This window comes from Luteimonas sp. FCS-9 (genome assembly GCF_001014645.1).
Lineage (GTDB): Bacteria > Pseudomonadota > Gammaproteobacteria > Xanthomonadales > Xanthomonadaceae > Luteimonas.
In genome coordinates this window covers 168,886-281,195 of record NZ_LASZ01000003.1, presented here as the reverse complement: position 1 = coordinate 281,195, position 112,310 = coordinate 168,886, and the positions used below count along the sequence as shown (strand labels likewise).

Below are 112,310 nucleotides of genomic sequence, written 5' to 3'. Positions count from 1 at the left end.
GCTACACCGATCAGCCCGCCGACATCGACAGGTCCACCTGGGAGCTGGGACTGGTCGCCCGGTTCGGCTGGCGTGCGGTGATTGCCGCAGCCCTTGCCGACTCGGGGCGGGCGGTCAAGGCAACTACTTTGGAACAGCATGCGCTGGTCAAGGCCAAGGCCGCGCAACGCAAGCGAAGCAATGTGCGGGCAACTCTATGGGGCTACATGCAGAGCCACACGTCTCCAGAGGTCACGACGGTCAACGTGGCTGACCGCCGGCCGCCCTATCTGTTCACCAAGAACGATGAATCCGATTGGACCGTTGTCCCGGGTTGGCGGGACGCTGATTCGGAAGCCGCGGAGCTGCTTGACGCCTGGCGGGCGGGGCCTGAAGTCGCCAGCCGCGCCGTGCCCCGCTATCGGGTGGTGACGTTCCATCCCTCCTACTCCTACGAGGATTTCGTCATCGGCCTGCGTCCGGTGGTCGCGGACAGCAGCGGAGATGCGGCAGGTTTCCGCATGGTCGACGGCGTGTTCAAGCAGATCTGCGCAGAAGCCCGGGCGAACCCCGGCAAGCCCTACGCGTTGTTCATCGACGAAATCAATCGCGCGAACATCGCCAAGGTCTTCGGCGAACTCATCACGCTGATCGAGCCAGACAAGCGTGCGCACTACGATGCCGCCGGGAACCTGCTGGGTGGCATGGAAGTGCAGCTGCCGGGTACCGGTGACGACGAGGGGGAGGCGGAGCGGTTCGGTGTGCCGGAGAACCTGGACATCTACGGCACCATGAACACGGCCGACAGGTCGATCGCCCTGCTGGACATCGCCCTGCGGCGGCGCTTCGAGTTCGAGGAAATGCCGCCGGACTACAAGGTGCTGGAACGTCGGATCGAAGGAGTGGACCTGGCGCGGCTGCTGCAGGCGGTCAACCAGCGGCTGGAGTTCCTGGCCGATCGCGACCGCCTCATCGGGCACGCCTACTTCACGCGCGTCGGGAGCCTCGACGATCTGCGTGTCGTCTTCCGATTGCAGGTCATTCCGCTGCTGCAGGAATACTTTTTCGATGACTGGAGCCGGGTTGCCCTTGTGCTGGCAGCGCGCAACGGCAGCTCTCCCTTTCTGCGCGCCGAGACTCTGGATGCGGCGGAGGTGTTCGGCAGTCTGGCGGATGTCGGCACAGGCGAGCGCGTGCGCTACACGCTGACGCCGGCATCCACTTGGACCGGCGAGGCCTTCCGATCCATCTACGAGTCCGCTGAAGCGCTGGCCTGAGAAATGCAGGCGCGCACGGTCACCGCGATCGAGCACCAGGTAATGCCGGTCGCATCGGGCGGCGCTGCGCTGTCTCCAGCGGAGGCTGAGCGCCTCGCAGCGCTCGGCCTGCAGCGTCGCGGGTTCTGCGTCCTGGGGCACCGGTCGCTCCGGCTCTCCCAGTTCGTCGGGCTGGTGAGCCTGGGCAATGGACGCGTCCTGGAGATCCTGCCCAAGGTCGGGGAGCAGATCGATCCCGCGCGGGCGCGAGGCACATTGCTTCGGCTGCTGCGGTGGGCGTACGACCTGCCCTCCTTCGCAGGCGGGGGCGTGGACCACGGCCTTCAGCAGCGGGAACTGCTGGATGTGTTCGTGCTGGCGTATCTGCGTGCACTGGTGCCGCTGGTGCGTGCCGGACTCGTCCGGCGATACAGGAGCCGTGAGAAGGATCTCGGCGTGGTCCGGGGGCGACTGCTCCTGAAACGGCAGGTCGCGGTGCACGCGATGCGGGTCGACCGGATCGCATGCCGCTTCGATGATCTGACCATCGACAATCCATGGAATCAGGTGCTGAAGGCCGCCCTGGTTGCGGCGAGACCGTGGGCGCGCGGCCTGGAATCGGGTCGCCTGTGGTTTGAGATGGCGGCCGCGCTTGATGAGGTTCATCTGCGCAGCGATGGCCTCTCCTTGCATCGCAGTCTGCGCTCGGATCGGCAGGTCAATCATTACCGCCCTGCCCTACGATGGGCCGGCTGGATTCTGCAACTCTTGTCTCCAGACCTCCGCAGCGGTTCCAGTTCGGCGCCCGAGCTGTTGTTTGATATGAACCGGGTTTTCGAGCTGGCGGTGGCGGCAAGGCTTCAGCGGCGTGCCGACGCTCTAGGGCTTCGACTGCATTCTCAGCACAGGGGTCGCCATCTGGCCTATGACACTGCAGACCCGCATCGACACTTTTTCGGCCTACGCCCTGACCTGGTTCTAAGTCGCGGCGATGAAATTCTTGCCGTGGCGGATACGAAATGGAGTCGTCTTGCCACGGACAAGCGCGGGTACCTTATTCCCACTGACGCGCATGCATACCAGCTTCATGCCTACGCGAGTGCATACCTGTGTGACGAAGCCTTACTGATTTACCCGTGGCACCAGGCCTTAGGCGATGCACGGATGTCAGGCTATGGCCTCCCCGACGCCGGCGACCGTCAGCCGGTCCTCCACGTCGTCTGCGCAGATGTGGAAAACGAGGACCTACCTTTGCACTTCGTTGATCCGCGATCGCATTTTGCAGGGCTGGCTCGCTGATTTCTCGCAAGAAGGCCTTACGCGCAGCGACGCGCGTCGCTGTTTCTCACCTTTGGCGCACTTACGGCATGCGACTACGACATTTCGGCCAACGCCTGACGCGTGACTTTGGTCACTCCCACTCAATCGTCGCCGGAGGCTTCCCGCTGATGTCGTACACCACGCGCGAGACGCCGCGCACTTCGTTGATGATCCGGTTCGAGACCCGGCCCAGGAAGTCGTACGGCAGGTGCGCCCAGTGGGCGGTCATGAAGTCGATGGTCTCGACTGCCCGCAGCGAAATCACCCACTCATACGCCCGGGCATCGCCGACGACGCCAACGGACTTGACCGGCAGGAACACCGCGAACGCCTGGCTGGTCTTGTCGTAGAGGTCCGCCTTGCGCAGCTCCTCGATGAAGATGTGGTCGGCGCGGGCCAGGATCTCGGCGTATTCGGCCTTCACTTCGCCCAGGATGCGCACGCCCAGGCCGGGGCCCGGGAACGGGTGGCGGTAGACCATCTCGCGCGGCAGGCCGAGTTCCACGCCCAGGCGCCGCACTTCGTCCTTGAACAGTTCGCGCAGCGGCTCGACCAGGCCCAGCTTCATGTGCTCGGGAAGGCCGCCCACGTTGTGGTGGCTCTTGATGACGTGGGCCTTGCCGGTCTTGCTGCCGGCCGATTCGATCACGTCGGGGTAGATGGTGCCCTGCGCCAGCCACTTGGCATTGCTGAGCTTGCCGGACTCTTCGTCGAAGATCTCGACGAACAGGTTGCCGATGATCTTGCGCTTGGCCTCGGGGTCGCTGACGCCGGCCAGCGCCTTGAAGTAGCGCTCGCGCGCGTCGATGCGGATGACGCGGATGCCAAGGCCATGCGCGCTGGAGGCATCGGCGAAGGTCGCCATCACCTGGTCGCCTTCCTGGAAGCGCAACAGGCCGGTGTCGACGAACACGCAGGTCAGCTGGTCGCCGATGGCTTTGTGCAGCAATGCGGCGACGACCGACGAGTCCACGCCGCCGGACAGGCCCAGGATCACCTCATCCTGGCCCACGGTCTCGCGCACGCGCGCGATCTGGTCGTCGATGATGTTGGCCGCGGTCCACAGCGTGGCACAGCCGCAGATGTCGACGACGAAGCGGCGCAGCAGCGCCTGGCCCTGCTTGGTGTGGGTGACTTCGGGGTGGAACTGCACGCCGTACCAGCGCTTGGCATCAAACGCGAACGCGGCCACGGGCACGCGGTCGGTGCTGGCGGTGACGGTGAACTCAGGCGGCGCCTCGGACACGTGGTCGCCGTGGCTCATCCACACGTCCAGGCGCTGGCTGCCGGCGTGGTCGGTCAGGCCTTCGAACAGGCGGTCCTGGGCGACGATCGCGACTTCCGCATGGCCGTACTCGCGCGCGTCGGCGGCTTCGGTCTCTCCGCCCAGCTGCTTGGCCATTGTCTGCATGCCGTAGCAGATGCCCAGCAGCGGCAGGCCGCTGTCGAACACCTGCTGCGGGGCGCGCGGCGATCCGTGCTCGGTCGTCGATTCGGGGCCGCCGGACAGGATGATGCCCTTGGGCGCGAACGCGGCGATCTGCTCCGGATCGTGGTCCCAGGCCCAGATTTCGCAGTAGACGCCCAACTCGCGGATGCGGCGGGCGATCAGCTGCGTGTACTGCGCGCCGAAGTCGAGGATCAGGATCTTGTCGCGGTGGAGCGGGGATTCGGAAGTCGGGAGTCGGGATTCGGAAACGCCGGTCATGTGTGCCTCAGTTCAATCTGATGTGTGTCGAATCACGGCGTGCTTCACCGTCAGCACTGGAAAGCACCACCGTCATGGGAAGCGACGAGCGGCGCGATCCCGCCTTTCCGAATCCCCAATCCCGACTCCCCAATCCCGCCAGGCCGGCCTCAGCCGGCCTGGTAGTTCGGCGGCTGCTTGGTGATCGTCACGTCGTGGACGTGGCTCTCGCGCTGGCCGGCGCCGGTGATCTTCACGAACTGCGGCTTGGTGCGCATGTCCTCGATCGTCGCGCAGCCCACGTAGCCCATCGTGGCGCGCAGGCCGCCGGCGAGCTGGTGGACGATGCCGGCCAGCGGGCCGCGGTACGGCACGCGGCCCTCGATGCCCTCGGGCACGAGCTTGTCGGCGTCGGACGAATCCTGGAAATACCGGTCCTTGCTGCCCTGCTCCATCGCGCCCAGGCTGCCCATGCCGCGGTAGCTCTTGTAGCTGCGGCCCTGGAACAGTTCGACCTCGCCGGGCGATTCCTCGGTGCCGCCGAACAGGCCACCGATCATCACCGTCGAGGCGCCGGCCGCGAGGGCCTTGCCGATATCGCCCGAGTAGCGGATGCCGCCGTCGGCGATCAGCGGGATGCGGTCCTGCAGGGCTTCGGCGACGAAGTCGATCGCGGTGATCTGCGGCACGCCGACGCCGGCAACGACGCGCGTGGTGCAGATCGAACCGGGGCCCACGCCCACCTTCACCGCGTCCGCGCCGGCGTCCTCGAGCGCCTTGGCCGCGTCGCCGGTGACGATGTTGCCGCCGATGACCTGGACCTTGGGATAGGTCTTCTTGACCCAGTTCACGCGGTCGAGCACGCCCTGCGAGTGGCCGTGCGCGGTGTCGACGATGATCACGTCCACGCCCGCGGCGACCAGCGCCTCGACGCGCGCCTCGGTGTCACCGCCCACGCCGACCGCCGCGCCCACCAGCAACTGCTCGTCGGCGTCCTTGGCGGCGTTGGGGTTGTCGTGGGCTTTCTGGATGTCCTTGACGGTGATCAGGCCGCGCAGCGCGAAGTCGTCGTTGACGACGAGCACCTTCTCGATGCGGTGCTTGTGCAGCAGCGCCAGCACCTCGTCCTCGCCCGCGCCTTCGCGCACGGTGACCAGGCGGTCGTGCTTGGTCATGACGTTGCGCACCGGGTCGTCGAGCTTGGTCTCGAAGCGCATGTCGCGCCCGGTGACGATGCCGACCAGCTTGCCGCCGTCGACCACCGGCACGCCGGAGATGTTGCGGGCGCGGGTCAGGCGCAGCACTTCGCCGATGCTGGTGTCCGGGCCCACGGTGAACGGCTCGCGGATGACGCCGGCCTCGAAGTTCTTGACCCGGGCCACCTCGGCCGCCTGGCGTTCGACGCTCAGGTTCTTGTGCACGATACCGATGCCGCCCATCTGCGCCATCGCGATGGCCAGGCGTGCCTCGGTCACCGTGTCCATCGCCGCCGAGACAATCGGCAGGTTCAGGCGCAGGTCGCGGGTCAGCCGCGTGGCGAGGCGGACGTCCTTGGGCAGGACGATCGAGTGGGCGGGAACGAGCGAGACGTCGTCGTAGGTGAGTGCTTCGGCCTGGATGCGCAGCATGCGGGGTGCCGGGGAGGAGGAAGCGCGCCATTGTAACGCCCGGGATTGGAGATTGGGGATCGGGGATTCGGGATGGCGCGTTCCTCCGGTCGCCTCCCGACCGGCCCCGGGTCCCGAATCCCTACTCCCGAATCCCGGCCGCGCCAGCGGCCTCGGCCGCCTCGATGGTGTTCTGCATCAGCGTGGCCACGGTCATCGGGCCGACGCCGCCGGGCACCGGCGTGATCCAACTGGCGCGCTGCGCGGCCTCGGTGAAGCCGACATCGCCGACGAGGCGGCCGTCGTCCAGCCGGTTGATACCGACGTCGATCACGACCGCGCCGGGCTTGACCCAGTCGCCCGGGATCAGGCCGGGACGGCCGACCGCGACGACCAGGATGTCGGCCTCGCCGACGTGGCGGCGCAGCACGTCCGGCGGCGTGAAGCGGTGGCAGGTGGTCACCGTGCAGCCGGCGATCATCAGCTCCAGCGCCATCGGCCGGCCGACGTGGTTGCTGACGCCGACGATCGTCGCGCTGGCGCCGCGCACCGGGCGGTCGGTGTAGGCCAGCAGCGTGGTGATGCCGCGCGGCGTGCACGGGCGCAGGCCGAACTGGCGCAGCGCCAGGTGGCCGACGTTGGCGGGGTGGAAGCCGTCGACGTCCTTGCGCGGGTCGATGCGCTCGATCAGCCGGCTGGCATCCTCGATGCCCGGCAGCGGCAGCTGCACCAGGATGCCGTGCACCGCCGGGTCGGCGTTGAGGCGGTCGATCAGCGCGACCAGCTCGGCCTCGGTCGTGCCGACCGGCAGGTCGAAGTCGAAGGCCTGGATGCCGACGATCGAAGCGGCACGGCGCTTGTTGCGTACGTAGGACTGCGAGGCCGGGTCGCTGCCGACCAGCACCACCGCCAGGCCCGGGCGCGTGCCGCCGTCGGCGATCCGCGCGTCCACGCGCACGCGCAGCTGGTCGAGCAGGGTGTCGGCAATGCGCTTGCCGTCGAGGATGCGGGCCGGAACGGGATCTGCGGCGGTCATGCGGGGCGATTTCAGTGGTACGGGGCGTCGTATTGTCGCCGATTCCGTCGAACCGCACCCCCCTGTAGGAGCGCGCTCGCGCGCGATGAAGCGTTCCCGGCAAAGCCCGATCGCGCGTCCCCGAAAAGGGGATGCGAGCACAAGCGCGCTCCTACGGTTGCGGGCACGGCGCTGCACGCCGATCCTGTCGCCCTGCCCCGCATCCGGAGATTGCCATGGCCGACGCCACCACCGCCCTGTCCGACGACGCCCGCCTCCGCGCCGAGGCCGCCGCGTTCCGGCGACTGCGCAAGCACCTGCTCGAGTCGCGGCCGGAGGTGCAGAACATCGACCTGATGATCCTGGCCGGCTTCTGCCGCAACTGCCTGGCCGACTGGTACGGCGATGCGGTGCGCGCCGAGGGCGTGGACCTCGACAAGGCCGCCGCCCGCGAGGCGTTCTACGGCATGCCGTTCGAGGACTGGAAGGCCCGCCACCAGCGCGAGGCGACGCCCGAGCAGCAGGCCGCGTTCGCCGCGACCCACCGCCCGCACGCGGGCTGAGCGCCGCGCGTCAGGGACAGCGCGGCAGGCCGTCGCCGACGCTGCACTCGACGCAGCACATCGGGGCCGATGGCTGTCCGGGCGCCTGCCCCGGCGTCGGCAGCAGCGGCGCCGGCGGGGTCGCGGCGACGATCGGCGGCGCGGGCCGCAGCTGCGCCAGGTCCTGCGCAGGGCGCAATTGCAACAGCACGGCCCAGTCCTGCCGGTTCGCGTTGCACGCGGCCGGGTTGTCGGGCGTGCACGGCGCATCGTCGAGCGTGCGCGCCGGCAAGGCGGCGAACCGGCCGCCGGTCGACAGCGGCAGCATCCGCATCGTGACGCCGTCGAGCACGTTGCCGCCGACGAGATACGCCGCCGCGACGCCCTCCCCGGCCGCGGCGACGACGATGTCGCAGTGCATGCCCAGGCCGCCGTCCTCGCTGCTGAGCAGCGTCGCCAGGCCCGGGAACCCGAACACGCGGTTGGCCGCGCGCACGTAGCACATCATGTCGCCGCGCGCCGGGCGTGCGGTGGCGGGATCGGCGACGCGGTAGGCGCTGGTCTCGGGATTGCGGTAGGCGTCGCGCACGTAGTCGACGTGGCTGGGCGAGCCGTCGAAGCCCGGCAACGCCGCGCGCCGGGCGCTCCAGGAGACGAAGGCAGCCGACCACGGCACGTCGACCAGGAACGCGCGACACGCGGCCGACGGCGTACCGCCGTAGCCGGCGTATGCACAGTCGCCGGCGCCCGGACGATGCTGCAGCCGGGGCAGCAGCCCGGCGCCGAGCCAGTAGCCGGCGACGCGGCGCCAGGCCTGTTCGCCGTTGGTCAGCAGCGCGGTCTCGGCCTCGCGCACGGTCGAGCCGGCGTAGCGCCCGTCGACGTCGATGAAGGGCCGGTGCCAGAGCTGGTGCTCCTCGCACGCGACCGCAGCCAGGCGCGTCGCCGGATCGGTGGCCTGGACCTGCGCGCGCAGCAGCGGGCACGGATCGGCGGCGGTCGCCAGCAGCGGCGACAGCGCCAGGCACGCAGACAGGACGAGGCGGGACCATCGCGACATTCGGCTGCTCCGCGGCCGTGGGGGATGGCCGGCATCGTGCCGGGCGCGGCGTGAAGGCACCGCCGCAGGTGTGCGTGCCGTCAGCCGGCGCAGAACGCCGCGTAGTCGATGTAGCCGGGAAACGCGCGGCCCGGTGCGCACAGCGGGCAGTCGGGATCGGCGCCCAGCCGCGTCTCGCGGAAGCGCATGCGCAGCGCGTCGAACTGCAGCAGGCGTCCGCGCAGCGGTTCGCCGATGCCCAGCAGCAGCTTGAGCACCTCGGTCGCCTGCAGCAGGCCGATCACGCCGGGCAGCACGCCGAGCACGCCGACCTCCGAGCAGTTGGGCGCGGCCTCGGCCGGCGGCGGCTCGGGGAACAGGCAGCGGTAGCAGGGGCAGCGGCCACGCGCACGGCCGGCGTCGAACACGCTGACCTGGCCCTCGAAGCGGTGCACTGCGCCGTAGACCAGCGGCGTGCGGTGCAGCAGGCAGGCATCGTTGAGCAGGTAGCGGACCGGGAAGTTGTCGGCGCCGTCGAGCACCACGTCGACGCCGTCGAGCAGCCGGTCGATGTTGGCGCTGGTCACGCGCTCGGCGACCGCCTCGATCCGCGTGCGCGGATTCAGCGCGCCGAGCGTGGCGGCGGCCGAGGCGACCTTCGGCTGGCCGATGCGGTCCTCGGCATGCAGGATCTGCCGCTGCAGGTTGCTGCGGTCGACGACGTCGTCGTCGACGATGCGCAGCCTGCCCACACCGGCGGCGGCGAGGTAGTACGCCGACGGCGAACCGAGCCCGCCGGCGCCGACGATCAGCACCGTGGCCTCGGCGAGCCGGCGTTGGCCGTCCACGCCGACCTCGGGCAGGCGCAGGTGCCGCGAGTAGCGGTCGTGGAAGTCCAGGTCGATGTCGCCGTCGGGCAGCACCGTCGGCAGGCCCTCGGCCTGCCAGCGGCTGGTGCCGCCGGCGACCGAGGCGAGGTCCGTGTAGCCGGCGGCGGCCAGCGCGTGCGCGGCCTGCAGCGAACGCCGGCCGCTCTGGCAGATCAGCAGCAGCGGCGCGCCGGGATCGGGCACGTGGGCCTGCGGGGCGGATTCGAGCGTCGCGCGGTCGATGCCCTCGGCGCCCTCGGCCATGCCGGTCGCGCGCTCGTGCGCCTCGCGCACGTCGATCAGGCGCACGCCGGCGCGCAGCCGGCGCAGCGCCTCGTCGGGAGAGATCTCGGGAATCGTCATGCGGGGATTATCGCGCGTGGCGGAACCGGGAGACCCACTGCCGACGCAACGGCGTGGTGCACACCGGAAAAGCCGCATCGCGCGCGAGCGCGCTCCTACGTGAGCGATCGGCGAACCGGGGACCCCTGTCGGTGAGGCCTTCCGCGATGCCCTCGGGCGTTCAGTACGGGACGATCTCGACCACGTCGCCCGCGGCGTACGCGCGCGCGCCGGCCTCGAGCACGATCAGCACGTCCGAATCGGCCGCGGCCTGCATCCGGTGCGAGCCGTCGGCCGGGTTGGGCTCGACGCGCGACACGCCATCGTCGTCGATCGACCAGCGGCCGCGCAGGAACTCCAGCCGCTCGTGCTTCTTCGTCCACGCGCCGCTCAGCCGCGCGCGGCGGGTCGGGCGCGGGGCGCGCCGCTGCATGCCGTCGACCAGCCGCCGGCCGACCGCCAGCCAGGTCGCGAGCACCGAGACCGGGTTGCCCGGCAGGCACAGGAACAGCGCCGGCCCCAGCGTGCCGCCCTCGGCCAGCAGCAGCGGCATGCCCGGCTTCATCATCGTCTTCCACACGCGCACCCTGCCCCGGCGCTGCAGCAGTTCGGGCAGGTGGTCCTTCTCGCCGGCGGACACGCCGCCGCAGGTCAGCACGATGTCGAAGGCCTCGCCGGCGTGGCGCAGCGCGGAGGTGATCTGCGCCGGGTCGTCGGGCAGCGTCGGGAACGCGACCGGCTCCAGCCCCTCGGCGCGCAGCAGGCCCATCAGCTGCTCGCGGTTGGAGTTGTAGATCTGGCCCGGCCGCAGCGACGCGCCCGGCTCGACGAGCTCGTCGCCGGTCGCGAACACCGCGACGTTGGGCCGGCGCACGACGTCGAGCTGCGCCAGGCCCTGCGAGGCGGCGAGCGCGATCCGGCTGGCGGTCAGCACCTCGCCGGCATGCAGCAGGCGGTCGCCGACCTGGGAATCCTCGCCGGCGCGGCGCACGTGCTGGCCCGGCCGCGGCGGCACCAGGATCTCGACCCGGTCGCCGTCGAGCCGCGTGTTCTCCTTCATCACCACGGTGTTCGCGCCCTCGGGGATCGGCGCGCCGGTGGTGATGCGCAGGCACTGCCCGCGCGCGATGTGCAGCTCGGCGCTCGGGCCGGCGAACTGCTCGCCGACCAGTTGCAGCACGACCGGACCGTCGCCGGCGAGATCGTGGTGGTGCAGCGCGAAGCCGTCCATCGCCGAGTTGTCGAACGGCGGCTGCGGCAAGGTCGCGACCACGTCGCGCGCCAGCACGTGGCCGTGCGCGCGGCTCAGCGACAGCGTCTGCGCCTCGAGCGCGCGCTCGGCGGCGACCGCATCGACGATCGCGCAGGCCTCGTCGAACGGAACGCGGTACGGAAAGGAGGGCGCGGCGTCAGGAAGCGGCGATTCCGGCATCGATCAGGTCGTCTGGCGTGTTGAGGTTGCCGAAGCGTACACCTTCGAGCCGGACCACCCGCACGCCCAGCCGGCGCTGCAGGCCGCGGACGGCGTAGTCGCCGCGCGCCAGCGCATCAGCCGCACCGGCGCGCAGCGCGGCCGTCGGCCACAGCGCGACCAGCGGCTGCACGCCGTCGTCGTCCTGCGCGCAGGCGCCGGTCTCGCCGGCCAGCAGGGCCAGCATCGGCAGCAGCCGCGCGTCGGCGTCGCGCAGGTCGACCGGCAGCGTCAGCAGCCAGGGCGTGTCGGCGGCCGCGGCGAGCGCGTCGAGCCCCGACATCGGGCCCGCGTCCGGCGTGCGGTCGACGACGGTCTCGATGCCGCAAGCCGCATAGCGTTCGAGGCTGCGATTGGCGCTGACCACGAAGCGCGCGGCGTGCGGGGCGAACCGCGCGCGCCAGCGCAGCACCTGCGGCATGCCGTCCTGTTCCAGCCAGGCCTTGTCGAGGCCGCCCAGGCGCGAACCGCGGCCGCCGGCGATCACGCCGACGGTCAGCGACGCCGCGGTCGGCGCGACGATCACTTGCGCTTGACGTGCCGGATCAGCCGCTTCTTCTTGGCGACCTGGCGTTCGCTGAGCACGTTCTTCTTGTCCTTGTAGGGGTTGTCGCCCTCGCGGAACACGAAGCGCACCGGCGTGCCGACCAGCTTGAAGCGCTTGCGGAAGAAGTTCTCCAGGTACCGGCGGTAGCTGTCGGGCAGCGTCCGCAGGCGGTTGCCGTGCACGACGATCGTTGGCGGGTTCTCGCCGCCCGGATGGGCGAAGCGCAGCTTGGGCGCGTGCCCGCGCACGACCGGCGGCGGATTGCTCTCGGTGGCGATCTCGAGCGCCCGGGTCACGTCCGCGGTGCCGAACTTGTAGTTGGCCGAGGCGTGCGCGCGGTGGATCGCGGCGAACAGCTCGCGCAGACCCGAGCCGTGCTTGGCGCTGATGCGCACGGCCTCGGCCCAGGGCACGAACGCGAGCTTGCGCGACAGCAGCGCTTCGGTCTGCTCGCGCTGGTACTCGCTCAGCCCGTCCCACTTGTTGACCGCGACCACGAGCGCGCGCCCCGAATCGAGCACCGCGCCGAGCACGCTCGCATCCTGGTCGGTGACGCCCTCGCTGGCGTCGATCATCACCACCGAGACCTGCGTGGCCTCGATCGCCTGCAGCGTCTTGATGATCGAGAACGTCTCCACGGCCTCGTCGACCTTGGACTTGCGGCGGATGCCGGCGGTGTCGACCAGGCGGTAGCGGCGACCGTCGCGCTCGAGATCGACCTCGATCGAGTCGCGGGTGGTGCCGGCGACCTCCGAGGCGATCATCCGCTCCTCGCCGAGGATACGGTTGACGAGCGTCGACTTGCCGACGTTCGGGCGGCCGACGAAGGTCACCCGGATGCGCGTGGGATCGGTGTCGGGCTGCTCGGCTTGCCCCGCCTCGGGCAGCCTGGCCAGCACGTCGTCGACGAGCTCGTCGATGCCGTGCCGGTGGGCCGACGACACCGGGTGCGCGTCGGCGAAGCCGTAGCGCGAGAAGTCGGCGATCGCCGCGCGCGCGTCGAGGCCGTCGGTCTTGTTGACGATCAGGAACGTCGGCTTGTCGAGCTTGCGCAGCCAGCGCAGCAGCTCGTCGTCGAGCGCCGAGGCGCCCTCGCGCCCGTCGACGACGAACAGCACCAGGTCGGCCTCGGCGGCCGCGGCGCGCGACTGCTTGGCGGTCGGACCGGCCAGGCCGCCCTCCTCCAGGTGCACGTTCTCGCCGGCGATGCCGCCGGTGTCGACCAGCGCGAACGGCCGCGCGCCGAGCCGGCAGATGCCGTAGTGACGGTCGCGGGTGACGCCCGGCTCGTCGTGGACGAGCGCGTCGCGGGTACGGGTCAACGCGTTGAACAGCGTCGACTTGCCGACGTTGGGGCGGCCCACGAGGGCGACGAGCGGAAGCATGCGACGGGATCCGGAACGAGAAACGGAAGAAGAAACGGCGCGCCGTGGCGGCGGCCGGACAACGAACGGCCCCGGGCGGCGAGACCGCCCGGGGCCCTAGTGTCGCATCCGCGGGGCGGAAACCCTACTGGGCGAGGCGCCAGGCGCTGACGTCGCCGTCGATCGTCTGCACGACCAGCACGCCGTCGACGACGACCGGTGCGCCCTTGATCGGGTCGCGCCCGGCCCGCTGGCGCGCGGCGAACTCGCCGTCGTCCAGGCGCAGCCAGTGCAGGTAACCCTCGAGATCGCCGACCACGGCGTAGTCGCCCTGGATCGCAGCGGCGCTGAGGTTGCGGCGCGCCAGCGCCGGCTGCTGCCAGGCGGCCGTGCCGCTGAACTTGTCCAGCGCCCAGACCGTGCCGTTGGCGTCGGTGACGACCACGCGGTGCGGCGACAGGCCCGGGCGGTTGGAGCCGCCGTGCTCGCTGACCCACAGCGGGCGGCCGCTCGGGCCTTCGAGCGCCATCGTGCGATGGCGGTAGCTGCTGGCGAACAGCACGGCCTCGTCGAGCACCGGGGTGCCGTCGACGTCGGCCATGCGCTCGAGCTCGGTGCGGCCGTCGGGCTGGGCGACCGCCTGCTCCCACAGCGTGCGGCCGTCGGCCAGCGCGAGCGCGGCGAGCGTGCCGTCGTCGTTGCCGACGAACACGAAGCCCGGGCCGAGCACCGGCGCGTCGTTGCCGCGGACGGTCAGCGACGGCAGTTCGCGGACCCAGAACCAGCGCCGCTCGCCGCTGGCGGCGTCGAACGCGGTCACGCGGCCGTCGTTGGAGCGCACCAGCACCAGGCCCTGGCCGATCGTCGGGGCTGCGATGATCTCGTTGGTGACCTTGGCGGTCCAGCGCTGCTCGCCGGTCGAAGCGTCGAGCGCCAGCACGTCGCCGTCGAGGCTGCCGACGACCACCAGGCCATCGCCGACCCCGGGGCCGCCGCTCAACCGCAGGTCCGACTCGTGGCGCCAGACCGAGGCACCGCTCTGCAGGTCGAGCGCGCGCACGCCGCCCTTGATCGCCGCGACGTAGACGCGCCCGTCGGCCACCGCGGGCCCCTGGCGCACGCCCAGCCGGCCCTCGCCCTTGCCGGCGTTGGCCGTCCACAGGCGCGAGACCGTCACCGACGGGGTGATGTCGGTCAGCTCGGCGGGCTCCGACAGCGCCTTGGCGTCGGCCTTCTCGCTGTTGCCGAACCAGCCGCGGACGGTGCTGCAGCCGGTCACCGCGACCGCGCACAGCGCGATCGCCGCGATCCGCAGCGCGCGGGACGGAACGGGAGAAGCCGCGGCGGGGGCCGTGTGCTCGGTCATCAGGATTCAACCTCGGGTTCGTCGGGCGCACCGCCGACTTGGGAAAGCTTGAGTTCGAGCAGCCCGCGCTGCGGCGCTGCGCTGTCGAGGCCGCGCAGCGCGGCGGCGTAGTCGGCGCGGGCCTGGTCGGCGCGGTCGAGCGCGAAATGCGCGTCGCCGCGGGCCTCCAGCGACACGGCGTCTTCGGCACCGGCGAGCAGCGCGACCGCTTCCTCGCCGCGGCCGGCGTCGGTCAGCAGCCGCGCCAGGCGCTGGCGCACGACCGCGGCCACGCCGGGCTCGGCGCCTTCGACGCCCTGCAGCGTGGCGATCGCCGCATCGCGGTCGCCGGCATCGAGCTGGGCCTTGGCCAGCTGCAATGCGGCCAGTTCGCCGTAGGTGGAATCGGGCAGCGCGGCGATGCGTTCGCCGGCCTTGTCGAGCGTGCCCGACCGGATGTCGAGCAGTGCGCCCTGGTAGGCCTCGTGCTGGGCCACGGCCTGGCCGTGGGTCCGCTGCTTCCAGTACTGCCAGCCGCCGATCAGGACCACACCGACGATGACGCCGCCGATCAGTCCCAGACTGTTGTCGCGAAGCCAGGCCTTGACCCGCTCCCCCTGTTCGCGCTCGTCCAGCAGCTCGTCAAGTGCCATATGTTCTCTGCGCCCGCCGATGGCGACGGGTCATTGCGAATGGAAAACGACGGCCGGCAACGGCGCACGGGGCGCCCGGCCGGACCGGGATGCGGGCGCGGGCCGCCTATTCGGCGGCGGGCGCGAAACCGCGTTCGGAGGATACCTCAAAGCGCGCGACGTTCGACCGGCGGAACTCGGACAGATCCTGAACGACGCCGTCGCGCAGCACCTCCACCGCACCGGCGTTGCCGAGCACGACGCGGCGCACGTCCGCGGTCGCGAACTCGCGCTGCTCCCCGCCCGGGATCTCCGCCGATTCGATCCGCTGGCCATCGTGGCCGACCACCTCGACCCAGCTCGGGCCGTTGAAGCGCAGCGTCAGCCGCCCGGCCTGCTCGCGGGGCGCGGCCTCGGCGGGCGGCGCGACCACCGCGGGCCGCTTGGGCAGCGCGCCCAGCGATGCGGTCACGGGCCGGGGCCCGGCCGGCTGGGCCGGGGCGTCCTCGTCGCCGGCCACGCCGAGCGAGGCGGTGATCTCGCTCGCGCCATCGACGTGCTGGCGCGTCGCGACCCACACCGGGACGACGATCAGCGCGGTGATGACGACGTAGACCGCCCGCCCCATCGCCTTGTCGAGCAGCCGCTGCATTGGCGGGGTGAAGGTGCGCGGGGTCAGTTCCGGCGGCCGCACCTCAGTCGCCTCGGGCACGCTGTCGGCCAGCGCGTCCGGCAGGCCGAGCAGGCGCAGGTAGCTGCGCAGCTGGCCGCGCACGAACACCTGCGCGCCCAGGCGCCCCCAGTCCTCGGCCTCGAGTGCCTCGACCACGCGCACCCGCATCCGCAGCCGCGAGGCGACGTCGGCGACGCCCAGCCCGGCCTGCTCGCGCGCGACGCGCAGGCGCTCCCCGACCCCAGACGTGGTCTCTGGCATGGCCTGGTGCGAAGAACTCATGGCGGACTGGTTTCCCTTGGCTGGAGTCGCGGCGCGTCCGGAAATTCGATTTCCAGGCGCTGCAGAAGACGTTCGGCGGCGGCACCGTCGCCGAGCCCCTGTTCGATGCGGGCCGCCAGTTGCAATGCTGCCGCAGTTGCGGGGGCCACGGCAAGCCGTCGTTGCGAAAATGCGCGCGCATCGAACCAGCGCTCCCGGCCCGCGAGGTAGCGGGCCATGGCGTCGAGCGCCACGGCACTCTCGGGTTCGAGCTCGAGCGCGGCGCGCAGGTCCGGTTCGACCCGCGCCAGGTCGCCCGCATCCAGCGCGCAGGCGCCGGCGTTGGCCAGCGCGCCGGCGCGGTCGCCGTAGGCCGGGTCCTGCAGCGCGGCGTCGAAATGCGGCAGCGATTCGGCGGCGCGCCCGCTGCGGCACAGCCAGGCGCCATAGTTGTTGAGGGTGGCGCCGCGACCGGGCGCGCGCTCGACCGCGGCGCGGTAGAAGCCCCCGGCCTGCGCGTGCCGGCCCTGGCGCTCGCTCAGCAGCGCCAGCAGCGTGTTCGCATCGGCGGCGGTCTCGGCGTTGCGCAGCGCCGCACGGGCATCACGCTCGGCGGTCTTCTCGTCGCCCAGCTGGAACGCGCGCATCGCCAGCGCGAGCTGGTCGCGCGCGGCGTCGGCGCGGCGCGACTCGGCGGTGCCGCGCGTCTGGTAGGTCGGGCGCTCGGGGCGGAAATCGCTCTTGGCGCTGGGTTTGACGAAGTCGAGGCGCGAACAGCCGGCGAGCGCCAGGCCGAGCAGCAGCGGCAGCAGGACGGCCTCAGGCCGCCGCATCGACACCGTCGCCACCCTCGGCCCGCAGCCGCTTGAGGTGCTCGGCCTGCCGCCGCGTGCGGTCGGCGACCTGCCCCTTGAGCTGGCCGCAGGCGGCGTCGATGTCGTCGCCGCGGGTGCGGCGCACCGGCGCGATGCGGCCCGATTCGTTGAGCAGCTTCTGGAACCGGCGGATCGCCGCGTCGTCCGGGCGCTCGAAGCGGGTGCCCGGGAACGGATTGAACGGGATCAGGTTGACCTTCGCCGCGTCCTTCATCTGCAGGCGGTTGTCGAACTCGCGCATCAGCCGCACCAGCTCGCGGGCGTGCTGGGGCTGGTCGTTGACGTCGCGCATCAGCGTGTACTCGAACGTCACCGACTCGCCGCGCTTGCGCTGCGCGTAGCGCACGCACGATTCCATCAGCTCGGCGATCGGGTACTTCTTGTTGAGCGGCACCAGCTCGCTGCGCAGCGCGTCGTTGGGCGCGTGCAGCGAGACCGCCAGCGACACATCGCTGACCTCGCCGAGCTTGTCGATCATCGGCACCATGCCGGCGGTCGACAGCGTGACGCGCTTGTTGGCCAGGCCGTAGCCCAGGTCGTCGCGCATGATGCTCATCGCGCGCACGACGTTGTCGAAGTTCATCAGCGGCTCGCCCATGCCCATCATGACCACGTTGGTCAGGCGGCGCTGCTTGTGGGGCACGTTGCCCAGGTGGCGGGCCGCCACCCAGACCTGGCCGATGATCTCGGCGGTCGACAGGTTGCGGTTGAAGCCCTGGGTCGCGGTGAAGCAGAACTGGCAGTTGAGCGCACAGCCCACCTGCGACGACACGCACAGCGTGCCGCGCCCCTTGTCGGGGATGTAGACGGTCTCGATCGCGTTCAGGCCGTCCATCGCCAGCAGCCACTTGTGGGTGCCGTCGGCGGAGGGCTTCTCGAACTGGATCTGCGGCACGCGGACTTCGGCGTGCGCCTCGAGCTTGGCGCGCAGCACCTTGCCCAGGTCGGTCATTTCATTGAAATCGGTGACGTAGCGGTGGTGGATCCACTTCATCACCTGGTGGGCACGGAAGCGCTTTTCGCCGAGGGTCTCGGCGAAAAAGCGCTCCAGTCCCTCGCGATCGAGGTCGAGCAGGTTCTGCTTGGCGACGGCAACGTCGATGGCGGCCCCGGTCACGATGGCATCACTCAGCGCGAGACGACTTCGTCGTTCTTGAAGAAGTACGCGATCTCGGTCTGCGCGTTCTCGACCGAGTCCGAGCCGTGGGCGGCGTTGGCGTCGATCGAGTCGGCGAAGTCGGCGCGGATCGTGCCCGGCGCGGCGTCCTTCGGGTTGGTCGCGCCCAGCAGCTCGCGGTGCAGGGCCACGGCGTTCTCGCCTTCCAGGGCCTGGATCATCACCGGGCCGGAGGTCATGAACTCGACCAGCGCGCCGAAGAACGGACGCTCCTTGTGCACGGCGTAGAAGCCCTCGGCCTCTTCGCGGGTGAGCTGCTTGTACTTGGCGGCCACGATCTTCAGGCCCGCCTTCTCGAAACGGGTGTAGATCTCGCCGATGACGTTCTTGGCAACGGCATCGGGCTTGACGATGGACAGGGTGCGCTCGAGCGCCATCTGCGAATTCTCCGGACAAAGGGACGACCGCCCCAGCGGAACGGTCGAAGTTAACATGGAAAAACCCGCGTCAGGGCGCGGGTTGAGCCGATACGGCTGCCGCGATTCTACCGCATCGCGGACGACTTCCGCATCGTGGGATGCGCCGCGGTCATTGACGCGTCAGCCCCGCGCCCTCTAGCATCAAACAAGCGTTTGATTCACCTCGGGAGGAACGGATGGCGGGAACGCGGCAGTTTTCCACGAAGGACAAGATCCTCGGCGCAGCCGAGGAGCTGTTCGCCGCCTACGGGTTCACCGGCACGTCGCTGCGGCAGGTCACCAGCCGCGCCGACGTCAACATCGCCGCGGTCAACTACCACTTCGGCAGCAAGGAGAACCTCGTCAACGAGGTGTTCCGCCGGCGCATGGACCAGATGAGCGCGCAGCGCCTGGCCCAATTGCGCCGGGCGCTGGCCGAGCAGCCCGGGCAGATCGAGCCGATCATCGCCGCGTTCGTCGACCCGGCGCTGGACATGGCGATCGGGCGCAACGGCGGCGGCGGCTTCGTCCGCGTCATCGCACGCGCCTACGTCGAGAAGAACGATGCGCTGCGCAAGTTCCTGTCCGAGCAGTACGGCCACGTGCCGCGGGAGTTCGCCGCCGCGCTCGCCGCCTGCCTGCCCGACCTCGGCAAGGCGGAGCTCTACGGCCGCCTGGATTTCCTGGCCGGGGCCCTGACCTACGCGATGGCCGACTTCGGTCTGATCAAGCGCCCGCCCGGCACCACCGAGACCGAACACCGTACCCGGATCGCCGCCGAGCTGATCCGGTTCTCCGCCGCAGGCTTCCGCGCCTAATCCATGCCCGGGCTGCGTCCGGGTTCCTGCAAAAACAAAGGGATGGAACACATGTCAGAGAAACTGCTTGTACGTCGTGCCGCGGTCCTGGGCGCCGGCGTCATGGGCGCGCAGATCGCTGCGCACCTGACGAATGCCGGCATCGACACCGTGCTGTTCGACCTGCCGGCCAAGGACGGCGACCCCGACGGCACCGTGCGCAAGGCGCTGGCGAACCTGGGCAAGCTCAGCCCGGCGCCGCTGGCCGCGCGCGGGCTGGCCGAGGCGATCGTCCCGGCCAACTACGAGACCGGCCTGGCCCAGCTCGAGGACTGCGACCTGATCGTCGAGGCGATCGCCGAGCGGATGGACTGGAAGCAGGACCTGTACCGCAGGATCGCCCCGCACGTGCCGTCCCATGCCGTACTCGCAAGCAACACGTCAGGCCTTGGAATCAACAAGTTGGCCGAGGTTCTTCCAGAAGAACTTCGCCATCGCTTCTGCGGCGTGCACTTCTTCAACCCGCCGCGCTACATGCACCTGGCCGAACTGATCCCAGCCAGGACCACCGACAAGGCCGTCCTCGAAGGGCTCGAGGCCTTCCTGACGACGCAGCTCGGCAAGGGCGTGGTCTACGCGAAGGACACGCCGAACTTCATCGGCAACCGGATCGGCGTGTTCTCGATCCTGTCGACGATCCACCACACCCAGGCGTCGGGGCTGGGCTTCGACGAGGTCGACGCCTTGACCGGCCCCCTGCTCGGCCGGCCGAAGTCGGCGACCTACCGGACCTCGGACGTGGTCGGGCTCGACACGATGGCGCACGTCATCAAGACGATGGCCGACACCCTGCCCGACGATCCGTGGCACGACTACTTCGCCGCGCCCAAGTGGCTGGCGGCGCTGATCGACAAGGGCGCGCTCGGGCAGAAGGCCGGCGCCGGCATCTTCCGCAAGGCCGGCAAGGACATCACCGTATTCGATCTGGAGACGCAGGAGTACCGGCCGGCCGACCGCAAGGCCGCCGACGAGGTCGTCGAGATCCTCAAGACCCGCGACCCGGCCGAGCGCATGGCCAGGCTGCGTGGCAGCGAGCACCCGCAAGCCCGGTTCGTCTGGGCGATCCTGCGCGACCTGTTCCACTACAGCGCGGTACACCTGGAGGACATCGCGCAGACCGCGCGCGACGTCGACCTGGCGATCCGCTGGGGCTACGGCTGGCAGCAGGGGCCGTTCGAGCTGTGGCAGGCCGCGGGCTGGAAGCAGGTCGCCGACTGGATCGCCGAGGACATCGTCGCTGGCAAGACCATGAGCAGTGCACCGCTGCCCGACTGGGTGTTCGACGGCCGCGAGAGCGTGCACGCCGCCGAAGGCAGCTACAGCCCGGCGCAGAACGCGAAGCTGCCGCGTTCGTCGCTGCCGGTCTACCGCCGCCAGCGCTTCCCCGACCCGCTGCTCGGCGAACGTTTCGACCCGGGCGAGACCCGGTTCGAGAACGACGGCATCCGGCTGTGGACCGATGGCGACGACATCGGCGTGATCAGCTTCAAGACCAAGATGCACACCGTCTCCGACCAGGTGCTCGACGGCATCCAGGAGGCGATCGGCATCGCCGAGAAGAACTTCAAGGGCGTCGTGATCTGGCAGCCGAAGGAGCCGTTCTCGGCCGGCGCCGACCTCGCTGGCGCGCTGGGCCTGCTGCAGGCCGGCAAGGTCGACGCATTCGAGGCGATGGTTGCCAACTTCCAGGCGACCAGCCAGCGCATCAAGTATTCGCTGGTGCCGGTGGTCGCGGCGGTGCGCGGGCTGGCGCTGGGCGGCGGCTGCGAGTTCCAGATGCACAGCGCGCGCACGGTCGCCCACCTGGAGAGCTACATCGGCCTGGTCGAGGCCGGGGTCGGCCTGCTGCCGGCCGGTGGCGGCCTGAAGGAGCTGGCGGTGCGCGCATCGAACGCAGCCGGTCCGGGCGGCGACGTCTTCGCCGAGCTCAAGAAGACCTTCGAGACCGTCGCGATGGCCAAGGTCTCGACGTCGGCGGTCCATGCGAAGGAGCTGGGGTTGCTGCGCGCCGACGACGTGGTGACGTTCAACGCCTACGAGCTGCTGCACGTCGCCCGCCAGCAGGCGGCTGCGCTGGCCGAGTCGGGCTATCGCCCGCCCCTGCCCGCGCGCGCGATCCGCGTCGCCGGCGACGTCGGCATCGCGACGTTCAAGATGCTGCTGGTCAACATGCTCGAGGGCCGTTTCGTGAGCCCGTACGACTACGAGATCGCCGAGCGGATCGCGACCGTGCTGTGCGGCGGCAATGTCGACCGTAACGCGCTCGTCGACGAGGACTGGCTGATCCGCCTCGAGCGCCAGCACTTCGTCGAGCTGGCGCAGCAGGAGAAGACCCAGGCCCGCATCGCGCACATGCTCAAGACGGGCAAGCCGCTGAGGAACTAGCGTTCCGCGGGATTCGGAATTGGGGATTCGGGATTCGAAGAAGCGAATTCCGGATCCCTCCAACTCAACATTCCGCCGGAGGCGGGGCCACGTTCGGGCATCGGGATGCGCTTCATCGAATCCCGGTTCCCGAATCCCCAATCCCGGCGTTCGGAGAACGCCATGACCAAGCAGATCCAGGACGCCTACATCGTCGCCGCCACGCGCACCCCGGTGGGCAAGGCGCCGAAGGGCGTGTTCCGCAACACCCGCCCCGACGACATGCTCGCGCACGTGCTCAAGGCCGTCGTGGCGCAGGCGCCGGGCATCGATCCGGGCCGCATCGACGACGCGATCATCGGCTGCGCGATGCCCGAGGGCGAGCAAGGCATGAACGTGGCGCGCATCGGCGTGCTGCTGGCCGGCCTGCCCGACACGGTCGCCGCGCAGACGGTCAACCGCTTCTGCTCGTCGGGCCTGCAGGCCGTCGCGCTGGCGGCCAACGAGATCCGGCTGGGCAACGCCGACCTGATGCTCGCCGGCGGCACCGAGAGCATGAGCATGGTGCCGATGATGGGCAACAAGGTCGCGCTGTCGCCGTCGGTGTTCGAGGACGACCATGTCGCGATCGCCTACGGCATGGGCATCACCGCCGAGAAGGTCGCCGAGGAATGGAAGGTCTCGCGCGAGGACCAGGACGCGTTCGCGCTGGCCTCGCACCAGAAGGCGATCGCGGCGATCCAGGCCGGCGAGTTCAAGGACGAGATCAGCCCGTACGAGATCCTCTCCCACCAGCCCGATCTGGCCGGCAACACCGTGCAGCTGAAGAAGCGACTGGTGGATACCGACGAGGGGCCGCGTCCGGACTCGTCGATCGAGGGGCTGGCCAAGCTCAAGCCGGTGTTCCGCAACGGGCAGTTCGGCGGCTCGGTGACGGCGGGCAACAGTTCGCAGATGAGCGACGGCGCGGCGGGCATCCTGCTCGCGTCGGAGCGGGCGGTGAACGACCACGGACTCAAGCCGCTGGCGCGCTTCGTGAGCTTCGCGGTCGCCGGCGTGCGGCCCGAAGTCATGGGCATCGGGCCGATCGCGGCGATTCCCAAGGCGCTGGCGCAGGCGGGGCTGACGCTCGACGACATCGACTGGATCGAGCTCAACGAGGCGTTCGCGGCGCAGGCGCTGGCGGTGATCCGCGACAGCAAGCTGGACCCGGACAAGGTCAACCCGCCCGGGGGGGCGATCGCGCTGGGGCATCCGCTGGGGGCTACGGGGGCGATCCGCACGGCGACGATCGTGCACGGCATGCGCCGGCGCAAGAAGCGCTACGGGCTGGTGACGATGTGCATCGGCACGGGCATGGGCGCGGCGGGTGTGATCGAGGCGCTGTAGCGGCGCGTGCAGCGCGGCCTCCGATCCAGGAGGCCGCGGTTGCGCGTGTGGTGGTGCGACGCGGTCTCTGTGTCAGGCGCTGCGAACGAGGCTAATGGGCGCATGCGAGAGGGTGCGGCGTGGGCGCCTGCCGGGTACCGCGCCCAGTCGCGGCCCGATATCCGCTTGGTGGTCGCGGCACCCGACAGGCGCTGGACACAGGTGCAACGGCGGGCCGGAAAGCGGGATACGAGGGAGCTTGTGCGATGCGGTCTCGGGGCGGGCGCCGCAATCGAGGCTGATGGTGTGTCGTGGGCGCCTGCCGGGTACCGCGCCCAGTCGCGGCCCGATATCCGCTTGGTGGTCACGGCACCCGACAGGCGCTGGACACAGGTGCGACGGCGGCCCGGAAAGCGGAATACGAGGAGCTTGCGCGATGCAGCCCCGATGCCGTGCCGCGATCGAGGCTGATGGTGCGGCGTGGGCGCCTGCCGGGTACCGCGCCCAGTCGCGGCCCGATATCCGCTTGGTGGTCACGGTACCCGACAGGCGCTGGAGACGGGTGCGACGGCGGGCCGGAAAGCGGATTATGGAAAGCCAGTGCGACACGATCTCGGTGTAGGTCGCCGCGGATGGCGCGGCGCGGGCCCCTGCCGGGTACCGCGCCCAGTCGCGGCCCGATATCCGCTTGGTGGTCACGGTACCCGACAGGCGCTGGACACGGGTGCGACGGCGGGCCGGGAAACGGGATACAAGGGCGCTTGTGCGATGTGGTCTTGGTGAGGGCGCCGCGATCGAGGCTGGTGGCGTGTAGGAGCGCGCTTGCGCGCGAGGCGCTTTCACGACTACCTGTCGCGCGCGAGCGCACCTCTACAGATGCGCTGCGGCATGCCGTGCAACGAAAAGGCCCCGGCGATGCCGGGGCCTTCTTGTTGCACGATCGCGTCGCGATCAGGACTGCAGTGGCACCACGCGGACCTCGACGCGGCGGTTGGCCGCACGGCCCTGCTCGGTGCTGTTGTCGGCGATCGGGCGGGTCTTGCCGAAGCCGACGATCTCGAAGCGCTGGCGCAGCAGGCCCTGACCGATCAGGTAGTTGCCCACGGCATTGGCGCGTTGCTCGGAGAGGCGCTGGTTGACGGCGTCGCTGCCGACGCTGTCGGTGTGGCCGGAGATCTCGACGATCGTCTGGTCGTACTCCGACAGCGTGCGGGCGACGTTGTTGAGCGCAGGATAGAACTGCGACTTCAGGTCGGCCTTGCCGAAATCGAACGTCACGCCGTCGGGCAGGTTGAGCTTGATGACATCGCCTTCGCGGTCGACCTGGATGCCGGTGCCCTGGGTCTGCCGACGGAGCTCGGCTTCCTGTCGGTCCTGATAGGCACCGACGGCGCCGCCGGCGAGGCCGCCGACACCGGCGCCGACGAGGGCGCGCTGGCGGCGTTCGGTCGCGTCCGAGCCGCTCAGCAGGCCGGCGACCGCGCCGATGCCGGCGCCGATCAGGGCGTTGTTGCGGGTGCGGTTCGGATCGTCCGGAGCGCTGGTCTGGCCGGTGTAGCTGGCGCAGCTGCTCAGCAACAGGACGCCGGCGATGGCGGTGGTGAGGCCTGCGGTGCTCAGTTTGCGCATGTCTTGGATCTCCTGGCGTTGGGACGGTTCGCGTCCGCGGATGGTGAACGCGGCCGACAGTAGCGGCTGCAAAATGCAAAAGGGGTGATGGCCCCGCAGTCGGTCCAAGGCCCGTTCAGCTTTCGCGGGTCGCCGCGCGCTTGCCTCGTCGAGCCGCTCGCGACTGCCTCAGCGGGCCGCGCGATAGGCGGCCAATGCGGCCTCGCGTCCGGCCTCGAGATCGACCATCGGCCGGCGCGGATACGCCGGGGCCAGTTGCGCCAGCCGCGACGGCTCGGTCCACGGCGCGAACAGCAGCGGCGTCGGCACGTCGGCCAGTTCCGGGACCCAGCGCCGGATATAGCGGCCGTCCGGATCGAAGCGTTGCGCCTGCGCGACCGGGTTGAAGATGCGGAAATACGGGGACGCATCCGCACCGGTGCCGCCGATCCATTGCCAGCCGAGCGTGTTGTTGGCCAGGTCGGCATCGACCAGCGTGTCCCAGAACCAGCGGGCGCCCTCGCGCCAGTGCACGCGCATGTGCTTGCACAGCCAGCTGCCTACGATCAGCCGCACCCGGTTGTGCATCCAGCCGGTCTGCCAGAGCTCGCGCATGCCCGCATCGACGATCGGCACGCCGGTGCGGCCGTGGCGCCAGGCGTCGAGGCGGCCTGCATCGGGCCGCGCCCAGCGGAAACGCGCGAAGCGGGAATTGAGGTCGCGGTCGATACTGTCCGGGAAGTGGTGCATCAGGTGATGGCCGAACTCACGCCAGCCGAGCTGGCGGACGTAGGCGTCGATCTGCGGCGCGGTCGCGGCGCGCCGTTCGGCCTCGAGCGCGGCGACGATCCGCCACGGGGCGATCTCGCCGAAATGCAGGTGCGGCGACAGGCGCGAGGTGCCGACCTGGTCGGGGCGGTCGCGGCCGCTGGCGTAGTCGCGCAGCGCGCCGTCGACGAAGACCTCCAGTGCTTCCCGCGCGCCGTCCTCGCCCGGCGTCCACGACGACCAGAAGCCGGTGGACCAGTCGGGCACGGGCGCGAGCTTGAGGTCGGCGAGCGCGACGCCGTGCGGTCCGGTCTCGGCCGCGGGCAGCAACGGCGGCGGCGACCACGTCGGGCGCATCGGCCAGTTCGACAGCGCCTTGCGCCAGAACGGGGTGAACACCTTATAGGGGCCGCCCTGCCCGGTCTGCAGCGCCCAGGGTTCGAACAACAGCGCACCGTCGTGGCTCTCGGCCCGCAGGCCGTCCTCGCGCAGCGTCCGCTTGATCTGCGCGTCGCGCCGCTCGATGGCCGGTTCGTAGCGGCGGTTCCAGAACACCGCCTCCGCGTCGCAGGTCTCCACCAGCGTGCGCAGGGTCGGCAGCGTCGGACCATGGAACAGCCGCAGGCGTGCGCCGTGGCGGCGCAAGGCCTGGTCGAGTGCGGCCAGCGACCGGTGGCGCCAGGCGTTAGACGCCGCACCCGGCGCCCAGTCGCCCTCCTCGTCCTGGGCGTGGATGTAGACGCACACCGGCGCGAAGCCGGCCTCGAGCGCGGCGTGCAACGCGGGATTGTCGTCGAGTCGGAGATCGTTGCGGAACCAGACGATCGCGTTCGCCATGCGCTCCTCCTCGCGCGTCGGCGGCCAGCCTAGCCGACGCCGATGATGGCGGCGAGAAGGCCGCCACGTCCCCTTCGCATGCTTTTGCTTCAAACTAGTGCGCTTCAGGCCCGCAGTGCGGCGCCGCCCGTTGCCCGACGTCCTGCACCGTGACCGATTCGCCCTTCCCGCTCGAAGCCTCGCCCGAACAGGCGCAGCGCGCCATCGCCGACGAATTCGCCTTCTTCGGCGACTGGTCGGAACGCTACCAGTACCTGATCGACCTCGGCCGCAAGCTGCCACCCTTCCCCGACGCGGACAAGACCGAGGCCAACCGGCTGCACGGCTGCCAGTCGATGGTGTGGATCGTGCCGTCGGGTGACGCGAGCCGGCTGGACTTCGCCGCCGCCAGCGACTCGGCGATCGTCTCGGGCCTGATCTATCTGGCGTTGCGGGTGTACTCGGGCCGCAGCGCCCGCGAGATCCTGGATACCGACGCGGACTACATCGCCGACATCGGCCTGGCCCGGCACCTGTCGCCCACCCGCAGCAACGGCCTGGCCGCCCTGCTCGCCTTCATCCGCGACCGGGCCCAGTCCGCACTGGCGTGAGCGCGACTGGCGACAAGGACCCGGCCGACAGCCGGGCGGCACCGCTGCGCAACCCCGGCTTCCGCGCGTTGCTGGGCTACCGCATCCTGACGATCCTGTCCTACCAGATCGTCGCGGTCACCGTCGGCTGGCAGATCTACGCCGCGACCCAGAACCCCTGGATGCTCGGCCTGGTGGGCCTGGCCGAGGTGCTGCCGTACTTCTGCGTGGCGCCGTTCGCCGGCTACCTCGTCGACCACCTGCCGCGGCGCAAGCTGGGCATGGCGGCGGCTGCGGGCCTGGCGATCACGCCGCTGCTGCTCGCACTGATGGCGCTGGACGTGCTGGGCGGCAGCATCTGGCTGATCTACCTGCCGATCATGCTCACCGGCATGGTGCGGGCGTTCCTGGGGCCGGTCTACAACGCGCTGTTCGCGCGCGTGCTGCCGCGCGAGCAGTTCGCGCGCGGCGCGAGCCTGGGCAGCATCGCGTTCCAAAGTGCGGTGGTGGTGGGGCCGGCCATCGGCGGCTTCGTCGTCGGCTGGGCCGGCGAGCCCAGCGCGTACGTGCTGGCCTCGGTGCTGGCGCTCGGCGTCATCGTGTTCCTGGCGCGGCTGCAGGTGAGCGAGCCGCCGCGCCCGCTGCAGCGCGCGCCGATCTTCGCGAGCATCGCAGAGGGCGCGCGCTTCGTGTTCGGCCACCAGATCCTGCTCGGCGCGCTGGCGCTGGACATGTTCGCGGTGCTGTTCGGCGGCGCGATCTCGCTGGCGCCCGCGTTCATCCACGACATCCTGCACTACGGCCCAGAAGGCCTGGGCATCCTGCGCGGCGCGCCCGCGCTGGGCTCGGTGGCGATGGGCATCTGGCTGGCGCGCCACCCGATCCAGCGCAATGCGGGCCGCATCCTGCTGTTCGCAGTCGGCGGGTTCGGGCTGTGCATGATCGGCTTCGGGCTGTCGACCGCGTTCTGGCTGTCGGCGTTCTTCCTGCTGTTGTCGGGCATGTGCGACGGCGTGTCGGTGGTCATGCGCTCGACGATCATGCAGCTGGCGACGCCCGACCACATGCGCGGGCGCGTGTCGTCGATCAACGGCCTGTTCGTCGGCTCGTCCAACGAAATCGGCGCGTTCTACATGGGCTCGATGGCGCGCCTGCTCGGTCTGGTGCCGGCCGTCGTGCTCGGCGGGTTCATGACGATGGGCGTCGTCGCGACGACCGCCTGGAAGGCGCCCCGGCTGCGCCGTCTGGACTTGCGCGAGCTGCATTGAGGGCCGTGATCGGCGACTGGGGGCTCGGGAGGGCGGCGTCCGGCACGAAAAAGCCCGCCGATGGCGGGCTTTTTCCCGGGAGCGCCTGACAGTCGAGGCGATGGTTCTTCGAATCTCCCATCACCTGCGACGGATCATGGCGTCGATCAATCCCCCATCTGCTTCTGCAGATGTTCCCAGCGCTCCTGCTCGTCGATCGTGCGCTCGGCGGTCAGACGGGCTTCGAGACGGTCGAGACCGATCTCCTCGCCCGAGTCCACGCTGTAGCCGTACTCGCCCGAATCGACGCGCTTGAGCGTGCTGTCGATCTTGCCGATCAGCTTGCGGTAGCGGTCGCGGGTGCGCAGCTCGAGCGAGTTCTCGGTCTCGCGCGTCGCACGCTCGGCCTCGTCGCCGACGTCGCGGACTTCGTCCTTGAGGTTCTCGATCGTCTGCTTGGATTCCTCGACCAGGTCCGCGCGCCACTGCAGCAGGCGCTGGCGGAAGTATTCGAGCTGCAACGGACTCATGTACTCCTCGTCGGCCGTGGGCTTGTAGCCCGCCGGGAGGATGGGGCGACCTGTCTCTTCATCGGTCTTGTACTGCACGACCTTCACCTTCGTTCTGGGCGCCGGCTCCGGCTGGCGCGCCACGACCGCGACGGCGACCTTGCCGGCCGGACGCGGACGTGTTGTGGGAGTGGAAGCCGGCACCGGCTTGGGTGCGGCGGTTTTCGCCGAAGCCGACGCCGTCTTCGACGGCGCGGACTCCGGTTTGGCGACGGGCTTGTCGGTGACCGACTTCGCCGGCGCTGCCTTCTTGGCGACGGGCTTGGCGACCGCCGCCGGAGGGGCGGTCCTGGACGTCGTCGCCGGCTTCGGCGCCACGGTCTTCTTCACCGGGGCGACCTTGGCGATCTTCTTCGTGGGCGTCTTCGCCGGCGCGGCCTTCTTCGCCGGGACCTTGGCGACCGGCGCCTTCTTGGCCGCGACCTTCTTCGCGGCGACCTTTTTGGCCACGGGCGCGGACTTGGCCGCCTTCTTGGAGACCGGCGCCTTCTTCGCGGGAGCAGACTTCTTGGTCGCAGCCTTGGCAGGAGCCTTGGCGGCGGGCTTGACGGCCTTCTTGACGGCCTTTTTCACGGGTTTCTGGGCTGCCACGAGCTGCGATCCTTGTCATTCCCTTGGACGGGGAAGCGGGCTGTTATACCCTGCAAACCCTGCAGCGGCAACCGGACCGGCCGCCGCGTTCATCGCCCCCGCCGACCTGCCGTGATCGAGCGTTTTCTCATCGTCCTGCTGCGCGGCTACAAGCGGTTCGTCAGCCCCCTGCTCGGCCCGCGCTGCCGCTTCCATCCCAGCTGCTCGCAATACGCCATGATCGCGATCGCGCGGTTCGGCGCCTGGCGCGGCGGCTGGCTGGCGCTGCGCCGTCTGTCGCGCTGCCATCCCCTGCACCCCGGCGGGCACGATCCGGTGCCCATGCCCGAACTGGATTCCAAGCCATGACTCAGACCCTGATCCGCAACGCACGCCTGGTCAACGAAGGCCGCATCGTCGAGGGCGACCTGCGCATCGATGCCGACGGCCGCATCGCCGCGATCGCGGGCGAACTGTCCGCGCGCCAAGGCGAGCACGTGGTCGAGGCCGGCGGACGGTGGCTGCTGCCGGGCATGATCGACGATCAGGTGCATTTCCGGGAGCCGGGCCTGGAGCACAAGGCCGACATCGCCAGCGAGTCGGCCGCGGCGGTCGCCGGCGGGCTCACCAGCTTCATGGACATGCCCAACACCAGCCCGCCGACGCTGAACGCGGGCGCGCTGCAGGACAAGTACGACCGCGCGGCGGGCCGCGCGCGCGCGAACTACGCCTTCTACATGGGCGCGAGCAACGACAACCTCGACCACGTGCGGCGGATCGACCCGCTGACCACGCCTGGCGTCAAGGTGTTCATGGGCGCGTCGACCGGCAACATGCTGGTCGACGATCCCGACACGCTCGACGGCATCTTCCGCGAGACGCCGGTGCCGATCATCACCCACTGCGAGGACACGCCGACGATCGACGCGATCCAGCGCGAATACGTGGCAAAGTACGGCGACGACATCCCGGCGCAGTGCCACCCCGACATCCGCTCGCGCGAGGCGTGCATCAAGTCGACGCGGCTGGCGCTGGCGCTGGCGCGTCGTCACGACACCCGGCTGCACGTGCTGCACATCTCCACCGCCGACGAACTGGCGCTGTTCGAGGCCGGCCCGCTGGTCGACGCGGACGGACGCCTGCGCAAGCGCATCACCGCCGAGACCTGCATCCACTTCCTGCGCTTCGAGCGCGCCGACTACGCGCGGCTGGGGCACCTGATCAAGTGCAACCCGGCGATCAAGGACGCCTCCGACCGCAGCGCGCTGCTGGCGGCGCTGGCCGACGACGTCATCGACGTGCTCGCCACCGACCACGCGCCGCATACGCTGGCCGAGAAGCACAACCCCTACACCCGTGCGCCCAGCGGGCTGCCGCTGGTGCAGTTCGCGCTGGTCGCCGCGCTCGAATGCGTCCACGAGGGACACTTCGACATCACGCGGGTGGTGCAGAAGTTCGCGCACGCGCCGGCGCAGCTGTTCGACGTCGCCGGGCGCGGCTTCCTGCGCGAGGGCTACTTCGCCGACCTGGTGCTGGTCGAGGACGCTCCGTTCACCGTACAGCGCGGGCAGGTGCTGTCGAAGTGCGGCTGGTCGCCGTTCGAGGGTACGACGTTCCGCTCGCGGATCGCGTCGACCTGGGTCAATGGCCGGCTGGCCTGGGACGGCACGCAGCTCGTCGGCGAGCCGGCCGGGCAGCGGCTGGCGTTCGCGCGTTGAGCCGCGCGAGGTCGCGCGCGTCGTGCCACCGCGCCTTCATGTCCGCCGGCCTACCCTGCGCGGCCCTTCGGTTTCATTGCGTCCCATGATGCCCAGACGTTTCGCATTGCTGCTGTCCTGCGCCCTGCTCGCCCTGCCGCTCGCGGCCCAGGACAGCGGCGCGCTGCGTTTTCCCGAGCGCGTCCAGCAAGGCAGCCTGGTCGTCGGCAAGGTGCCGGCGGGCAGCCAAGTGCGCTATCGCGACCGTGCGCTGCGCGTCAGCGGCTACGGGACGGTGGCGCTGGGCATCGGCCGTGACGAGACCGGACCGGTGCAGGTCCAGGTCGTCGACCCCGAGGGCCGCGCGCACGTCGCCACGATCGCGGTCGCGCCGCGCGACTGGCCGGTCGAACGCGTCAACGGCGTACCGCCGGCCACCGTCAACCCGCCGCCGGCGATCGCCGAGCGGATCCGACGCGAACAGGCGCAGGTCAGCCAGGCACGGGCGCGCGACGACGCGCGCGTCGATTTCGGCGGCAGCTTCGTGCGACCGGTCGAAGGCCGTATCAGCGGACGCTTCGGCCGCGCGCGTTCGTACAACGGGCAGCCGGGCGCGCCGCATTCGGGCATGGACATCGCCGCGCCGAACGGCACGCCGGTCAAGGCGCCCGCGGCCGGCATCGTGACGTTCGCCGCCCCCGACCTCTACCTGACCGGCGGCACGCTGCTGCTCGATCACGGCCATGGCGTGAGCTCGAACTTCCTGCACCTGTCGCGCATCGACGCCAAGGTCGGCGAGCGCGTGGAACAGGGCCAGGTGATCGGCGCGGTCGGCGCCACCGGGCGCGCGACCGGGCCGCATCTGCATTGGGGGATGAACTGGTTCGACATCCGCATCGATCCGCAACTGGTGTTGGAGCGCTGAGATGGGTGTCCACGTCGTTTGCCCTCCCCACGCGCGGCGGCGCGTTCGTCAGCGCCGCAATGTGGGGATCATGGAGGCGCGGTGCTGGAGCGCTGAGATGGGTGCCCACGTCGTTTGCCCTCCCCACGCGCGGCGGCGCGTTCGTCAGCGCCGCAACGCGGGGATCATGGAGGCGCGGTTCGACGTCCGGATCGATCCGCAACTGGTGTTGGAGCGTTGAGATGGGCTTGTGCGGCACCACGAGGACAAAAGGCACGCTCTGCGCGGCACTCCTGATGCTGCCAGCCGTGTCCGGGTGCGTGGACAAGCCGATCATGCGTGCATCGAGCTCCGTGGTCGAACGCGACGCGGCGCACACACCTGCATTGACGCAACCCGGTCGGGAAGTGGCAGGCTCCCGGGTGCGCTTTCCGCTCACTGCGGTTCGAGGCACGAGCATCGAGGGCCTGGCGCCCCCGGGCAGCAGGATCCAGACCGGTGCCGACATGGTGGTGGTCGGTCACGACGGCCGCGTCGTCCTGCGGACACCCGACAGCACCGGGGACTGGACGCTGCAGGTCCATCGCCCAGGCCACCAACGCACGTTGCCGATCCGCATCCACGTCCTGGCGGACGAGTGAGCGGAAGTGAGGCGCAGGTGACGTCGCGCATCTTCATCCCGGGTTAGGATTGATGAACGTCCGCTGGATCGAATCGATCCGCGGCGGCGTCCGTTCCAGTCAACTCAGGGAAAGCAGCATGACTCGAAGCAAGGCCGTTCCATCCTCCCGCAAGACGCGCATGCCGCGCTCACGTCTTGCCGTTGCCGTTACTGGCGCCCTCCTCGCGCTCGTCGCCCTGCCGGGCGCAGCGCAGACGACGCCGTCCGATGGCACGGATCCCACGGTCGAGTCCGCGATTTCGCGGGCTTTTTCGAATCGAGAGGCCGCCGCGATCCAGGTGCAGCCGGCGTTGTTCGCCGATGGCTTCAGCGCGCGCTGGCGTCTGCGCAATGCCGCGCCGGCCCAGCCTGCCTCGGTCGGCGTCGCACACGCGCTCGTCGCCGCCGATACGCCTGTGCAGCCCTCGGATCCGACGTCGTGGGTCACCGAGGAATTCCAGGCCGATTGGGGCCTGGAGGTCATCAATGCCCATCACGCCTACGCGCGCGGACTCAGCGGCGCCGGCGTCCGGCTGGGACTGCTGGACTCGGGCGTGGGGTTCGACCATCCTGAATTCGCGGGCAAGGATCACCGTGGGATCGCGATGGCCGACGTGCTCGACGACGGCTCGCTGTGCACCCAGGAGGGCACCCTCGGCGGTCCCGATGCCTGCTTCCATACGAAGGGCGACGAGGCCGCTGTCAGCGGTCTGTACATCGACGAATCCCTGCGACCGTTTCTCAATCCCGGCTTCGAGGACTGTGTCGGCCAGGTCTGCTACAGCTACGAGAGTCACGGTACCCATGTCGCCGGCACGATGGCGGCCAACCGTGATGGCTCGGGCATGCACGGCGTGGCCTGGGGCGCCGATCTGAGTTCCGCCCGCCTGTTCTCCGACAGCTACGAAGAGATTCCCGACCTGCTGTGCGGGTTCTTGGGCATCGGCTGCGTTTCGCTGTCCATGGGGGCATCGACGTCGGCACTCGTCGGCATGTACGACCAGGCCATCGCGCACGGCGTGCGCGCGATGAACCACAGCTGGGGCTGGGGCTACACCATCCGCGACAATGCCACCGTGCACGAGTTGCTCGACGGCCTCGAGGACAGCGATCCGGGGATCTACGAGCAGTTGGCGGCAATGGCGGAGGCCTCCCGGCAGTCGGGCATGCTGCAGGTCGTTGCGGCAGGCAACACGAACGCGCCTGGCGACACGCTCGAGGAACAACCGATCACGACGATCCCCGGAATGACGCCCTATCTGTTTCCGGACATCGAGAAGTACTGGGTCGCCGTGGCCAATCTCGATGAGGACGGCGTGCTGTCCGCCAGCTCGATGCGTTGCGGTGCCGCGGCGCAGTGGTGCATCGCCGCGCCGGGCACGAACATCACATCCTCCGTGCTCGATGGCAGCCCGACCGGCACCGACATCGTCGTCGACGATGCCGGCAACGTGCGCTACGAGTTCGAGGATCGCAACGGGGGTGTGGAGTACGCGTATGCCGACTACACCGGCACCTCGATGGCGGCGCCGCACGTGACCGGCGCGCTCGGCCTGCTGTTCGAGCGTTTCCCGTATCTCGAAGGCCACCAGATCCGCGACGTCATGCTCACCACCGCCACCGACCTGGGCGAGGAAGGCGTCGACGACATCTACGGCTGGGGCCTGCTGAACCTCGAAGCGGCGATCGAAGGCTATGGCCAGCTGCGCGTCGACACCGACATCGTCATGGACCAGGCCGCCGGCGGCACCAAGGTCTGGGAGGGCGATGCCTGGGACGACTGGACCAACGACATCGGCGGGCCGGGCCGGCTCGGGTTCCACTCCAATGCCGGCGGCTGGCTGCGCCTGTCGGGCGACAACAGCTTCAACGGCGCCACGGTGACCGGCGGCACGCTGGAGCTGGCCGGCCGCAACGCGCTCGCCGACGACGTGCTCGTCCAGGGCGGTCGCCTGCTGATCGCCGAGGACGGTCGCCTAGAGGACACCGCGCTGACGGTGACCGGCGTCGTCGACGCCGACACCGGCGCGATCCTAGGACGCGGCGTCGCCGTCGTAAATGGCGCGGTCGAGGGCGGGCAGACCCGCGTCGAGACGCTCGGCACGCTGGGCGGCAGCGGCACGCTCGGCGACACCTGGGTGGCCGGTACGATCGCACCCGGCAACTCGATCGGCACGCTGGTCGTCGACGGCGACTACGTGCAGACGGCGGACGCCACGCTGGTCGCCGAGCTGCAGCCGCCGGATCTGGCCGACCTGCTGTCGGTCACCGGCTCGGCCACGCTGCTCGGCGGCACACTCGTCGCCAGCCGCCTGCCCGGCACCTACCTGCTCGGCCAGGAGTACCGCATCGTCTCCGCGCAGGGCGGTGTGACCGGCACCTTCGACACCGTCGATACCAGTGCGCTGTCGCCGTTCCTGTCGCTGTCGCTGCTGTACGGACCGAACGCCATCGACGTGGGCGTGGTCCGCGGCGCGGCGCTCGCCACCGCGGCGCAGACCGGCAACCAGCGTGCCACCGCGGCGGCGCTCGATGCGCTGCCCGACGACCAGGGCCTGCTGGTGCCGCTGACCCAGCTCGGCGAAGCCGGCGCGCGCAATGCGTTCGACCAGCTCTCGGGCGAGATCCACGCCAGCGCGCAGCAGATCCTGATCGACAGCGGGCGCTTGGTCCGCGATGCCGCCCTCGCCCGCGCCTCGGCCGGACACGACGGCTTCCGCGGCCAGCGCGACGCCGACGCGAACACCGGCGCATGGGTCGAGGTGCACCGCCAGGGCGGCCGGGTCGGCGGCGACGGCAACGCCGCGCGCGCGCAGTACAACGGCACCGCGGCGCTGGTCGGCATCGACCGCCAGTTCGACGGCGGCTGGCGGGTCGGCGCGTTCGGCGGCGTCGGCAGCACGGACTTCGACGTCCGCGGTCGCGCGTCCAAGGGCGATGCCGACACCCGCCACGTGGGCGTCTACGGCAGCCAGGCGTGGGACGGCCTGGGCCTGCGCGTGGGCTACACGTACGCGTGGCACGAGCTGGATGTCGAGCGCGACGTCGCGTTCGCCGGCTTCGCCGACGGCGTGCACGGCCGCTACGACGCGAACGCGTGGCAGGCCTTCGCCGAACTGGGCTACCGCTTCGGCAACGAGCGCTGGGAACTGGAGCCGTACCTGCAGTACGCCCACGTCGAGCTCGACCACGACGGCTTCGTCGAGGACGGCGGCGCCGCGGCGCTGGCCGGTCGCGACGGCGACACCCGTGTCGACCTGAGCACGGCCGGCGTGCGCTTCAACGTGAACCTGCGCGGCACCGCCCAGGACCAGAGCTGGCTGAGCCTGCGCGGCAACCTGGGCTACCGCTACGCCGGTGGCGACCAGGTACACGACACGCAGCTGTCGTTCGACGGCAGCCGCTGGTACGGGGTGACCAGCCCGTCGATCTCCGACGAGGCGACGCTGGTCGAGCTGGGCATCGCCGCCCGGACGTCGGCCAACAGCCTGCTGGAGATCGGCTACAGCGGCGCGCTTTCCGACGACGCCCGCGACCACGGCGCCAACGCCCGGTTCTCACTGCAGTTCTGAGCGCACCGGGTCGGCGTTCGCGGACGGGGCGGCTTCGGCCGCCCCGTTCCGTTTCCGTTCTGTAGCGGCCCGGATGCCCGCGGCATTCTTCACTCCCGTAGGAGCGCGCTCGCGCGCGATGGGGACTTCAGCGGGAAAGCGTCATCGCGCGCGGGCGCGCTCCTACGGAAGATTCGCGGGCGCCCCGATCGGCGGGCGCGACCGGAAGGTCGCCCTCGTCGAAGCGACAGGCCTCAGCCGCTGACGCGGGCGACGGCGTCGTGCGCGTGCAGGCTCTCGAAGTGGGCGACGGTCGCCTCGAACCGCGCCACGCGCGGATCGGCCGCCAGCACGGCGGCGACGCGACGGGCCGCGTCCTCGCAGAACATCAGGTTCTCGGCGTTGAGCGCCGCGAATGCCTGCTCGTCCTCGCGCTTGACCGCGGTCTGGACCGGCGTGCCCAGCGCCAGTTCGAGCGCATCGACCAGCGACAGCACCGGCAAAGCGTCGACGTCGGGCGCCAGGCGCAGCCGCACCGTCGCCCGGCTGCGCTGCGCGTGCGGGGTCGCGGCCAGGCCGCGCGGCGAGGCCAACCAGTCGTGCACGGCGTCGAAGCCGGGCGCGCTGCCTGCGAAATCGGTCGCGAACCGCGCCGCGTTGAGCTGCCGCGACAGCGCGGCCGAGGCCGGGCACGTGCTGGAGTACTCGACCGAGAGCGTCAGCGTCAGCGCCAGGCCGTCGGGCCCCAGCACCGCGTCGATCTCGACCGGGTATGTCTTCCAGCCGCTGTGGTCGCTGGCCAGCGCAGGGCGACGCAGCAGCTGGCCGTAGCGCAGCGTCAGCTGCACGCGGTCGGCCAGCCCGCGCTGGGAGGAGATGCAGTCGGCCAGCACGCGTGCGAGCGTGTCGCGCCCGAGCGTCTCGCGCACCAGCGCGTCCTGCAGGTGCAGGTACAGCCGCGACATGTGGATGCCGCGCGCATCGGGATCGACCAGGTTGACGCCGATGTCGGCGCGTGCCGGTACCGTGACCGCATGGCCGTCGCCGTCCTCGATGCGCAGCGGCAGCGCGATCTCCGCCATGCCGACCCAGTCGAGCAGGCGCGCCGCCTGGGCCTGGTCGCCGGCGACATCGGGAAGGACGGGGTGACGGACTGGATCGCTCAAGGGTTCGCTCGCGGGGGACGGAACGACGCCCGGTCGGGCGTCGGCCACGCAGTTTAACGGCTCTCCCGGCCGACGCCCTGCAACGCAGCGTGTCGTGCGGGCACGCGTGGCGGCTCAGCCGCGGGCCGCGCGCCAGCCCAGCCAGAGCAGCGCCAGGCCGTTGGCCGGTCGCACTTGCCCGTGCCGGGCCAGCGCCCGCAGCCGGGCCGCGACGATCGCGTTGCCGATCCGCCGCGGCCGGGTGCCGCCGTCGCGCTGCGGCCACCGTGCCAGCAGGTGCGCGGCCAGCGCCTGGTCGCCGCGCAGCATCGCCTGCGGCGCGAGCAGCGGCGCCGCGGTGATGCGCCCGTCCCCGCTGTCGCGGCCGCCGTCGCCGAACAGCGCCATCTCGCACGCGGCCACGGCCAGGGCGAGATCGTGCAGCCGCTCCAGGTGCGCGCCCGGCTCGGCCGCGGGCTCGCGCGTGGCCGGAAGCAGCCGCAACGCGAGCGCCAGCGTGCCCCAGAGCGCGGCCTGCCGATGCAGGTGGACGGCCAACGGATGCCGGCGCGCGCCCTTCTCCCAGCCCTGCAGTTCCTCCTGCCACCAGGCCAGCTTGGCCAGTCCGGGCGTCGGGTCGCTGCCGCCCCAGGCGGCCTCGCCGAACTCGTCGAGCAGTGCGAACCAGGCCTGGACGCGCTCGCGCAGTTCCGGCGCGACGAATGCCAGACCGATGCGCCACTCCGGCCACCGCGCCTGCCACTTGGCCAGGAAGTCGTCGTCGTGCGGGGACGCGCTCATGCCGGGCGCGGCCATGCGGCGGGCTGCAGCAGCGCTTCGGGGGCGTCAATCATGACGTCGCCCTGCCAGGCGATCGGATCGTCGTCGTCGAGGCGATAGCCCCACAGCGCGACGACCGACGGCATGCCGGCCGCGCGCGCGGCGAGGATGTCGCGCGCATCGTCGCCGACGTAGACGCAGTCGCATGCGGGCACGCCGATCGCCGCCGACGCGTGCTGCAGCGGCAGCGGATGCGGCTTGCGCTGCGCCAGCGTGTCGCCGCCGACCAGCACCGCGCAGCGGTCCTGCCAGCCGAGCTGCGGCACGATGCGCCGCGCCAGGTATTCGGGCTTGTTGGTGACGATGCCCCACGGCGTGCCGGCGGCCTCGAGCGCGGCCAGCATCGTCTCCACGCCGTCGAACGGACGGCTGTGGCGGCCCAGTTCCTCGCCGTAGACGGCCAGGAACTCGGGGACCAGCGCGACGACGCCCTCGGCATCGCGTTCCGGGAACGCGACCGCGGCCATCGCCCGCGCCCCGCGCGAGACCACGGGGCGGATGTCGGCCAGCGCCAGCGGCGGACGGCCGCGCGCACCCCGCATCCGATTGACCGTCGCGAGCATGTCCGGCGCGCTGTCGAGCAACGTGCCGTCGAGATCGAACAGCACGCCGGCCGGGAACGTCACCGCCACCGGCGCTGTCGCCGCGCCGCTCACTTGGGCTTCCGCGCCCAGGCGACGTAGTTGACGTCGGTGCGGCGGACCAGCCGGGCCGCGTTGCGCCACGGCTCGTACATCAGGCCGCTGACGTCGTCGAGCTGCAGGCCCGCCTCGCGCAGCCAGCCGGCGAGCTCGGACGGCCGGATGAAGCTCTCGTAGCGATGGGTGCCGCGCGGCAGCAGCCGGGCGACGTACTCGGCGCCGACGATCGCCAGCGCGAACGCGGCCGGCGTGCGGTTGAGCGTGGACACGAACAGGTGGCCGCCGGGCCGCAGCAGCGTCGCGCAGGCGCGCAGGATCGCCGCCGGATCGGGCACGTGCTCGAGCATCTCCATGCAGGTCACGACGTCGTAGCTGGCCGGGCGCTCGGCCGCCAGCGCCTCGACCGACTGCACGCGATAGTCGGCCTGCACCCCCGACTCCAGGCCGTGCAGGCGCGCCACCTTGACGAGGTCCTCGGCGAGGTCGATGCCGGTGACCTTGGCGCCGACCCGCGCCATCGCCTCGCTGAGCAATCCGCCGCCGCAGCCCACGTCGAGCACGTCGGCGCCGTCGAGCCTGGTCCGCGCGCGCACGTACTCCAGGCGCGCGGGATTGAGCGCATGCAGCGGGCGCTGCGGACCGTCGGTGTCCCACCAGCGGCTGGCCAGCGCGCCGAACTTGTCGAGCTCGGCCTGATCGTAGTTGTCGTGTCGCGCGTTCATGCGGGCCTCGTCATGCGCCGGTGCGGAGCGTGGAAATGCGATCCCGCCACTGGCGGGCATTGGCCGCGATCGCCTCGAGGTCGAATCCGACCAGCGTGCGCTCGCGCAGTTTGGGCTGCCCCGCGATCCAGACGTCGGTGACCTGGTGGCGGCCGGTCGCGTAGATCAGCTGCGAGACCACGTGGTGCAGTGGCTGGGTCTCCACCGGCGACAGGTCCACGCAGACGAGGTCGGCCTGCTTGCCGGCCTCGATCGAGCCGATCCGGTCGCCGAACCCGATCGCGCAGGCGCCGCCGAGCGTCGCGGCGCGCAGCGCGGTGAACGCGTCGAACCCGGCCGCGTCGCCGGCGACCGCCTTGGCCAGGATCGCCGCGGTGCGGGTCTCGCCGAACATGTCCAGGTCGTTGTTGCTGGCGACGCCGTCGGTGCCGATCGCCACGTTGACGCCCGCGCGCTCGAGCGCGCAGGCCGGGCAGAAACCCGAGGCCAGCTTGAGGTTGGACTCGGGGCAATGCACGACGCTGACGCCGCGCTCGGCGCACAGGTGGATCTCGCCCTCGGTGAGCTGGGTCATGTGCACCGCGATCAGGCGGTCGTTGACCAGGCCCAGCCGGTCGAGCCGCGCGATCGGCCGCTGCCCGTACTGCTGCAGCGACTGCTCGACCTCCTGCGCGGTCTCGTGCAGGTGCAGGTGCACCGGCACGTCGAGCTGGTCGGCGAGCATGCGCACGCGCTCGAAATTGGCGTCGTTGACCGTGTACGGCGCGTGCGGCGCGAACGCGGTCGCGATCAGCGGATCGTCGCGCCACTGGTCGTGGACCTCGCCGGCGCGGTCGAAATACTCGTCGTCGCTGCTGGCCCAGGCGGTCGGGAAATCGATGACCGGCAGGCCGATGCGCGCGCGGAAGCCGTGCCGTCGGTAGACCGCGGCCTGGACGTCGGGGAAGAAGTAGTTCTCGTTGACACAGGTGGTGCCGCCGCGGAGCATCTCGGCCAGCGCCAGCGTGACGCCGTCGGCGACGAACTCCGGGCCCATCACCGCGCCCTCGGTCGGCCAGATGTGCTGCTGCAGCCAGACCTTGAGCGGCAGGTCGTCGGCGATCCCGCGCAGCAGCGTCATCGGGTTGTGCGTGTGCGCATTGACGAGGCCGGGCAGCAGCGCCGAGTGCGGGCGCTGGACGGCCTGCGCCGGCGCGAAGCACTGCCGGGCCTCGGCGACCGGCAGCACCGCGACGATCTCGCCGCGGTGCACCGCGACCGCATGGTCGTCGAGCACGACGGCATGCGGCTCGACCGGCACGACGTGGCCGGCCTCGATCAGCAGGTCGATGGACCGGGGAGCGGTGGTCTCTGTCATGCGGTACCTCGTTCGATGCGCCCGATTGCCGTCACTGCGCAGGTCGCGCGGCCGCCGGTCCCCGCCTGTGCGGGGACGAGGGATCCGCGCCGCGATGGCGCTGCGGATCGATCACTTGACGCGGCTGACGTACTCGCCGGACCGGGTGTCGACCTTGATGACCTCTTCCTGGCCGACGAACAGCGGCACGCGGACCACGGCGCCGGTCTCCAGCGTCGCCGGCTTGCCGCCGCCGCCCGAGGTGTCGCCGCGCACGCCCGGATCGGTCTCGGTGATCTGCAGCTCGACGAAGTTCGGCGGCTGGACCGCGATCGGGGTGCCGTTCCACAGCGTCACCACGCATTCCTCCTCGCCCTTGAGCCATTTTTCCGCGCCGCCCATGCCGGCCTTGTCGGCCTGCACCTGCTCGAACGATTCGGGGTTCATGAAGTGCCAGTACTCGCCGTCGCTGTAGAGATACTGCATGTCGGTGTCGAGCACGTCGGCCGCCTCGACCGAGTCGGTGCTCTTCATCGTGATTTCCTGCACCCGGCCGGTGCGGATCTGACGGTACTTGACCCGCGTGAACGCCTGGCCCTTGCCCGGCTTGACGTATTCGGTATCGGTGATGACCGCGGGCTCGTTGTTGACCAGGATCTTCTGGCCGTTCTTGACGTCGTTCATGCCATAACTGGCCATCGCTCGCTCCTGCTGGGCCGGCATCGCCGGCGGCTACACTATGGGATTCCCCGGCAGCGGTGCACGCGGCCGGCTCGAATTGGATCGCAGTCGCACATGATACCCGCAGCCCCCCTCCCGACGCAGCCGCGCCGCTGGCAGCAGCTCTGGCGCGATGCCGTACGCGATCCGCGCGAGTTGCTCGACCTGCTCGACCTGCAGGCGCACGCGCCGGCCATGTCGCCCGAGGCGGCCGCGCAGTTCCCGCTGCGGGTGCCGCGCAGCTTCGTGGCGCGGATGCGCCGGGGCGACCCCCACGACCCGCTGCTGCGCCAGGTGCTGCCGCTGGACGAGGAACTGCGCCCGGCGCCTGGATTCGGCCTGGACGCGGTCGGCGACGGTGCGGCCAAGGCCGGCCACGGGGTGATCCGCAAGTACACCGGCCGGGCGCTGCTGGTGGCCACCGGCAGCTGCGCGATCAACTGCCGCTACTGTTTCCGCCGGCATTTCCCCTATGCGGACGAGACCGCGGCGGCCGGCGGCTGGGGCGCGGCGCTGGCGGCGATCCGTGACGATCCGTCGATCGAGGAGGTGCTGCTGTCGGGCGGCGATCCGCTGTCGCTATCGACCGCCAAGCTCGTCGAACTGACCGATGCGCTGCGCGGCATTCCGCATGTGCGTCGCCTGCGCATCCATACCCGGCTGCCGATCGTGCTGCCCGAGCGGGTCGACGCGGAACTGGAGGCGTGGCTGGCTGCCCTGCCCTGGCCGCTGGTGGTCGTGGTCCACGCCAACCACGCCAATGAGTTCGACGGCGAGGTCGACGCGGCGATGCGCCGGCTGCGCGCCGCAGGCGCCCTGCTCCTCAACCAGGCGGTGCTGCTCAAGGGCGTCAACGACCGGGTCGAGACGCTGGCGGCGCTGGCCGAGCGCGGGCTCGCGGCGGGCGTGCTGCCCTACTACCTGCACCAGCTCGACCGCGTCGCCGGCGCGGCCCATTTCGAGGTCGACGACGCGACCGCCCTCGCGCTGCACGCCGCGCTGGTCGCCAGGCAATCGGGCTATCTGGTGCCCCGGCTGGTGCGCGAGGTCGCCGGCGACGCCTCCAAGCGCGCGCTCGCGCATCCCGATGGACGCGCGGTGCCCACCGTGGCATAAGGCGCTGTTTCCCGGAGGCCCGCCATGCCCGACAGCAACGTCGATTCCGCGCTGCGCCTGCTGATCGTCGACGAGCGCGTCGAGGATGCCGAGGCCGTCGTCAGCGGCCTGCGCAACGCGGGCATCGCGGTCCGGCCGTTGCGCGCGGAGTCTTCCGACGAGCTGGGCCGCATGCTGACCGGGCAGATCGTCGACGTGGCGATCGCCGCGCACGCGGCGGCCACGCTGCCCTTCGCCCAGGCGATGCAGTGCATCGCCGACAGCGGCCAGGACGTGCCGGTGATCGCGCTGCTCGACCGGTTCGAGGAGGCCGACTTCGTCGACGCCGTCGTCAGCGGCGCGCGGACGGTCGCGCTGCGGCACGCGCCGCAGCAGTTGCTGGCCAGCGTGCGCGACGCCTGGGCCGACCGCAAGGCGCGGCGCAGCCTGCGACGGCTCGAGGCGCGCGTGCGCGAGAGCGAGCGCCGCTGCGACGCGCTGATCGACTCCTCGCGCGACCCGATCGCCTACATCCATGAAGGCATGCACATCCGCGCCAACGCCGCGTACCTGGAGATGTTCGGCTACGGCGACTTCCAGCAGATCGAGGGCGTCTCGCTGCTCGACATGGTCGCGCCGCAGCACGTCGATGCGTTCAAGGCCCTGCTCAAGTCGCTCAGCCGGGGCGAACCGCCGCCGCCGCGGCACGAGATCGAGGCGCGCGACGCGGACGGCCACGCGTTTCCGGCCGCGATGGAGTTCACCGCCGCGCAGTACGAGGGCGAGCCCTGCCTTCAGGTCGTGTTCCGGCGCCGGGAGCTGATCGATCCGGAGCTGGCCCACGAACTCGAGGCGCTGCGCCAGCGCGACCACGTCACCGGCCTGCTGAACCGCCCCGCCTTCCTGCGTGCGCTCGAGGACGCGGTCGACGATGCCGCACGCGGCGAGTCGCGGCACGGCTTCCTGATGATCGAGCCTGACCGCCACCAGCTGCTGCTGGCCGACATCGGCCTCGACCATGCCGACGACCTGCTCGCGGCCGTGGCCGCGCGGCTGGCGTCGCTGCTCGATCCGTCCGCGATCGCCGCGCGCTACGGCGGCAACACGTTCGCGGTGCTGCTGCGCGACGGCGACTACCACGCCACCGCCGCACTCGCCGAGCGCCTGCGCGCCGGGTTCGCCGGCCACGTCTTCGAGATGGGCGACCGCTCGAGCGTGGTGACGCTGAGCATCGGCGGCGTGCAGATCGGCGAGAGGAGCGCGAACGTCGCGCAGGTCCTGGCCCGGGCGACGCAGGCGCTGGAATCGGCATCGGGCACCGGCGGCGATCGCAGCGACGTGTTCGACCCGGGCGCCGCCGACCGGCTCGAGGAGGAGCGCGTGCAGGCCTGGATCGCACGCCTGCGCGGGGCGCTCGAGCACGACGGCTTCGTGCTGCACTACCAGCCGGTCATCAATCTGCAGGGCGACACCGCGCCGGTCTACGAGATCCTGCTGCGGCTCGACGGCGGCGACGGCGAACTGATCGCGCCCGGCGCGTTCCTGCAGATCGCCGAGGACAACGGCATGCTCGCGCAGATCGACCGGTACGTGGTCGCGCGCGCGATCGCGGCGATCGCCCGCCGCCTGCGCGAGGACCAGCCCACGACGCTGCTGGTGAAGGTCAGCCAGGCCTCGCTCGACGGCGACGCGCTGGCGGAATTCATCGGTGAGCTACTTGCGCACCACCAGGTGCCGGGCGAATACCTGGTCCTGCAACTGCCCGAGTCCAAAGTGTTCACGCACCTCAAGGCGGCGCAGGCCTTCGCGGCGCACATCGGCCGCTTCGACTGCCGGTTCGCGCTCGAGCAGTTCGGCGCGGGCCTCGATTCCTTCCAGCTGCTGGCCCACCTGCAGCCGCACCTGCTCAAGCTCGACCGCAGCTTCACCCAGGGGTTGCCGGCCAACGCCGACAACCAGGCCCGGATCGGCGAGATCGCCGCGCGCGCGCGCCAGATCGGCATCCGCACGATCGCCGAGTTCGTCCAGGACGCGGCCAGCATGTCGATCCTGTTCGCCGCCGGCATCGACTACGTGCAAGGCAACTTCCTCGCGCCCGCCGGCCCTGGCATGCACTACGACTTCGAGTAGTTCGCCGGTCTCGTTCAACCCGGGAGCACGCCGAGATCGTGTAACAGCTTTGGGCGAAACAATCCTCGCTCATTGAGCACAGGTGACCGTACTCCCGACCCCCGCGGCTCCAGCGAGACTGGGAGTCTCGCTTCGCTGGGTGAGTCCACGTCCGACTTCGGATGGGCATCGGCCCGCCGGCCGGAAGCCGCTCTCCCCTCGGCAGGCCCGCTTCGCGGCCCGGCCACGCGAAGCACGCGTGGCGTTCGCATGGATGCGCGGCATGCCGCGCACGCCATCCATGCTCACCCTGTCCTGACTCGGGCGCGCGCCATCCATGGCGCGCTTGGCGCGGCCACCGACCGTCAGTCCGCTGCTGCGGACGCTTGCAACCCGACTTCGGTAGACGCGGCGAGGTCCGCTGCAAGAAGTCGCGCCCCTTCGGGCCCAGTGCGTCGTGCTGGTCGGGGATTGCGATAGCGGGCCATGGATGGCCCGCGGCGGCGAGTCAGCCAGGGATGGCTGACCGAGCCGGGGAGCAGTCCCCGGCCGGCACGACGCGCTCTCCGGAGAAGCACGCCATGGTCTAGCAGACAGAAGCACGATCCCCCGACTTCGGTAAAAAAAAGCCCGCCGAAGTGGCGGGCTTTTCGTTTCACCGCAGCGCGGGGCTCAGGCGACGACGCCCTGCCGGACGCTGCTGCCGTCGAGGTTGGCGTTGCGCAGCGCGGTGATGCGCTCCTCGAGCGGCGGATGGCTCATCAGCAGCCGCTTGAGGCCGCCGCCGACGCCGCCGCTGATGCCGAACGCCGCGACCTGCTTGGGCAGCGTGCTCTCGCCGTAGGTCTGCGCCAGCCGCTCGAGCGCGGCGATCATCTTCTCGCGGCCGGCCAGCTGCGCGCCGCCAGCATCGGCGCGGAACTCGCGATGGCGCGAGAACCACATCGCGATCATCGACGCGAACAGCCCGAAGATCATGTCCAGCACGAACACGATCGCGAAGTACGCAATGCCGCCACCGCCGTTGTCGCGCCCGCCGCTCAGATAGCCGTCGATCGCGCGGCCGACCACGCGCGCCAGGAAGATCACGAACGTGTTGAGCACGCCCTGCAGCAGCGTCATCGTCACCATGTCGCCGTTGGCGACGTGGCTGACCTCGTGCGCGAGCACGGCCTCGGCCTCCTCGCGCGTCATCGCGCGCAGCAGGCCGGTCGATACCGCGACCAGCGAAGCGTCGCGGCGCGCACCGGTCGCGAACGCGTTGATCTCCGGCGCATCGTAGATCGCGACCTCGGGCATGCCGATGCCGGCCATCTGCGCCTGTCGCTGCACGGTCGTCAGCAACCAGCGCTCGGCCTCGTTGCGCGGCTCGGTGATGACCTGCGCGCCGGTGAAGCGCTTGGCCGACCACTTGGAGATCGCCAGCGTGAAGAATGCGCCGCCGAAGCCGAACAGGGCTGCGAATACCAGCAAGCCGGCGTAGGTCGACGGATTGATGCCGAGGACCGCCATGACGATGCTGACGAGCGCCAGCACGGCGAAGTTGGTGGCGATGAGGAGGGCGTAGCGCTTGAGCATCGGGGGCCTTTTCGGGGTCTGCTGCGTCTGGCGGGATCGGTGTGCGAAGAATCTGCGCACGGACGCCCATGATTTCAATTCGCGAGCGGCGATGCCACAGTGTGCACCACGTGACAGTTCATGTTCGAGACAGTTCCGGCGCGATGCCGTCCCCTCCGCTCCCCGCCCTGCCCTGCGGTCGCTTCGCGCCCTCGCCCACCGGCCCCTTGCATCCCGGCTCCCTGGTCGCGGCCCTGGGCAGCTGGCTGATGGCGCGCCGGGCCGGGGGGCAGTGGCGCGTCCGCATCGAGGACGTGGACCGGGCGCGCGAGGTCGCGGGCGCCGCCCGGGCGCAGCTGGCGATGCTGCGGGCCTGCGGGCTGGACTGGGACGGCGAAGTCGTGCGCCAGAGCGCGCGCGACGCGCACTACCAGCGGGCGCTCGATCGCCTGCTGGCCGACGGCCACGCGTTCGTCTGCCACTGCAGCCGCAGCGCACTGGCGGCGGTCGGCGGCGTGCATCGTGGCCCCTGCGTCGCCACCGGCCCGCGGCCGGACCCGGCGATCCGCCTGCGCGTGGCGCCGGGGACGCGGATCGCCTTCGACGATCGGCTGCGCGGCCGGATCGAGCAGGACCTGTGGGCCGACGTCGGCGACTTCGTGCTGCGACGCGCCGACGGACTGTGGGCGTACCAGCTCGCGGTCGTCGTCGACGATGCGGACCAGGGCGTGACCGAGGTGGTCCGCGGCGCCGACCTGCTCGACTCGACGCCGCGGCAGATCCTGCTCCAGCGCCTGCTGGGGCTGCCGACGCCGCGCCATGTGCACCTGCCACTGCTGCGCGACGCCGCCGGCCGCAAACTGTCGAAGTCGCTGGGCGCCGCCGCGCTGGATCCGGCCGAACCACTGCCGGCATTGCGCGCCGCCTGGCACGCATTGGGACAGGCGCCGCTGCCCGCCGACGCGCTCGAGACCTGGCGGGCGCAGGCGCTCGCGCGCTTCGATCCGGCCCGCATTCCCACCGACGACGCCCCGTGGTGCGTCGCACACTGGACGCGCTCACCGGCATGACTAGACTGGCCTGTCGTCGCCATCGGGGCGACGCGCACATCGCAACGGGAGGGCGGCAATGAACGCACGCGTGGCACTGGTCACCGGCGGGACCGGCGGTATCGGGACGGCCATCGTCAGGCGGCTGGCCGACAGCGGCTATCGCGTCGCCACCAACTACCGCAACGCCGAAAAGGCGCAGGCCTGGCAGCGCCAGCTGCGCGAGGACGGCTACGAGGTCGCGATCGCGCCAGGCGACGTCTCCGACCACGTCGAGGCCGAGCGCATGGTGCGCGAGATCGAGTCGCAGCTCGGCCCGATCGACATCCTGGTCAACAACGCCGGCATCACCCGCGACGGCACGTTCCACAAGATGCAGCCGCAGCAGTGGCAGGACGTGATCGGCACCAACCTCAACTCGGTCTACAACGTCACCCGCCCGGTGATCGAGGGCATGCGCGAGCGCAAGTGGGGCCGGATCATCCAGATCAGCTCGATCAACGGCCTCAAGGGCCAGTACGGCCAAGCCAACTACGCCGCCGCCAAGGCCGGCATGCACGGCTTCACCATTTCGCTGGCGCGCGAGAACGCCAAGCTGGGCATCACCGTCAACACCGTCTCGCCCGGCTACGTCGCCACCGACATGGTGATGGCGGTGCCCGAGGAGGTCCGCGCCAAGATCGCCGCCGACATCCCGACCGGCCGCCTGGGCCGACCGGAGGAGATCGCCTACGCGGTCAACTTCCTCGTCGCCGAGGAGGCCTCGTGGATCACCGGCTCCAACCTCGACATCAACGGCGGCCACCACATGGGCTGGTAGCCCCGCGCGGTTTCGCGCAGGCGGCGACCTCGCCGCGCATGCAGGCCCGTCCATACCGCGGCGGGCGGTCCGCGGCGCATCCGGATGCGGCCGTATTCATGCCTTTCGTCCAGTTGCGCCCTCTTCCACGCTGCGCCATGCTGCGCGGCATCAAAGACTTGAGTACCGGCTTCATGGGCGCCACGCGCATCATCAAGAAGTACCCGAACCGTCGGCTCTACGATACGGAAATCTCCAGCTACATCACCATCGAGGACGTGCGCCAGCTGATCGTCGACGGCGAGAACTTCGAGGTGCGCGACGCCAAGAGCGGCGAGGATCTGACCCGCTCGGTGCTGCTGCAGATCATCGCCGACCAGGAATCGGACGGCGAGCCGGTGCTCTCGACCCAGCTGCTGAGCCAGATCATCCGCTTCTACGGCGATTCGATGCAGGGGTTCATGGGCAGCTACCTGGAGCGCTCGATGCAGGTCTTCCTCGACCAGCAGCAGCAGTTCCGCCAGCAGATGGGCGGCCTGCTCGGCCAGACGCCCTGGGCGATGATGAACCAGCTCACCGAGCGCAACCTGGAAATGTGGAAGGAATTCCAGAAGACCATGATCGGCGGCGTCCGCGACGAGCGGCCCGGCGACAAGCGCGGCCGCTGAGCCGCGCCGCCCGCGCGGTGCGCCGGTGCGCGCCGCGTCCCTTCCGGACATGGAGTCTTCCCGCATGACGCCTTCTCCGAGGATCGCGCTGGTCACGGGCGGCCTGGGCGGCATCGGCCGCGCGATCTGCGCGCGCCTGGCCGCCGACGGCTGCCGCGTGGTCGCCGCCGACCTGCCGCCCGATGCGGCGCGCCTTACGGCCTTCGCCGACGACCCGGCGACGCGGCAGGTGACGGTGCTGGCGCTCGACGTCGGCGACTTCGACGCCTGCGCGGCGGCGGTCGCCGATGTCGAGGCCCGGCACGGCCGGCTCGACATCCTCGTCAACGCCGCCGGCATCACCCGCGACGCCACGCTGCGCAAGATGTCGCGGGCGCAGTGGGACGACGTGCTGCGCATCGACCTCGACGGCGTGTTCAACCTGTGCCGCCACGCGGTCGAGGGCATGACCGCGCGCGGCTTCGGGCGCATCGTCAACATCAGTTCGGTCAACGGCCAGACCGGCCAGTTCGGCCAGACCAACTACGCTGCCGCCAAGGCCGGCATGCACGGCTTCACGATGGCGCTGGCGCGCGAGACCGCGCGCAAGGGCGTGACCGTCAATTCGATCTCGCCCGGCTACATCGACACCCCGATGGTGCGCGCGATGCCCGACGCGATCCGCGAGGGCATCGCCGCGACGATCCCGGTCGGGCGCACCGGCGCGCCCGACGACATCGCGCGTGCGGTCGCGTTCCTGGCGGCGGACGAGGCGGGCTACATCACCGGGGCCAACCTGCCGATCAACGGCGGGCTGTTCATGAGCTTCTGAGGCGGCGGGCGCGCCGCAGCAGCGCCGCGTCCAGCGCCCAGACCGCGAGCATCGACAGGCCGACCAGCGGGAACAGCAGCCCGCCGACCGCCAGCAGCGCGGCGACCGTGCGCATCGTCCCCGGTGCCGGCACCGGCGGCACGCCGAGCCCGCCGCGCGGGCGCCGCTTCCACCACGCGACCGCGCCGCTCGCACACAGCACGACGATGCCGGCGCACGCGACCAGCAGCACCAGCTGGTTCGCCAGCCCGTACTGCTGGCCCAGGTGCACGTTGATCGCCCACTCCAGGCCGCGGCCGAGTGGCCCGTAGTCGGCGTAGCCCATGTCCAGCAGTACCCGTCCGCTGTACTGGTCCAGGTGCACGACCCGCTGGCGCGCCAGGTCGGCCGGATAGACCGAGGCGGTGTAGACGCCGTCGCGGCCCGACGGCAGCGAGATCGCATAGCCCGGCGCGAGTCCGAGCGCGTCGAAGCGCGCGACGGCCGCGTCGAGGCCGATCGCACCGGGCTGGCCGGCGAACCCGGCCGCGCCCCCGCCGCCGTGTCCGGCGTGGCCGTCGGTCGAGCGCGGCAGCCGCGCCTGTTCGAGCGACCACGCCGGCCGGGTGGTGTCGGACAGACGCTGCCCCGACATCGGCACCTGAACGCGCACGCCGGCCGGGTAGCCGAAATCGTGCCCGTTCGCCCACTCGTTGACGGTCTTGCCCCACACGGCCGACCACGGCATGCCGGTCGCCGCCAGGAACGCCAGCGCGCCGCCGAACACCAGGCCCGACACGGCATGCAGGTCGCGCCAGAACAGCCGCGACGCAGGCCGGCCCCGCACGCTCACCACGCCGCCCCGGCGCCCGCGCGGCCACCACAGGTAGAGGCCGGTCGCCGCCAGCAGGATCGCCCAGCCGGCGGCGAGTTCGATCGCGAGGTTGGCGAACCGCCCGAACCATTCGAGGCTGTGCAGGCGCCGGATCGTCAGCGACGCGGTGCCCTCCTCGAGCAACTGCCCGAGCACCCGGCCATCGTGCGGATCGACGTAGACCACGACCCGCCGCCCGTCGGCGGCGACGATGCCCACCGCCGCACTGGCGTCCGGCCGTGCCGGCGCGACGTAGCGGAAAGCCTCGCCGGGTTGCCGTGCCAGCGCCGCGGCCACCGACCGCGAGACCGGCACCGTCTGCGCCGATGGCGCGACGACCATCAGGGCACGGTGCACGGCACGGTCGATCGCCTGCGGGAACAGGTACGCCGCGCCGGTCGCCGCGAGCCAGACCAGGCACGGCAACACCAGCAGGCCGGCATAGAAATGCCAGCGCCAGACCGCGCGATACAGGCGCGCGGCCTGCGGCCGCTGCGCCTCTCCGCCCCCGGACGCGGCGCTCACAGTTCGCGCCGCCAGCTCAGCGACAGCGTCCTGCCCTCGCCCGGCGAATAACCGCTCGAGCCGCTGTCGTACCACGCGTAGACGTGCCGGCGGTCGGTCGCGTTGCGCAGCTGCAGCGCGAGTTCGTCGGCATCGCCCAGCCGCCATGTCGCGCCGAGGTCGAGCAGTGCGCGCCCGCCGGTGCGGCCCAGCGTGTTGCTGCGCTCGAGGAAGTAGTCGCCCTGCGCATGGCCCCAGGCCGACAGCCGCAGCCGGTCGCCAGGCTGCCACTCGATGCCGGCGGTGGCGAGCCAGCGCGGCACGTTCTCGACCTCGCGCCCCTGCGTCTGCGGCGCCGCGGGATCGGCCACGACGATGCGCGCCTGCTGCCGCGCGAACGACAGCCAGGCCTGCCAACGCTCACGCAAGGCCAGGTCGAGCCGGGCGTCCCAGCCGTGGCGCCGCGTGCGGCCGACGTTGCCGACCTCGCCGGCATCGACCGTGCCGTCGACGCCGAGGATCGTCGCGACCTCGCCCGAGGCCCGCTGCTCCCAGTACGCGAGCCGTGCCTGCGCGCCCGTCCACGGCGCGAACTTCAGGCCCGCCTCCCAACCGTCGTTGAGCGACGGTGCCAGGTCGCCGGCCTGCATCCGGTAGGCGGCGTTGCCGGTGCCGATCTGGAACGTCCGGCCCCAGTTCGCGTAGGCGACGGTGCCCGGCGCGAGATCGTAGGCCATGCTCAGCTTGGGCTGGCCGATGCTGCCGTACCGGTGCACGGGCGCGCGCTGGCCGCTGGCGACGTCGAGGAAGTCCCCGCCGATCCGGTCGATGCGGTAGCCGGGCACGAGCTTGAGCCGCGCCACCGGCCGCACGATGGCCTGCACGTAGGCGCCCCGGGTGTCGAGCGCGAAGTCCCAGTCGCGCAGCGTCGCCAGGCGTTCGCCGGCCTGCGTGCGGTAGCGGCGCGAGGCGTTGTCCTGCCACTGCCCGTCCACGCCGAACTCCAGCGCGAACGCGTTCGGACCGAATGCCGCCGGGCGCCAGGTCGCGGTGGCGAGCAGACCATGGTGGCGCTCGTCGCTGTCGCGCTCCTGCTGCGCGCCGGCGGCGGTGAAGCGCACCAGCCGGACGTTGCGGTAGCGGTTGCCGTAGGCGGTGGCGGTCCAGTCGAGCGCCGCGCCCAGGCGGCCGTCGGCATGCAGCGCGAGCTGGGTCGTCCGTCGCCGGCTGCGATCGTCGCGGGCGTAACCGGGCGAGCTGCGCGGCGCGGTGCGCGCGGTCTCGTAATCGAGGTAGCCCGCCTCCAGCGCCTCGTGCTCGAACAGGCGCAGGCTGGCGCCGACGCGCCAGCGCGCGTCGGCGCCGGAGACGTACCACTTGCCCGAGGCGCCGCGCTGGATCGAGTCGGCATGGTCGCGCTCGCCGTCGCTGCCACGCCAGAACGCGGCGTAGTTCTGGGTGACCCCGCCGCGCTCGATGCCGTGGACGGCCTGCAGCTCGCGCGTGTCGAAACTGCCCACGGTCGCGGCGATCCGGCCGCCATTGCCGCCGGTCCTGGTGAGCACGTCGACGCTGCCGGCGATCGCATGCAGGCCGTGGCGCGCATCGTTGGTGCCGCGGACGATCTCGATCGCGTCGATCTCCAGCGGGAACACCGCGTCGAGATACGGCATGCCGCCGGCGTTGTCGTTCGCCGGCACGCCGTCGATCAGCAGCTTGACCGCATTGATCCGGCCCTCGCCGTTGAAGCCGCGGAACGAGAAGCGCCCGGCGTCGGTGCCCATCGCGAACCGGGTCACCTGGACGCCCGGCGCGCGTGCCATCAACTCCCAGCTGTGGGCGACGGGCGGATCGTGCAGCACGTCGGGGGCGAGCACGTCGACCGACGACAGCACGGTGCTCGCGTCCAGCGCGCGGCGCGTGGCATCGACCCGCACGCGGCCGAGAGTGAGGACCGGATCGCCGGCATCGACGGGGGGCGGCGCATCGAGGGCGGAGGCCGGCGACGGCGCGTCGGCGGCATGGAGGACACTGCACAGGCACGCGCACAGGCACGCGCCGAACGTCGCCGCGGTGCGCGGCGATCGTGGGAGGCGACACATGGTGGGTGGATCTCCGGATCGGGGGCCCGCGGCGGGCCTGTCGGCGCGCCGCGGTGGTGTCCGGTCCCGCACCCGTGCGCCGGCGTTCGTCCGCGGACGGCGTCGGCGATGCGCGCACCGCCGGCCGGGCCGGCAGGCGGGCATGCAAGGAGCGAAGGCGGAACCGGGCTCGGCCGCGCGTCGCGGCCAGCGCCTCAGGCCGCCAGCGGCGGTCCCCGCACCGGATGGGCCGGCCAGGGGGCGCGCCCGGCGACCGGCGCCGCGGCCCGCGCCACGGCCGGGGCCGCGGCGGGGCACGCCGCCAGCAGCACCAGGCAGGCCAGCAGCGGCAGCAGCCGGCCGACCAGGGCGCAATAGCCGCACGCGGCCTCGTCGCCGTGCCCATCGGGGTCGCAATGGGGATCCCCGGCCGCGTCATCGCGTACTGCCCCGGGCCCGGCGCGATCGTGGCCGTGGCCGTGGCCGTGGCCGGACGCCGCATGCGCACCGTGGTGCCCGGCCGGCGCGGCGACCTCCGTCATGCCGTGGGACGTCGCCGCCAGCCAGCGGCTGGCCGTCGGCGCGAGCGCCAGCAGCGCCATCGCCGCGAAGGCGAGGCACCACAGGGCCGATTGCAGGGGTCCCCGACGTCTCACCGCGTCATTGTCGCCAACGCACGCGACGCGCGCCCGCGACCATCGGTCGCAGGCCCCGCGTCAGCGGGCCGCGGTCTGTGCGTCCTCACAGAACTTCGCCCGGTACTCGAGCGCCTTGGGGATCAGCGCTTCCAGGTTCTGGATGCGGGTGCCGGGATTGGGATGGGTCGACGCGAACTCCGGCGACGACTGTCCACCGCTGGCCTCGCCCATGCGCTGCCACAGGGGCACCGCCTCGCGCGGGTCGAAGCACGCCGCCGCGGCGAGCATCAGCCCGACCACGTCGGCCTCGGTCTCGTGCTTGCGCGCGTACGGCAGCAGGTAGCCGTAGCCCATCGCCGCCATGACCATCTGCTGCTGCTCGGGATCCATGCCACTCATCGCGCCGGCGGTCTGGCCGATCTGGGTCAGCCGCTGCTGGGCCATGCGCTGGGCACCGTGGCGCAGCAGCGCATGGGCGATCTCGTGGCCCATCACCACCGCCATCGCGTCGGCGTTCTGCGCCACCGGCACCAGCCCGGTGTAGACCGCCATCTTGCCGCCCGGCAGGCAGAAGGCGTTGGCCTGCTCGGAATCGATGACGTTGACCTCCCAGTCGAAGGTCTCGGAGAAACGCGTCGGCGCCAGGCCGTTCTCGCGCGCCAGCTCGGCCTCGACCACCTCGACCTTGGCGATCAGCCGGTCGGCGATCGTGCGCACGTCGCGGGCGACCTGGCTGTCGGGCGCCACCGGACGCTCCTGGCCCAGGATCTCCTGGTAGGCCTGCAGGCCGAGCGCCTTCTCGTCGTCGACGCTCAGGGCGCGGTCGATCAGCACCGTCTCGCCGGTGACCGGATCGACCGACCGGTTGGAGACGTAGTAGTACGCGCCGTAGAGCCCGAACAGCAGCAGGATCACCCACCGCAGGTTGAAGCCCCGACGCGGCGCACGGCCCGGCTGCTGCCGGCCGCGCCCGAAGGGATCCTGTCTCATCTCGTTCTCCAGTGCCGGTGGCCGGCGGCGGTCAAAGGTCGCGGACGACGCGGAAGCCGATTCTGGCATTGGTCGTGTCGACGGATGCCAACGCGCGCCAGCTGGCGCGGGTCTGCGCCGGGGAACTGGCCCACGAACCGCCCCGGATCACCTGGTCGCGGCAGCCCGGGTTGAGCCAGGCCGAGCCGTCCTCGGGTGCGCGGCGGTAGGTCGCGTGCCAGCAGTCGGCCATCCATTCGCTGACGTTGCCGGCCAGGTCGTACACGCCCCAGCGGTTGGGCGGGAAGCTGGCGACCGGTGCCGGCCCCCAATGGCCGTCGCCGTAATCGGCGAAGGCATTGCCCCAGGTGCGACCCGACGGCGATCGGTCGAGCGCGCCGGTGACGTTGCCGGCCTCCTCGGGCGGCGTTCCTTCGCCCCATGGCCAGTGCTCGCTGGTGCCGGCGCGGTAGGCGTACTCGAACTCCGCCTCGCTCGGCAGCCGGTAGCGCTGCCCGCTCTGCGCCGACAGCCAGTCGACGTAGGCCTGGGCGTCCTTGGCGCTGACGTGCAGCACCGGCATCGTGTCGCCGGCCGGCCGGCCGACGTAGTCCGAGCGCCAGTCGACGTTGCTGCGGCGCAGGAAGTTGCCGGTCCGCTCGTCGTAGACCATCGAGAACCCGCGGCGCACCGCGCGGGTCTGATGACCGGTCGCGTCGATGAAGCGACGGAACTCGCCGACGCTGACCTCGCGCACGCCGATCGCGAAGCCACGCTCGAAACGGACCGCGTGCCGCGGCTTCTCGTTGTCCTCGGCGGTCTCGTCGCCGGGCAGCGCGCCCATCATGAAACCACCGTGCGGCAGCACGACCATCTGTGGCCCGCGCGCCCCGCCCTCCAGCGCATCGGTGAACACCTGCCCGGGCCGGAAATCGCCGTAGTGGACCGCGCGGTCGATGCGCTCGCGCAGGTCCAGCGCCACCGGGTCGCCCGGCGAGGCGATCGCCAGGATCTCGGCGAGCCGCGCGCGCGCCGTCGCCACGCCGTTGATCTTCGGCAGCGCCTCGACGCCGGCATCGCGCAGCCGCTGGATGCGCACCGCGCGCATGTGCGCGATGCGCCGCTCGGCGTCGGGCACGGTCGCAAAGCCCGGCCGGATCGTCGTGGCATGCGCCAGCCAGCGCGCGGCGGTACGGAAATCGCCCTGGGCGCCGGCGTCCTCGGCCCGGCGGATCAGCGCGCTCTCGACCGCCGCCAGCCCCTGCAGCGCACGCGGCTGTCCCGGCCGCAGCGCCGCGGCCTCGCGGAAGCCCGCCAGCGCGCCACCGCCCGCCTCGCCCAGTTCGCCGGCGCCGAGCGCGCGCTCGGCCTCGCGGTTGAGGTCCCAGAGCCGGTCGCTCTCGTCGACGCGCTCGAGATAGCGGACCACCGTCTCGTCGTCGGCGTCGAGATAGCGCGCGACCGCCGCGAACTCGTGCGCGGCGCGCAGGCCGGCGATCGAGTCGCGGTTGTCGGCCTCGTCCAGCGCGCGGTCGCCGAGCGCGAGCAGCCGCGCCTGCGACCGGCGCAGCCCGTTGCGCGCGGCCCGCTCCTGGCCGGGCACCTGGCCAAGTGCCAGGTACAGCGGGATCGCCGAGTCGGCGGTCGCGTACAGGTCGTCGGCCGCGAGCGCCTCGGCGGCGCGGCGACGGGCGTCGTCCGCGTCGTCGGGTGCGATCTCGACCGGCGGCGGTTGCCAGTTGAGCTCGCCGGCGATCCGGTCGTCGCCGCTGATGGTCACGCTGCCGTCGCCGCCCGCCGCCGCGTCCTCGCGCGGCATGTCGCGGTCGCAGCCGGCGGACAGCGCCAGCAACGCACCCAGCACCCCGACGACGACACGTGCGCGCAACCCTGGCTCCCATGACCGCATCGCGTCAGATTAAGCCATCGCGGCTGCGGGCACGACGTCACGGTGCGTCGCGATTGCCGCCTCCGCGCCCCGCCGTTAGGCTGTCGCGCATGGCTTCTTCCAATGCGTGCTGGATCGACGATCCGGCGATCCTCCGGACGCGACTCCAGGCCGCGTCCGCCCGTGTCGGCCTCGACACCGAATTCATCCGCGAACGGACCTTCTGGCCGCAGCTGGCGCTGGTGCAGGTCGCGCTCGAGCGCGAGGACGGCGGCATCGACGTGCTGCTGGTCGACCCGCTGGTCCCCGGCATGCTCGATGCGCTGCGCCCGCTGCTGGCCGATCCGGCCATCGTCAAGATCATGCACAGCGCCAGCGAAGACCTCGTCGCGCTGGGCCATGCCTGCGGCGTGCCGCCGTCGCCGCTGTTCGACACCCAGATCGCCGCGGCACTGGCGGGCACCGGCAGCGGCATGGGCTACCAGCGGCTGGTGCAGGAGACGCTCGGCATCGCGCTGCCCAAGGGCGAGACGCGCCCGGACTGGCTGCGGCGGCCGCTGTCGCCGACCCAGCTCGAGTACGCCGCCGACGACGTCGAGCACCTGTTCGCATTGCACGAGACGCTGGCCGCCAAGATCGCCGTGCTCGGACGCGAGACCTGGCTGCAGGAGGACTGCGCGCGCCTGGTGGCGACGGCCGGCAACATGGAAGGCGAACGCTGGCCGCAACTGGGCGGACGCACCGGGCTGTTCCTCGACGCCGACGCGCAGCGCCGCCTGCTGCGCCTGCTGCGCTGGCGCGAGCACTACGCCCGCAGCCACGACCGTCCGCGCAGCTGGATCCTCGACAACGAACTGGCGACGCTGCTCGCCCGCGACCCGCCGGCCGATCCGGCAGCGCTGCAGCGTCGGCTCGACGCCCACCCCAAGGCGCCGCGCAAGCTCGGTGCCGCGATCTGGGAGGCGCTCAGTACCGAGATGCCCGACGAGGCCGAAGCACCGATCGCGCGCGCCGAGGAACCGGACCGCAAGCGCCTCAAGCAGTTGCAGCAGGCGGTCGCCGCGCGCAGCGTCGAGCTCGGCCTGCCCGACGGCGTGCTCGCCTCGCGCAAGTGGCTCGAAGCGCTGGTCGAAGGCGCCGACTGGCCCGGCGCACTGTCGGGCTGGCGCCGCACCCAGCTCGAGCCCGCGCTCGCGCCGTTGCTAGAAAAGGCTGGCGGGTTCGCCGAACGCTCCGTATAATCGCGTCCATCGTGGGGCGGTAGCTCAGCTGGGAGAGCGTCGCGTTCGCAATGCGAAGGTCGGGAGTTCGATCCTCCTCCGCTCCACCAAGTCATTCCCGGTTCGAAACGAAGGGTTGGACGGTTCGCCGTCCAACCCTTCGTCGTTGTGGCGCGGGCGAACACCCGCACCTCGTGGCAGGCCGCGGCCTACTTGCCCAGATGGCGACGCACTGCGACGGCGGTCGGCCCCACGGCCGCGACCGCCTCGCGCAGCTGCTCGGGCGTGACGTCCAGCGCCTGGGTCCAGTAGCGAAGCTCGTAGTCCTCATCGACGTTGATGCGGTCGCGATCGGGGGAACCGGTCTTGCGCTTGTCGTCCGACATGGCGGATCTCCGAAAGGCTGAGGTGGCGCCACCATCCCCCCGCGCGTGTGGGCCTTGCGTGAACCACGCCGTCAGCCGGCCGCGATCTCGATCCAGGTGGGCGCGTGGTCGCTGGCGCCGGGCTCGAGCCGCAGCCAGCGGTCCACGCCCGCCTTGCGCAGTCGATCGACCAGCGCCGCGTTGACCAGGAGGTGGTCGATGCGCAGGCCGCGATCGCGCTCGGCATGCTGCCGGAAATGGTCCCAGAACGTGTAGAGCCCTTCGGTGTCCCCGAGCACGTGACGCAGCGCATCGGTCCAGCCCTGCGCCAGCAGCCGCTCGAACGCGGCCCGCACCTCGGGCTGGATCAGCGCATCCTTGCGCCAGGCCTTGGGATCGTAGACGTCCTGGTCGGTCGGGATGACGTTGTAGTCGCCCATCAGCACGACCGGGTGCGGCAGTCCGGCCAGCGTGCGGGCGTGCCTGGCCAGGCGCTGCATCCATGCGAGCTTGTAGTCGAACTTGGGGCCGGGCTGCGGATTGCCGTTGGGCAGGTAGAGCGCGCCGACCACGATGCCGTGCACCGCGGCCTCGATGTAGCGGCTCTGGTCGTCGTCCGGGTCGCCGGGCAGGCCGCGCCGGCTCTCGACGGGCACCGTATCGCGCCCCAGCAGCGCCACGCCGTTCCAGGCCCGCTGCCCCTGCCAGATCGCCCCGTAGCCGGCCGCCTCCAGCGCCTGTGCCGGGAACGCGGCATCGGGCGCCTTGAGCTCCTGCAGCGCGACGACGTCGGGGCGCGCCGCCTCCAGCCAGGCCAGCAGGTGCGGCAGCCGCTTGCCGATGCCGTTGACGTTGAACGTGGCCAGCTTGAGGGTCTTCTTGCGCGCCATCGCGCCGGGCTCCGGTGACGGGACCGCGTGCGTGGCCGATGCGCCGGACGACCGCCCGCGGTGGGCCCCGACCATAGAACCGGCGCGATGGCCGGCGGGTGAAAAGGTTCTTCGACGCACTGAGCACGAAGCGCGCGACTTCTTCTAGCGGGCGAAGCTGCCGCCGAAGTCAGGCAGCAAACGTCCGGAGCAGCGGACTGGCGGCCGGTGGCCGCGTCGAGCGCGCCATGGATGGCGCGCGCCCGAGTCAAGGCAGGATGCCTTGCCGAGGGGAGAGCGGCTTCCGGCTGGCAGGCCGCTACCTGACCGAAGCGAAACTCCCATTCCGCGGTTGGGAGAACAAGTTGGAAAAAAGCGGAGGCTGGCACTGTGTCGCCGGCTTCGCCCCCGCCCACTGCCTGACGGACACGCCCCTCGCCAACCCGGGCCGGAATGTGTACAAATGTACACCATGTCTTCGCTCCCGCCCCAACGCGCCGCCGTGCTGGCCTTCGTCCGCGACCGCATCCGTGCCGGCCGGCCGCCGAGCCTGGCCGAGATCGCCACGCACTTCGGCTTCGCTTCGCGCAGCGCCGCGCACAAGCACGTGCAGGCCCTGACCGCGATCGGCCTGCTCGAGGCGCGCCCGCACCACAAGCGCGGCCTGGCCCTGCCCGGCGAGGACGCGCGCCCGCCGCTGCTGGCACTGCCCGTGCTGGGCCGGGTCGCGGCGGGCGTGCCGATCGGGGCCGACATCGGGATCGACCGCCAGCTGTGGCTCGACCGCGGGGTGTTCTCGCTGCGGCCCGACTACCTGCTGCAGGTCCAGGGCGACTCGATGATCGACGACGGCATCCTCGACGGCGACCTGGTCGGCGTGCACCGCAGCGCCGATGCGCGCGACGGGCAGACCGTCGTCGCCCGGCTCGACGGCGAACTGACGATCAAGCGGCTGCGGCGCGACGCCGACGGCATCCGCCTGCTGGCGCGCAACCCGGCCTACGCGCCGATCGTGGTGCCGCCGGGCGCCGATTTCGCGATCGAAGGCCTGTTCTGCGGACTGGTGCGGCAGGGCTGATGGGCCAGGTCCTGCCCCTCGACGCACTGCTGGCCGCACGCACGGTCTGGCACGCCGGCCGCGGGACGGCGGCCGCCGGCGACGGCGAGCCGAGCGGCGTACCTGCGCTCGATGCGGTGCTGCCCGACCGCGGCTGGCCGCGCGGCGCGCTGACCGAACTGCTGCTGCCGGCCGACGGCGTCGGCGAGATCACGCTGCTGCTGCCGGCGCTGGCACGCATGACCGCCGCCGGCGGGCGCGTGGTGCTGGTCGATCCGCCCTACGTCGCCTACGCGCCGGCCTGGCAGGCTGGCGGCGTCGACCTGGCCCGGCTGGAGATCGTCGCCGCGCCGCCGCGCGACGCGCTGTGGGCGTTCGAGCAGTGCCTGCGCAGCGGCGCGTGCGCGGCGGTGCTCGGCTGGCCGCGGACCGCCGACGACCGCGCGCTGCGCCGGCTGCAGGTCGCGGCCGACGCGGGCGACTGCTGCGCCTTCGCCGTGCGCGACCGCCGGCACGCGGTCAATGCCTCGCCCGCCGCGCTGCGGCTGGAATACCTGCCCGCCGACGAGGCCTGGCAGGTGCGCAAGTGCCGCGGCGCGCAGCCGCCGGCACGCCCGATCCGGGTGGCACACTGATGGCCCCGCGCCCGCCCGTGCGCCGCGCCGTCCCTGCCGCGCGGCCGCATGTCCTGCCGGTTCCGTGCGCGACACAGCGCGCCACGTCCTGCGCCCAGGCGTGAGCCGGCCATGCTCTGGACCTGCCTGCTGTTGCCGCAACTGGCGCTCGACGCCGTCCTGCGCCGCCTGGACGATCCCGATGCGCCGCTGGCGCTGGTCGAGGGCCCGGCGCAGTTGCGGCGCCTGCACGCGGTCAACGCCGCTGCGGCCCGCGCCGGCCTGAAACCCGGCATGCGGCTGTCGGCGGCGCACGCGCTGCTGGCCGATGTGCGCACCGAGGACCACGATCCCGGGGCCGAGGCCCGCTGCCAGCGCTTCCTCGCCGCCTGGGCCTATCGCCACAGCTCGCTGGTCAGCGCGCAGTGGCCGCGCGCGATCGTGCTCGAGGCCCGGGCGAGCTTCCGCCTGTTCGGGCCGTGGCCGACGTTCGAGCACCGGCTGCGCCAGGAACTCGACACGCTCGGCTTCCGGCACCGCATCGCACTGGCGCCGACGCCGCGCGCGGCGCGCGTGCTCGCCGGGTTGCGCGACGGCCTGGCGGTGACCGAGCCGGGCGCGTTGCGGGCATTGCTCGACCGCGCCCCGGTGCGGCGTGCTGCGTTGCCCGACGACGCCGGCGAGCGCCTGCACCGCATGGGCCTGCGCCGGCTCGCCGACGTGCGCGGCCTGCCGCGCGATGCGCTGCGGCGGCGCTGCGGGGTCGCGGTGCTCGACCACCTCGACCGGCTCTACGGCGACGTCGACGATCCGCTCGACTGCTACGTCCCCCCCGACCGCTTCGATGCCCTCGTCGAGCTGGGCTACGAGGTCGAGAGCCACACTGCGCTGCTGTTCCCGCTGCGCCGGCTGACCGGCGACCTGGCGACCTACCTGTCGATCCGCGACGGCGGCGTGCAGCGCTTCACGCTCCGGCTCGAGCACGCCAGCGGCCGGACCGAGGTCGAGGTCGGCCTGCTCGCGCCCGAGCGCGACCCGGCACTGCTGTTCGAGCTGGCGCGCAGCCGGCTCGAGCGCACCGGGGTCGACCGCCCGGTCGTCGCGCTGGGCCTGGTCGCCCGTCAGTTGCCGCCGTTCGTGCCGGCCAGCCGCGACCTGTTCGACCCGCGCCCGCAGCAGGCCGTGGACTGGCCGCAGCTGCGCGAGCGCCTGCGCGCCCGGCTCGGCGACGATGCCGTGCATCGCGTCGCGCCGGCCGGCGACCCGCGCCCCGAACGCGCCTGGCGGCGCGTGGCCGGCGACGACGTCGCCATCGAGACCGCCCCGCCCCGGCCGCCCCGCCCGGCCTGGCTGCTGCCCGAGCCCGTCCCGCTGCGCGATCCGCGCCTGCGCGTGCTCTCCGGGCCCGAACGGCTGGAAAGCGGCTGGTGGGACGATGGCGACGCGCGCCGGGACTACTACTGCGTCGAGACCTCGAGCGGGCAGCGCGCCTGGGCGTTCGTGCCCGTCGGCGAACGCGAGGGCTGGATGCTGCACGGATGGTTCGCATGACCGGCACGCCGGCTGCGTTCGGCCTGTCCGGCCCGGCCGATGCGCCGCGTGTGCGTCGACGCGCCACTTGCGGCCCGCCTCCCGGGCGCAGGCCGGTGCGCCGGGGACGACCGCGATGACCCCGATCGACGGCGTCGACCGCGACACGCCCGGCGGCCAGCCGCCGCGGGCGTGGTCGGTCGCGCACCGGTTGCGCGAGGCGGCCAACGACGCCGTCGCCCCCGATGCGCGCGATGCCGGATCGCCGCCGTACGCCGAGCTGCACTGCCTGTCGGATTTCTCGTTCCTGCGCGGCGCCTCCGATGCCGAACAGTTGTTCCGGCGTGCGCTGCACTGCGGCTACGAGGCGCTGGCGATCACCGACGAATGCTCGCTGGCCGGGATCGTGCGCGCACTCGAGGCCTCCGAAGGCACCGGCCTCAAGCTGGTCGTCGGCAGCGAGTTCCGGCTCGTCGACGGCCTGCGCTGCGTGCTGCTGGTCGAGACGATCGCCGGCTACCGCACGCTGTGCGCGCTGATCACCCGGGGGCGGCGCGCCGCCGGCAAGGGCCGCTACCGGCTCACGCGCGAGGACGTGGCCGACGTGCTGCAGGGCGATGCCGAGGGGCTGTTCGCGCTGTGGCTGCCGGGCGAGACGCCCGATCCGGACGAGGGCCGCTGGCTGCACGCGACGTTCGGCGCGCGCGCCCATCTGGCCGTGGAGCTGCACCGCGAGCGCGACGACGCCGCGCGCCTGGACGCGCTGTTGGCGCTGTCGCGCGCGCTCGGGCTGCCGGCGCTGGCCAGCGGCGATGCGCACATGGCCACCCGGCGCGAGCGCATGCTGCAGGACACGATCACCGCGATCGCCCGCAACACCCCGCTGGCCGACTGCGGCGCGCACCTGTTCCGCAACGGCGAGCGCCACCTGCGCACGCGGCGCGCGCTGGGCAACATCTACGGCGCGGCGCTGATGGAGGCGGCCGCGGCACTGGCGGCGCGCTGCACCTTCGAGCTGCGCAGCATCCGCTACGACTACCCGGTCGAGCTCGTCCCCGACGGCCACACCCCGACCACCTGGCTGCGGGCGCTGACCGAGCGCGGCATCGTTAACCGCTGGCCCGACGGCCCCACGCCCCAGGTGCGCGACCTGATCGAATTCGAGCTCGCGCTGATCGCCCGCAAGGGCTACGAGGCCTTCTTTCTGACCGTGGCCGACATCGTCGCGTTCGCCCGCGATCGGCAGATCCTGTGCCAGGGCCGCGGCTCATCGGCGAACTCGGCGGTCTGCTACGCGCTGGGCATCACGTCGGTGAATCCCGACGAGACCCGGCTGCTGATGGCACGCTTCCTGTCCGAGCACCGCGACGAGCCGCCCGATATCGACGTCGACTTCGAGCACCAGCGGCGCGAGGAAGTCATCCAGTACGTCTACGCCAAGTACGGCCGCGAGCGGGCCGCGCTCGCGGCGACGGTGATCAGCTACCGCGGCAAGAGCGCCGTGCGCGATGTCGCCAAGGCCTTCGGCCTGCCCGACGACCAGATCGCGCTGCTGGCCACCTGCTACGGCTGGGGCAACGGCGACACGCCGATGGAACAGCGCATCGCCGAGGCGGGCTTCGACCTGCACAACCCGCTGATCCGCAGGATCCTGCTGGTGACCGAGCAGTTGCGCGGCCATCCGCGGCACCTGTCGCAGCACGTCGGCGGTTTCGTCATTTCCGATGCCCCGCTCTCGCATCTGGTCCCGGTCGAGAACGCGGCGATGGCCGATCGCACCATCATCCAGTGGGAGAAGGACGACCTGGAAACGATGAAGCTGCTCAAGGTCGACTGCCTCGCCCTGGGCATGCTGACCTGCATCCGCAAGACGCTCGACCTGGTGCGCGGCCATCGCGGACGGGACTTCGCGCTCGCGACCCTGCCTACCGAGGACGACGCCACGTACAAGATGATCCAGATCGCCGACACCGTCGGCGTGTTCCAGATCGAATCGCGCGCGCAGATGGCGATGCTGCCGCGGCTCAAGCCGAAGTGCTTCTACGACCTGGTCGTGGAAGTGGCGATCGTGCGCCCCGGTCCGATCCAGGGCGACATGGTGCATCCCTATCTGCGCCGGCGGCAGGGCCGCGAGGCGGTCGACTATCCCAACGACGAGATCCGCAGCATTCTCGAACCCACCCTCGGCGTGCCGCTGTTCCAGGAGCAGGTCATGGAACTGCTGATGAAAGCGGCCAATTACACCGACAGCGAGGCCGACCACCTGCGGCGCTCGATGGCGGCCTGGCGGCGCGGCGGCGACATGGAGCAGCACCGGGTGCGGGTGCGCGAGCGCATGCTGGCGAAGAACTATTCGCAGGCATTCATCGACCAGATCTTCGACCAGATCAAGGGCTTCGGCTCCTACGGCTTCCCGCAGAGCCACGCCGCCTCGTTCGCCAAGCTGGTCTACGCCAGTTGCTGGCTCAAGCGCCACGAGCCGGCCGCGTTCGCCTGCGGCCTGCTCAACGCCCAGCCGATGGGCTTCTATTCGCCCAGCCAGATCGTGCAGGACGCGCGCCGCGGCAGCGCGCAGCGCGCCCGCATCGAGGTGCTGCCGGTCGACGTGCTGCACAGCGACCACGACAGCACGCTGGTCGGCGGCCGGCCCTGGCGCAGCGACACCGATCCGGGCGTCCAGCCGGCGATCCGGCTGGGCCTGCGCCTGGTCGCGGGGCTGCCCGAGCCGGCCGCGCACCGCATCGTCGGCGAACGCGCCCGGCGCCCGTTCGCCGACATCGCCGACCTGGTCCTGCGCGCCGGCCTCGACGCCAAGGCGCGCCAGGCGCTGGCCGAGGCCGATGCGCTGCGCGGCCTGGCCGGCCACCGCAACGCCGCGCGCTGGGCGGTCGCCGGCATCGAGCAGCGGCGCCCGTTGCTGCCCGGCAGTCCCGACGAGGTCGACGTCGCCCTGCCCGCGCCCGCCGCCGGCGAGGAGATCCTGTCCGACTATCGCGCCCTGGGCCTGAGCCTGGGCCCGCACCCGATGGCGCTGCTGCGCCCGCAGATGGCCGCGCGCCGGATCATCGGCCTGCGCGAGCTGCAGGCCCGGCGCCACGGCAGCGGCGTCCACGTCGCCGGCCTGGTCACGCAGCGCCAGCGCCCGGCCACGGCCAAGGGCACGATCTTCGTCACCCTCGAGGACGAGACCGGCATGATCAACGTCATCGTCTGGCCGCACCTGGCGATCCGCCGCCGGCGCGCCCTGCTCGAATCCCGGCTGCTCGCCGTACGCGGCCGCTGGGAGCGGGTCGACGGCGTCGCCCACCTCATCGCCGGCGACCTGCACGACCTCAGCGACCTGCTCGGCACGATGCCGCTGCCCTCCCGCGATTTCCACTGAGCGGCGGCACCTGAGCGAAGATCTTCTCCCAGGCGTGTGATGTCCGCCGCCATGGCGCGAACCATCCTGCATGCCCGACACCATCGACCCCGCGATGCCCCCGCTTCCGACCGCGCGGCCCCAGGACGATCGCGATCGGTTCGCCGAATCGTTCGACGCGCATCGCAGCATCGTCGCGACCATCGCCGCGAGCTACTGTCGCGATCCGGACGACCGCGCCGACCTCGCGCAGGAGATCGCGACCCAGGCGTGGCTGGCCTGGCCGCGGTACGACCCGGCGCGGCCCTTCCCCACGTGGCTGTACCGGATTGCGCTCAACGTCGCGATCACGCGCGTCCGGCGCGTCGGGCTGCGCAGCCGCCATGCGGTGCCGTTCGACCCGGCGCTGCACGACATCGCGGACCCGAACGCCGCCGATCCGCAGGCCGAGCAGCAGGTCCGCGCGCTGTACCGCTTCATCCATGCGCAACGGCCGCTCGACCGCGCGTTGCTGTTGCTCTACCTCGACGGCCGCAACCACCGCGAAACCGCCGAGGTGCTCGGCCTGACCGAAACCAATGTCGCCACCAAGATCGGCCGGCTGCGCCAGCGCATCCGCGACGAACTCTGACCCGGGAGCCTGCGATGGAACACGATGACCTCAAGACCGCCTGGCAATCGCTCGAACGCCGCCTGGCCAGGCAGGAGCGCATCCAGCTCGACCTGCTGCGCGACGACCGGCTGCGGCAGGCACGTCGCGGATTGCGTCCCCTGCTCGTCGGCCAATGGCTGCAACTGGCGCTCGGGGTCGCGCTGGCGTGGCTCGGCGCCGCCTGCTGGACACGCCAGTTCGATGCGCCGGGCTTCCTGGCCGCGGGCCTGGCCGTCCACGGGTTCGGCGTCCTGACCTTGATCGGCGCCGCGACGACGCTGTCGCTCGCCGCTGCCATCGACTACGACGCGCCCGTGGTCCGCATCCAGAAGCGGCTCGCGCAGTTGCTGCGCGCACAGACGCTCAACATGGTCGTGTGCGGCACGCCGTGGTGGATCGCCTGGGTGCTGGTCGTGGTCGCGATCGCAGGCCTGCGCGCTAGCGGCGCAAACGCGCCGACCGCGGCCTGGGTCTGGGCCAGTCTCGCGATCGGCGCGATCGGCCTGATCGCGACCTGGGCCTGGATCTGGCGCTCGGCGACCCGGATCGCCGGGCCTGCGTCCGAGGGTGTCCGGGAACGATGCGGCGACGGCATGCACGCGATCCGGCGCAGCCGACAGTTGGTCGCCGAGGTGAAGCGGTTCGAGCAGGACTGACCGCCCCTCCCCCACCCGCGCTTTGGAATCCGCCCCGCGCATGCGAAAATCCCGGACCGCACGGCCCCGTAGCTCAGCTGGATAGAGCATCCCCCTCCTAAGGGGAAGGTCGCACGTTCGAATCGTGCCGGGGTCGCCAGTTCCGCGACCATCCCCCAGCGACCGTCGTGCCGCGTCGCGTCCCGCTTTCTCGCCATCGCCGCCCCGCGCGGCGCCGGCGCATACCAGGAGCTTTCCGCGATGTCCCATCCCGTCCTCACCGCGCTCGGCCTCGATGCCACCGAATCGGGCACCTACCTTGGCAACGGCGAATGGGCGCAGGGCGCCGGCGCCGGCACGCTGTCGCCGGTGAACCCGGCCAGCGGCGAGTCGCTGGCGCAGGTGCTGGCGACCTCGCAGGCCGACTACGAGACCCTCGTGACCCGCGCCCAGGCCGCATTCCGCGAGTGGCGCGCGACGCCGGCCCCGCGCCGCGGCGAGGCGATCCGGCTGTGCGCCGAGGCGCTGCGCACGCACAAGGACGCGCTCGGCTCGCTGGTCGCGCTGGAGATGGGCAAGTCCAAGCCCGAGGGCGACGGCGAGGTGCAGGAGATGATCGACATCGGCGAGTTCGCCGTCGGTCTGTCGCGCCAGCTCTACGGCCTGACGATGCATTCCGAGCGCCCCGGCCACCGCATGTACGAGCAGTGGCACCCGCTGGGCCTGGTCGGCGTGATCAGCGCGTTCAACTTCCCGGTCGCGGTCTGGGCCTGGAACAGCTTCGTCGCCGCGGTCTGCGGCAACGTCACGATCTGGAAGCCGTCGCCGAAGACGCCGCTGTCGGCGATCGCGTCGATGAAGATCTGCAACGAGGCGCTCCGCGCCGGTGGTTTCCCGGACATCTTCTTCCTGTTCAACGACGCCGGCAGCGACCTCGCCCAGGCCTTCGTCGACGACCGGCGCATCGCGCTGGTCAGCTTCACCGGTTCGACCCGGGTCGGCCGCATGGTCGGCGAGCGCGTCGCGCGTCGCATGGGCCGCTCGCTGCTCGAGCTCGGCGGCAACAACGCGATCATCGTGGACCCTTCCGCCGATCTGAAGCTGGCGATCCCGGCGATCGTGTTCGGCGCGGTCGGCACCGCCGGCCAGCGCTGCACGACCACGCGCCGGCTGTTCGTGCACGCCTCGATCTTCGACGACGTGCTGGCCAAGCTCAAGACCGCCTACGCGCAGGTCGAGTCGCGGATCGGCGATCCCACCGACGCGGCCAACCTGATGGGCCCGCTGAACTCGCGCGAGGCGGTGGAGGCGTATCTGGCGGCGATCGAAAAGGCGAAGGCCGCGGGCGGCACGATCGAGAGCGGCGGACAGGCGCTCGACGACCGCAAGGGCTTCTTCGTGCTGCCGACGATCGTCACCGGCCTGTCGAACGACGCCGAGGTCGTGCAGACCGAGACCTTCGCGCCGATCCTCTACGTCATGAAGTACGAGAACCTCGACGAGGCGATCGACATGCAGAACGACGTGCCGCAGGGCCTGTCGTCGGCGATCTTCACCAACGACCTCAAGGCGTCCGAGCGGTTCCTCTCGGCACGCGGTTCGGACTGCGGCATCGCCAACGTCAACATCGGCACCTCGGGCGCCGAGATCGGCGGCGCGTTCGGCGGCGAGAAGGAGACCGGCGGCGGCCGCGAATCAGGCTCCGACGCCTGGCGCGCCTACATGCGCCGGCAGACCAACACCATCAACTACTCCGACGCGCTGCCCCTGGCCCAGGGCATCAAGTTCGACCTGTGAGACGGACCAGCCCCCTGGCGGTCACCAGCCTGGTCTGCGGCCTGCTGGGCTGGAGCCTGCTGCCGTGGCTGGGCAGCCTGGTGGCCGTGATCACCGGCCACCTGGCCCGCGCGGAGATCCGCCGCACGCCCGAGCTCGACGGCGACGGCATGGCCGTCGCCGGCCTGGTGCTGGGCTACGTGCAGTTCGCCGCGACGCTCGTCGGCATCGCGGTGCTGCTGCTATTCTTCGGCGGGCTGGTCTGGCTCGGAACGGCGAGCTGACATGTACGGACTCGCACGCCCGCTGCTGTTCCGGCTCGATGCCGAGCGCGCCCATGGCCTGACGCTGGCCGCGCTCGATGCCGCGCACCGCGCCGGCCTGACGTCGATGCTCGGCGGCGCGCCGGCGCCGCTGCCGACCGAGGTCTTCGGCCTGCGCTTCCCCAACCCGGTCGGCCTGGCCGCCGGGCTGGACAAGGACGGCGCGCACATCGACGCGCTGTTCGCGCTGGGCTTCGGCTTCGTCGAGATCGGCACGGTCACGCCGCGCCCGCAGGACGGCAACCCGAAGCCGCGGATGTTCCGGCTGCCGCAGCACCGGGCGCTGATCAACCGGCTGGGCTTCAACAACCGGGGCGTCGATGCGCTGGTCGCCAACGTCGGGCGCGCGCAGCGCGACGGCGTGCTGGGCATCAACATCGGCAAGAACAAGGACACGCCCAACGAGGCCGCCGCCGACGACTACCTGTTCTGCCTGGAGCGGGTCTACCCGCTGGCCGACTACGTCACCGTCAACATCTCCTCGCCCAACACCGCGGGCCTGCGCGAACTGCAGGAGGAGCAGGCGCTGCGACGCCTGGTGGGCACGCTGCGCGAGGCGCAGGAACGGCTGGCGGCGCAGCACGGGCGCCGCGTGCCGGTGCTGGTGAAGATCGCACCCGACCTCGACGACGGCGACATCGAGGCGGCGGCCCGGGTGCTCGGCGACCTGTCGGTCGACGGCGTCATCGCGACCAACACCACGATCTCGCGCGCCGGCGTCGAGGCCGACGCCACTGCCGGACAGGCCGGCGGCCTGTCGGGCGAGCCGCTGATGGACCGGGCGACCGCGGTGCTGCGCAAGCTGCGCACGCGGCTGCCCGAGCGCATCCCGCTGGTCGGCGTGGGCGGCATCGTCTGCGGCGCCGACGCGGCCACCAAGATGGCGGCCGGCGCGTCGCTGGTCCAGGTCTATTCGGGCCTGGTGTACCGCGGCCCGGCGCTGGTCGGCGAATGCGTCGAGGCGATCCGCCGGCGCCGCGAGGCGCCCAGCCGCGGCACCGTGTCCGATCTCTGAGTTGCCGATGTCCATCCCCTTCTGTCTGCGCGAACGCGTCGACCTGCGCACCCGCAACACTTTCGGCGTCCCGGCGCAGGCACGCCGGCTGCTCGAGGTGGACGACGTTGCGGCACTGCCGGAGGCGCTCGCGGCGCTCGGCCCGGCCTGCCCGCTGGTGCTCGGGGGCGGCAGCAACCTGCTGTTCGTCGACGACGTCGATGCGGTGCTGGCGATCGCCGACGCGCGACGCGCGATCGTCGCCGACGACGGCGTCGCCGCGCACGTGCGCACGGCGGCCGGCGCCTCCTGGCACGACGTGGTGATGTGGACGCTGGCGCAGGGCCTGGGCGGCCTCGAGAACCTGGCGCTGATTCCCGGCACCGTCGGCGCGGCGCCGATCCAGAACATCGGCGCCTATGGCGTCGAAGTCGCCGACCGCATCCATGCGGTCGAGGCCTTCGACCGCCAACGCGGCGCGCCCGTGTCGCTCGACGCGGCCGCCTGCGGGTTCGGCTACCGCGACAGCGTGTTCAAGCAGACGCCCGACCGCTGGATCGTCACCGCGGTCACGTTCGCGCTCTCGCGCCGGGCCGCACCGGTGCTCGACTACGCGGGCATCCGCGACGCGCTCGCCGCGCGCGGTGTCGCCGCGCCGACGCCGTCCCATGTCGCAGAGGCGGTGATCGCGATCCGGCGCAGCAAGCTGCCCGACCCGGCCGTGATCGGCAACGCCGGCAGCTTCTTCAAGAACCCGATCGTCGATGCCGCCACCGCGGCGGCGCTGCGCGAGACGCATCCCGACCTGCCGGTGTTCCCGGTCAACGACGGTCGCCGCAAGCTCTCGGCCGCCTGGCTGATCGACCGCTGCGGCTGGAAGGGCCACCGCGACGGCGACGCCGGGGTCTCGGCCGGCCACGCGCTGGTGCTGGTCAACCACGGCCGCGCGCATGGCCGCGACCTGCTGGCGCTGGCCCGGCGCATCGCGGACTCGGTCCAGGCGCGCTTCGGCGTGGCGCTGGCGCCCGAACCGCGCATCGTGGGTGCGGCATGGTGAGCGGCGCGGCGCGACGCTGGCAGCCGTCCTCGGCATCCGGCCAGGCAGCGCTGCTGATGCTTGGCAGCACGTCGGCCTTCGCGCTGATGGCGATCGCGATCCGTTTCGCGTCGGCGACCGTCCCGACGACCGAGGTCGCGTTCTTCCGCAACTTCTTCGGCCTGCTCGCGCTACTGCCGATCCTGCTGCACGCCGGTGGCGGCATCCCGCGCACGCAGCATCTCGGCCGCTACGTGGTGCGCACGCTCGTCGGCCTGGGTTCGATGCTGTGCGCGTTCTGGGCGATCGGCCACCTGCCGCTGTCGCAGGCGATCTCGCTGTCGTACGCCGCGCCGCTGTTCGCCACCATCGCCGCGGTGCTGTGGTTGGGCGAGATCGTGCGCGTGCGGCGCTGGATGGCGGTGTCGGCGGGCTTCGTCGGCGTGCTGGTGATCCTGCGCCCGGGCGTGGCGTTCTCGGCGCCGATGCTGATCCCGGTGCTCGGCGCCCTGCTCGCGGCGCTGGTCGCGATCCAGATGAAGCAGCTGTCGAAGATCGATCCGCCCGACACGATCGTCTTCTACACCTACCTGCTGTGGGTGCCGCTGTCGCTGGTGCCGGCGCTGTTCCAGTGGGTGTGGCCCGACCCGGTCGCCTGGCTGTGGCTGCTGGCGACGGGCGTGCTCGGCACCCTCGGTCAGTGGCTGTGGACGCGGGCACTGCGCCTGGGCGAGGTCTCGGCCTTGCAGCCGATCAGCTTCGTGCAGTTGCCGATCGTGGTGCTGTTCGGCTGGTGGCTGTTCGGCGAGACGATCGATCTGTGGACGATGATCGGCGCGGCGATCGTGTTCGGCGCCAACGGCTACATCGCCCACCGCGAAGCGGTGCTCGCGCGCCGCGCCGCCTCGCAACGTCCCGCCCAGGCCGCCAAGCCCAGCGAGTGAGGCGTGCCGGGACGGGGTGCGCGGGTCCGCCCGACCAAAACGCCACACACCGTAGGAGCGCGCTTGCGCGCGATGGGGCATCGCCTCACAAGCCCATCGCGCGCAAGCGCGCTCCTACGATTCTGCGCCTGCGTATGCGCAGGCGAGGTGCTGGGCATTCCCGGGTCGACCGCATCGCGCGCGAAGCGCGCGCCGACCAATGCCGTGTCAGGACAGGCCGGCCCGGTCGACTTCGCGCAGGCGGCCCTGGTGCAGCTCGAGCACGCGGTCGAGCCTGGCGGCGAGCCGCCGGTCGTGGGTCACCAGCACCAGGCTCGTGCGCTGGGCGCGGTTGAGCTCGAGCATCAGTTCGAACACGGTCGCAGCGGTGCGCTCGTCGAGGTTGCCGGTCGGCTCGTCGCCGAGCACGCAGGCCGGACGGTTCACCAGTGCACGCGCGACCGCGGCGCGCTGGCGCTCGCCGCCCGACAGTTCGCCGGGCTTGTGGCCCAAGCGGTGGCCCAGCCCGACCGACTCCAGCAGCCCGCGCGCGCGCGGGTCGCGTCGGTATCGCTGGCGCCGTTGAGCACCGCCGGCAGCATCACGTTCTCGAGCGCGGTGAACTCGGGCAGCAGGTGGTGGAACTGGTAGACGAAGCCCAGCGCCCGGTTGCGCAGCGTGCCGCGCGCGGCGTTCGACAGCGCGCTCATGCGCTGGCCGGCGACGTAGACCTCGCCGCTGGTCGGCACGTCGAGCCCGCCGAGCAGGTGCAGCAGCGTGCTCTTGCCGGCGCCCGAGGCGCCGATGATCGCGACGGTCTCGCCCTCGGCCACGCGCAGGTCCAGGCCCTCGAACACCGGCGTGCGCAGCTTGCCCTCGGCGTAGGTCTTGCCCAGCCCCTCGGCACGCAACACCTCGCCGGCCGCGTCCGCGGGCGACGGCGCCGAACCCCGATGCCCCGATGCCGAATCCCGCTCACTCATAGCGCAGCGCCTCCGCCGGTGCGGTGCGCGCAGCGCGCCAGGCCGGGTAGATCGTGGCCAGGAACGCCATCGTCAGTGCGACGCCGGCGATCATCGCCACGTCGCTGACCTGCAGGTCGATCGGCAGTCCGGTCACGTAGTAGACGTCCTCGGGCATCAGCACCACGCCGAACAGCCGTTCGAGCGCGCGCAGGATGTGTTCCAGGTTGAAGGTCAGCAGCAGGCCGCCGGTGATGCCGAGCACCGTGCCGATGACGCCGATCATCGTGCCCTGCACCATGAACACCTGCATGACGCCGCCGGGCGTGAGCCCGAGCGTACGCAGGATCGCGATGTCGGCCTGCTTGTCGGTGACCAGGCTGACCTGCGAGGCGACGAGGTTGAACGAGCCCATCACGATGATCAGCGACAGCAGAATGCCGATCATCGTCTTCTCGAGCTTGAGCGCGCGGAACATGTTCGCGTTCTCGCTGCTCCAGTCGCTGACCCGGTAGACGCCGCCCAGGCGGTGCACCAGATCGCGCGTGACCTGCTGCGCGAGGTCCATGTCGTGCAGCTTCAGCCGCACGCCGGTCACGCCGTCGCCGATGCGCAGCAGCCGCTGCGCGTCCTGCAGGTTCACCACCGCCAGCCGGCGGTCGAAGTCCTGGTAGCCGGCCTCGAACAGGCCGCTGACGGTGAAGCGCTTGAGCTGCGGCACCGCGCCCATCGGCGTGACCTGGAAATCGGTGGTCACGATGACGCTGTCGCCGACCCCGACGCCCAGCCACAGCGCGAGTTCGCGGCCGAGCACGATGTTGAAGCTGCCCGGCTGCAGGTCCGACAGCTGGCCGACGACCATCGAGGTGGCCAGGTCGGACACCTCGCCCTCGTCCTCGGGCGAGATCGCGCGCACTGCCGCCGGTTCGTTGCGGCGCCCGCGCAGCAGCGCCTGGGTGTCGACGTAGGGCGCAGCGCCCGCCACGCGCGCATCCTCGCGGGCGACCTCGACCGCGCGCGCCCAGTTGTGCAGCGTGTCGCCGTCGGCACTGATCGTCGCGTGCGCGACCATGCCGAGCATGCGGTCGCGGATTTCCTTCTGGAAGCCGCTCATCACCGCGAGCGTGGTGATGAGGACGGTCACGCCGATGGCGATGCCGAGGATCGAAGCGAGGGAGATGAAGGAGATGAAGCCGTTGCGCCGTTTCGCCCGCAGGTAACGCAGTCCGATGGCGGCGGGTATGGGTCTGAGCATGGGCGTCCGTCGATGGATGCGGGACGTCCGCGATGTCGCCATCGCCATACCCGTCCCGCCGGGCAGCGGCTATGGTGCCATCGATTCCGCCCGGCGTGGCTGTGCCGGTGACGCTGCGGCCAGACGCAGTTCACGGCGCTGCGGCGCGCGCAGCGTATCGGGCCACCACAGCAGCGAATGCGTGCGCCGGCCCTCGCGCCAGGCCAGGCGCACGATCGGGCCGCGCCATTGCAGGCACGGCGCTTCGAGCGGCCGACCGTCGAGCAGGATGCGTCCCGGGGCCTGCACGACCACCTGGCGCGGCGGGCACCGCGACTCGCGCACGAGCGCGCGGACGCCGGCAGCCAGTACGCACGCGATGCCCAGCCAGCACGCCGGTCGAGGCAATTCCGCGAGCAGCAGCGACAGGCAGGCCGCCGCCGTGAGCAGCGCCAGCGCCGCCCGCAGCAGACAGGACGGCCGCCAGTGCAGGCGGGCCTGGAACTCAGGGATCGGGCGGGAGGGCCCGGATCGATTGGACGAGGGCGTCGAGTTGCGCATCCGCGGAACGCTCATGGCCGAGGAACCACTTCCACAGCCTATCGTCCTCGCATTCCAGCAACCGTCGGAAAACCGCCCGCTCGGCCTCGGAAGACGCCGCCCAGCAACGGTCGAGCCAGCGTTCGAACAGCCGGTCGAGCTCGCGCATGCCGCGGCGGCTGCGCCAGCGCAGGCGTCGCAGTTCGGTGGTGTCGTCCTGAGCGGTCATCGGCGCGCTGCTTGGCAGGCCCGGGCCGATCGGTCGGGGGCGGCTCCGGAACGGCCGGCTTGCATACCCATGTACGGGAACTCGCGAGCTTGGCGCTCCCATTTCATGAGGAAATTCCCATGCCATCCATGGCGGGGCATCGCCGGCGCCGGAGCGGCCGGTCCGCACTTCCGTGTGCGGGCGTTCGCGAGCGCAACCGACGCTGAGGCGTCGGTTTGGCGCGCTCGCTCACCCATGCCGCACGAGCATCAGGCGCTTGATCTCGCCGATCGCCTTGGCCGGATTCAGCCCCTTCGGACAGGTCCGCGCGCAATTCATGATCGTGTGGCAGCGGTAGAGCTTGAACGGGTCTTCCAGGTCGTCCAGGCGCGCGCCGGTGTCCTCGTCGCGGCTGTCGATGATCCAGCGGTAGGCCTGCAGCAGGATCGCCGGGCCCAGGTAGCGTTCGCCGTTCCACCAGTAGCTCGGGCAGCTGGTCGAGCAGCACGCGCACAGGATGCACTCGTAGAGGCCATCGAGCTTGTCGCGGTCCTCCGGCGACTGCAGCCGCTCGCGATCCGGCGGCGCCGCGCTCTGCGTGCGGATCCACGGCTGGATCGAGGCGTACTGCGCGTAGAAGTGCGTGAGATCGGGCACCAGGTCCTTGACCACGCTCATGTGCGGCAGCGGGTAGATCGGCACCTCGCTCTTCTTGCAGTCGTCGATCGCGCGCGTGCACGCCAGCGTGTTCGTGCCGTCGATGTTCATCGCGCACGAGCCGCAGATGCCCTCGCGGCAGGACCGGCGGAACGTCAGCGTCGGATCGATCTCGTTCTTGATCTTGATCAGCGCGTCCAGGACCATCGGCCCGCACTTGTCGAGATCGATCTCGTAGGTGTCGGTACTCGGCGTTTCGCCGGAATCGGGATTCCAGCGGTAGATCTTGAACGTGCGCGTGCGCTTGGCACCCGGCGCGACCGGGAAGTGCCGGCCCTTCTTGATCTTGGAGTTCTTCGGGAGCGTGAATTCGGCCATGTGGGGTCTCCCGGCTCAGTAGACGCGTGCTTTGGGGGGCACGACCTCGACTTCGTCGTCGAGCGTGTACATGTGCACCGGACGGTAGTCGATCTTCGTGTTGCCGGCGTCGTCCGCCCAGCACAGCGTGTGCTTGTGCCAGTTCTCGTCGTCGCGGTCGGGATAGTCTTCGTGGGCGTGCGCGCCGCGCGATTCCTTGCGGTTCTCGGCCGAGACGATCGTCACCAGCGCCTGGCCCAGCAGGTTCTCCAGCTCGAGCGTCTCGATCAGGTCGGAATTCCAGACCATCGAGCGGTCGCTGACCTTGACGTCGGCGAACGAGGCATGGATCTCGCGGATCTTGTCCACGCCCTGCTTGAGCGTCTCGCTGGTGCGGAACACCGCCGCGTCGTTCTGCATCGTGCGCTGCATGCGGTCGCGGATCACCGCGGTCGCGGTGTCGCCGTTGGCATTGCGCAGCTTGTCCAGGCGGGCCAGCGACTTGTCGCAGGCGTCGGCCGGCAGCGGCTTGTGGCGCGCGTCGGGCTTGATCGTCTCGGCGCAGCGGTTGGCCACCGCGCGGCCGAACACCACCAGGTCGAGCAGCGAATTGGAGCCCAGGCGGTTGGCGCCGTGCACCGACACGCAGGCCGCCTCGCCGATCGCGTACAGGCCCGGCACCACGGCATCTGGGTTGCCGTCCTTCAACTGCACGACTTCGCCGTGGTAGTTGGTCGGGATGCCGCCCATGTTGTAGTGGACGGTCGGGATCACCGGGATCGGCTGCTTCTCGACGTCGACGCCGGCGAAGATCCGCGCGCTCTCCGCGATGCCGGGCAGCTTCTTGTGGATGTCGGCCGGGTCGAGGTGGGTCAGGTCGAGGTGGATGTGGTCCTGGTGCTCGCCGACGCCGCGCCCCTCGCGGATCTCCATCGTCATCGAACGGCTGACCACGTCGCGCGAGGCCAGGTCCTTGGCGTTGGGCGCGTAGCGCTCCATGAAGCGCTCGCCGCTGGCGTTGCGCAGGATGCCGCCCTCGCCTCGGACGCCCTCGGTGATCAGGCAGCCCGCGCCGTAGATGCCGGTCGGGTGGAACTGCACGAACTCCATGTCCTGCAGGCCGAGGCCTGCGCGCAGCGCCATGCCGCCGCCGTCGCCGGTGCAGGTGTGCGCCGAGGTCGCCGAGAAATAGGCGCGGCCGTAGCCGCCGGTCGCCAGCACCACGCCCTGGGCGCGGAACAGGTGCAGCGTGCCCTCGGCCATGTCGAGCGCAAGCACGCCGCGGCAGGCGCCCTCCTCGTCCATGATCAGGTCGAGCGCGAAGTACTCCACGAAGAAGCGCGCGTCGTGCTTGAGCGACTGCTGGTAGAGCGTGTGCAAGATCGCGTGGCCGGTGCGGTCGGCGGCCGCGCACGTGCGCTGGGCGATGCCCTGGCCGTAGTGCGTGGTCATGCCGCCGAACGGGCGCTGGTAGATCTTGCCTTCCTTGGTGCGCGAGAACGGCACGCCCTGGTGCTCGAGCTCGATGATCGCCGGGATCGCCTCGCGGCACATGTACTGGATGGCGTCCTGGTCGCCCAGCCAGTCCGAGCCCTTGATCGTGTCGTAGAAGTGGAAGCGCCAGTCGTCCTCGCCCATGTTGCCGAGCGCGGCCGAGATGCCGCCCTGCGCGGCGACGGTGTGCGAACGGGTCGGGAAGACCTTGGTCAGGCACGCGGTCTGCAGGCCCTTGTGGGCCAGGCCGAAGGTCGCGCGCAGGCCGGCGCCGCCGGCGCCGACGACGATCATGTCGTACTTGTGTTCGGTAATCGGGTAAGCGGTCATCGCGGACTCAGGCAGTGAAGGCGATGCGGGCGATCGCGTACAGCGAGGCGATGGCGCCGAGCCCGCAGAGGAAGGTCACGAGCAGCTGGAGGGCCAGCTCGATGGACCGCTTGTGCACGTAGTCCTCGATGACCACCTGCAGGCCGAGCTTGGCGTGCCAGAACAGCGTGACCAGGAAGATCGAGAACAGGATCGCGTTCCACGGCCGCGCGACGATCGCGCGCGCCGTCTCCAGCTCCGCGCCGACCAGCGACAGCAGCGTCAGCACGAACCAGACGACCAGCGGCACCAGGATGATCGCGGTGACCCGCTGCTTCCAGAAGTGCGCCGTGCCCGACTTGCCCGAGCCCAGGCCCTGGGCGCGCTTGACCGGCGTGCGCAGCGGCACCGCGCGCGAGGTCTCGCCACCGCCGCCGCTCATGCCGCACCCCGCAGGCCGACGAACCAGATGAGGCCGGTGATCAGGAAGCCGACCACGAACACCGCGTAGCCCGAGGCGTACGCCTTCGGAATCTCGAAGCCCCAGCCCGCATCCCACAGCAGGTGCCGGATGCCGTTGAGCAGGTGGTAGATCAACGCCAGCGTGAAGCCGAACAGGAAGATCAGGCCCATCGGCGAGGCCCACTGCCGGGAGGCGAATTCGTAGGCTTCGCCGCCTGCGGCGATGGACATCAGCCACCACACCAGGGAAATGCCGCCGACCGCCAGCGAGACGCCGGTGATGCGGTGGAGGATGGACATGGTCGAGGTCATCTGGGGTCGATAGACCTGCAGATGCGGCGACAGAGGACGGTTGGGATGTGCCATTGCTGGCTGGTCTCCTCGCTGGCGGCGTCGCGCCGCGTGGCTGGTGGTACACAGGGCCGCTCGCGCCGATGCGATGCGGCGGCGATCAGAAATCGATGCAGCGGCCGTTCTTTTCCCAGTCGCCGTAGCGGGTGGGATCGAGGCCGTCGCGGCCCCCGATCTCGACCGCGGGCTCCGGCTCGGGTGCCGGAACGGGCGTGACCGCCGGTTCCGGCCGCGGCGTTGCCGCGTCGTCGCCTATGATGTCCGGGGTGATCATTCGTTCAATTTTAGTTCCCACACCCATGGTAGACAAGCCGCATTCCACTCCCGACGCAGATTTCGCCCTTTCCGGCCTGCACGTCCTGCGCCTTTCGGGACGCGACGCGCTCGCGTTCGCGCAGGCCCAGTTCATGAACGACGTCGCCGTCCTCGCCGACGGCCACTGGCAATGGAGCGGCTGGCTGACGCCCAAGGGCCGCACGATCGCGCTGTTCGCGCTGCTGCGACGCGATGCACAGACGCTGGACCTCGTCCTGCTCGATGCCGAGCCCGACGCGTTCGCGGCCGCGCTGAAACGATTCGTATTCCGCAGCAAGGTCGCGATCTCGATCGAGGATGCCGTGGTCACGGGTCGCTTCGCCGCGCCGTCGGCGGCGAGCGGCGCCCGCGCGGCGTTCGACGGCGAGGCGGCCGAACTCGACCTCGGCGTGCCGACGCAGCCGCGCACGCTGCGCCTGGCGCCGCGCCGACCGGACGCACCCGATGCCGCGCCGACCGCTGCGACGGCGGTCGAGGCCGAAGCACGCTGGCGCGCGATCGACCTCGCCCATGGCCTGCCGCGGCTGCCGGCCGGCGAGGCCGAGCGCTGGACGCCGCAGCAGCTCGGGCTCGACCGGCTGCGCGCCTACAGCGTCAGGAAGGGCTGCTACCCCGGCCAGGAGATCGTCGCGCGCACGCACTTCCTGGGCCAGAGCAAGCGCGGCCTGGTCGCACTGCACGGCGCATCGACCGCGCAACCCGGCCAGGACGTGGTCGCCGACGGGCAGCCGGCCGGCCGGATCGTCGCCGTCTCGACGGACGTCCAGCTCGCGGTACTGCCGCTGGATACGGGCACCGTGACGATGACGGTCGACGAGCACCCGGCGACCGCGGTGCCACTGCTCGACGGCCTGGCGCGCTGAACGAGCTCCCTGTCTTTTCCAGCTTTTATGCGCTCAACGGCGCAACGCACGGAGGGCCCCGCCTTCTTCCAGCGGGCGAATCTGCGTCCATCAGAAGCCAGAATCCAAAGGTCTCCAGCAGCGGGCTGACGGCCGGTGGCCGCGTCAAGCGCGCCATGGGTGAGTCCGCTCTGCTTGCGCGGCATGCCGCGCAACCATGCGAACGCCACGCGTGCTTCGCGTGGCCGGACCGCGAGCGGTCCTGACCGAGGGAAGAGCGGCTTCCGGCCGGCTGGCCGCTGCCTATCCGAAGTGGGATTGCTATCCCACACTTCGGAGACTCCTCCCCCTTTTCATGCCATGCGCGGCTGCTATGCTCCGCCGCGACAGGACGCGCAGGCGTCCGGGGGATGTCAAAGCAGTCGCCGGACCGGCTGCGGTCCGGCGACAGGGGAACTGGAAAGCTCAAAGGGAATGTCATGAAGCGCAACATGCTGTCCGCGGCCTTCGCCGCGTCCGTCGTCTCGTTCACGCTCGCGGCCTGCTCGTCCACGCCGCCGGCGCAGGACCCTGTACCGCAGTCTCCACCCCCGCCGTCGAGCTCGTTCGTCGAGAAGCTCGATGCCGACGGGCTGTTCGCCTTCGGCAAGGCGAGCATCCGCGACCTCAGCCCCGACGGGCGCACTGCGCTCGACGCGATCGCCGCCCGGCTCTCGGGCAGCGCCCACCGGGTGGAGATCGTCCACGTCATCGGCCACAGCGACCGCATCGGCAACGCCAAGGGCAACATGCGGCTGTCCAACCAGCGCGCCGAGGCCGTGCGCGGCTATCTGGTCGAGCATGGCGTGCCGGCGGACCGGATCACCGCGGTCGGCCGGGGCGACGTGGAGCCGGTCGTCGAATGCCGCACCGAGCGCGGCCAGGCGCTGATCGACTGCCTCGCGCCGAACCGTCGCGTCGAGGTCCGGGTCCGCTTCGCGGACTGAGCCCGCGCCGCACCGCGGACGACGGGACCGGCGTCGCGCGCCGGTCCCGTTTCCGCCTTCAGGCCATCGCCGACGCCGCGGCGACGATGTCGGCCTCCGATGGGATCACCAGGAACGCCGCGCCGGCCAGCGGCGTGAACGTATCGGCACCGACCACCCGGCGCAGCGGCCGGTCGCCGAAGCCGGCCTCGGTGATCGCGGTCACGATGCCCTCGCCCACGCCCGCGCTGCGCCGCCCCTCGTCGACGACCAGCACCCGGTCGCATTCGGCCACGTGCCGCGCGATCGCGCCCTCGTTGAGCGGCAGCAGCCAGCGCAGGTCGACCACGCGTACGCGCCAGCCCCGCTCCGACTCGATCGTGCGCGCCGCGCGCAGGCTCATCGGCACGCCGTTGCCGAACGTCAGCACCAGCAGATCGGTCGCTTCGGGCGCGTACACCCGCTCCTCGCCGAAGGCCATCGCCTGGTCCGGCGGCGGGTACGCCGTCAGCCAGCCGCCGTCGCCGGGCGCGTAGAGGTCCTTGGTCATGTACAGCGCGATCGGCTCGAGGAACGCGCAGACCCGGCCGTCGACCTTCGCCAGCGCGGCAAGCGTGCGCAGCATCGTCGCCGCGTCGTCGCCGCGCGACGGGCAGCCGACGACGAGGCCGGGGATGTCGCGCAGCGCGGTGACCGAGTTGTCGTTGTGGAAATGGCCGCCGAAGCCGCGCTGGTAGCCCAGCGAGGCGATGCGCACGACCATCGGGTTGCGGTACTGGCCGTTGCTGAAGAACTGCAGGCTCGCCGCCTCGCCTCGGATCTGGTCGCCGGCGTTGTGGAAGTAGGCCAGGTACTGGATCTCGGGCAGCGGCAGCAGCCCCATGTTGGCGTAGCCCTGCGCCAGCCCGAGCACGATCGTTTCGTCGAGCAGCGTGTTGAACACCCGGCGTGGGCCGAACGCCTTCTGCAGCCCCTTGGTGACCGTGTAGACGCCGCCCTTCTGCGCCACGTCCTCACCGAACAGCAGGGCCTCGGGATACTTGGCGAACAGGTCATGCAGGGCCTGGTTGATCTGGATCGCCAGGTGCCGCGGCGGCTGCGCCTCGGGCAGCTTCGACGCGCCGCCGAAGATCTCCGCGCGCTGCGCGGCATGCTCGAAGCGCGAAGCCTCGGCCTGGACCTGCGCCGGGGAATACGGCGCCAGCGGCTGCATGACCTCGGCCAGCGTCTCCAGTCGCGGCCGGCGGTCGGCGTCGTGCGCGGCGGCGAAGCAGCGCGCGCGCGTGTCCTCGTACAGCGCCAGCAGCGCATCGACGCTCATCACGCCGGATTCGAGCGCGATCGCCGCAGAGCGCAGCAGCGGGTCGGTCGCCTCGACCGCGCACAGTTCCTCGAGCGGGCGCCATTCGATCTCGAAGTCGGTGCCGGCGTGGCCCATGATCCGGGTCGTGCGCAGGTGCAGGAACGTCGGCCGGCGCGTGCGCCGGCAATGCGCGACCGCGCGCTCGACCTCGCCGTAGCCCGATGCCAGGTCGAGGCCGTCGGCGGCGAAGTAGTCGAGGTCCGGCCGCCGGGCGAAGTTGCGCGCGATCCAGCCGTCGGGCGTCCTGACCGAGATGCCGATGCCGTTGTCCTCGCAGACGAACAGCACCGGTGCCGGGAGCTTCTGGTAGGCGGTCCAGGCGGCGGCGTTGAACGCGGTCTGCGCGGTCGCGTGGTTGCTCGACGCATCGCCGAACGAGCACACGACGATGCTGTCGTCGGGCACCGGGAGCGCATGGCCGATGCGCCGCGCCTGCTCGATCGCCACCGCGGTGCCGAAGGCCTTGGGCAGGTGCGAGGCGATCGTCGAGGTCTGCGGCAGCACCCACAGCGGCTTGCTGCCCCAGACCTTGTGGCGGCCGCCGCTGGCCGGGTCCTCGCGGCTGGCCGCGAACGACAGCGCCGAGTCCATCACCGGATCCATGCCCGGCAGCTTGCGGAACCGTTCGGCCATGAAGCCGCCGCTGCGGTAGTGCAGGAACGCGGGATCGGTGTGCCGGGTCAGGCGCGCGACCATCGCGTTGCCCTCGTGGCCGCTGGAGCCGATCGTGTAGAAGACCTTGTTCTGTACGCGCAGCACGCGCGCCATCAGGTCCAGGTGCCGGCTGATCAGCTGCGACTCGAGCAGTTCGACGAAGCCGCGCGCGTCCAGCGCGCTGCCGGGCAGCACTGGCGCGTTGTCGGCCGGACGCGTCCGCACAGGACCGCGCCAGTCGCGGACGAACTGCTGGAAATTCGCGTCGCAGATCTCGGCGCGGTTGAGGCCCTTCATGCGGGCGGGGATCGGCGTGGGAACGGTCGCGAACATGGGGGACCTTCGTGGGGCGAGCCGGGCCCGCCGTCTGGTTGACGTCGAGGACGGACCGCGCCCGTCCTACGCGAAGCGCCTGCGGTGCTCGCGCCATTGGACGCGGGTCTGGCCCCAGACGTCGACGACGTGGTCGTCGAACGGCGCCGGCAGCCGCGCCGACCGCAGCCGGGTCGAGCCGAGCCGCCGGGCTACCTGCTGGGACGCGGCGTTTGCCGGATCGATGCAATGGATGATCCGGTCCCAGTGCAGCGTCGCGAACGTCCAGTCGATCGCCGCGACCGCGGCCTCCGTGGCGTACCCCCTGCCCCAGGCATCGGGGTGGAATGCATAGCCGATCTCGTTGTCCGGCCAGCCTTCCGGGCGCCAGGGACCCAGCTGGCCGAGCCAGCGACCGTCGGCCCGATCCACGACCGAGAACATGCCGAAGCCCTGCAACACCCAGGCGCCGGGCTGCTGCAGGAACTTGCGCCACGCCGCCGCGCGCGGCTGGCGGCCGCCGATGTGGCGCGCAGCATCCTCGTCGGCCAGGAGTTCGGCGTAGCGGTCGAAGTCCCCGATCTGCGGCAGGCGCAGGATCAGGCGTTCGGTTTCGAGAATCGGCGAGGCAACGGACGACGGCATCGTGGGCATGGTGCAGGGCTCAGAGACTGCCGGCCTTCTCGATCACGAGGATGCGCGCCTCGCCGATCGGATGGGCGACATGCGCATCGCCCGCGGCGGCATGGAACAGGTCGCCGGCTTCCAGCACGACCGCGTGCTCGTCCTCGCCCTGGCGATATCGCATCTCCACGCGGCCGTCGAGGACAGCGAAGACTTCCTCGCCGTCGTTGACGTGCCACCGATACGGGCGATCGGTCCAGTGCAGGCGGACGGTCGCGCCCGCGATCGCGGCGACATCCAGTGCGCCCCACGCCCTGTCGGAGGTGAACCCGCGCGACCGGATCGTCCGCATGGTCAGAACGCGTTGATGCCGGTCAGCTCGCGACCCACGACCAGCTGGTGCACGGTCTCCGTGCCCTCGTAGGTGATCACCGACTCGAGGTTGAGCGCGTGCCGGATCGGCGAATGCTCGGTCGTGATGCCGGCGCCGCCCAGCAGGTCGCGCGCCTCGCGGGCGATGTCGATCGCCATGCGGCAGTTGTTCCACTTCGCCAGCGAGACCTGGGTTGGCTGCATCTTGCCGGCGTCCTTGAGGCGCCCGAGCTGCAGCGACAGCAGCTGCGCGGCCGTGATGCGGCGCGCCCAGTCGGCGAGCCTGATCTGCGCGCTCTGCGTCGCGGCCACCGGGCGATCGAACAGGATGCGTTCCCTGGAATAGCCCAGCGCCTCGTCCAGGCACGCGATCGCCGCGCCGATCGGGCCCCAGGTGATGCCGTAGCGTGCCTGGGTCAGGCAGCCCAGCGGGCCCTTGAGTCCCTTGACGTTCGGCAGGCGGTTGGCATCGGGCACGCGCACGTCGTCGAAGTACAGCGCACTGGTGACCGAGGCCCGCAGGCTCATCTTGTGCTTGATCTCCTGCGCCGAGAACCCGGCAAAGCCTTTCTCGACCACGAAGCCCTGGATGCCGTCGTCGGTCTTCGCCCAGACGATCGCGATGTCGGCCAGGTTGCCGTTGGTGATCCACATCTTGGAGCCGTTGAGGATCCAGTCGTCACCGTCGCGACGGGCATGGGTCTTCATGTTTCCCGGGTCCGAGCCGCCGTGGGGCTCGGTCAGGCCGAAGCAGCCGATGACCCGGCCGGCGGCCATCTCGGGCAGCCAGCGACGGCGCTGTTCCTCGCTGCCGTAGGCGAAGATCGGGTACATGCACAGCGAGGACTGCACGCTGGCGAAGCTGCGCAGGCCGCTGTCGCCGCGCTCGAGCTCCTGGCAGATCAGGCCGTAGCTGACCGCATTGAGGCCGGCGCAGCCGTACTCGGCCGGCAGCGTGGCGCCGAGCAGGCCGAGCTCGGCCATCTCGTGGATCAGCTCGGTGGGGAACCGCGCCTGGTCGAAGCACTCGCCGATGATCGGCAGCACGCGCTCGTCGGTGAAGCGCGCGACGGCGTCCTGGACCGCGCGCTCGTCCTCGTCGAGCAGCGAACGCACGTCGTACAGGTCGTAGGGATGCAGGGCCATGGCGGTCCGGTCTGGGCGGGATGCCGGGCATTGTATCGATCCGCGCGCGCCGGGCGACCGGCCCACGAAGCCGAAGGGCCGGCGAATGCCGGCCCTTCGGTGGGAACCTGCGACCCTGGCGGGGTCAGCCGCGCTCGGGGGCGCCGTCCATCGCCGCGGTCATGACGCGGCCATTGAGCACCGGCAGCCGCTCGCCCGGCGCCTCGCGCATACGCAGCGTCCGCTCGGTGCCCTCGTAGCGGTAGGTCACGTCGTAGCCGACGGTCTTCTCCTCGTCGCCGAGCAGGATGCGGTTGCCCGGCTTGCTGTCGGTGCGCATCGAGCCGGTAGTGCCGTCGGGATTGCGGTAGGTGACGTTGTAGGCGACCACGCGCGAGGACTGCGAGGCGTCCTGCACGGTGCGGCACTGGCGGTCGACGCGTTCGACGACACGGCCGCCGACGTGGTTGCGGTCGACCCGGTTGCCGATGAAGCCGCCGGCCGTCGCGCCAGCCGCGGTCGCCAGCTTGCGGCCGTTGCCGCCGCCAACCTGGTTGCCGACCAGGCCGCCGATCAGCGCGCCCGCGACGGTGCCGCCGACGTTGCCGTCGCGCTCGGGCAGGCGCTCCTGCACCACGACGTCCTCGCAGACCTCGCGCGGCGAGGTGGAGGTCATGGTTTCGCGGATCGGCTCGCTGCCCAGCACGGTGGCGTAGACCTGCTCGGTCTCGGTCACCGGCTGGGCGGCCAGCACGTCGGCGTAGTCGAGGCGGTCCTGTGCGCGCTCGGCGGTGGCCGCCGCGCCCGCGCCGTCGCGGCTGTTGTGGTACGCGCCGACGGCCACGCCGCCCACGAGCAGGGATGCCAGCGCAATCGCGATCGTGTTGCCCTTCATCGGGATCTCCTCCGGCCCTCGGCCTGTACGTGTTGCGGCGATTGCACCATCTCGAAGCTGAACAGGCACCGGAATTCCGCCCCGAGACGCTGACCCGACGCTAAACCGCCGTTCCGCAGGCCCGTGCTAGCGTGGCCGCATTCCGCATCCAAGCGAGGTCCGCGATGCCCAGCCCCCTGTCCGTTCCGCTCGTGTCCTGGCTGTCGAAGTTGAGCTACCCGCGGCTGTTCGTGGTCGTGGCCGTGCTGTTCGGCATCAACCTCGTCGTGCCCGACCCGATCATCCTCGTCGACGAGGTGCTGCTCGGCCTGGCGACGGTCGCGCTGGCCAAGCGCAAGCGCAGCCCCGCGCCGCCGGCCGGCGGCGACCGGCGCGCACCGATCGACGGGCAGGCCCGCAGGCCCTGATGCTGGTCGACAGCCACTGCCATCTCGACGCGCCGGCGTTCGACGGCGACCGCGAGGCGGTGCTGGCGCGGGCCCGCGCGGCGGGCGTGCTGCGCCAGGTCGTGCCCGCCGTCGCGCGCGCGGCCTGGCCGACGCTGCGCGCCGTCTGCGCGTCCGGCGCCGGCCTGTATCCGGCCTACGGCCTGCATCCGCTGTTCCTGGCCGAGCATCGACCCGAGGACCTGGACGCGCTGGCGGACTGGATCGTGCGCGAGCGGCCGGTGGCGGTCGGCGAATGCGGCCTCGACCACTTCGTCGACGGTCTCGACCGCGCAGCGCAGGCGCGCTACTTCGAGGGGCAGCTGCGGCTGGCGCACGCGCACGACCTGCCGGTGATCGTGCACGCACGGCGCGCGGTGGACGCGGTGATCGCGACGCTGCGCCGGTTCGACGGCCTGCGCGGGGTCGTGCACAGTTTCGCCGGCAGTCCCGAGCAGGCGCGCCAGTTGTGGCAGCACGGCTTCCTGATCGGACTCGGCGGGCCGGTGACCTACGACCGGGCGCGCCGCCTGCACCGGCTGGTGGCCGGCATGCCGATCGAGCAACTGCTGCTCGAGACCGACGCGCCCGACCAGCCAGACAGCGGGCACCGCGGCCAGCGTAACGAACCGGCGCGCCTGGTCCGCGTGCTCGACGCGGTCGCGCGCCTGCGCGGCGAGTCCGCCGCGACGGTGGCCGCCCGGACCAGCGACAACGCGGCGCGCCTGTTCGGCCTGCCGCCGCCCTAGGCGCGATTCAGGCCGCGGCGTCTGCCGCGGGCCGCAGCAGCAGTTCGAGCGCCTTGCCGGCGGCGGCGAACGCGAACGCACCGGTGATGTGCGTCGCCGCCCCCAGGCCGCTGCCGCAATCGAGGTTGAGCGCCGCGTCCGGACCGAGCTGCGGGCGGATGCCGCAGACCGTGCCGTCGGCCTGCGGATAGCGCACGTTCTCCAGCGAGTAGATCGCCGGCACGCCGAAATAGCGCTTCGGGCTCTTGGGGAAGTTGAACTCCGTGCGCAGCTTCTTGCGGATCAGCGCGAGCATCGCGTCGTGCTCGGTGCGCGAGAGATCGCGCACGCGCACCAGCGTCGGGTCGATGCGCCCGCCCGCGGCGCCCACGGTGATCACCGGCAGCTTGCGCCGGCGGCACCACGCGATCAGCTCGACCTTGCTGCGGAAGCTGTCGCAGGCGTCGATCACCAGATCGTAGCCCCGCCCCAGCAACGTCTCGAGGTTGGCCGGGGTCACGAAGTCCTCCAACGCGTGCACCGTCGCGCGCGGATGGATCGCCAGGCAGCGCTCGGCCATGACCCGGGCCTTGTTGCGCCCGTACTGGCCTTCGAGCGCCGGCAACTGCCGGTTGGTGTTGGACACGCACAGGTCGTCGGCATCGATCAGCGTCAGCGTGCCGACGCCGCTGCGCGCGAGTGCCTCGGCGACCCAGGAGCCGACGCCGCCCAGCCCGACCACCGCGACGTGGCGCTGCAGCAGCCGCGCGAGCGCGCCCTGCCCGTACAGGCGTTCGATTCCGGAAAAGCGGGCGCGTGCGTCTTCGTCCATGCGTGGATTCTACCGGTGCCCCGGCCCGGCCGGACCGCGTGCTATGGTCGCGCCGCCCCAGCCGACGCCAGGAGCGCGCGATGTCCACGCCCGAGCCACGCCCGCCCGCCCCCGCGCCGCCGTCGGCGGCCGCGCGCTACGCGGTGGTGTTCGCGATCGGCCTGATGGTCGGCGTCTTCGCCCTCGTCGTCGTGCTGCGCGCGCTCGAGAGCCGGCGGGGCTGGCAGGATCACTACCCGGCCGCGCTGATGCGGCTCTACCAGGCTCACTTGGCCGGGCTCGAAGCCGATGTCGAGGCCGGTCGCTGCGCGCCGGCCGACGGCCTGGCGAACCTGCGCACGCTGCGCCTGCTGTCCGACGATCTGGCACCGGCCTTTCCCGACCTGCGCGACCATCGCGGATTCGCCGCGCATGCCGACCGCACGCGGCGCACGCTCGACGCGGCGCTGGCCTCGCCACCGGGCGACTGCGCGGCCTTGCGCGCCACCGTCGATGCGATCGGCGAGACCTGCGGCGACTGCCACCGCGACCTGCGCTGAGCGCGACGAGCGTCTGAATCGCCGCTGGACGACGCTGCGAGCGACGCGTCCGGCGCGCGGGGAATTGCTGCCCCATTCACGCCGCCCCACCTAGCGTTGGCAGCGTCGGGCGACGGGCCCGCTCACGCTAGGAGACGTCCATGAATTCTCGTCTGATCGGCACGGCGGTCGTCGCCGCCTCGATGGCGCTGGCCGGCTGCGCCACCTCGCCCGGCTACTCGTCCGGCTCCGACTACGGCAGCGGCTACGGCAGCGGCGGATACGGCCGCGCATCCAACTGCTACGACTGCGGCACGGTGACGCGCATCGAGGCGGTCGGCACCAACGGCAATCCGAACATCGCCGGCCCGGTCATCGGCGGCATCGTCGGCGCGGTCGCCGCCAAGGAACTCGCGCGCCGCAACACCGACAGCGAGGGCCGCCGCAACGTCGCGATCGGCGCGGGCGCGGTCGGCGGCGCGGTTGCCGGCAACGCGATCCAGAACCGCGTCGAAGGTGCGCGCCAGTACAACGTGCACGTGCGCATGCAGGATGGCCGGACAGCCGTGTTCACGCAGAGCGACCTGGGCGGCATCCAGGAAGGCGCTTCGGTGCGCATCCAGAACGGCCGGGCCTACGCCTACTGACCGCGGGCGACCGCACCGGATGCACCAAGAAAAAACCCGGCCGACGGCCGGGTTTTTTCCTTTCGGAGGTTGCAGCCTGTCAGAGCGGCGTCACGGCGTCGGCCTGCAGGCCCTTCTGGCCCTGGACCACGGTGAAGCTGACCTTCTGGCCTTCCTGCAGGCTCTTGAAGCCCGTGCCCTGGATGGCGCGGAAATGCACGAACACGTCCTCGCCGCTTTCGCGGCTGATGAATCCGAATCCCTTGGCATCGTTGAACCACTTCACGGTACCGGTCTCGCGCTCTGCCATGTTGCTCTCTCTCCCTGGAACTGTTCGATGTATCGATCGATTACGCCTGTCGGGCGGCTGGTTGCAAGGAGAACACGGGTGCGACGATGCAGCGGACCGATGGAACGAGCCAACGAGACTTGATGCAGGGTCACGATTCACGGTGACCTTGACAAACACAGCGGATGCAAAGTAACCCGGCATTTATGAAAATGCAATCGCGTGCCGACGCCCCCTCCGGAGGCCTCTTCCGCCCCCATCCGCGGGGCCTGCGATGGACCTGACGGCGCTGTTCTATCTGCTCGCCGGACTGCTGGTCGTCGTGGGCCTGGCGGGCGTCGTGCTGCCCGCCCTGCCCGGCCTGCCGCTGGTGTTCGCCGGCCTGCTGACAGCCGCCTGGGCGGACGGCTTCGGGCGCGTCGGGGCGCTGCCGCTCGTCGTGCTGGGGGTACTGACCGCGGTCTCGTTCGCGGTGGACTTCTGGGCGACGGCGGTCGGCGCCAAGCGCGTGGGCGCCAGCCGGCTGGCGCTGCTGGGCACGGTGATCGGGACGTTCGTCGGGCTGTTCTTCGGTCTGCCCGGGCTGTTCGCCGGTCCCTTCGTCGGCGCGGTCGCGGGGGAACTGCTGAGTCGACGGAACCTGTATCCCGCAGGCCTCGGACAGGCCGCCCGGGTCGGGGTCGGGACGTGGCTGGGCATCGCGCTGGGCGTGGCGCTGAAACTGGCGCTGGCGGTCTCGATGCTCGCGGTCTTCGCATTCGCCTGGTGGTTCTGAGTCCACAATAGCCCGATGACCGATCATCCCGACGCCGCCTCCCCGCCCTTTCCTCGCAGCCGGCTCCGCCGGCTGTTCGTCGTTCTGAGCCTGGCCTGCATTGTCGGCGCGGCCGCGCTGCCCGCCGAGGCCATGCCCGCGGCGCCGGCGGCTCAAGCGGCGCCCGTGGCGCCCCCGGACGCGCCCCAGCCGTCCGCCGCCCCGGCGCCCCAGGAGCGCGATGCGGTCGCCGCCAGCGCGGCGCAGGCGTTCGAGGAGGCAGACGTACGCGGCCGCTTCGACGCGGTCTACGACGAGACGCTGGCGCGCATCATGCGGCTGATCGCGAACCTGCCGTTGCTGCTGGCCGCAGGCCTGGTCGTCGCCCTGGCCGCCTGGCTGGGCCGGGTCGTGTCGCAACGCCTGCACTGGCTGCACCTGCGCACGCGCAACCCCTATCTCGACAGCCTGCTGCGGCGCGGGGTGCAGGCGACGATCCTGCTGCTGGGGATCGTGATCGCGCTCGACCTGCTCAATGCCACCGCGGTGATCGGCGTGGTGTTCGGCTCGGCCGGCGTGGTCGGCATCGCGATGGGTTTCGCGTTCAAGGACATCGCCGAGAACTACATCGCCGGCATCCTGCTGAGCCTGCGCCGCCCGTTCGAGCCGGGCGAGACGGTCAAGATCGACAGCTACGAAGGCAGGGTCGCGTCGCTGAGCGCACGCGCGATGATACTGGTCACCGCCGAGGGCAACGAGTTGCGCCTGCCCAACGCGCTGGTGTTCAAGGCGGTGATCCTCAACTACAGCAGCAACCCGCGCCGGCGTTTCGACTTCGCGATGAACATCGACGCCAGCCATTCGATCCGCCAGGCCGAGTCGATCGCGCTGGCCGAGATCGCCGCGATCGACGACGTGCTCACCGAGCCCGGCCCGTCGTGGACGCTGGTCGAGTTCGGCGCCTCGGGCAGCGTGCTGCGCTTCTTCGGCTGGGTCGACCAGCGCAAGAGCGACCTGGGCAAGACCCGGGGCGAGGCGATCCGCCGGGTCAAGGCCGCGTTCTGGCGCGCCGGCATCCAGGGCCCGCGCACCACCACCCACGTCGTCCTCACGCAGGACGCGGGCGAGCCCCGCGATGATCACGACATCGAGCCGGCGACCAGCGCCGGCGTCGATACCTCGGTCAACCGCGACATCGACCGGCACGTCGCCGAAGTCGTCAACGCCGACCCCCAGAACCTGCTGATCGCAAAGGACACCCCGCAATGAATCTCCGCCTCGCCCTGCTCCCGGCCGCGCTTGCCGGGCTGTCCGCGCCCGCCCTGGCGCAGACCGTGCCGACCGCACCGGCCGCGCCCGCCAGTCTCGAGGCCTGCCTGGCGGTCGAACAGGACGCGCAGCGGCTGGCGTGCTACGACGCGTTCGCCGGTCGCCAGGCGCCGCCGACGCCGCAGGCCGACGTCACCGCCGAGCGCGCGCGCGAGCTGCGCCGCGACCCGGCTGCGCTCGCCGAAGTGCTGTCGACCGAGCCGCGCAGCACCCACCTCTACGCGCGCGACACCACCCGCGGGCTCGAGGACGCGATCGCCAACGCCGGCCAGGGCTCGCTGCTCGACAGCCGCTGGGAGCTGGCGAAGGACTCCAAGCTGGGCATCTTCAACCTGCGCGCCTACAAGCCGCTGTACCTGCTGCCGGTGTTCTGGACCTCGGACGTCAACCGCACGCCGAGCTCGCCGAACCCGGCGAACACGGTCACCGACCCGCTCGCGCTCGACAGCACCGAGGCCAAGTTCCAGATCAGCTTCAAGACCAAGGCGGTGGAGAACCTGTTCGGCAACAACGGCGACATCTGGATGGGCTACACCCAGAGCTCGCGCTGGCAGGTCTACAGCGACGACAACTCGCGCCCGTTCCGCGAGACCAACTACGAGCCCGAGATCCTGATGGTGTTCCGCAACAACTACGGGCTGCCGGGCGGCTGGCGCGGGCGCATGAGCGGCATCGGCATCAACCACCAGTCCAACGGGCGCGGCGACCCGCTGTCGCGCAGCTGGAACCGGGTGATGTTCAACTTCGGCTTCGACCGCCAGAACTGGGCGCTGACCGCGCGCCCGTGGATCGTGCTCAGCGAGGGCAGCGACGGCGACAACCCCGACATCGCCGACTACATGGGACGCGGCGACCTGACGCTGACCCACGTGCGCGACGACGGCCACCAGTTCTCGCTGATGGCGCGGCACTCGCTGCGCGGCGGCGACCGCTCGCACGGCGCGCTGCAGTTCGACTGGGGCTTCCCGATCCACCGCAACTTCCGCGGCCATCTGCAGGTGTTCGACGGGTACGGCGAGAGCCTGATCGACTACAACCACAAGGCGACCTACGTCGGCCTGGGCATCTCGCTGATGGACTGGTTCTGAAGCCGGCAGCGCGGGCGTGACCGCCCGCGCCCGGCCCAGCATGGGCGGCCCGGGGGCACTTGCGGCACCAGCGTGGCGAGCGGCTATGATCGGCTCGCCCGCGGCGCCGCCGCCTGCCAGGACCCGCGCATGGATGCCACCGCCATCCCGCCCCCGCGATCTCCCGACGTCGCCCCCCCCGCCCGTCCGCGGCGCTCGTTCTTCGCCTACGCCTCGGCACTGCTGGGCCTGCTCAGCGTCTTCGGCGTCGTCTGCTTCCACTTCCCCGAACTGCTGACCAGCAAGGAGTTCCGCGCGGTCTACGACGAGGGCTTCGCGCGCAATCTGCTGCTGGTGGGGCTGGTCGCCGCGTTCGCGCTCGGCACACTGGCGATCCTGCGCGACCGCAACAAGCGCATCGCCACGATCGGCGTCGGCAGCGCGACGCTGGCGGTGCTGCTGGGCGGCACCAACGTGCAGTTCGACGCGATCGGCCAGACCCCCTACGCGCTCGGCCTGGACTGGTTCGTGATCTCGCTGTTCTTCTCGGCGCTGGTATTCGTGCCGCTGGAGCACTACCTGGGCAAGCGCCGGGTGTCGCCGCTGCGCCCGGGCTGGCGCACCGACCTGGCGTACTTCTTCATGAGCCACGTGCTGGTGCAGTTCATCCTGATCCTGGTCACCGCGTCGACCGCGACGATCACCGGCCTGGCCGCGTTCCCGTCACTGGAGCGGGCGATCCAGTCGCTGCCGGTCTGGGCGCAGTTCCTGATCGCGGTGTTCGTCGCCGACCTGGCGCAGGCGCTGCTGCACCGCGCCTACCACAACATCCCCTGGCTCTGGCGCTTCCACGCGGTGCACCACTCCAGCCGCGAGATGGACTGGCTGGCCGGCTCGCGGATCCACTTCGTCGAGATCGTGCTCACGCGCAGCGTCGTGCTGCTGCCGCTGCTGGTGCTCGGCTTCTCGACGCCGGCGGTCAACGCCTACGTCATCCTCGTCGGCCTGCAGGCGGTCGTCGCCCACGCCAACATCGGCGTGCGCTTCGGCTGGCTGGAGTACGTGCTGGTGCTGCCGCGCTACCACCACTGGCACCACGCGCGCGAGCAGGCCTACATCGACGTCAACTACGCGATCCACCTGCCGCTGGTCGACATGCTGATGGGCACCTTCAAGCTGCCGCGCGACCAGCGCGAATGGCCGCAGGAATACGGCGTCATGAAGCTGGAGACCGTGCCGCGCGGCATCGTCGGCCAGCACCTGATGCCGTTCCGGCGTCGCAAGACCTTCGACGAGTTCGTGGACTAGTGCGGGCCAGGGAAGAAGCCGCCGTCGCCGGCGTTCCGTAGGAGCGCGCTCGCGTGCGATGGGCGTTCCCGGAATGTCCATCGCGCGCAAGCGCGCGCCTACAGCGGGACGATGTCGCCAGAAGAAAAACGGCGCCCTCGGGCGCCGTCGTCCGTCAGCCGATTGCCATCAGGCGATCTCGACCACCGGGATGCCGCTGATGCGCGCCTTCCACTCGCGCGGCCCGGTCTCGTGCACCGAGGTGCCGGTCGAATCGACGGCGACGGTCACCGGCATGTCCTCGACCTCGAACTCGTAGATCGCCTCCATGCCGAGGTCCTCGAAGGCGAGGACCCGCGCGGCCTTGATCGCCCTGGACACCAGATACGCCGAGCCGCCGACCGCCATCAGGTAGACCGACCGGTGCGCCTTGATCGCCTCGATCGCCGCCGGGCCGCGCTCGGCCTTGCCGACCATGCCCAGCAGGCCGGTCTGCTCGAGGATCTGGCGGGTGAACTTGTCCATCCGCGTCGCGGTGGTCGGCCCCGCGGGCCCGACGACCTCGTCCCGCACCGGGTCCACCGGGCCGACGTAGTAGATGAAGCGGCCCTTGAGGTCGACCGGCAACGCCTCGCCGCGGTCGAGCATCTCGACCATGCGCTTGTGCGCGGCGTCGCGGCCGGTCAGCAGCTTGCCGTTGAGCAGCAGCACCTCGCCCGGCTTGAAGGTCGCGACCTCCTCGGGCGTGATCGTGTCGAGGTCGACGCGGCGTGCGCCGGTCGGGGCGTAGGTCAGCTCGGGCCAGTCGGCGAGCGACGGCGGATCGAGCGCGACCGGGCCGCTGCCGTCGAGCGTGAAGTGCGCATGGCGGGTCGCCGCACAGTTGGGGATCAGCGCGACCGGCAGGTTCGCCGCGTGCGTCGGGTAGTCCCTTATCTTGATGTCGAGCACGGTGGTCAGGCCGCCGAGGCCCTGCGCGCCGATGCCCAGCGCGTTGACCTTTTCGTAGAGCTCCAGGCGCAGCTCCTCGATCCGGTTCGACGCGCCGCGGGCCTTCAGGTCGACGATGTCGATCGGCTCCATCAGCGCTTCCTTGGCCAGCAGCATCGCCTTCTCGGCGGTGCCGCCGATGCCGATGCCGAGCATGCCCGGCGGGCACCAGCCCGCGCCCATCGTCGGCACCGTCCTGAGCACCCAGTCGACGATCGAGTCGGACGGGTTGAGCATCGCGAACTTGGACTTGGCCTCCGAGCCGCCGCCCTTGGCCGCGACGATCACGTCCACGGTGTTGCCGGGCACGACCTTGACGTTGACCACCGCCGGCGTGTTGTCGCGGGTATTGCGGCGCGCACCGGCCGGATCGGCCAGCACGCTGGCGCGCAGCTTGTTGTCGGGATGGCTGTAGGCGCGGCGCACGCCTTCATTGACCATGTCCTCCACGCCCATCGTGGCGTCGTCCCAGCGCACCTGCATGCCGATCTCCAGGAACACGGTCACGATGCCGGTGTCCTGGCAGATCGGGCGATGGCCCTCGGCGCACATGCGCGAGTTGATCAGGATCTGCGCCATCGCGTCCTTCGCGGCCGACGAGGCCTCGCGCTCGTAGGCGTCGGCGAGATTCCGGATGTAGTCGACCGGGTGGTAGTAGCTGATGTACTGCAGCGCGTCGGCGACCGACTGGATCAGGTCGTCCTGGCGGATCGACACGGGCGCGTTCGACGGCGCGGCATGCGGGGAATGGCTTGCGGACACGGCTGGCTCGAGGCTGGCGGAGGGAAACCCGCCCATTCTAGGCCTTCCGGCCGGGCGCGGCAGCCGACCACCGCGCGGGGGCGTATCCTTGTCGGCTTCCCGGCCGCGGCCCGCGGGCCGGCACCGACCCGCCACGACCCCGTTCCGATGACCGACGCTCCCAACGATCCCGCCGCCTTGCTGCGCAGCCGCCTCGATGCGGTGCGCACGCGAATCGCCGATGCCTGCCGCGCCGCCGGGCGCGACCCGTCGCAGGTGCGCCTGCTGCCGGTCAGCAAGACCGTCGACGAGGCGCGGCTGCGGCTGGCGCACGCGATCGGCCTGCGCGAACTGGGCGAGAACAAGGTGCAGGAAGCGCTCGGCAAGGCCGAGGCGATGGCCGATCTCGCCGACCTGCGCTGGGTGCTGATCGGCCACCTGCAGACCAACAAGGCCAAGTACGTCGCGCGCTTCGCCAGCGAGTTCCAGGCGCTCGACAGCCTGCGGGTCGCCGAGGCGCTCGACCGCCAATTGCAGGCGAAGGGGCGCGCGCTCGACGTGCTGGTCCAGGTCAACACCTCGGCCGAGCCGAGCAAGTTCGGGCTGGCGCCCGAGGAGGTCGCGGGCTTCGTGCGGCAACTGGGTGCGTTCTCGTCGCTGCGCGTGCGCGGCCTGATGACGCTGGCGCTGTTCTCGCCCGATCCCGCCCTGGTGCGCCCGTGCTTCGTGCGCCTGCGCACGCTGCGCGACCGGCTGCGCCAGGAGGCGCCGGCGGGGGTCGCGATGGACGAGCTGTCGATGGGCATGTCCGGCGATTTCGCGCTGGCCATCGCCGAGGGCGCCACGACGGTCCGTGTGGGCACGGCGATCTTCGGCGACCGGGGCCTGCCGGGCAGTCACTACTGGCCCGGCTTCGCGCCCGACGACGCGGAAGCCGCGCGATGAGCGCGACCGCGCCCCTGTCGCCGGGCGTCGGCGAACGCCTCGTCGACGTCGTCTCGGTGCAGTCCCAGGTCGTCTACGGCAGCGTCGGCAACAGCATCGCGGTGCCGGTGCTGCAGGCGCTCGGGTTGCAGGTCGCGCCGGTGCCCACGGTCGTGTTCGGCAACACGCCGCACTATCCGACGATGCACGGCGCGCCGCTGCCGCCGGACTGGTTCGAGGGCCTGCTCGAGGACCTGGAGGCGCGCGAGGTCGTCACCCGCGCGCGGCACCTGCTCGTCGGCTACCTGGGCTCGCCCGCGCAGGGCCTCGCGCTCGCCGCGTGGCTCGACCGCATGCGCGCGCGCAACCCGGCGCTGCGGATGCAGATCGACCCGGTCATCGGCGACCACGACACCGGCCTCTACACCGACCCGGCGCTGGTCCCGGTCTGGCGCGACCATCTGCTGCCGCGCGCTCACGGCCTGACCCCGAACCACTTCGAGCTCGAGCAGCTCTCCGGCCGGCGGCTGCGCACGCTCGACGACTGCGCGCGGGCCGCGGCCGGGCTGCTCGGCCCGGTCACCGAATGGGTCGTCGTCACCAGCGCCGCGCCCGAGACCTGCCCCCCGGGCACGGTGCAGGTGCTGGCCGTCACGGCGGACGGGCACGAGACCTTCGAGCATCCGTCGGTCGCGCACGCGGTCAAGGGCACCGGCGACATGTTCGCCGCGCTGGTCGGCGGACGGATGATGACCGGTGCCGCGCTCGGCGACGCGGTGCGCCGCTCCTGCGACGACGTCGTCGCGGTGCTGCGCCACGTCCAGGCGCAGGGCTGGCAGGAACTGGCGCTGCCGCGCGAGATCGGCCGGCGCCTGGGCTGACGCCGCCGGCGGCGCGCTGACCCAGGTCAATGCGCCGCGCGCGGCGCGCGCGCACATTGGCGCTCCGCCCCCGGCCCCGTCGCCATGCGCATCCGCCTCGACCTGCGCCACCTCCCGCCACCCGAGCCCATGGAACGCATCCTCGACGCGCTGTCCACGCTGGCGCCGGGGCAATGGCTGGACGCCTCCACGCCGATGCGTCCGCTGCCGCTGTGGTCGCTGCTCGGGCGCGACGGGTTCGCGTGGCGGCTGCTGGAGGATGCGCCCGGCCATGCGCGCATGGCGATCTGGCAGCGCGGCGACGCCGCGGCGTCGGTGTCGGTCGAGGCGTCCGCGCCGCCGTGACCGCACTCGACCTGGCGCAGGCGCCGCCGCCTGCGCGTCCGTTGCGCTGGCTGCTGGCCGCGCCGCTGTGGGGCCTGGTCGCCGGCGTCGGCGTGCTGCTGGGCGAGGACGCGTTCGTCAGCCGCTGGGCCCCGCCGACGGTCGCGCTGGTGCACGTCTTCACGCTCGGCGTGCTCGGCAACGCGATGCTCGGCAGCCTGCTGCAGTTCCTGCCGGTGGCGGCCGGGGTGCCGATGCCGCTGCGGCGCTCGGCCGCGTGGCTGCACGCCGCGTTCACCCTCGGGCTGGCGCTGTTCGTGACCGGCCTGCTGGCGCCGTCCCCCAGGCTGCTGGGCATCGCCGCGGTACTGCTCGCGGGCCCGCCGCTGGCCTTCGCGGCGGCCGCGTTGCCCGGCCTGCTGCGCCGGGGCGCCGCTCGGGCGCTGCGCGGCGGCATCGCATTGTCGCTGTGCGCGCTGGCGGTCACGGTCTGCGCCGGCGGGCTGCTGGTCGCGACGCTGCGCGGCGACCTGTCGCTGACGCTGCCGCGACTGGCCGACGTCCACGCCGCCACCGGGCTGCTGGGCTGGGTGCTCGTGCTGATGGCGGCGGTGGGCAGCGTGGTACTGCCGATGTTCCAGGGCACGGTGGGGATCGCGCCGCGCCGGCTCGCGTGCTGGTGCGTGGCGGCGGGCGTGGCGCTGGTCGTCGGCGCGGTCCTGCACCTCGCGTTCGATGCCCAGGCCGGGCTCGCGATCGCCGCCTCGCTGCCGGCGCTGGCGTTCGTCGCGGTCTCGCTGTGGCTGCCGGCGCGCGCGCCGCGGCGGCGCAACCCGGCGCTGGTGGGGTTCTGGCGCTGCGGGACGCTCGCGCTCGGGCTGGGCTGCGCGCTCGCGCCGTTCGTCGCCGCCGGTGCGCTGCCGCCGTCGACCGGACTGTTCGCCGGCGCGCTCGGGCTGGGCGTCGGGCTGCCGATGATGCTGTCGGGCATGCTGCTGGAAATCGTCGCGTTCCTCGCCTGGCTCGGGCTGCGCGACGCCGGCCCGCGCGGCGTGCGCGTGCCCGGCACGGGACAGCTGCTGCCCGAGCGCTGGAAGGCCGCCGCGCTCGGCGCGCACCTGCTGTGCACGGCCGCACTGCCGGCCGCCGCGCTGTGGCCGGCGTCGGCGCGCGTCGCCGGACTCGCGCTGCTGGCCGCGCATGGCGCCACGCTCGCCTGTGCGCTGCGCGGCCTGCTGCATGCGCGCCGCTTCGCGCGTGTCGCGGCGCGCACGGCCTGAGCCGGGCAACTCGGGAACCGGCTTGATCCAGATCAGGGCGCCGGGCCGGGTGCCGGTCCAGCATGGCCGCACCGCCCGCCCCCATCGTCCCGAGGACACCGCGATGCAGTTCAACATCCATCTCGACCGCCCGCAGATCGACATCGACGCCGTCGAGCGCCTGCTGCAGAACCTCGACCCCGCCGGCCTGGCCGACGTCGACATCACCGGCGTGCTGCGGGTGTCGACCACGGCCTCCGACGACGACCTGATCGCGATCCTCGCCAAGGCCGGCCATCCGATCCGCCCGAGCCAGGTCGAGCGCGTGGCCTCGGTGTGCTGCGGCGGCTGCAGCGGCTGAGCGCGCGCCGCCGGCCGTCGCCGGCGACACCCCGCCTGCGCCCGCCGTCGCCATCGCGCACCGGCGTGCCCGCGCCTCGACACCGGAGGCGCGAGAATGGGCCATGCCCACGTCCGCCTCCGCCCCCACCAAGCCCCATCGCACCGACGGCCGCCCCACCCTGCGCGAGCGCTTCGACGCGATGCGCAACCTGCGGCCCTTCCTCCGCCTGATCTGGCAGACCAGTCGCCCGCTGACGCTGGCCAGCCTCGGCCTGCGCCTGGTGCGCGCGTTCCTGCCTGTGGCGATGCTCTACGTCGGCAAGCTGATCATCGACGAGGCGATCCGCGTCGTCGCACTGGACGGCGGCGTCCCGACGCTCGCGCAGGCCTGGTCGAGCGGCACGCTCGACACGCTCGCCGGCCTGCTGGCGCTGGAGTTCGCGCTCGCGATCGGCTCCGACCTGCTCGGACGGCTGGTCAGCTATGCCGACGCGCTGCTCTCGGAGCTGTTCACCAATGCCACCAGCGTGCGGCTGATGGAACACGCGGCGACCCTCGACCTGGAGGACTTCGAGGACCCCGACCTGCAGGACAAGCTCGACCGCGCCCGCCGCCAGACCATGGGCCGCATGAACCTGATGGGCCAGCTGTTCGGACAGGTGCAGGACGCGATCACCGTCGCCAGCTTCGCGGTCGGCCTGCTGGTCTACGCGCCGTGGCTGATCCTGCTGCTGGCGGTCGCGCTGGTGCCCGCGTTCGTCGGTGAGTCGCACTTCAACGCGCTGGGCTATTCGCTCAACTTCCAGTGGACGCCCGAGCGTCGCCAGCTCGAGTACGTGCGCCAGACCGGTGCCAGCGTCGAGACCGCGAAGGAAGTGAAGATCTTCGGGCTGCACCGCTTCCTGATCGACCGCTACCGCACGCTGGCCGAGCGGTTCTTCCTGGCCAACCGCGCGCTCGCCAGGCGCCGGGCGCTGTGGGGCACGCTGCTGGCCGCGCTAGGATCACTTGGCTACTACGTCGCCTACGGCTACATCGCCTGGCGCACGGTGCGCGGCGATTTCACGATCGGCGACCTGACGTTCCTGGCCGGCAGTTTCCTGCGGCTGCGCCAGCTGCTCGAGGGCCTGCTGGTGGGGTTCTCGCAGGTCGCGGGCCAGGCGCTGTACCTGGACGACCTGTTCTCGTTCTTCGCGATCGAGCCGGAGATCGCCTCGCCGGCCGATCCGGCGCCGTTCCCGCAGCCGATCCGCCAGGGCTTCGTCTTCGAGAACGTCGGCTTCCGCTATCCCGGCAGCGAGCGCTGGGCGGTCCGCCACCTGGACTTCACGCTGCATGCCGGCGAGGTGCTGGCGCTGGTCGGCGAGAACGGCGCGGGCAAGACCACGCTGGTCAAGCTGCTGGCGCGGCTCTACGACCCCGACGAGGGCCGCATCCTGCTCGACGGGCGCGACCTGCGCGAGTACGACCTCGACGCGCTGCGTGCCAACACCGGCGTGATCTTCCAGGATTTCGTGCGCTACCACCTGACCGTCGGCGAGAACATCGGCGTGGGCCGCATGGAGGCGATGGACGACCGCGCACGCATCGCCGACGCCGCGCGCCGGGCGATGGCCGACGAGATCGTCGCCGGCCTGCCCGGTGGCTACGACCAGGTGATCGGCCGCCGCTTCCGCAACGGCGTCGACCTGTCGGGCGGGCAGTGGCAGAAGATCGCGATCGCGCGCGCCTACATGCGCGACGCCCAGGTGATGATCCTCGACGAGCCCACCGCCGCGCTCGATGCGCGCAGCGAGTACGAGGTCTTCCGCCGCTTCAAGGAACTCTCGCACCGGCGCACCGCGGTGCTGATCTCGCACCGTTTCTCCAGCGTGCGCATGGCCGACCGGATCCTGGTGCTCGAGCAGGGCCGGATCGAGGCCAGCGGCTCGCATGCGCAGCTGATGGCCGAGGGCGGCCGTTACGCCGAACTGTTCGAGCTGCAGGCGGCCGGCTATCGCTGAGCGCCCGGCGGGCCGCGGGCATCGGCCGTGAGCCGGCGTTGACGCCGCGCTGCGTAGGCTGCCCGCATCAACGGAGTCCAGCGATGACCGATACCCGCCAGGCGCTTGCGCGCAACGCGCAGATCCTGCGTTTCCTGATGAAGTACCGCAAGGCCGGGGTGCTGACCGGTTTCGACCTCGATGCGGCGACGGCGGAGGTCGACGAGGATCAGGTCGCCGGGCAGCCGGAAGCGTTCGTGGACGACCTCGAGGCGCTGGGCCCGACCTTCATCAAGATCGGCCAGGCGCTGTCGACGCGGCCGGACATGGTGCCGCCGGCCTACCTCGTCGCGCTGGAGCGGATGCAGGACGACGTCGCGCCGGTGCCGTTCCAGGTGATCCACGCGGCCGTCGAGGACGCGCTGGGCGTGCGCGTCAACAAGGTCTTCGACAGCTTCGACGAGACGCCGCTGGGCAGCGCGTCGCTGGCGCAGGTGCACCGCGCGACGCTGCGCGACGGCCGCAGCGTCGCGGTGAAGGTGCAGCGCCCGGGCATCGCCGAGCAGATCCGAGACGACCTCGACACCCTCGCCCGGCTGGCCGGCGGCGTCGACCGGGTCACCGACCTGGGCCGCCGCGTGCGGTTCGCCGACTGGGTCCACGAGTTCCGGCGCACGCTGCTGGCCGAGCTCGACTACCGAGTCGAGGCCGAGAACCTCGACCGGTTCGATGCGCATTTCGCCGCCTATCCGTCGCTGTTCGTGCCCAAGCCGATCTGGGACCTGACCCGGCCGCGGCTGCTGACGATGGAGCTGGTGGAGGGCACCAAGGTCACCTCGATCAGCGGCCTGCAGCGCACCGAGCGCGACATGGGGCCGCTGGCGACCGCGCTGCTGCACGGCTACCTCGACCAGGTGTTCGTGCACGGCGAGATCCACGCCGACCCGCATCCGGGCAACCTGCTCTACACCCGCGACGGCCGGCTGGCGCTGCTCGACCTGGGCATGGTCGCGCACGTGCCGCCGCGCACCCGCGAGCGCCTGCTCAAGCTGCTGTTCGCCGCCGTCGACGGCCGCGGCGAGCAGGTCGCCGCCGAGGGCATCGCGATGGGCACGCGCCTGGAGGACTTCGACGAGGAACGCTACTACCGCGACGTCGGCCAGCTGGTCGCGCGCTACGCCGCGCAGTCGGGCGCGACCGGCCAGACCGAGGGCCGGCTGGTGCTCGACCTGGTCCGCCTGGCCACGGCCTGCGGCCTGCGCACCGCGCCGGAGATGAGCCTGCTGGGCAAGACGCTGCTGCACCTCGAGTCGGTCGTGCGCACGCTGGCGCCCGAACTCGACATGAAGCGCGTCGTCGAGGCGCACCTCAACGACATGATGCGCCAGCGCTTGCGCAAGTCGCTCTCGCCCGCCAACCTCGCCAGCGAGATGATGGACCTGCAGGAACTGGTCCGCGAGGCGCCGCGCAAGGTGTCCAACGTGCTGTCGCTGCTGGCCGAGAACCGGCTGCGCGTGCGGCTGACCGGCCTCGAGGAGTCGCACCTGCTCGAGAGCCTGCACAAGATCGCCAACCGCATCGCGGCCGGCGTCGTCACCGCCGCGCTGATCCTCGCCTCGGCGCTGATGATGGACAACCCCGGCGGACCGCGGCTGTTCGGCTACCCCGCGATCGCGTTGCTGCTGTTCCTGACCGGTGCCGGGCTCGGCATCGCGATCGTGCTCAGCGCGCTGCTCGGCGACCGGCGTGCGCGCCCGAACGAGGAAAGCGGGCCGCACTAGGCGCCCACGTCATCGGTGGGCGACGGCACCCCGGCTGCGACACCGGGTCGCAGATGAGAACCGGTCTCATCGCTCTGCTATCATGGGCGGCTCCGCGTCACGCCTGCCTTCTATGTCCTCCGCCTTTGGTTCCGAAACGGTGCTGGACGTCCGTCACTGGACGGACGCCTACTTCAGCTTCACCACGACCCGCGACGACGGCTTCCGCTTCGACAACGGCCAGTTCGTGATGATCGGCCTGCAGGTCGAGGGCAAGCCGCTGCTGCGCGCCTACTCGATCGCCAGCGCGAACTGGGAGGAGCAGCTCGAGTTCTTCAGCATCAAGGTCGACAACGGCCCGCTGACCTCGCGCCTGCAGCACATCAAGCCCGGCGACCAGATCCTGGTCGGCCGCAAGCCGACCGGCACGCTGCTGATCCACGACCTGCACCCGGGCCGCAACCTGTACCTGCTGGGCACCGGCACCGGCTTCGCGCCGTGGCTTTCGGTGATCAAGGACCCGGAGACCTACGACCGCTTCGAGAAGGTGATCGTCACCCACGGCGTGCGTTCGGCGCAGGACCTGGCGTACCGCGACTACATCGTCAACGAGCTGCCGCGGCACGAGTTCCTCGGCGAGCAGATCTCGCGGCAGCTGCTGTACTACCCGGCCGTCACCCGCGAGGACTTCGTGTTCGACGGCCACAGCCACCGCGGCCGCCTGACCGAGCTGCTCGACAGCGGCCGCATGGCCGCCGACCTCGGCCTCGATCCGCTCGACCCGGCCTTTGATCGCGCGATGATCTGCGGCAGCCCGCAGATGCTGGCCGACTTCCGCGGCCTGCTCGACGCCCGCGGCTTCGAGGCCGCGCCGCGCATCGGCACGCCGGGCCAGTACGTGTTCGAGCGCGCGTTCGTCGAGAAATAGCCCGTGCCGCGGGGGCCGGTCCCGGCCGCGACGCGGCCGGTGACAGCGCCGGGCCCGCCCGATCTACAATCGGGCAGATCCCAGCAAGAGAACCCCGCATGAAGATCCTCGTCACCGTCGACGGCAGCGACATCAGCGCGCGCGCCCTCAAGTTCGCCGCCCGGCTGGCCAAGCAGGTCGACAAGGCCGCCGTCATCGTGCTGCACGTCGACCCGCCGGTGTTCCCGGGCGTGGAGCGCCGGATCGGCAAGGAGGCGGTGCAGAGCTACCACGCCGACAACCACGAGCATGCGCTGTCGGCGGCGCGCAAGGCGCTGGCGCGCAGCAAGGTCGAGATCGAAGAGGTCCGCGCGGTCGGCGAGATCGCCGAGACGATCCTGGCGGTCGCGCGCAAGCGCAAGGCCGAGCTGATCGTCATGGGCTCGCACGGCCGCGGCGCGGTCAAGGGCGTGCTGCTGGGCTCGGTCTCGTCGAAGGTCATCGCCCAGACCGACATCCCGGTCACGATCGTCCGCTGACTGGCACGGCCGGCGACGACCGCGCCGCCGGCCGCACGACTCAGGTCCCCGCGCCGCGCCGCCCTTCGTCCAGCACCGACTCGATGCGCCCGCGCAGCGCGGTCGGCGGCGTCGACGGCGCGTAGCGGGCGCGCACGCAGCCGTCGCGGCCGACCAGGAACTTGGTGAAGTTCCACTTGATCCGGCGCGTCCCCAGCAGGCCGCGCTTCTGCCCCCGCAGCCAGGCCCACAGCGGATGCGCGTGGGGACCGTTGACCTCGACCTTGGCGAACATCGGGAAGTCGACCGCGTAGTTCAGCGCGCAGAAGCTGCGGATGTCTTCGGCCTCGCCCGGCTCCTGGTGGCCGAACTGGTCGCACGGAAAGCCGAGCACGACCAGCCCGCGGTCGCGGTACTGCTGCCACAGCCCCTGCAGGCCGGCGTACTGCGGCGTGAACCCGCATCGCGAGGCGACGTTGACGATCAGCAGCACGCGGTCGGCGAAGTCCGACAGCGGCTGGTCGGCGCCGTCGAGCGTACGGGCGGTGAAGTCGTGGACGGTGGTCATGCCGGGACGCCGCGCGCTGGGAGACGCCTGAGTCTGCCGCAGAATGCACGGTCGAGGCGACCGCCGGATCGCTACGGCGCGGTGCGCCGGATGACAATCGACATGACGATTCCATCCCATCCTGTTGATTTTCAAGAGTTGCCTGGACGCGGACTTCCGGCACGGTCGGTGCAGCGCACGATCGGCTAGCCTAGTCGGTCACGTCACCCGGAGAGTCACCCTTGCTCAAGCACCCGCTTGCCGTCGCGCTGTGTGCGGCCCTTGCCGTGTCCGCCCTGCCCGCCTTCGCCCAGTCCTCGGCCGCGGCCGCGACCACGCCTGCCGCCAGCGCCCAGCGCCCGGCCGACAATCCGCTGTTCGTCGAGAGCACGCTCGACCTGCGCTACCCGCGCTTCGACCTGATCCAGGACGCGCATTTCGGCCCGGCCTTCGACGCGGGCATGGCCGAGAACCTGCGCGAGATCGCGGCGATCGCCGACAATCCCGAGCCGCCGACGTTCGACAACACGATCGTCGCGCTGGAGAAGTCCGGCGGGCTGCTGTCGCGCGCGCGCCGGATCTTCGGCAACCTCAACGGCACCGACACCAACGACGCACGCAAGCGCATCGACGCCGACTATGCGCCGAAGTTCGCCGCGCACCGCGACGCGATCATGCTCAATCCCAAGCTGTTCGCCCGGGTCGACGCGCTGTACAAGAACGTCGGATCGCTGGGCCTGGACGCCGAGGGCCAGCGGCTGGTCGAGCGCTACCACACGATGTTCGTCCGCGCCGGCGCCAACCTGACCGAGGCGCAGAAGGAGCAGATGCGGCGCATCAACGCCGAGTCGGCCAAGCTCTCGACGACCTTCAGCCAGAACGTGCTCAACGAGGTCAACGATTCGGCGGTCGTCGTCGACACCGTGGCCGAGCTCGACGGCATGACCGAGGCGCAGATCGCGGCCGCCGCCGACGCCGCCAAGGCGCGCGGCCTGGAGGGCAAGTACGTCATCACCCTGCTCAACACCACGGGCCAGCCGCCGCTGCCGCAGATCAACAACCGGGCACTGCGCGAGCGCATCCACAAGGCCTCGGTCGCCCGCGGCAGCCGCGGCAACCAGTACGACAACACCGAGGTCATCGCGCAGATCCTCAAGCTGCGCGCCGAGCGCGCGAACCTGATGGGCTACCCGAACCAGGCCGCCTTCATCCTCGAGGACTCGACCGCCGGCACTGTCGAGGCCGTCAACGCGATGCTCGGCCAGCTGGCGCCGGCCGCCGTCGCCAACGCCAAGCGCGAAGCGGCCGAGCTGCAGGCGATGATCGACCGCGAGCAGGCCGCCAAGGGCGAGCCGTCGTTCCAGCTCGAGCCCTGGGACTGGGCCTACTACTCGGAAAAGGTCCGCCAGGACAAGTACAGCTTCGACGACGCGCAGCTCAAGCCCTACTTCGAGATGAAGAACGTGCTGGAGAACGGCGTGTTCTTCGCGGCGACCAAGCTCTACGGCATCACGTTCAAGGAACGCACCGACCTGCCGAAGTACCACCCCGACACCTGGACCTACGATGTCTTCAATGAGGACGGCAGCCAGCTGGCGATCTTCATCTACGACCCCTATGCGCGCCCGTCCAAGCGCGGTGGCGCGTGGATGAACTCCTACGTCTCGCAGTCCGAGCTCGACGGCACGCTGACGGTCACGGCCAACCACCAGAACATCCCCAAGCCGCAGGCCGGGCAGCCGACGCTGCTGACCTGGGACGAAGTGACCACGATGTTCCACGAGTTCGGCCACGCGCTGCACGGCATGTTCTCGGACGTGAAGTACCCGTTCTTCAGCGGCACCAGCGTGCCGCGCGACTTCGTCGAGTTCCCGTCCCAGGTCAACGAGATGTGGGCCGACTGGCCGGAAGTGCTGGCCAACTACGCCAAGGACTACCGCACCGGTGCGCCGATGCCGGCCGAGCTGCTGGAGAAGGTGCAGGCGGCCGCGAAGTTCAACCAGGGCTTCGCGACCACCGAGTACCTGGGGTCGGCGATGCTCGACCAGTACCTGCACCAGTTGCCGGCCGATCAGCTTCCGAAGGCCGACGAGGTCATGGCGACCGAGGCCGCCGCCCTCAAGGCGGCCGGCCTGGACTACGCGCCGGTACCGCCGCGTTACCGCACGCCGTACTTCAGTCACATCAACGGCGGCTACGCGGCCGGCTACTACGCCTACATCTGGTCGGAGGTGCTCGACGCCAACACCGTGCAGTGGATCGAGCAGAACGGCGGCCTGACCCGCGCCAACGGCGACCGCTTCCGCAGCACCCTGCTGTCGCGCGGCGGCAGCAAGGACACCAAGCAGCTGTTCCTGGACTTCACCGGCCACGAACCGCAGATCGAGCCCCTGCTGATCAAGCGCGGCCTGGCGCCCGATCCGAAGGACGCGGCGAACTGATCGCTCACCGCGATGCGTGACCAGAACGCCCGGCTCTGCGCCGGGCGTTCTGCTTTCTGGCGCCGCTCCCATTGCGAGAATGGAAGCACCACCTTGGATAGGCAGCGGCCTGCCAGCCGGAAGCCGCTCTCCCCTCGGTCAAGGCATCCTGCCTTGACTCGGGCGCGCGCCATCCATGGCGCGCTTGACGCAGCCACCGGCTGCCAGTCCACTGCGGTGGACGTCGGCAACCCGACTTCGGGGAGATACAGAGTCGCCCCCATAAGAAGTCGCGTACTGTCGGCCTCAGGTGCGTCGTGCTGGCCGGGGATTGCGATAGCGGGCCATGGATGGCCCGCGGCGGCGAGTCAGCCAGGGATGGCTGACCGAGCCGGGAGCAGTCCCCGGCCGGCGCGACGCTCGCTCCGGAGCCGAACGCCACAATCGAGTGAGCAGAAGCAGGATTTTCCTGACTCCGGTGAAGACCTCGCTTCTGGTGGAGCCTGCGTTCGCTCGCGGACCGACTTCACCGGGAAGGCCGTTTCGCGCGCGAGCGCGCAAACCTACGAAAAGCAGAAGCCCGGAGTAGCATGGCCGCATGTCCGCGATCCACCTCGACGCCACCGAAGCCACCGACGCCCCCGAGCGCCTGCGCGACTGGCTCGACGGATTCCGGCGCGTGTTCGTGCTCACCGGCGCCGGCATCAGCACAGGCTCCGGCATTCCCGACTACCGCGACACCGACGGCGCCTGGAAGCGGCCCGCGCCGGTGACCTGGCAGGCCTTCACCGGCGACCCGGCGATCTACCGCCGCTACTGGGCGCGCAGCTTCGTCGGCTGGCCGCGGTTCTCCGCCGCCCGTCCGAACGCCGCGCACCGTGCATTGGCCGCGCTCGGCCGCGACGGCCCGGTCGCCACGCTGCTGACGCAGAACGTCGATGGATTGCACGAGATCGCCGGCAGCCGGGCGGTCATCGACCTGCACGGCAGGCTCGACCGGGTCGTCTGCCTGGGCTGCGGCGACGCAATGCCGCGCGAGGCGTTGCAGCCCCGGCTCGCCGCCGACAATCCGGGCTGGCACCCCGGCGCGGCCGCGATGGCGCCCGATGGCGATGCCGACATCGCCGTGGAGGCGGAGGCCGCATTCGTGCCGCCCACCTGTTACCGCTGCGGCGGACTGCTCAAACCCGACGTCGTGTTCTTCGGCGAGAACGTGCCCAGGGCCCGGGTGCAGGCCGCGCAGGCGGCGCTCGCGGCGAGCGACGCGATGCTCGTCGTCGGCTCGTCGCTGATGGTCTATTCGGGCTTCCGCTTCGCGAAGATGGCCGCCGACGCCGGCCTGCCGCTCGCGATCCTCAACCGCGGCATCACGCGCGCCGATGCGCTGGCCACGCTGCGGCTCGACGCCGAGATCGGCCGCACGCTGGGCGCGCTGACGGCCTGAGGCTCAGCCGGCGACGAACAGATCCCGGTACTTCGGCGCGACGTGCGGAAGCAGCACCGCCGCCGGTACCTCGACGGTCTGCATGCCGTCCGAGTAGGGCCCGACCTGGTACGGCGGGAACACGAAGCGCAGACCCGCGAGCCTGCCGCCCGGTCCGGCGATCGGCTCGAACTGCTGGTAGTTGGCCACGTCCGGGCGCGCGCCCTCGTCGATCATCTTGCCGGCGGTGCGCATCAGCCGGCTGCGCTCGGCCGGATCGAGCTCGTCGGCATCGATCCGCTGCGACAGCGCGGCGTGCAGCTGCTCGCGGACGTAATCCGAGACCACCTGCCAGTCGCCCGCGTCGTCGATCAGTTCGTCGGCGGTGAGCAGCATCTCCTCGCGCACCAGCCAGACGAAACGCGCGATGATCGGGTTGTCGTGCGCACCACCGGTATAGCTGCCGCCATCGGCCGCGATGGCCAGGATCCGGGGGCTGTCGAGCAGCGTGCTGAAGCTCAGCGACAGGTCGTAGGTGATGCCGGGCTGCTGGTCGGCGCCGGGCAGCGCCTCCTTGAGCTCGTCGCGGGCCGCCTGCGCGAAGCGGTGCAGCTCCGCGGCCAGGCCCGGGTACTTGTTGGCCTCGGGCGGATAGCTGATGCCGACGATGTAGCGCGGGTCCATCTCGACCACGTCCTCGAGCTTGGCCGGGACTTCCGACAGCGGTTGCACCGCCCCGGCATCCGGCGTCGCGGGGTCGGCGGCCGGCTGCGCCGGCACGGGAACCTCGCGCTGGCAGGCCAGCAGCAACATCGGCAACACGCACAGCACCATCCGTCTCATCGCATCGATCCTCGGGCCGCCACGCGGCAATGGAACTCACGGAACGCTAACGGCGTCGACGTGCCCTCGTCGTGACGATCCGGGCCGCGACCACGCATACGAAAAGGCCCCGGACGTTACCGTCCGGGGCCGGATCCAGCAGACGCTGCGGGCGATTAGATCGCCTGCACCTCGTCGGCCTGCAGGCCCTTCTGGCCCTGCACGACCTTGAAGGAGACCTTCTGGCCTTCCTGCAGCGACTTGAAGCCGGTGCCCTGGATCGAGCGGAAGTGGACGAACAGGTCCTGCCCGCTTTCCGGGGTGATGAAGCCGAAGCCCTTGGCATCGTTGAACCACTTGACGGTTCCGGTCTGACGCTCAGACATTGTGTTACTCCTTGAAGCAGTTTGGTCATTGGAACACGACGACCGGCGCTGTTTGGATGGCCGGGTGCCGCGACTGTCTAGCAAGGGGTAACGCGAAAGCGATGGAGCGGATCGTCCCGACCGGAACCCCGGCCGTCGTGAGATTGGATCTACCGCATCGGAGCCACGATGTACCGTGATCCCGCCTTGAACAGTTCGCGCACGATACCGCAATTATCGGCCGAAATGTGAACAGGGAGACGGACCGTCCCGGCCGGACGCCCCGTCTCCCGTCGCCGGCCCGGCGGCAGGCCCTCGCCGCGCCGGTCCGGTGCGTGCAGTCGCTGGATCGGGACGCGCCGTGTGCGCGACACGACGCATCGCCGCCAGCCCGCACCTGCGCCCGATGCGCGGCTTAGTCGGGTGCGCTGCGGCGGTCGCGCTTGCCCTGGTTCTTGCGATCGCGCGTACTGCTGCTGCCGTTGATCGAGGCCTGCCGGCTCTCGGCGGCATGCAGTTCCAGCGCCTTGGCGCGCGCCTGCGGCGACTGGAACCCGGCGGTGGCCGGCGCCGCGCCATCGCCGTCGATGCCCTCCCACGGCTTGGGCGTGCGCGCCTCGGCCGTGCGCTGTTCGGGCAGCTGTCGCGTGTTGTCGAGCGCCTGTTCGGGCGAGATGCGCGCTGCGCGCCTGGGCTTGCGCACGGCCGACGCCGCGGCGTCCTTGCCCGCGCCCGCCGGCTTGCGGGGCGCGGGCGACGGGGCCGGCATCGTCCGGGCGCGCTTGCCGCCATCGGTCGTTGCAGCTGCGGCGCGGCGCGCGGGCGCCTGTTTCGCACCGGTCTTTGCAGCCTTCGCGGTCTTCGCGGTCTTCGCAGCCTTCGTGGTCGTTGCGGTCTTGGCTGCCGCCCCGGCCTTCGCGATCCGCCGGCCCGCCGTCTTCGCTGCGGCGCTGCCCGACTTCGCGGCCGGCGTGCGCGCGGTGGCTGCGGTACGGGATGTCGACGCGGGCTTGGCCGCCTTCTTCGCGACCTTGCGCGTCGTCGCGCCCGCCGCCCGGGCGGCCTTCGCGCTGTCCTTCTGGCGCGTCTCGAAACGGCCCAGGATGTCGGACAGCAGCTCGGCCTTCTCGCCGGTGCGTGCATTGGCCTGGCCGCTGCGTCCGGACTTGCTGCCCGACGCCGTGCGCGAGGCGAGCCGCTGCCGTTTCTCCAGGTCGCGCGCGCGGTCCCGGGCGGTGCGCGCGCGCGTCACCAGCTTCGCGAGCTGGGCATCGCTGTGGCCACGTACCGCGTTCGCGCGGCTCGCGTCGTACAGCCCCATCTCGGTCTTGTTGAGCAGGCTGGTGGCTTTCGCTCGGGTCACTGCCATGGACATGCACTCCGTCTGGTGGATGTGCGCCCAGGCATAGCATGCGCCGCATGCAAGGCCGGTGATCGGCGCGCCGCGTATGCGCGCGCCGTCGCGGCGTTTCCGCCTAGAAGAACGAAGGCGACATCAGGCGATCGAGGAACGCGCCCAGTACGCGCGGTTCCATCATCACGGTGAACAGCACGCCATAGCCCGCGCCCCACAGGTGCGCGCTGTGGTTGATGTTGTCGCCGCCGCGGCGGTCCATCCAGATGCTGTAGCCGACGTAGCACACGCCGAACACGATCGCGGGCATCGGGATGAAGAACACCAGCAGCATCGACCAGGGGCTGAGCAGGATCGAGGCGAACAGCACCGCCGACACCGCGCCCGACGCGCCCAGGCTGCGGTAGTGCGGGTCGTGGCGGTGGCGCAGGTAGGTCGGCAGGATCGCGACCAGGATCGCCGACAGGTAGAACAGCAGGAAGCCGACCGGCCCGATGTACGGCGCGAACGCGCGCTCGATGCCGCCGCCGAAGAAGAACAGCGTGATCATGTTGAAGATCAGGTGCTGCCAGTCGGCGTGGATGAAACCGTGCGTCAGCAGCCGGTCGTACTGGCGATGCCGGTCGACCGCCGGTGGCCACAGGATCAGCCGGCCGAGCAGTTGCGGCTTCTCGAACGCCTGCCATGACACCACCGCGGTGACGACGATGAGCAGCAGCGTGACGGGGGCGAGGTTCATCGGGCGGGCTTCCGGAAGGACGGATCAGGCGACACGGTAGTGGTCCTGCATGGGATAGCGCCGCGCGTAGGCCGCGAACGCCAGGGCGGCCAGGAACGCGAAGCCGGCGAAGAAGAACATCAGGAACGCGTTCTCGCTCAGGCCCGAGGACGCGATGTACGCGGTCACCGCTTCATTGCGCACGCCGGCATTGGTTAGCAGCACCCACAGGCTGCCGAACGTGCTGGTCAGGTACCAGAACGCCATGATCACGCCCTTCATCGCCTGCGGCGCCTGGCTGTAGGCGAACTCCAGCGCGGTCGCCGACACCAGCACCTCGCCGAAGGTCAGCAGCAGGTACGGCAGCGACTGCCAGGCCAGCGAGACC

106 protein-coding genes, 2 tRNA genes and 1 pseudogene (2 of these 109 only partly in view) are annotated in these 112,310 nt (G+C 71.2%); 55 read left to right on the top strand and 54 right to left on the bottom strand.

The window, feature by feature from the left end:
• Both WQ56_RS17610 and WQ56_RS04580 read left to right on the top strand, forming a co-directional pair.
• Positions 1–1,256, top strand: the 3' portion of a protein-coding gene (locus WQ56_RS17610; protein WP_052772839.1) for an AAA family ATPase. 967 nt of this gene lie to the left of the window's left edge; only the last 1,256 of its 2,223 coding nucleotides appear in the window; the start codon falls outside the window, past its left edge; its stop codon occupies positions 1,254–1,256.
• Positions 1,257–1,259: 3 nt separating this feature from the next.
• Positions 1,260–2,534 (top strand): hypothetical protein, encoded by a 1,275-nt coding sequence (locus tag WQ56_RS04580; protein ID WP_047135866.1) that lies wholly within the window; start codon positions 1,260–1,262, stop codon positions 2,532–2,534.
• Positions 2,535–2,646: 112 nt separating this feature from the next.
• Here WQ56_RS04580 and guaA read toward each other — a convergent pair whose 3' ends face one another.
• The 3 genes from guaA to folD all read right to left on the bottom strand — a co-directional run bounded on the left by guaA (position 2,647) and on the right by folD (position 6,885).
• The gene (gene guaA / locus WQ56_RS04575; protein ID WP_047135865.1) at positions 2,647–4,263 is read right to left on the bottom strand and encodes a glutamine-hydrolyzing GMP synthase; all 1,617 of its coding nucleotides are present in this window, start codon (positions 4,261–4,263) and stop codon (positions 2,647–2,649) included.
• A gap of 149 nt (positions 4,264–4,412) precedes the next feature.
• The gene (gene guaB / locus WQ56_RS04570; protein WP_047135864.1) at positions 4,413–5,870 is read right to left on the bottom strand and encodes an IMP dehydrogenase; all 1,458 of its coding nucleotides are present in this window, start codon (positions 5,868–5,870) and stop codon (positions 4,413–4,415) included.
• Positions 5,871–5,991: 121 nt separating this feature from the next.
• Complete coding sequence (gene folD / locus WQ56_RS04565; RefSeq protein ID WP_047135863.1) at positions 5,992–6,885, bottom strand: bifunctional methylenetetrahydrofolate dehydrogenase/methenyltetrahydrofolate cyclohydrolase FolD; 894 nt, start codon at positions 6,883–6,885, stop codon at positions 5,992–5,994.
• Positions 6,886–7,100: 215 nt separating this feature from the next.
• Here folD and WQ56_RS04560 point away from each other — a divergent pair, with 215 nt between their 5' ends.
• Positions 7,101–7,427, top strand: a complete 327-nt coding sequence (locus WQ56_RS04560; protein ID WP_047135862.1) for a DUF1244 domain-containing protein — start codon at positions 7,101–7,103, stop codon at positions 7,425–7,427.
• A 10-nt stretch (positions 7,428–7,437) separates the two neighbouring features.
• Here the strand turns inward: WQ56_RS04560 and WQ56_RS04555 are convergent, their stop codons facing one another.
• The 11 genes from WQ56_RS04555 to ndk form a co-directional block, all read right to left on the bottom strand.
• Positions 7,438–8,466, bottom strand: a complete 1,029-nt coding sequence (locus tag WQ56_RS04555; protein ID WP_047135861.1) for a DUF2272 domain-containing protein — start codon at positions 8,464–8,466, stop codon at positions 7,438–7,440.
• Positions 8,467–8,546: 80 nt separating this feature from the next.
• Positions 8,547–9,677, bottom strand: coding sequence for a molybdopterin-synthase adenylyltransferase MoeB (gene moeB / locus WQ56_RS04550; protein ID WP_047135860.1), 1,131 nt, complete (start codon positions 9,675–9,677; stop codon positions 8,547–8,549).
• Between the two features lie 160 nt (positions 9,678–9,837).
• Positions 9,838–11,088 (bottom strand): gephyrin-like molybdotransferase Glp, encoded by a 1,251-nt coding sequence (gene glp, locus WQ56_RS04545; RefSeq protein WP_047135859.1) that lies wholly within the window; start codon positions 11,086–11,088, stop codon positions 9,838–9,840.
• Positions 11,066–11,653, bottom strand: coding sequence for an NTP transferase domain-containing protein (locus WQ56_RS04540; protein ID WP_052772838.1), 588 nt, complete (start codon positions 11,651–11,653; stop codon positions 11,066–11,068). The genes glp and WQ56_RS04540 overlap by 23 nt, the downstream gene beginning before the upstream one ends.
• Positions 11,650–13,059, bottom strand: coding sequence for a ribosome biogenesis GTPase Der (gene der, locus WQ56_RS04535; protein ID WP_047135858.1), 1,410 nt, complete (start codon positions 13,057–13,059; stop codon positions 11,650–11,652). The genes WQ56_RS04540 and der overlap by 4 nt, the downstream gene beginning before the upstream one ends.
• Before the next feature lie 124 nt (positions 13,060–13,183).
• A complete protein-coding gene (gene bamB / locus WQ56_RS04530; RefSeq protein ID WP_047135857.1) occupies positions 13,184–14,404 on the bottom strand; it encodes an outer membrane protein assembly factor BamB in 1,221 nt (406 codons plus the stop codon).
• Positions 14,404–15,036: a tetratricopeptide repeat protein gene (locus WQ56_RS04525; protein WP_047135856.1), complete on the bottom strand. Its 633-nt coding sequence runs from the start codon at positions 15,034–15,036 to the stop codon at positions 14,404–14,406. Before WQ56_RS04525 ends, bamB begins: the two co-directional genes overlap by 1 nt.
• A 106-nt stretch (positions 15,037–15,142) precedes the next feature.
• The gene (locus WQ56_RS04520) at positions 15,143–15,970 is read right to left on the bottom strand and encodes a helix-turn-helix domain-containing protein (protein WP_047135855.1); all 828 of its coding nucleotides are present in this window, start codon (positions 15,968–15,970) and stop codon (positions 15,143–15,145) included.
• Positions 15,967–16,782, bottom strand: coding sequence for a hypothetical protein (locus WQ56_RS04515; protein WP_047135946.1), 816 nt, complete (start codon positions 16,780–16,782; stop codon positions 15,967–15,969). Before WQ56_RS04515 ends, WQ56_RS04520 begins: the two co-directional genes overlap by 4 nt.
• Positions 16,769–17,956, bottom strand: coding sequence for a 23S rRNA (adenine(2503)-C(2))-methyltransferase RlmN (gene rlmN, locus WQ56_RS04510; protein ID WP_047135945.1), 1,188 nt, complete (start codon positions 17,954–17,956; stop codon positions 16,769–16,771). The genes WQ56_RS04515 and rlmN overlap by 14 nt, the downstream gene beginning before the upstream one ends.
• Complete coding sequence (ndk, locus tag WQ56_RS04505; RefSeq protein WP_047135854.1) at positions 17,953–18,378, bottom strand: nucleoside-diphosphate kinase; 426 nt, start codon at positions 18,376–18,378, stop codon at positions 17,953–17,955. The genes rlmN and ndk overlap by 4 nt, the downstream gene beginning before the upstream one ends.
• A gap of 218 nt (positions 18,379–18,596) precedes the next feature.
• Between ndk and WQ56_RS04500 the strand changes: the two genes are divergently transcribed.
• The 3 genes from WQ56_RS04500 (at position 18,597) to WQ56_RS04490 (ending at position 23,009) form a co-directional block, all read left to right on the top strand.
• A complete protein-coding gene (locus WQ56_RS04500) occupies positions 18,597–19,217 on the top strand; it encodes a TetR/AcrR family transcriptional regulator (RefSeq protein WP_047135853.1) in 621 nt (206 codons plus the stop codon).
• Positions 19,218–19,268: 51 nt separating this feature from the next.
• Entirely contained in the window at positions 19,269–21,641 is a 2,373-nt protein-coding gene (locus WQ56_RS04495) for a 3-hydroxyacyl-CoA dehydrogenase/enoyl-CoA hydratase family protein (protein ID WP_047135944.1), read from the top strand.
• A 162-nt stretch (positions 21,642–21,803) separates the two neighbouring features.
• On the top strand, positions 21,804–23,009 hold the full coding sequence (locus tag WQ56_RS04490) for an acetyl-CoA C-acyltransferase (RefSeq protein ID WP_047135852.1): 1,206 nt from the start codon (positions 21,804–21,806) through the stop codon (positions 23,007–23,009).
• A 930-nt stretch (positions 23,010–23,939) separates the two neighbouring features.
• Here WQ56_RS04490 and WQ56_RS04485 read toward each other — a convergent pair.
• Both WQ56_RS04485 and WQ56_RS04480 read right to left on the bottom strand, forming a co-directional pair.
• On the bottom strand, positions 23,940–24,617 hold the full coding sequence (locus WQ56_RS04485) for an OmpA family protein (protein WP_047135851.1): 678 nt from the start codon (positions 24,615–24,617) through the stop codon (positions 23,940–23,942).
• Positions 24,618–24,785: 168 nt separating this feature from the next.
• Positions 24,786–26,201, bottom strand: a complete 1,416-nt coding sequence (locus WQ56_RS04480; RefSeq protein WP_047135850.1) for a deoxyribodipyrimidine photo-lyase — start codon at positions 26,199–26,201, stop codon at positions 24,786–24,788.
• 149 nt (positions 26,202–26,350) lie between these two features.
• Between WQ56_RS04480 and WQ56_RS04475 the strand changes: the two genes are divergently transcribed.
• Positions 26,351–26,791: a SufE family protein gene (locus tag WQ56_RS04475; protein ID WP_047135849.1), complete on the top strand. Its 441-nt coding sequence runs from the start codon at positions 26,351–26,353 to the stop codon at positions 26,789–26,791.
• A complete protein-coding gene (locus tag WQ56_RS04470; protein WP_047135848.1) occupies positions 26,788–28,038 on the top strand; it encodes an MFS transporter in 1,251 nt (416 codons plus the stop codon). The genes WQ56_RS04475 and WQ56_RS04470 overlap by 4 nt, the downstream gene beginning before the upstream one ends.
• 146 nt (positions 28,039–28,184) lie before the next feature.
• Here the strand turns inward: WQ56_RS04470 and dksA are convergent, their stop codons facing one another.
• Complete coding sequence (dksA, locus tag WQ56_RS17955) at positions 28,185–29,177, bottom strand: RNA polymerase-binding protein DksA (protein WP_082132195.1); 993 nt, start codon at positions 29,175–29,177, stop codon at positions 28,185–28,187.
• Between the two features lie 111 nt (positions 29,178–29,288).
• Here dksA and yidD point away from each other — a divergent pair, with 111 nt between their 5' ends.
• The 6 genes from yidD (at position 29,289) to WQ56_RS04430 (ending at position 35,990) form a co-directional block, all read left to right on the top strand.
• Positions 29,289–29,525 carry a membrane protein insertion efficiency factor YidD gene (yidD, locus tag WQ56_RS04455; RefSeq protein ID WP_047135847.1) on the top strand — a complete coding sequence of 79 codons (237 nt, stop codon included), beginning with the start codon at positions 29,289–29,291 and terminating at the stop codon, positions 29,523–29,525.
• Entirely contained in the window at positions 29,522–30,874 is a 1,353-nt protein-coding gene (locus tag WQ56_RS04450) for a dihydroorotase (RefSeq protein ID WP_047135846.1), read from the top strand. The genes yidD and WQ56_RS04450 overlap by 4 nt, the downstream gene beginning before the upstream one ends.
• Positions 30,875–30,962: 88 nt before the next feature.
• On the top strand, positions 30,963–31,778 hold the full coding sequence (locus WQ56_RS04445) for a M23 family metallopeptidase (RefSeq protein ID WP_231583354.1): 816 nt from the start codon (positions 30,963–30,965) through the stop codon (positions 31,776–31,778).
• Between the two features lie 97 nt (positions 31,779–31,875).
• Entirely contained in the window at positions 31,876–31,998 is a 123-nt protein-coding gene (locus WQ56_RS19410; protein WP_255350603.1) for a hypothetical protein, read from the top strand.
• A gap of 79 nt (positions 31,999–32,077) precedes the next feature.
• On the top strand, positions 32,078–32,398 hold the full coding sequence (locus WQ56_RS04435; protein WP_156170316.1) for a hypothetical protein: 321 nt from the start codon (positions 32,078–32,080) through the stop codon (positions 32,396–32,398).
• 319 nt (positions 32,399–32,717) lie between these two features.
• Positions 32,718–35,990, top strand: a complete 3,273-nt coding sequence (locus tag WQ56_RS04430) for an autotransporter serine protease (protein WP_231583353.1) — start codon at positions 32,718–32,720, stop codon at positions 35,988–35,990.
• Positions 35,991–36,223: 233 nt separating this feature from the next.
• On the opposite strand, the gene folE2 is transcribed toward WQ56_RS04430, so the two are convergent.
• The 6 genes from folE2 to efp all read right to left on the bottom strand — a co-directional run bounded on the left by folE2 (position 36,224) and on the right by efp (position 41,352).
• The gene (gene folE2 / locus WQ56_RS04425; protein ID WP_047135842.1) at positions 36,224–37,135 is read right to left on the bottom strand and encodes a GTP cyclohydrolase FolE2; all 912 of its coding nucleotides are present in this window, start codon (positions 37,133–37,135) and stop codon (positions 36,224–36,226) included.
• 114 nt (positions 37,136–37,249) lie between these two features.
• A complete protein-coding gene (locus WQ56_RS04420; RefSeq protein WP_047135940.1) occupies positions 37,250–37,915 on the bottom strand; it encodes a hypothetical protein in 666 nt (221 codons plus the stop codon).
• Positions 37,912–38,610, bottom strand: a complete 699-nt coding sequence (locus tag WQ56_RS04415) for a phosphoglycolate phosphatase (protein ID WP_231583352.1) — start codon at positions 38,608–38,610, stop codon at positions 37,912–37,914. Before WQ56_RS04415 ends, WQ56_RS04420 begins: the two co-directional genes overlap by 4 nt.
• Positions 38,607–39,317, bottom strand: coding sequence for a bifunctional 2-polyprenyl-6-hydroxyphenol methylase/3-demethylubiquinol 3-O-methyltransferase UbiG (gene ubiG / locus WQ56_RS04410; RefSeq protein ID WP_047135841.1), 711 nt, complete (start codon positions 39,315–39,317; stop codon positions 38,607–38,609). Before ubiG ends, WQ56_RS04415 begins: the two co-directional genes overlap by 4 nt.
• Before the next feature lie 10 nt (positions 39,318–39,327).
• On the bottom strand, positions 39,328–40,674 hold the full coding sequence (locus WQ56_RS04405) for a TRZ/ATZ family hydrolase (protein ID WP_047135840.1): 1,347 nt from the start codon (positions 40,672–40,674) through the stop codon (positions 39,328–39,330).
• Positions 40,675–40,785: 111 nt separating this feature from the next.
• Positions 40,786–41,352 carry an elongation factor P gene (gene efp, locus WQ56_RS04400; protein ID WP_047135839.1) on the bottom strand — a complete coding sequence of 189 codons (567 nt, stop codon included), beginning with the start codon at positions 41,350–41,352 and terminating at the stop codon, positions 40,786–40,788.
• A 96-nt stretch (positions 41,353–41,448) separates the two neighbouring features.
• Here efp and epmB point away from each other — a divergent pair, with 96 nt between their 5' ends.
• Both epmB and WQ56_RS04390 read left to right on the top strand, forming a co-directional pair.
• Entirely contained in the window at positions 41,449–42,489 is a 1,041-nt protein-coding gene (epmB, locus tag WQ56_RS04395) for an EF-P beta-lysylation protein EpmB (protein ID WP_047135838.1), read from the top strand.
• 24 nt (positions 42,490–42,513) lie between these two features.
• A complete protein-coding gene (locus WQ56_RS04390; RefSeq protein ID WP_047135837.1) occupies positions 42,514–44,598 on the top strand; it encodes a bifunctional diguanylate cyclase/phosphodiesterase in 2,085 nt (694 codons plus the stop codon).
• A 651-nt stretch (positions 44,599–45,249) separates the two neighbouring features.
• Here the strand turns inward: WQ56_RS04390 and htpX are convergent.
• Positions 45,250–46,155 (bottom strand): protease HtpX, encoded by a 906-nt coding sequence (gene htpX, locus WQ56_RS04385; protein ID WP_047135836.1) that lies wholly within the window; start codon positions 46,153–46,155, stop codon positions 45,250–45,252.
• 143 nt (positions 46,156–46,298) lie between these two features.
• Between htpX and gluQRS the strand changes: the two genes are divergently transcribed.
• The 4 genes from gluQRS to phbB (WQ56_RS04365) all read left to right on the top strand — a co-directional run bounded on the left by gluQRS (position 46,299) and on the right by phbB (WQ56_RS04365) (position 49,461).
• The gene (gene gluQRS, locus WQ56_RS04380) at positions 46,299–47,204 is read left to right on the top strand and encodes a tRNA glutamyl-Q(34) synthetase GluQRS (RefSeq protein WP_047135835.1); all 906 of its coding nucleotides are present in this window, start codon (positions 46,299–46,301) and stop codon (positions 47,202–47,204) included.
• 58 nt (positions 47,205–47,262) lie between these two features.
• Positions 47,263–48,003, top strand: a complete 741-nt coding sequence (gene phbB / locus WQ56_RS04375) for an acetoacetyl-CoA reductase (protein ID WP_047135834.1) — start codon at positions 47,263–47,265, stop codon at positions 48,001–48,003.
• 173 nt (positions 48,004–48,176) lie between these two features.
• On the top strand, positions 48,177–48,650 hold the full coding sequence (gene phaR, locus WQ56_RS04370; protein ID WP_047135938.1) for a polyhydroxyalkanoate synthesis repressor PhaR: 474 nt from the start codon (positions 48,177–48,179) through the stop codon (positions 48,648–48,650).
• Positions 48,651–48,714: 64 nt separating this feature from the next.
• Positions 48,715–49,461: an acetoacetyl-CoA reductase gene (gene phbB / locus WQ56_RS04365; protein WP_047135833.1), complete on the top strand. Its 747-nt coding sequence runs from the start codon at positions 48,715–48,717 to the stop codon at positions 49,459–49,461.
• Here phbB (WQ56_RS04365) and WQ56_RS04360 read toward each other — a convergent pair.
• The 5 genes from WQ56_RS04360 to WQ56_RS04340 all read right to left on the bottom strand — a co-directional run bounded on the left by WQ56_RS04360 (position 49,448) and on the right by WQ56_RS04340 (position 56,394).
• Entirely contained in the window at positions 49,448–50,839 is a 1,392-nt protein-coding gene (locus WQ56_RS04360) for a PepSY domain-containing protein (protein WP_197076432.1), read from the bottom strand. The two genes, phbB (WQ56_RS04365) and WQ56_RS04360, sit on opposite strands and share 14 nt — an antisense overlap.
• Complete coding sequence (locus tag WQ56_RS04355; RefSeq protein ID WP_047135832.1) at positions 50,836–52,920, bottom strand: TonB-dependent receptor; 2,085 nt, start codon at positions 52,918–52,920, stop codon at positions 50,836–50,838. Before WQ56_RS04355 ends, WQ56_RS04360 begins: the two co-directional genes overlap by 4 nt.
• Positions 52,921–53,114: 194 nt before the next feature.
• On the bottom strand, positions 53,115–53,555 hold the full coding sequence (locus WQ56_RS04350) for a DUF2946 family protein (protein WP_231583351.1): 441 nt from the start codon (positions 53,553–53,555) through the stop codon (positions 53,115–53,117).
• 60 nt (positions 53,556–53,615) lie between these two features.
• Positions 53,616–54,527, bottom strand: a complete 912-nt coding sequence (locus WQ56_RS04345; RefSeq protein WP_047135830.1) for a M48 family metallopeptidase — start codon at positions 54,525–54,527, stop codon at positions 53,616–53,618.
• 31 nt (positions 54,528–54,558) lie between these two features.
• Positions 54,559–56,394, bottom strand: a complete 1,836-nt coding sequence (locus WQ56_RS04340; protein ID WP_231583350.1) for a formylglycine-generating enzyme family protein — start codon at positions 56,392–56,394, stop codon at positions 54,559–54,561.
• A 110-nt stretch (positions 56,395–56,504) separates the two neighbouring features.
• On the opposite strand from WQ56_RS04340, the gene rnd reads away from it, so the two are divergent.
• Together rnd and WQ56_RS04330 are read left to right on the top strand one after the other, a co-directional pair.
• On the top strand, positions 56,505–57,635 hold the full coding sequence (gene rnd, locus WQ56_RS04335) for a ribonuclease D (protein ID WP_047135829.1): 1,131 nt from the start codon (positions 56,505–56,507) through the stop codon (positions 57,633–57,635).
• Between the two features lie 13 nt (positions 57,636–57,648).
• Positions 57,649–57,724, top strand: a tRNA-Ala gene (locus WQ56_RS04330).
• A gap of 99 nt (positions 57,725–57,823) precedes the next feature.
• On the opposite strand, the gene WQ56_RS17950 is transcribed toward WQ56_RS04330, so the two are convergent.
• Together WQ56_RS17950 and WQ56_RS04325 are read right to left on the bottom strand one after the other, a co-directional pair.
• A complete protein-coding gene (locus WQ56_RS17950; protein WP_082132194.1) occupies positions 57,824–58,000 on the bottom strand; it encodes a DUF3606 domain-containing protein in 177 nt (58 codons plus the stop codon).
• 71 nt (positions 58,001–58,071) lie between these two features.
• On the bottom strand, positions 58,072–58,869 hold the full coding sequence (locus tag WQ56_RS04325) for an exodeoxyribonuclease III (protein ID WP_047135828.1): 798 nt from the start codon (positions 58,867–58,869) through the stop codon (positions 58,072–58,074).
• Between the two features lie 451 nt (positions 58,870–59,320).
• On the opposite strand from WQ56_RS04325, the gene lexA reads away from it, so the two are divergent.
• The 12 genes from lexA to WQ56_RS04265 all read left to right on the top strand — a co-directional run bounded on the left by lexA (position 59,321) and on the right by WQ56_RS04265 (position 71,770).
• A complete protein-coding gene (lexA, locus tag WQ56_RS04320) occupies positions 59,321–59,926 on the top strand; it encodes a transcriptional repressor LexA (RefSeq protein WP_047135935.1) in 606 nt (201 codons plus the stop codon).
• Positions 59,926–60,540 (top strand): translesion DNA synthesis-associated protein ImuA, encoded by a 615-nt coding sequence (imuA, locus tag WQ56_RS04315; RefSeq protein WP_047135827.1) that lies wholly within the window; start codon positions 59,926–59,928, stop codon positions 60,538–60,540. The genes lexA and imuA overlap by 1 nt, the downstream gene beginning before the upstream one ends.
• Before the next feature lie 111 nt (positions 60,541–60,651).
• A complete protein-coding gene (locus WQ56_RS04310; RefSeq protein ID WP_047135826.1) occupies positions 60,652–62,070 on the top strand; it encodes a DNA polymerase Y family protein in 1,419 nt (472 codons plus the stop codon).
• Between the two features lie 115 nt (positions 62,071–62,185).
• The gene (locus WQ56_RS04305; RefSeq protein WP_047135825.1) at positions 62,186–65,431 is read left to right on the top strand and encodes an error-prone DNA polymerase; all 3,246 of its coding nucleotides are present in this window, start codon (positions 62,186–62,188) and stop codon (positions 65,429–65,431) included.
• A gap of 94 nt (positions 65,432–65,525) precedes the next feature.
• Positions 65,526–66,041: a sigma-70 family RNA polymerase sigma factor gene (locus tag WQ56_RS04300; RefSeq protein ID WP_231583349.1), complete on the top strand. Its 516-nt coding sequence runs from the start codon at positions 65,526–65,528 to the stop codon at positions 66,039–66,041.
• A gap of 14 nt (positions 66,042–66,055) precedes the next feature.
• On the top strand, positions 66,056–66,718 hold the full coding sequence (locus WQ56_RS04295) for a hypothetical protein (protein WP_052772833.1): 663 nt from the start codon (positions 66,056–66,058) through the stop codon (positions 66,716–66,718).
• A 62-nt stretch (positions 66,719–66,780) separates the two neighbouring features.
• A tRNA-Arg gene (locus WQ56_RS04290) sits at positions 66,781–66,857 on the top strand.
• Positions 66,858–66,958: 101 nt separating this feature from the next.
• Complete coding sequence (locus tag WQ56_RS04285; protein WP_047135824.1) at positions 66,959–68,494, top strand: aldehyde dehydrogenase family protein; 1,536 nt, start codon at positions 66,959–66,961, stop codon at positions 68,492–68,494.
• Positions 68,491–68,757, top strand: a complete 267-nt coding sequence (locus WQ56_RS04280) for a DUF4190 domain-containing protein (protein WP_047135823.1) — start codon at positions 68,491–68,493, stop codon at positions 68,755–68,757. The genes WQ56_RS04285 and WQ56_RS04280 overlap by 4 nt, the downstream gene beginning before the upstream one ends.
• A 1-nt stretch (position 68,758) precedes the next feature.
• Entirely contained in the window at positions 68,759–69,811 is a 1,053-nt protein-coding gene (locus tag WQ56_RS04275; RefSeq protein ID WP_047135822.1) for a quinone-dependent dihydroorotate dehydrogenase, read from the top strand.
• A 7-nt stretch (positions 69,812–69,818) separates the two neighbouring features.
• Positions 69,819–70,847, top strand: coding sequence for a UDP-N-acetylmuramate dehydrogenase (murB, locus tag WQ56_RS04270; RefSeq protein WP_047135932.1), 1,029 nt, complete (start codon positions 69,819–69,821; stop codon positions 70,845–70,847).
• Positions 70,841–71,770, top strand: coding sequence for a DMT family transporter (locus WQ56_RS04265; RefSeq protein WP_047135821.1), 930 nt, complete (start codon positions 70,841–70,843; stop codon positions 71,768–71,770). The genes murB and WQ56_RS04265 overlap by 7 nt, the downstream gene beginning before the upstream one ends.
• A 207-nt stretch (positions 71,771–71,977) precedes the next feature.
• Here WQ56_RS04265 and lolD read toward each other — a convergent pair.
• The 9 genes and pseudogenes from lolD to WQ56_RS17945 all read right to left on the bottom strand — a co-directional run bounded on the left by lolD (position 71,978) and on the right by WQ56_RS17945 (position 78,597).
• Positions 71,978–72,732 (bottom strand): annotated as a pseudogene (gene lolD, locus WQ56_RS04260) (lipoprotein-releasing ABC transporter ATP-binding protein LolD).
• A complete protein-coding gene (locus tag WQ56_RS04255; protein ID WP_047135820.1) occupies positions 72,725–73,966 on the bottom strand; it encodes a lipoprotein-releasing ABC transporter permease subunit in 1,242 nt (413 codons plus the stop codon). Before WQ56_RS04255 ends, lolD begins: the two are co-directional and overlap by 8 nt.
• Positions 73,967–74,035: 69 nt before the next feature.
• The gene (locus WQ56_RS18500) at positions 74,036–74,506 is read right to left on the bottom strand and encodes a hypothetical protein (protein ID WP_156170310.1); all 471 of its coding nucleotides are present in this window, start codon (positions 74,504–74,506) and stop codon (positions 74,036–74,038) included.
• On the bottom strand, positions 74,451–74,714 hold the full coding sequence (locus WQ56_RS04245; protein WP_047135819.1) for a succinate dehydrogenase assembly factor 2: 264 nt from the start codon (positions 74,712–74,714) through the stop codon (positions 74,451–74,453). Before WQ56_RS04245 ends, WQ56_RS18500 begins: the two co-directional genes overlap by 56 nt.
• A gap of 228 nt (positions 74,715–74,942) precedes the next feature.
• The gene (locus tag WQ56_RS04240) at positions 74,943–75,728 is read right to left on the bottom strand and encodes a succinate dehydrogenase iron-sulfur subunit (RefSeq protein WP_047135818.1); all 786 of its coding nucleotides are present in this window, start codon (positions 75,726–75,728) and stop codon (positions 74,943–74,945) included.
• A 15-nt stretch (positions 75,729–75,743) separates the two neighbouring features.
• The gene (gene sdhA, locus WQ56_RS04235; RefSeq protein ID WP_047135817.1) at positions 75,744–77,531 is read right to left on the bottom strand and encodes a succinate dehydrogenase flavoprotein subunit; all 1,788 of its coding nucleotides are present in this window, start codon (positions 77,529–77,531) and stop codon (positions 75,744–75,746) included.
• 7 nt (positions 77,532–77,538) lie between these two features.
• Positions 77,539–77,952: a succinate dehydrogenase, hydrophobic membrane anchor protein gene (sdhD, locus tag WQ56_RS04230; RefSeq protein ID WP_047135816.1), complete on the bottom strand. Its 414-nt coding sequence runs from the start codon at positions 77,950–77,952 to the stop codon at positions 77,539–77,541.
• Entirely contained in the window at positions 77,949–78,338 is a 390-nt protein-coding gene (gene sdhC / locus WQ56_RS04225; protein WP_047135815.1) for a succinate dehydrogenase, cytochrome b556 subunit, read from the bottom strand. The genes sdhD and sdhC overlap by 4 nt, the downstream gene beginning before the upstream one ends.
• An 85-nt stretch (positions 78,339–78,423) precedes the next feature.
• Positions 78,424–78,597 (bottom strand): DUF1674 domain-containing protein, encoded by a 174-nt coding sequence (locus WQ56_RS17945; protein ID WP_082132192.1) that lies wholly within the window; start codon positions 78,595–78,597, stop codon positions 78,424–78,426.
• 25 nt (positions 78,598–78,622) lie between these two features.
• On the opposite strand from WQ56_RS17945, the gene WQ56_RS04220 reads away from it, so the two are divergent.
• Entirely contained in the window at positions 78,623–79,501 is an 879-nt protein-coding gene (locus WQ56_RS04220; protein ID WP_047135814.1) for a folate-binding protein YgfZ, read from the top strand.
• Positions 79,502–79,959: 458 nt separating this feature from the next.
• Complete coding sequence (locus tag WQ56_RS04215) at positions 79,960–80,466, top strand: OmpA family protein (protein ID WP_052772831.1); 507 nt, start codon at positions 79,960–79,962, stop codon at positions 80,464–80,466.
• A gap of 58 nt (positions 80,467–80,524) precedes the next feature.
• Here WQ56_RS04215 and WQ56_RS04210 read toward each other — a convergent pair whose 3' ends face one another.
• The 5 genes from WQ56_RS04210 to WQ56_RS04190 all read right to left on the bottom strand — a co-directional run bounded on the left by WQ56_RS04210 (position 80,525) and on the right by WQ56_RS04190 (position 85,790).
• A complete protein-coding gene (locus WQ56_RS04210; protein WP_047135813.1) occupies positions 80,525–82,795 on the bottom strand; it encodes a thiamine pyrophosphate-dependent enzyme in 2,271 nt (756 codons plus the stop codon).
• Positions 82,796–82,861: 66 nt separating this feature from the next.
• Positions 82,862–83,419 (bottom strand): GNAT family N-acetyltransferase, encoded by a 558-nt coding sequence (locus WQ56_RS04205; RefSeq protein ID WP_047135929.1) that lies wholly within the window; start codon positions 83,417–83,419, stop codon positions 82,862–82,864.
• A gap of 19 nt (positions 83,420–83,438) precedes the next feature.
• Positions 83,439–83,750: a cupin domain-containing protein gene (locus WQ56_RS04200; RefSeq protein WP_047135812.1), complete on the bottom strand. Its 312-nt coding sequence runs from the start codon at positions 83,748–83,750 to the stop codon at positions 83,439–83,441.
• Between the two features lie 2 nt (positions 83,751–83,752).
• The gene (locus WQ56_RS04195) at positions 83,753–84,916 is read right to left on the bottom strand and encodes an acyl-CoA dehydrogenase family protein (RefSeq protein ID WP_047135811.1); all 1,164 of its coding nucleotides are present in this window, start codon (positions 84,914–84,916) and stop codon (positions 83,753–83,755) included.
• Between the two features lie 124 nt (positions 84,917–85,040).
• A complete protein-coding gene (locus WQ56_RS04190; protein WP_047135810.1) occupies positions 85,041–85,790 on the bottom strand; it encodes a glycine zipper 2TM domain-containing protein in 750 nt (249 codons plus the stop codon).
• A gap of 164 nt (positions 85,791–85,954) precedes the next feature.
• Here WQ56_RS04190 and WQ56_RS04185 point away from each other — a divergent pair, with 164 nt between their 5' ends.
• Positions 85,955–86,197: a DUF6116 family protein gene (locus WQ56_RS04185; protein WP_047135809.1), complete on the top strand. Its 243-nt coding sequence runs from the start codon at positions 85,955–85,957 to the stop codon at positions 86,195–86,197.
• Positions 86,194–86,964: a TatD family hydrolase gene (locus WQ56_RS04180; RefSeq protein WP_047135808.1), complete on the top strand. Its 771-nt coding sequence runs from the start codon at positions 86,194–86,196 to the stop codon at positions 86,962–86,964. The genes WQ56_RS04185 and WQ56_RS04180 overlap by 4 nt, the downstream gene beginning before the upstream one ends.
• 7 nt (positions 86,965–86,971) lie before the next feature.
• On the opposite strand, the gene WQ56_RS04175 is transcribed toward WQ56_RS04180, so the two are convergent.
• Positions 86,972–87,775 carry a tRNA threonylcarbamoyladenosine dehydratase gene (locus WQ56_RS04175; RefSeq protein ID WP_047135807.1) on the bottom strand — a complete coding sequence of 268 codons (804 nt, stop codon included), beginning with the start codon at positions 87,773–87,775 and terminating at the stop codon, positions 86,972–86,974.
• A gap of 80 nt (positions 87,776–87,855) precedes the next feature.
• On the opposite strand from WQ56_RS04175, the gene WQ56_RS04170 reads away from it, so the two are divergent.
• Together WQ56_RS04170 and WQ56_RS04165 are read left to right on the top strand one after the other, a co-directional pair.
• Entirely contained in the window at positions 87,856–88,314 is a 459-nt protein-coding gene (locus tag WQ56_RS04170; protein WP_047135806.1) for a hypothetical protein, read from the top strand.
• 140 nt (positions 88,315–88,454) lie between these two features.
• Positions 88,455–88,940, top strand: a complete 486-nt coding sequence (locus WQ56_RS04165; RefSeq protein ID WP_047135805.1) for a hypothetical protein — start codon at positions 88,455–88,457, stop codon at positions 88,938–88,940.
• Between the two features lie 79 nt (positions 88,941–89,019).
• Here WQ56_RS04165 and WQ56_RS04160 read toward each other — a convergent pair whose 3' ends face one another.
• Positions 89,020–89,229, bottom strand: coding sequence for a cold-shock protein (locus WQ56_RS04160; protein WP_047135804.1), 210 nt, complete (start codon positions 89,227–89,229; stop codon positions 89,020–89,022).
• A gap of 253 nt (positions 89,230–89,482) precedes the next feature.
• Between WQ56_RS04160 and WQ56_RS04155 the strand changes: the two genes are divergently transcribed.
• The 4 genes from WQ56_RS04155 to WQ56_RS04140 all read left to right on the top strand — a co-directional run bounded on the left by WQ56_RS04155 (position 89,483) and on the right by WQ56_RS04140 (position 93,666).
• Positions 89,483–89,983 (top strand): DUF456 domain-containing protein, encoded by a 501-nt coding sequence (locus WQ56_RS04155; RefSeq protein ID WP_047135803.1) that lies wholly within the window; start codon positions 89,483–89,485, stop codon positions 89,981–89,983.
• Between the two features lie 15 nt (positions 89,984–89,998).
• Entirely contained in the window at positions 89,999–91,231 is a 1,233-nt protein-coding gene (locus WQ56_RS04150; protein ID WP_052772830.1) for a mechanosensitive ion channel domain-containing protein, read from the top strand.
• Positions 91,228–92,379 carry a phospholipase A gene (locus WQ56_RS04145; protein ID WP_047135802.1) on the top strand — a complete coding sequence of 384 codons (1,152 nt, stop codon included), beginning with the start codon at positions 91,228–91,230 and terminating at the stop codon, positions 92,377–92,379. Before WQ56_RS04150 ends, WQ56_RS04145 begins: the two co-directional genes overlap by 4 nt.
• A gap of 129 nt (positions 92,380–92,508) precedes the next feature.
• Entirely contained in the window at positions 92,509–93,666 is a 1,158-nt protein-coding gene (locus tag WQ56_RS04140) for a sterol desaturase family protein (protein WP_047135927.1), read from the top strand.
• A gap of 168 nt (positions 93,667–93,834) precedes the next feature.
• Here WQ56_RS04140 and WQ56_RS04135 read toward each other — a convergent pair whose 3' ends face one another.
• Complete coding sequence (locus WQ56_RS04135) at positions 93,835–95,352, bottom strand: fumarate hydratase (protein WP_047135801.1); 1,518 nt, start codon at positions 95,350–95,352, stop codon at positions 93,835–93,837.
• 192 nt (positions 95,353–95,544) lie between these two features.
• Between WQ56_RS04135 and WQ56_RS04130 the strand changes: the two genes are divergently transcribed.
• The 9 genes from WQ56_RS04130 (at position 95,545) to WQ56_RS04090 (ending at position 104,294) form a co-directional block, all read left to right on the top strand.
• Positions 95,545–96,321, top strand: a complete 777-nt coding sequence (locus WQ56_RS04130; protein ID WP_047135800.1) for a YggS family pyridoxal phosphate-dependent enzyme — start codon at positions 95,545–95,547, stop codon at positions 96,319–96,321.
• A complete protein-coding gene (gene pdxK / locus WQ56_RS04125; protein ID WP_047135799.1) occupies positions 96,318–97,181 on the top strand; it encodes a pyridoxine/pyridoxal/pyridoxamine kinase in 864 nt (287 codons plus the stop codon). The genes WQ56_RS04130 and pdxK overlap by 4 nt, the downstream gene beginning before the upstream one ends.
• A gap of 84 nt (positions 97,182–97,265) precedes the next feature.
• Positions 97,266–97,526: a DUF2249 domain-containing protein gene (locus WQ56_RS04120; RefSeq protein WP_047135798.1), complete on the top strand. Its 261-nt coding sequence runs from the start codon at positions 97,266–97,268 to the stop codon at positions 97,524–97,526.
• A complete protein-coding gene (locus WQ56_RS04115) occupies positions 97,523–98,785 on the top strand; it encodes a hypothetical protein (protein ID WP_047135797.1) in 1,263 nt (420 codons plus the stop codon). The genes WQ56_RS04120 and WQ56_RS04115 overlap by 4 nt, the downstream gene beginning before the upstream one ends.
• 22 nt (positions 98,786–98,807) lie before the next feature.
• On the top strand, positions 98,808–99,125 hold the full coding sequence (locus WQ56_RS17605) for a hypothetical protein (RefSeq protein WP_156170308.1): 318 nt from the start codon (positions 98,808–98,810) through the stop codon (positions 99,123–99,125).
• A gap of 103 nt (positions 99,126–99,228) precedes the next feature.
• Positions 99,229–101,109 (top strand): ABC transporter ATP-binding protein, encoded by a 1,881-nt coding sequence (locus WQ56_RS04105; protein WP_047135796.1) that lies wholly within the window; start codon positions 99,229–99,231, stop codon positions 101,107–101,109.
• Between the two features lie 83 nt (positions 101,110–101,192).
• The gene (locus WQ56_RS04100; RefSeq protein ID WP_047135795.1) at positions 101,193–102,869 is read left to right on the top strand and encodes an AarF/UbiB family protein; all 1,677 of its coding nucleotides are present in this window, start codon (positions 101,193–101,195) and stop codon (positions 102,867–102,869) included.
• A gap of 112 nt (positions 102,870–102,981) precedes the next feature.
• Positions 102,982–103,776: a ferredoxin--NADP reductase gene (locus tag WQ56_RS04095; RefSeq protein ID WP_047135794.1), complete on the top strand. Its 795-nt coding sequence runs from the start codon at positions 102,982–102,984 to the stop codon at positions 103,774–103,776.
• Positions 103,777–103,874: 98 nt separating this feature from the next.
• Positions 103,875–104,294, top strand: coding sequence for a universal stress protein (locus tag WQ56_RS04090; RefSeq protein ID WP_047135793.1), 420 nt, complete (start codon positions 103,875–103,877; stop codon positions 104,292–104,294).
• Positions 104,295–104,334: 40 nt separating this feature from the next.
• Here WQ56_RS04090 and WQ56_RS04085 read toward each other — a convergent pair whose 3' ends face one another.
• Positions 104,335–104,841, bottom strand: a complete 507-nt coding sequence (locus WQ56_RS04085) for a glutathione peroxidase (RefSeq protein WP_047135792.1) — start codon at positions 104,839–104,841, stop codon at positions 104,335–104,337.
• A 275-nt stretch (positions 104,842–105,116) separates the two neighbouring features.
• On the opposite strand from WQ56_RS04085, the gene WQ56_RS04080 reads away from it, so the two are divergent.
• Positions 105,117–107,261: a M3 family metallopeptidase gene (locus WQ56_RS04080; RefSeq protein ID WP_047135925.1), complete on the top strand. Its 2,145-nt coding sequence runs from the start codon at positions 105,117–105,119 to the stop codon at positions 107,259–107,261.
• A gap of 577 nt (positions 107,262–107,838) precedes the next feature.
• Entirely contained in the window at positions 107,839–108,684 is an 846-nt protein-coding gene (locus WQ56_RS04075; protein WP_047135791.1) for an NAD-dependent protein deacetylase, read from the top strand.
• Between the two features lie 3 nt (positions 108,685–108,687).
• Here the strand turns inward: WQ56_RS04075 and WQ56_RS04070 are convergent, their stop codons facing one another.
• From WQ56_RS04070 to WQ56_RS04050, 5 genes are all read right to left on the bottom strand, one after another.
• On the bottom strand, positions 108,688–109,506 hold the full coding sequence (locus tag WQ56_RS04070) for a DUF3298 and DUF4163 domain-containing protein (protein ID WP_047135790.1): 819 nt from the start codon (positions 109,504–109,506) through the stop codon (positions 108,688–108,690).
• 155 nt (positions 109,507–109,661) lie between these two features.
• The gene (locus tag WQ56_RS04065; protein WP_047135789.1) at positions 109,662–109,871 is read right to left on the bottom strand and encodes a cold-shock protein; all 210 of its coding nucleotides are present in this window, start codon (positions 109,869–109,871) and stop codon (positions 109,662–109,664) included.
• Positions 109,872–110,265: 394 nt separating this feature from the next.
• Positions 110,266–111,219, bottom strand: a complete 954-nt coding sequence (locus tag WQ56_RS17600; RefSeq protein ID WP_052772828.1) for a hypothetical protein — start codon at positions 111,217–111,219, stop codon at positions 110,266–110,268.
• A gap of 106 nt (positions 111,220–111,325) precedes the next feature.
• Entirely contained in the window at positions 111,326–111,943 is a 618-nt protein-coding gene (locus WQ56_RS04055; RefSeq protein ID WP_047135788.1) for a rhomboid family intramembrane serine protease, read from the bottom strand.
• Positions 111,944–111,967: 24 nt separating this feature from the next.
• Positions 111,968–112,310 carry the 3' end of an oligopeptide:H+ symporter gene (locus WQ56_RS04050; RefSeq protein ID WP_047135923.1) on the bottom strand. Its footprint extends 1,280 nt past the window's final position, so the window shows 343 of its 1,623 coding nt (coding positions 1,281–1,623); the start codon falls outside the window, past its right edge; the stop codon is at positions 111,968–111,970.

Excerpts from the sequence above, each read along its gene's own strand:
- WQ56_RS04130 (WP_047135800.1), top strand. The coding sequence starts at position 95,545 with ATGACCGACGCTCCCAACGATCCCGCCGCCTTGCTGCGCAGCCGCCTC.
- WQ56_RS04185 (WP_047135809.1), top strand. The coding sequence starts at position 85,955 with ATGCCCAGCCCCCTGTCCGTTCCGCTCGTGTCCTGGCTGTCGAAGTTG.
- htpX (WP_047135836.1), bottom strand. The coding sequence starts at position 46,155 with ATGCTCAAGCGCTACGCCCTCCTCATCGCCACCAACTTCGCCGTGCTG.
- WQ56_RS04055 (WP_047135788.1), bottom strand. The coding sequence starts at position 111,943 with ATGAACCTCGCCCCCGTCACGCTGCTGCTCATCGTCGTCACCGCGGTG.
- WQ56_RS04205 (WP_047135929.1), bottom strand. The coding sequence starts at position 83,419 with ATGCCGTCGTCCGTTGCCTCGCCGATTCTCGAAACCGAACGCCTGATC.
- WQ56_RS04085 (WP_047135792.1), bottom strand. The coding sequence starts at position 104,841 with ATGACCACCGTCCACGACTTCACCGCCCGTACGCTCGACGGCGCCGAC.
- WQ56_RS04155 (WP_047135803.1), top strand. The coding sequence starts at position 89,483 with ATGGACCTGACGGCGCTGTTCTATCTGCTCGCCGGACTGCTGGTCGTC.
- WQ56_RS04525 (WP_047135856.1), bottom strand. The coding sequence starts at position 15,036 with ATGGCACTTGACGAGCTGCTGGACGAGCGCGAACAGGGGGAGCGGGTC.
- sdhA (WP_047135817.1), bottom strand. The coding sequence starts at position 77,531 with ATGACCGCTTACCCGATTACCGAACACAAGTACGACATGATCGTCGTC.
- moeB (WP_047135860.1), bottom strand. The coding sequence starts at position 9,677 with ATGACGATTCCCGAGATCTCTCCCGACGAGGCGCTGCGCCGGCTGCGC.
- ndk (WP_047135854.1), bottom strand. The coding sequence starts at position 18,378 with ATGGCGCTCGAGCGCACCCTGTCCATCGTCAAGCCCGATGCCGTTGCC.
- WQ56_RS04265 (WP_047135821.1), top strand. The coding sequence starts at position 70,841 with ATGGTGAGCGGCGCGGCGCGACGCTGGCAGCCGTCCTCGGCATCCGGC.
- phaR (WP_047135938.1), top strand. The coding sequence starts at position 48,177 with ATGGGCGCCACGCGCATCATCAAGAAGTACCCGAACCGTCGGCTCTAC.
- WQ56_RS17600 (WP_052772828.1), bottom strand. The coding sequence starts at position 111,219 with ATGGCAGTGACCCGAGCGAAAGCCACCAGCCTGCTCAACAAGACCGAG.
- WQ56_RS04150 (WP_052772830.1), top strand. The coding sequence starts at position 89,999 with ATGACCGATCATCCCGACGCCGCCTCCCCGCCCTTTCCTCGCAGCCGG.
- WQ56_RS04170 (WP_047135806.1), top strand. The coding sequence starts at position 87,856 with ATGTCCACGCCCGAGCCACGCCCGCCCGCCCCCGCGCCGCCGTCGGCG.
- WQ56_RS04485 (WP_047135851.1), bottom strand. The coding sequence starts at position 24,617 with ATGCGCAAACTGAGCACCGCAGGCCTCACCACCGCCATCGCCGGCGTC.
- WQ56_RS04210 (WP_047135813.1), bottom strand. The coding sequence starts at position 82,795 with ATGTTCGCGACCGTTCCCACGCCGATCCCCGCCCGCATGAAGGGCCTC.
- WQ56_RS04175 (WP_047135807.1), bottom strand. The coding sequence starts at position 87,775 with ATGGACGAAGACGCACGCGCCCGCTTTTCCGGAATCGAACGCCTGTAC.
- WQ56_RS04490 (WP_047135852.1), top strand. The coding sequence starts at position 21,804 with ATGACCAAGCAGATCCAGGACGCCTACATCGTCGCCGCCACGCGCACC.
- pdxK (WP_047135799.1), top strand. The coding sequence starts at position 96,318 with ATGAGCGCGACCGCGCCCCTGTCGCCGGGCGTCGGCGAACGCCTCGTC.
- WQ56_RS04140 (WP_047135927.1), top strand. The coding sequence starts at position 92,509 with ATGGATGCCACCGCCATCCCGCCCCCGCGATCTCCCGACGTCGCCCCC.
- WQ56_RS04515 (WP_047135946.1), bottom strand. The coding sequence starts at position 16,782 with ATGCGGCGGCCTGAGGCCGTCCTGCTGCCGCTGCTGCTCGGCCTGGCG.
- WQ56_RS04070 (WP_047135790.1), bottom strand. The coding sequence starts at position 109,506 with ATGAGACGGATGGTGCTGTGCGTGTTGCCGATGTTGCTGCTGGCCTGC.
- WQ56_RS04200 (WP_047135812.1), bottom strand. The coding sequence starts at position 83,750 with ATGCGGACGATCCGGTCGCGCGGGTTCACCTCCGACAGGGCGTGGGGC.
- WQ56_RS04420 (WP_047135940.1), bottom strand. The coding sequence starts at position 37,915 with ATGAGCGCGTCCCCGCACGACGACGACTTCCTGGCCAAGTGGCAGGCG.
- folD (WP_047135863.1), bottom strand. The coding sequence starts at position 6,885 with ATGACCGCCGCAGATCCCGTTCCGGCCCGCATCCTCGACGGCAAGCGC.
- phbB (WP_047135833.1), top strand. The coding sequence starts at position 48,715 with ATGACGCCTTCTCCGAGGATCGCGCTGGTCACGGGCGGCCTGGGCGGC.
- WQ56_RS04355 (WP_047135832.1), bottom strand. The coding sequence starts at position 52,920 with ATGTGTCGCCTCCCACGATCGCCGCGCACCGCGGCGACGTTCGGCGCG.
- WQ56_RS17945 (WP_082132192.1), bottom strand. The coding sequence starts at position 78,597 with ATGATCACCCCGGACATCATAGGCGACGACGCGGCAACGCCGCGGCCG.
- WQ56_RS04300 (WP_231583349.1), top strand. The coding sequence starts at position 65,526 with ATGCCCCCGCTTCCGACCGCGCGGCCCCAGGACGATCGCGATCGGTTC.
- rnd (WP_047135829.1), top strand. The coding sequence starts at position 56,505 with ATGGCTTCTTCCAATGCGTGCTGGATCGACGATCCGGCGATCCTCCGG.
- WQ56_RS04500 (WP_047135853.1), top strand. The coding sequence starts at position 18,597 with ATGGCGGGAACGCGGCAGTTTTCCACGAAGGACAAGATCCTCGGCGCA.
- sdhC (WP_047135815.1), bottom strand. The coding sequence starts at position 78,338 with ATGGCACATCCCAACCGTCCTCTGTCGCCGCATCTGCAGGTCTATCGA.
- ubiG (WP_047135841.1), bottom strand. The coding sequence starts at position 39,317 with ATGAACGCGCGACACGACAACTACGATCAGGCCGAGCTCGACAAGTTC.
- WQ56_RS04345 (WP_047135830.1), bottom strand. The coding sequence starts at position 54,527 with ATGAGACAGGATCCCTTCGGGCGCGGCCGGCAGCAGCCGGGCCGTGCG.
- murB (WP_047135932.1), top strand. The coding sequence starts at position 69,819 with ATGTCCATCCCCTTCTGTCTGCGCGAACGCGTCGACCTGCGCACCCGC.
- WQ56_RS04075 (WP_047135791.1), top strand. The coding sequence starts at position 107,839 with ATGTCCGCGATCCACCTCGACGCCACCGAAGCCACCGACGCCCCCGAG.
- guaB (WP_047135864.1), bottom strand. The coding sequence starts at position 5,870 with ATGCTGCGCATCCAGGCCGAAGCACTCACCTACGACGACGTCTCGCTC.
- WQ56_RS04095 (WP_047135794.1), top strand. The coding sequence starts at position 102,982 with ATGTCCTCCGCCTTTGGTTCCGAAACGGTGCTGGACGTCCGTCACTGG.
- gluQRS (WP_047135835.1), top strand. The coding sequence starts at position 46,299 with ATGCCGTCCCCTCCGCTCCCCGCCCTGCCCTGCGGTCGCTTCGCGCCC.
- WQ56_RS04165 (WP_047135805.1), top strand. The coding sequence starts at position 88,455 with ATGAATTCTCGTCTGATCGGCACGGCGGTCGTCGCCGCCTCGATGGCG.
- WQ56_RS04555 (WP_047135861.1), bottom strand. The coding sequence starts at position 8,466 with ATGTCGCGATGGTCCCGCCTCGTCCTGTCTGCGTGCCTGGCGCTGTCG.
- WQ56_RS04195 (WP_047135811.1), bottom strand. The coding sequence starts at position 84,916 with ATGGCCCTGCATCCCTACGACCTGTACGACGTGCGTTCGCTGCTCGAC.
- WQ56_RS04285 (WP_047135824.1), top strand. The coding sequence starts at position 66,959 with ATGTCCCATCCCGTCCTCACCGCGCTCGGCCTCGATGCCACCGAATCG.
- WQ56_RS04100 (WP_047135795.1), top strand. The coding sequence starts at position 101,193 with ATGACCGATACCCGCCAGGCGCTTGCGCGCAACGCGCAGATCCTGCGT.
- WQ56_RS04390 (WP_047135837.1), top strand. The coding sequence starts at position 42,514 with ATGCCCGACAGCAACGTCGATTCCGCGCTGCGCCTGCTGATCGTCGAC.
- WQ56_RS04065 (WP_047135789.1), bottom strand. The coding sequence starts at position 109,871 with ATGTCTGAGCGTCAGACCGGAACCGTCAAGTGGTTCAACGATGCCAAG.
- WQ56_RS04495 (WP_047135944.1), top strand. The coding sequence starts at position 19,269 with ATGTCAGAGAAACTGCTTGTACGTCGTGCCGCGGTCCTGGGCGCCGGC.
- WQ56_RS04255 (WP_047135820.1), bottom strand. The coding sequence starts at position 73,966 with ATGCTCAGACCCATACCCGCCGCCATCGGACTGCGTTACCTGCGGGCG.
- glp (WP_047135859.1), bottom strand. The coding sequence starts at position 11,088 with ATGCCGGAATCGCCGCTTCCTGACGCCGCGCCCTCCTTTCCGTACCGC.
- WQ56_RS04520 (WP_047135855.1), bottom strand. The coding sequence starts at position 15,970 with ATGAGTTCTTCGCACCAGGCCATGCCAGAGACCACGTCTGGGGTCGGG.
- WQ56_RS04580 (WP_047135866.1), top strand. The coding sequence starts at position 1,260 with ATGCAGGCGCGCACGGTCACCGCGATCGAGCACCAGGTAATGCCGGTC.
- WQ56_RS04295 (WP_052772833.1), top strand. The coding sequence starts at position 66,056 with ATGGAACACGATGACCTCAAGACCGCCTGGCAATCGCTCGAACGCCGC.
- WQ56_RS04220 (WP_047135814.1), top strand. The coding sequence starts at position 78,623 with ATGGTAGACAAGCCGCATTCCACTCCCGACGCAGATTTCGCCCTTTCC.
- WQ56_RS04275 (WP_047135822.1), top strand. The coding sequence starts at position 68,759 with ATGTACGGACTCGCACGCCCGCTGCTGTTCCGGCTCGATGCCGAGCGC.
- WQ56_RS04450 (WP_047135846.1), top strand. The coding sequence starts at position 29,522 with ATGACTCAGACCCTGATCCGCAACGCACGCCTGGTCAACGAAGGCCGC.
- phbB (WP_047135834.1), top strand. The coding sequence starts at position 47,263 with ATGAACGCACGCGTGGCACTGGTCACCGGCGGGACCGGCGGTATCGGG.
- der (WP_047135858.1), bottom strand. The coding sequence starts at position 13,059 with ATGCTTCCGCTCGTCGCCCTCGTGGGCCGCCCCAACGTCGGCAAGTCG.
- WQ56_RS18500 (WP_156170310.1), bottom strand. The coding sequence starts at position 74,506 with ATGCGCAACTCGACGCCCTCGTCCAATCGATCCGGGCCCTCCCGCCCG.
- WQ56_RS04090 (WP_047135793.1), top strand. The coding sequence starts at position 103,875 with ATGAAGATCCTCGTCACCGTCGACGGCAGCGACATCAGCGCGCGCGCC.
- WQ56_RS04560 (WP_047135862.1), top strand. The coding sequence starts at position 7,101 with ATGGCCGACGCCACCACCGCCCTGTCCGACGACGCCCGCCTCCGCGCC.
- WQ56_RS04310 (WP_047135826.1), top strand. The coding sequence starts at position 60,652 with ATGCTCTGGACCTGCCTGCTGTTGCCGCAACTGGCGCTCGACGCCGTC.
- WQ56_RS04245 (WP_047135819.1), bottom strand. The coding sequence starts at position 74,714 with ATGACCGCTCAGGACGACACCACCGAACTGCGACGCCTGCGCTGGCGC.
- WQ56_RS04160 (WP_047135804.1), bottom strand. The coding sequence starts at position 89,229 with ATGGCAGAGCGCGAGACCGGTACCGTGAAGTGGTTCAACGATGCCAAG.
- lexA (WP_047135935.1), top strand. The coding sequence starts at position 59,321 with ATGTCTTCGCTCCCGCCCCAACGCGCCGCCGTGCTGGCCTTCGTCCGC.
- WQ56_RS19410 (WP_255350603.1), top strand. The coding sequence starts at position 31,876 with ATGGGTGCCCACGTCGTTTGCCCTCCCCACGCGCGGCGGCGCGTTCGT.
- WQ56_RS04240 (WP_047135818.1), bottom strand. The coding sequence starts at position 75,728 with ATGGCCGAATTCACGCTCCCGAAGAACTCCAAGATCAAGAAGGGCCGG.
- WQ56_RS04190 (WP_047135810.1), bottom strand. The coding sequence starts at position 85,790 with ATGAAGGGCAACACGATCGCGATTGCGCTGGCATCCCTGCTCGTGGGC.
- WQ56_RS04305 (WP_047135825.1), top strand. The coding sequence starts at position 62,186 with ATGACCCCGATCGACGGCGTCGACCGCGACACGCCCGGCGGCCAGCCG.
- WQ56_RS04445 (WP_231583354.1), top strand. The coding sequence starts at position 30,963 with ATGCCCAGACGTTTCGCATTGCTGCTGTCCTGCGCCCTGCTCGCCCTG.
- WQ56_RS04480 (WP_047135850.1), bottom strand. The coding sequence starts at position 26,201 with ATGGCGAACGCGATCGTCTGGTTCCGCAACGATCTCCGACTCGACGAC.
- epmB (WP_047135838.1), top strand. The coding sequence starts at position 41,449 with ATGATACCCGCAGCCCCCCTCCCGACGCAGCCGCGCCGCTGGCAGCAG.
- WQ56_RS04145 (WP_047135802.1), top strand. The coding sequence starts at position 91,228 with ATGAATCTCCGCCTCGCCCTGCTCCCGGCCGCGCTTGCCGGGCTGTCC.
- WQ56_RS04120 (WP_047135798.1), top strand. The coding sequence starts at position 97,266 with ATGCGCATCCGCCTCGACCTGCGCCACCTCCCGCCACCCGAGCCCATG.
- efp (WP_047135839.1), bottom strand. The coding sequence starts at position 41,352 with ATGGCCAGTTATGGCATGAACGACGTCAAGAACGGCCAGAAGATCCTG.
- WQ56_RS04405 (WP_047135840.1), bottom strand. The coding sequence starts at position 40,674 with ATGACAGAGACCACCGCTCCCCGGTCCATCGACCTGCTGATCGAGGCC.
- WQ56_RS04325 (WP_047135828.1), bottom strand. The coding sequence starts at position 58,869 with ATGGCGCGCAAGAAGACCCTCAAGCTGGCCACGTTCAACGTCAACGGC.
- bamB (WP_047135857.1), bottom strand. The coding sequence starts at position 14,404 with ATGACCGAGCACACGGCCCCCGCCGCGGCTTCTCCCGTTCCGTCCCGC.
- WQ56_RS04105 (WP_047135796.1), top strand. The coding sequence starts at position 99,229 with ATGCCCACGTCCGCCTCCGCCCCCACCAAGCCCCATCGCACCGACGGC.
- WQ56_RS04215 (WP_052772831.1), top strand. The coding sequence starts at position 79,960 with ATGAAGCGCAACATGCTGTCCGCGGCCTTCGCCGCGTCCGTCGTCTCG.
- imuA (WP_047135827.1), top strand. The coding sequence starts at position 59,926 with ATGGGCCAGGTCCTGCCCCTCGACGCACTGCTGGCCGCACGCACGGTC.
- WQ56_RS17950 (WP_082132194.1), bottom strand. The coding sequence starts at position 58,000 with ATGTCGGACGACAAGCGCAAGACCGGTTCCCCCGATCGCGACCGCATC.
- guaA (WP_047135865.1), bottom strand. The coding sequence starts at position 4,263 with ATGACCGGCGTTTCCGAATCCCGACTCCCGACTTCCGAATCCCCGCTC.
- sdhD (WP_047135816.1), bottom strand. The coding sequence starts at position 77,952 with ATGAGCGGCGGCGGTGGCGAGACCTCGCGCGCGGTGCCGCTGCGCACG.